Source organism: Streptomyces sp. NPDC041108, assembly GCF_055592645.1.
The window spans coordinates 4121-96474 of the sequence record NZ_JBVIYK010000011.1; the positions used below are offsets into that span (position 1 = coordinate 4121).

The following is a 92354-nucleotide window of genomic DNA, read 5'->3' on the forward strand; positions in this document are numbered from 1 at the left end:
CCTGGCGGAGCAACCGGCCCCACGAGGAGCCCCGCCACGCCCACTCCGGCCCCCGGCCCGGGTCAGCGCCTGGTGCGTGACGTGATCGTGAACTGGGCCCCGTCCGGGTCACGCAGCACGGCCTCGTCCGCGTCGTGCGCCAGGATCGTGCCGCCGTGGTGCTCGGCGGCCTCGACGCAGGCCGCCACGTCGGAGACGGAGAAGTGCACCTGCCAGTGCGGGCGGATCGTGGGGTCCGGCGCGGCTTCCAGCGCGCCGGAGGTGATCCGGGCCACCGCCTCGCCCTCGCTGCGCAGGACCACCTCGTTCCCCTCGTAGTGGACCTCGCAGCAGCCGGGCTTCTCGGTGGCCCACTCCAGGACCTCGCCGTAGAAGATCGCGGCGTCGAAGGCGTCGCGGGTGTGCAGCCGGATGAAGGCCGGGGCGGCCTTGCGCCAGGTCTCCCAGTCGGTGAACAGGGCGCCCTCCCAGATCCCGAAGGAGGCACCGTGCCGGTCGGCCAGCAGGGCCGCCCGGCCGGGCGGGAAGGAGAGGGGGCCGACGGCGACCGTGCCGCCGCGCTCCCGGGCCCGGGACGCCGCCGCGTCCGCGTCGGACACCGCGAAGTAGGGGGTCCACGCCACCGCCATCTGCCACAGGGACGCCACCCCGGCGATCCCGGCGACCGGCACCCCGTCCGCCAGCGCGATCCGGAAGTGGTCGCCCAGCTTGGCCGTACGCCATCGCCAGCCCAGTACGGCGGCGTAGAAGTCCTCCGTGGCCGGCAGATCCCGGCTGGTGAGGGTCACCCAGCAGGGAGCCCCGAAGACGGAATGGCTGGAGACGACGTGCTCCGCGCCCCCGAAATTGCTGTCACTGTTCATGGCAGTCGCGTCCTGGTCTCGTCCGCCGGCACACCCCGGCCGCACTCCAGTGTCCAACCGGATCCGGGGCCGGTGCGCGTCGAGTACCCCCGGGTCGGCGTTCCGATGCCGGTGGGCGGCCGATCTTCGGACGACCGTTCGGGTGATGACCAGGGGCTCCGGGCCCTTACCGGGCGCCACGCCGTGCGCATGCGCACGGTGGCGGGTCAAGGGAAGATTCTGCCCATGGCCGACACAACGGAACGTTCCGGGCCCGGACCGGCCGCCGCCGGCTCCGCCGCGCCCCACCCGACCCTGGCTCTCGCGGCGATGATGTTCGCCGTGTCGATGACGTTCATCGACCAGACGATCGTCGCCATCGCCGCCCCCAGCATCGTCGACGAGCTGGGTCTGTCCGCGTCGGGTATGCAATGGGTGGTCAACGCCTATCTGCTCGCCCTGGCCGCGTTCTTCGCGCTCGGCGGCCGGCTCGCCGACATCCTCGGGCACCGCCGGATGGCGGTCGTCGGCACCCTGGTCTTCGTCATCTCCTCCGTGCTCTGCGGCTGCGTCCCCGACGACAGCTTCGCGCTGGGCTGGCTGATCGCCTTCCGGGCCACCCAGGGCCTGGGCGCCGCGCTGATGTTCCCCGCCGCGCTCGCCGTCGTCGTCGCCGTCTTCCCGGTCGACAGACGGGGCCGGGCGCTCGCCCTGTTCTTCGGGCTGTCGGGCGCCCTCACCGCGCTCGGCCCGCTGCTGGGCGGCTGGCTCACCGGCTGGACCTGGCGGGCGATCTTCTGGGTCAACGTGCCCGTCGCGATCGTCGCGCTCGTCCTGACCGCCCTCGCCCGCATCCCGCACCAGGCACGCCGCGAGCGCCTCGACCTGCCCGGCGCCGTACTCGTCGCCCTCGGCATGGGCCTGAGCGTGCTGGGTCTGCAGCAGGCCTCCGCCTGGGGCTGGAGCAGCTTCGCCACCTGGGCCTGCATCATCGGCGGGCTCGCGGCCCTGGTGCTGTTCTGCGCCTACGAACTGCGCGTCGACGAACCGCTCATCAAGCTCCACGTCTTCCGTGACAAGGCGTTCAGCGTCGACGCGGCGGTCCTGTTCTTCTCGATGCTCGCCTTCGTGCCGCTGTTCTTCTTCGCCTCGGTGTACGCACAGGTCTCCCTCAGCGCCTCACCCAACCAGGCCGCGCTGTTCCTGCTGTACTTCTTCATCGGCTTCGCCATCGCCTCCCAGTGGGGCGGCCGGATCCTCGACAAACGCGGCGCCCGTCCCGCGCTGAAACTGGGCACGGCCGTCGGCGCGGTCGGCTTCGCCCTGTGGGCGAACAAACTGACGGACCTCTCGATGCACGACCAGTGGCCCTACGTCGCCCTCGCCGGCGCCGGCATCGGCCTCCTGCTCGCGCCCGCCTCGACCGACGCGGTGAACCGGTCCCTCAACGCCTCGTACGGCGAGGTCACCGGCATCACCCAGACCGTCCGCAACTACGCGGCGGCCGTGGGCCTCGCGGTGTACGGCACGATCCTCACGCACCTCACCACCGACAACGTCGTGGAGACACTGACGTCGAAGGGGGTGCCGGACGACACCGCGCGGGAAGTGGCCCGGGACATCTCCGAGTCGGTCACCGGCAACCCGGACAGCCAGGCGCCGAGCGGCGACGGTCCCGTCGGCACGGTGGTGCGGGACTCGGTGGACGCCATCCGCATGGACTTCGCCGAGGCCAACCAGTGGGTGTTCTACGGGATGGCCATCGCGCTCGGCATCGGCTTCCTGTGCGCGCTGCGGCACCCGGGGACCCGGGTCACCGAGGAGACACCGGCACCGGACCGGCAGCCCCTGCACCACTGAGCCCGGAGCCCGGAGCCCGGAGCCCGGAGCCCGGACGGTCGTGCGGCCCGGGGAACCCGCTCCCGGGCCGTGCCGCGTCCTACGTCGACTCCCGCCGCACCAGTTCCGTCGGGAGGATCACCGCCGCCGGGTCCTCGCCGCCGATCTGGGCCAGCAGCACCCGCACCATCTCGTTGCTGATGCGGTCGTAGGGCTGGCGGATGGTGGTGAGGGCGGGGACCGCCTCGGTCGCGGCCGCCGAGTCGTCGAAGCCGCCCACGGCCACGTCCTCGGGGACCCGGCGGCCCGCCCGGCGCAGCGCCGCCAGGGCGCCCTGAGCCATCAGGTCGGAGGCCACGAACACGGCGTCCATGTCGGGAGCCCGCTCCAGCAGCCGGTCGGTGCCCGCCTCGCCGCTGGCCCGGCTGTAGTCGCCGGAGACGATGAGCCGCTCGTCGATCCCGATGCCCGCCTCCCCGAGGACCTCCTTGTACCCGGCGAGCCGGTCGACGCCGCCGGGGGTGTCCAGCGGCCCGGTCACGACGCCGACGCGGCGGCGGCCCAGCGACAGCAGATGGCGCACCATGTCCCGGGCGCCGTCCCGGTCGTCGGCGGCCACGTAGCTCACCTTGGAGCCGGGTGCCATCGGCTTGCCGCACTGGACCAGGGGGATGCCCGCCTCGCGCAGTTCCTGGGCGACCGGGTTGCCGGAGTGGCTGGACACCAGCAGCACCCCGTCGACGTGGCCGGCCGTGATGTAGCGCGTGATCCGGCGCCGCTCGTCCTCCGTGCCGGCCACCATCAGGAGCAGGGGGATGTCGTGCGCGGCCAGCGCCTGGGTGCAACCGCGCAGCAGCACGTTGAAGTTGGGGTCCTCGAACAGCTTCTCCTGCGGTTCCGTCAGCAGGAAGCCGATCGAGTCGGAGCGGCCCGTGATCAGCGAGCGGGCGTGCCGGTTCACGACATAACCCGTCTTCCGGATCGCGGCGTTGACCGCCTCGGCGGCGGTCGGGCTGACGTAGTGACCACCGTTGAGCACACGCGAGACCGTCCCCCGGGACACTCCCGCCTCGCGCGCCACATCGTGAATGGTCGGCGCCCTGCGCCTGCCCCCGGTGTTGCTCATGGTCATGACTTTACGGCTCCCGAGAGCAGATCGAGGCTCCAGAAGCGCTGCACGACCAGGAAGAGCGCGATCAGCGGGATCACCGCGAGGAGGGCGCCCGTGATCACCAGGGTGTAGAGCGCCGGGGTGTTCGCGCCCTGTTCGAGGAGGGTGAACAGGCCCAGGGTGATCGGGAACTTCTCGTCGTCGCTGAGCATGATGTACGGCAGCAGGAAGTTGTTCCAGACGGCCACGAACTGGAACAGGAAGACCGTCACCAGGCCCGGCACCATCATCGGCAGCGCGACCCGGGTGAAGATCCGCCACTCGCTCGCCCCGTCCATCCGGCCCGCCTCGACCACGTCGGAGGGGACGGCCGCGGCGGCGTAGATCCGGGACAGGTACACGCCGTACGGGGAGAGGACCAGCGGCAGCAGCACCGACCAGTAGCTGTCCGCGAGGTCCGCCTTCGCCATCAGCAGGTACTGCGGGATCGCCAGGATGACCGGCGGCATCAGCACGCCCGCCATCAGGACGTTGAAGACGGCCTCGCGGCCCCGGAAGCGGTAGATCGCCAGCGCGTAGCCGCTGATCGCCGAGACGGCGGTGGACAGCAGGGCGCCGAGGCCGGCGTAGAGGGCGGAGTTGCCCATCCACTGCCAGTAGATGCCGTCGCGGTAGGCGTTCAGGTCGGACAGGTTGTCGGCGAAGCCGGTGCCCGGCAGGAAGGTGAAGGTGGAGAACAGCTCGCTGCCCGACTTGGTGGCCGCGATCAGCACCCAGGCGACGGGCAGCAGACAGTAGACCGCGCCCAGCAGCAGGGTGAGCGTCGGGACGAGCGCGATCCGGCGGCGCAGCGGCGGACCCTGGGCGGTGCCGGGGGTGGTCCCGGCCGCCGGGGCGGCCTTGCGGACGGCAAGAGAACTCATCGTACGGCTCCTCGACTGTCGTCCCGCTTGTTCCGTGAGTTCGCGGCCCTGAGGAAGCCGAAGGAGAGGACCAGCGTGGCCACGGCGATGATCACCGCGCCGGCGGCGGCCGAGTGGATGTCGCCCTCGCCGAACGCGTCCCGGTGCACCTTCATCAGCGGACTCCACGTCGTGGACACGGAGTTGGTCAGCGGCTTGAGGGTGGTGGGCTCGCTGAACACCTGGAGCGTGGCGATGATCGAGAAGAAGAAGGTGAGCACCAGCGAGGGCGCCACCATCGGGATCTTGATCCGCAGGGCGATCTGCAGCGGGCTCGCGCCGTCGAGCTTCGCCGCCTCGTACACCTCGGCCGGGATCGCCTGCAGCGAGGTGTAGATGACGATCATGTTGAATCCGGTGCCGCCCCAGATCGCGATGTTCGACAGCGCCGCGTACAGACCGCCGCCGTCGAGCAGGTCCGGCCGGGGGAGTCCCAGCTTCTCCAGCACGAAGTAGAAGGGGCTGACGTCCGGGAGGTAGAGGAAGCCCCAGAGCAGGGCGGCCACGACGCCAGGGACGGCGTACGGCAGGAAGATCGCCAGCCGGGTGAAGGGGGCGAGGCGGACCTTGTCGCTGTCCAGCATCAGGGCGAGGACCAGCGCCAGGCCGAGCATGACCGGGACCACGATCGCGCCGTAGCCGAGGACACGCAGCGCGCCGTCCAGCAGCTCGGAGTCGGTCAGCGCGTCCGTGTAGTTCTCGATGCCCGCCCAGACCTCGCTGCGCGCGCCGGAGCCGAGGCCCAGGCCCTTGACCTGCACCTTGTGCAGACTGAGCCAGAGCGCGTAGCCGATCGGGAGCGCGAAGAACAGGGCGAACAGGACCGTCGCGGGGAGGAGGAAGACATAGGGGGCGCTTCGCGCTCGTTCGAGGGTGGTGGGAGACGGGTGGGGGTACGGGGCCCCCTCGACCCCGTACGCCCTCCGGCGTGCGGTCGTCACCGAGCGACCTCGAAGCCCTGCTTCTTCATGTCGGCGACCGTGTCGTCCTGCATCGTCTTCAGGGCGGCGCCGAAGTCCGCCTTGTTCTTCGCGGCGGCGCCGAACGCGTCCTTGAAGCTGGTGTACGCGACGTTCACGTTCGGGCCCCACGCGGAGGGCGCGGTCGTCTTCGCGATCTCGGAGGCGACGTCGTAGAAGTCGGCCTGGTTGGAGAAGAAGGCCGGCGGCTGGGCGAACGCGTCACTGGTCTGGGCGGTGGTGGCGGCCGGGTAGATGCCGCCCTCCTTCGCCAGTGCGGTCAGCGCGTCGGGGTCCGTGTTCAGCCAGGTGGCGAACTTCGCGGCGGCACCCTTGTTCTTCGAGTCCGTGGTGACGGCCGTCGAGGAGCCGCCCCAGCTGCCGGTGGTGTTCTCGGACGACGACCACTGCGGCAGCGGCGCCACCTTCCACTTGCCCTGGGTGTCGGGCGCGGCGGTGGTCAGGGTGCCCGGCGCCCACACGGCGCTGACCCAGGCGATCTGCTTGCCGGTGTTGAGGGCCTTGTTCCAGGCCGGGGTGTACATCGGCTGGTTGTCGACGGCGCCCTCCTTCACGAGGCCGCCCCAGAAGTCGGCGACCCGCTGGGTGGCAGCGTCGTCGATGCCGACCTTCCACTTCTGGCCCTCGGTGGTCCACCACTCGGCGCCCGCCTGCTGGGCGAGACCGGCGAAGAGCCCGGAGTCGTTCGCGGAGAAGGTGGTGAGGTCGACGTCCGCGTCCTCCTTCTTCAACTTCCGCGCGGTCTCGGCGAACTCGTCCCAGGTCTTGGGGACTTCGAGGCCGTACTTCTCGAAGAGGTCCTCGCGGTAGTAGAACATCATCGGCCCGATGTCCTGCGGGATCGCGTAGACGGCGTCCGAGCCCAGTGTGGTCTGCTGCCAGACACCGTCCGCGAACGTGTCCTTCGCGTCCCCGGCCTCCTCGGCTATGTCGGCGACCGCGTCATTGCTGACCAGCGTCGGCAGCGCCTGGTACTCGGCCTGCACCAGGTCGGGGCCCTTGCCCGCCTTGTGCGCGGTGAGGATCTTGGTGACCAGGGTGTCGCCGGAGGCCTGCTTCTTCACCGTGACGGTGATCTGCTGCTCCTTGCCGGGACCCTTGTTCCACAGGTCGACGACCTTGTCCATGCCCGGCGTCCAGGTCCAGTACGTCAGCTTCGCGGGCCCCGCCTGGGCCTCGCTGTCGTCGGACCCGCCACAGGCGGCGAGTGTGGTGGCGCCGAGCGTGACGGCGACGGCGGTGGCCACAAAGCGCCCGTGCTTCGTGATGTTGGGCATGGATCTTTCTCCCCTGAGCTGGGTCCTCGGCTGTTGCGAAGACCGTGCCATGCTTCTGTGAGCGTTCACAGTAGAGAAACATCCCGGACACTTGTCAATGGTTGTTGCTGTGCGGTTATGTTGGGCTCACACCGCTGTGCATGTGTGTGCACGTTCCCAAATGATCAACTCAACGGGAGAGATCCATGCCGGAGACCACCCCCACGGGCCTCACCGGGCTCGCGTTCGGTGGGGACTACAACCCCGAGCAGTGGCCGGAAACCGTCTGGCAGGAGGACGTCCGGCTGATGCGCGAGGCCGGCGTCACGATGGTGAGCGTCGGGATCTTCTCCTGGGCCCTGCTGGAGACCGAGCGCGGGGTGTACGACTTCGCCTGGCTCGACCGTCTGCTCGACCTCCTCCACGACAACGGCATCCGCGCCGACCTCGGCACCCCCACCGTCGTCCCGCCCGTCTGGTTCTACCGCGAGCACCCCGAGGCGCTGCCCGTGACCGCCGACGGCACCCGCTACGAGTTCGGCTCCAGGGGCGCCATCTGCCACAGCAACGCCGACTACCGCGCCGCCGCCGCGACCATCACCACCAGGCTCGCCGAGCGCTACGCCGGCCACCCGGCCCTCGCCCTGTGGCACGTGCACAACGAGTACGGCGTCCCCGTCTCCGCCTGCTACTGCGACTCCTGCGCCGCGCACTTCCGCCGCTGGCTGGAGCGCGTGTACGGCGACGTCGAGGCGGTCAACGAAGCCTGGGGCACGGCCTTCTGGGGCCAGCGCTACACCGACTTCGCGCAGATCAACCCGCCGCGCACGACCCCCACCGTCGGCAACCCGGGCCAGGCACTCGACTACAAGCGGTTCGCCGACGAGACCGTCCGTGAGAACTTCGTCGCCGAGCGGGACATCCTGCACCGCCTCGCCCCCGGCATCCCCGTCACCACCAACTTCATGACCGCGCTCAGCCAGTGCGACTCCTTGGACTACTGGGCCTGGGGCCGCGAGGTCGACCTCGTCACCAACGACCACTACCTGATCACCGACGGCCGCCGCACCCACGTCAACCTCGCGATGGCCGCCGACCTGACCCGCTCGGTCGGCGGCGGCGCCCCCTGGCTGCTCCTGGAGCACTCCACCTCGGGCGTCAACTGGCAGGCCCGCAACCCCGCCAAGGCCCCCGGCCAGATGGCCCGCAACTCACTCGCCCATGTGGCGCGCGGCTCCGACGGCGCCATGTTCTTCCAGTGGCGGCAGTCCCGGCGCGGCGCCGAGAAGTTCCACTCGGCGATGCTGCCGCAGGCCGGCACCGAGTCCAGGGTCTGGCGCGAGGTCGTCGAACTGGGCGCCTGCCTCGACTCGCTGAGCCAGATCCGCGGCACCCGGACCGTCGCCGACGTGGCCGTCCTGTGGGACTGGCACTCCTGGTGGGCGCAGAACCTCGCCTGGCGGCCCAGCGAGGACCACGACGCCCGCGAGCGCGCCGACGCCTTCTACGCGGCCCTCTACGACCGCCACCTCACGGTCGACTTCGCCCGTCCGGAAGCCGACCTGTCGGCCTACCCCCTGGTCGTCGTTCCCGCGCTGTACCTGACGACCGAAGCGGCCGGGAACAACCTCAAGGAGTACGTCGAGAACGGCGGCACCCTCGTCGTCTCCTGCTTCTCGGGAATCGTCGACGAGCACGACGCAGTCCACGAGGGCCCCTACCCCGGCGCCCTGCGGGACGTGCTCGGCCTGACCGTCGAGGAGTTCTCGCCGCTGCAGGCCGGGGAGAGCGTACGGATCACCGGCCCCGACGGCTCCGAGCTGACCGGCGACGTGTGGACGGAGTTCGTGGTGCCGCGCGGCGCCGACCCGGTGTGGACCTATGCCGACGGCCTCACCGCAGGCCGGCCCGCCGTCACCCGGCACCGGCTCGGCGAGGGCTCCGCCTGGTACGTGTCGACCCGCCTCGACGCGCACGGCCTGGACGCGCTCCTCGGCTGGGCCGCCGACGACGCGGGCCTCGCGCCCCGTGGCGACCTGCCGCGCGACGTCGAAGTGGTGCGCCGCGCGGGCGAGTCGGGCGACTACCTCTTCGCGATCAACCACTCCGCGGCCGACACGAAGGTGCCGCTCGACACCGACGGCACCGAACTCCTCACCGGCGAACGCGCGGCGGGCCGTCTCGTCGTCCCCGCGGGCGGCGTCCGGGTCGTACGCCTCGACGTCTGATCACCGCGTACGAACCGAAACCCGCCACCTCCCCCCGAACACCGGCCGGATCTCTGGGGACTTCCGGCCGGTACCGGCGGCGTCGCGCCCACGGCCTTCGGGTGCGGCGCCGCCACAGCACCGTGCAACCAGGTCCCCACCTTCGTCGAAGGGACGACGATGTTCCACGCGAGACGCGCCCTCAGGGCCCTGCTCATACCGCTGTTCGCAGGTCTGGCGCTGACCACCCTGCCCGCCGGCCCGGCAGCCGCTGCCTCCACCCTCACCAACGGGGGCTTCGAGTCCGACGGCACCGGGACCGCGACGCCGGCCGGCTGGTCGACGTACTCGGCGGCCGGGCAGAACTCCGCCTCCTTCACCGAGTCCGGTGGCCACGGCGGCAGTCACCGCCTCAGCCACTGGTCGGCCTCGGCCTACAAGGTGGAGACCTATCAGTACCTGTCCGGCCTGGCCAACGGCACCTACAAGCTCACCGCCTGGGTGCGTTCCGGCGGCGGCCAGAACTCCGCGTACCTCGCGCTGAAGAACTGCGGCAGCGCCGAACAGCGCACCGACATCCCGGTCTCCGCCGGCGGCTGGATCCGGATCGTCACGTCGATCGCGGTGATGAACAACCAGTGCACCATCAGCGTCAACTCCGATGCGAACGCGGGCAACTGGCTCAACGTCGACGACCTGACCTTCACGTCCGGTTCGACCGGCCTGGCCGTGAAGGGCTCGGACGTGTCCTCCCTCGTCAAGAGCGAGGCCAAGGGCGGCGTCTACAAGAACGCCTCCGGTACCACCGGTGACGCGCTCGCCATCCTGAAGAGCGCCGGTCAGAACTACGCCCGCGTCAAGGTCTGGGTGAACCCGGCCGACGGCTACAACAACAAGGCGCGTGTGCTGGCCGCCGCCAAGCGCGTCAAGGCGCAGGGCATGAAGCTGCTGGTCGACTTCCACTACTCGGACACCTGGGCCGACCCGGGCGCCCAGACCGTGCCGTCCGCGTGGACCGGGCACAGCTACAGCCGGTTGAAGACGGACGTCTACAACCACACCCACGACGTCCTCGACGCCCTGAAGTCCCAGGGCACCACCGCCGACATGGTCCAGGTCGGCAACGAGATCAACGGCGGCATGCTCTGGTCCGCCGGTTCCACCTCCAACTGGCCGCAGCTCGCCGGACTGCTCAACTCCGGCTACGACGCGGTCAAGGCGGTCAACTCCGGCACCCGGGTGGCGCTGCACCTCGCCAAGGGCGGCGACCTGTCGGGCACCCGCTGGTGGTTCGACAACGCCGTGTCCAACGGCGTCAAGTTCGACGTCATCGGGCTGTCGTACTACGGCTACTGGCACGGCACGCTGGCGGACTTCCAGACCACGCTGGACGACGCGGCCTCCCGGTACGGCAAGCCGGTGTACCTGGCCGAGACGGCCTACCCGTTCCGGCTGGACAGCAAGGACGCGCACGAGAACATCATCGACCTGCCGAGCGAGCTGGTCGCCGGCTACCCGGCCACGACCGCCGGCCAGACCCGGTGGATGAAGGACGTCGCGAGCATCGTCGAGGCCGTCCCGAACGGCCGTGGTCTCGGCATCTTCTACTGGGAGTCGACGTGGACCGCCGTCGCGGGCAACGGATGGGACCCGACGGACGCCGCCTCCGGGAACGGGTGGGAGAACCAGGCCCTGTTCGGGTACGACGACAGGGCCCTCCCGGCGATGGCCTGGTTCGGTCACCGGTAGGGGACGGCCGCTGAGTCAGGGCCGCACGTCCCGGCGTGCGGCCCTTCGGGCGTTCAGCCGCCTGCCGTACGCAGGAAGTCGTGCAGCGAGCCGGTCAGGGCGGTCACGAAGGCGTCCCGCACCGGCTCCGGCACGCGGTCCAGGGAGAGATACGGGTTGAGATCCTCCAGCTCGACCAGGAGCAGGTCGCCCTCCCGGGTCCGGCAGGCGTCCACCCGCTGGATGCCGTGGCCGAGGGTGTTCCAGTCGACGAAGCGCCGCGCGAAGGCGAGGTCGGCCGCCGAGGCCGCGTAGGGCTCCAGGACCCAGCGCCGGTCGGGGTCGGGAGCGTACAGGGCGTACTGGAAGGTGTCGTCGACGTAGTAGAAGGAGACCTCGTACCGGAAGTCGACGCGGGGCTGGACCAGGTCGTCGCCCCAGGTCAGGTCCGCCAGTTCGGCACCGGTCACGAAGCGCAGGCCGATCGAGTCCGCGCCCGCCCTCGGCTTCACCGCGTAGGCGTCGGTCTCGGGCAGCCGTCCCACGTCCTCGGCCCTGTCGACGGTGGGGATGACCGGGTACCCGGCCTCGGTCAGGTCCAGCAGGTACTGCTTGCCGGCCATGTCGGCCCGGCCGGTCAGCGGGTTGTGGACGGGGGTGCCGAGCGCTTTCGCCCGCGTGCGGAACGCGTCGTACGCCTCCCGGTGGTGCAGGACCGGCCCGCTGTTGCGGACCACGACCGCCTCGAAGCCGTCCAGCAGGGCCGCGGCGTCCAGCGGATGGCACAGGGCGAGGTCGAAGTCGGCGCGCAGCCGGGAGGTGAGGAAGACGTCCTCGTCGCCGTAGCGCCGCCCGCGGGCCGGATACGCGAGGTCGGTGACGTACAGCAGGCGGGGGCGGGCGGGCACGGCGGTCTCCCTGGTCGGTGACGGCCAACCTAACCCGAGGTCATGTGGTGCGGCCCGGCCGGCTGCCAGGATGGACCGGCGCGGGCAGCGGGCGGACGACCGGGAGGCTGACATGACAGGCGTGGCGGGCAGGACGGGCTCAGGGGGCGCCACACTCGTGGCGGCGGCGTTCGTGGGGATCGGCGGGCGCGGACCCGAGGACGTGATCGCCGACGAGCGCGGAGGAGTGCTGACCGGTGTCGAGGACGGGCGCGTCCTGCGGGTGGACGGGCTCGCGGAGCCGGGGCGGGCGCGGGTCGAGACGGTCGCCGACACCGGTGGCAGGCCGCTCGGCCTCGAACTCCTCCCGGACGGCGACCTGTTGGTGTGCGACGCCGAGCGGGGACTGCTGCGGGTCACCGCCGGTGACGGCAGGGTCCGCGTGCTCGCCGACGAGGCGGGCGGCGAGCGGCTGCGGTTCTGCAGCAACGTCGTGGCGCTCGCCGACGGGACCGTGTACTTCACCGTCTCCAGCCGCCGGTACCCCCTCCACCACTGGATCGGCGACATCGTCGAACACACCGGGACCGGGCGGCTGCTGCGTCTGGCGCCCGGGGAGTCGACGCCCGAAGTGGTGCTGGAGGGGCTCCAGTTCGCCAACGGTCTCGCGGCCTGCGACGACGAGTCCTTCCTGGTCGTCGCGGAGACGGGCGCCCGCCGGCTGACGCGCGTCCACCTCACCGGGGGCCGGGCGGGCACGAGCGAGCCCTTCGCCGAGGACCTGCCGGGTACGCCGGACAACATGTGGCGCGGCCCCGACGGGCTGATGTGGGTGGCGTTGGCGGGACCGCGCGTCGGCGCCCTCGACCGGCTGCACCGCGCGAGCCCCGCCGTGCGGCGGGCGGCGGGCCGGGTCGCGGTACGGGCGCCGTTCCGGCCCCTCGGCTTCGCGGGGGTCGTCGCCGTCGACGACCGGGGACATGTCGCCCACACCCTCATCGACCGCCGGTCCCGCTTCCGCATGGTCACCGCTGCCTGCGTGGCCGGTGGCCGGCTGATCCTCGGGAGCCTGTGGGAGCGAGGCGTCGCGGTGTGCGAGCTGCCGCCGAAGACGGTGTGACGGCACGGCCCTGGGGCAGACGCCGTGGGCCCGGGGGTGCGCCCCGGGCACCGGCGGGGTGCGCGGCGGAGCACGGCCGCGTTACGCTGGCGACCGGCCGCGATCCCTCGCGGCGCGGCGGTGGGGCCCGCCGTACCCGAACCTCGGCACCGGTGCCGACAACGGTCCCTGCTTGCGACGGAGCGCGCCCGGCGGACGCCGGGCCCCGGCGAGTAGGAGAGACGCACCGCCATGCCGGCCCCCCACCCCGAACCCGAAGCCCCTCTGCCGGGCGGGACCGAACCCGCGCTGTCCCCCGACGCCCCCGTGGCCGATCCGCCCCGGCCCGCCCGCTGGCACGGGCAGGCACCCGTGGTCGCGGTCGTGGCGGCCGGCGGCGGCATCGGCGCCACGGCACGCTACGGCGCCTCCCTCCTGTGGCCCACGGGAGGGACCGGCTTCCCCTGGACCACGTTCTGGGTGAACGTCGCCGGCTGCTTCGTGATCGGCCTCTTCATGGTCGTCATCACGGAGGGACGGCCCGCCCACCGGCTGGTCCGGCCCTTCTTCGGCACGGGAGTCCTCGGCGGCTTCACCACCTTCTCGACGTACGCCGTCGACATCCAGCGCCTGATGGAGGAGGGCCGGCCCGGCACCGCCCTCGTCTACCTCGCCGCGACCCTCCTCGCCGCCCTCACGGCGGTCTGGCTCGCGGCGACGACGGCGCGGCGCGTGCTGCGGACCGCCCCCCTGCATGAGGAAGGTAAGAGGTCGTCGTGAACTGGGTTCTCGTCATCGTCGGCGGAATGGTCGGCGCACCCCTGCGCTATCTCACCGACCGTGCCGTCCAGGCGTGGCACGCCACCGGCTTCCCCTGGGGGACGTTCGCCGTCAACGTCACCGGGTCCCTGGTCCTCGGCACCCTCACCGGCGCCGTCGCGGCCGGCGCCGCCGGCTCCCACCTGCAGCTTCTGCTCGGCACCGGACTGTGCGGGGCGCTCACCACGTACTCGACCTTCTCGTACGAGACCCTGCGGCTGGCTCAGGACGGCGCCCGTCCGCTCGCCGTGGCCAACGTGGTCGCGAGCGTGGCGGCGGGCCTCGGCGCGGTCTTCGTGGGGCTGGCGGTGGCACGGGCCCTCTGGCTCTGAGCGCGGCCCTTACCCGGCTGTAGTACGACTGCCTCCCCGGCGCGATCACGGTCGCCGTGAGCCGTGGCCGGTCACACCTCAGCCATGCGCCCGTCAGACATGCCCTCGCCGAGCAGAACTGGACCCCATGAGCACCATCAGTGTCGGTCAGGCCGTCGTCCTCGGAGCGGTGGAGGGCGTGACGGAGTTCCTGCCGGTGTCCTCCACCGGCCATCTGAAGATCACCGAAGGGCTCATGGGGATCCAGGTCGACGACAAGGCCGTCGTCGGGTTCTCGGCGGTGATCCAGGTCGGCGCGATCGCCGCGGTGCTCGTCTACTTCCGCAAGGACATCGCACGGATCGCTTCCGCCTGGTTCCGGGGGATCCTGCACGCGGGGGAGCGGCAGGACCGTGACTACCGGTTCGCGTGGTGGGTCATCGCCGCGACGGTCCCGATCGTGCTCGTGGGGCTCGCCGCCCGGTCGCTCATCGAGGGGCCGCTCGCCTCGCTGTGGGTGGTGGCCGGTTCCCTGATCGTCGGCAGCGGTGTGATGTGGGTCGCGGAACAGGTGGGCAGGCGCCGGCGCGCGGAGGAGGACACCCGGTTCCGGGACGCGATGCTCGTCGGCGGTTCGCAGATCCTCGCTTTGCTCTTCCCCGGCTTCTCCCGCTCCGGCGCCACCATGTCCACCGCGCTGCTGCTCGACCTCGACCGGGTCGCGGCCACCCGGCTCTCGTTCTTCCTCGGCATACCGGCCCTGACCGGCGCCGGGCTCTACGAGTTGAAGGACGCGCTCGGCGCGGGGGTGGGCGCGGCCCCGCTGATCGCCGGGACCGTCGTCTCGTTCGCGGTCGCGTACGCCTCCGTCGCCTGGCTGCTGAAGTTCGTGACCCGGCATTCCTTCAACGTGTTCGTCGCCTACCGGATCGTCGTCGGGGTGCTCCTCTTCGGGCTGCTCGGCGCGGGCGGGCTGAGCTGACCAGCTCGAAGATCGAATCCCTGACCTCTTGACAGCCCCCTCCCGTCACCCGCAGGATCACCCCCGTGAACCTGTCAGACAGCCAGACAGGTGGCTCGGCACCCCGGCGCGTCAGCGCCATGGAAGCGGTGCTCACCCACCTCCGCGACGCCATCGAGCGCGGCAAGTACGCCATCGGGGACAAGCTCCCCTCGGAGGCGGAGCTGTGCCGGCAGCTCGAAGTGAGCCGTCCGGTGCTCCGCGAGGCGCTCCGCGCGCTCCAGGTGATGGGTCTGACCCAGTCCCGCACCGGCAAGGGCACCTTCGTGATCGCGAACGCCGTCGAGGACCCCACCTTCGGCGACTTCACGGCCAGCGACCTGCTGGAGGTACGCCGTCACGTGGAGATCCCGGTCGCCGGGTACGCGGCGGTGCGCCGCACCCCGGAGAACCTGGACCACCTGGCGCATCTGCTGGACCGGATGGAGCGGGAGACCGACACCACCGCCTGGGTCGCGATGGACTCCCTCTTCCACCTGGCCGTGGCCGAGGCCGCCCAGAACCCGGTGTTCCGCCGGGTGATCGAGGAGATCCGGGACGCGCTGGCCCGCCAGTCGGCCTTCCTCAACGAGCTGGGCGGGCGGCGCGAGCAGTCCAACCGTGAACACCGGGCCATCGTCGAGGCGCTGATCGACGGTTCCGAACACGACGCGGTGGAGGCCATGTCCCACCACCTCGACCGCGTCGAGACCACCCTCACCGACATCGTGCGTTCCCCGCGCACGGAGAGTTCCACGGAAGGCGGACCCGAGGCGTGAGCGAGCAGTCCCTCGAAAAGGACGACGTGAAGGCCGGGCAGTCGCCGGCGCACGTCGACGCCGGAGACGCCGGCTACAGCAAGTCCCTGAAGTCCCGCCACGTCAACATGATCGCCATCGGCGGAGCGATCGGCACCGGCCTGTTCCTCGGCGCCGGCGGCCGGCTCGCCGACGCCGGGCCGTCCCTCTTCATCGCCTACGCGGTCTGCGGGGTCTTCGCCTTCCTCGTCGTCCGCGCCCTCGGCGAACTGGTCCTGTACCGGCCCTCCTCCGGCGCCTTCGTGTCCTACGCCCGGGAGTTCCTCGGCGAGAAGGGCGCGTACACGGCAGGCTGGATGTACTTCCTGAACTGGGCCACCACCGGTATCGCCGACATCACCGCGGTCGCCCTCTACACCCACTACTGGGGCATGTTCTCCGACATCCCCCAGTGGGTGATCGCGCTCGTCGCCCTCGGAGTCGTCCTCGCCGTGAACCTGATCTCGGTGAAGATGTTCGGCGAACTGGAGTTCTGGTTCGCGATCATCAAGGTCGGCGCGCTCGTCACCTTCATGCTGATAGGCATCTTCCTGCTGGTGACCCAGCAGCCCGTCGACGGCCACACCCCCGGCCCGTCCCTGATCACCGACAACGGCGGCATCTTCCCCAACGGCCTGCTGCCCATGCTGCTGATCATCCAGGGTGTCGTCTTCGCCTACGCCTCCGTCGAACTGGTCGGCGTCGCCGCGGGCGAGACCGAGAACCCCGAGAAGATCATGCCGAAGGCGATCAACTCGATCATGTGGCGCGTCGGCCTGTTCTACGTCGGCTCCGTCCTGCTGCTGGCGATGCTGCTGCCCTGGTCCTCGTACAAGGCCGGCGAGAGCCCCTTCGTCACGGTGCTCTCCAACATCGGCGTCCCCGCGGCCGGCGGCATCATGAACCTGGTCGTGATGACCGCGGCCATGTCCTCGCTCAACTCGGGCCTGTACTCCACCGGCCGCATCCTGCGCTCGATGGCGATGGCGGGCTCCGCCCCGAAGTTCACCGGCGTGATGAGCCGCAACCAGGTCCCCTACGGCGGCATCCTGCTCACCAGCGGTATCTGTGTGCTCGGTGTCGGACTGAACTTCGTGGTCCCGGCCGACGCGTTCGAGATCGTGCTCAACTTCGCCGCGATCGGCATCATCTGCACCTGGGGCATGATCATGATCTGTCACCTGGTGTTCTGGCAGAAGACCGAGAAGGGCGAGCTGACCCGGCCGAGCTACCGGCTGCCGGGCTCCCCCTGGACCGAACTGGTGACCCTGTTCTTCCTGGCGTCGGTCCTCGTCCTGATGTACGCGGACGGCGGCGCGGGCCGGACGACCGTGCTGTGCCTCCCCCTCATCGTGTTGGCGCTGATCGCGGGGTGGTTCGGCGTCCGTCGCCGGGTCGCCCAGCAGTCGGCCGGAGTGAAGAAGTGATTCAGGCAGTGACGTACGACCCCACGACCACCGGCGCCGCGGCGATCCCTGCGGCTCCGGTGGCCGCGGCCCCCGCGATCCGGGAACCGCTCCACGCCCCCGTCGCCCACCTCGTACGCGGAGGTGTCATCGAGGGCATCCACTACGGCTCCGTCGTGGTGCTGGGTGCCGACGGGGAGGTGGAACTCCAACTCGGCGACATCGAGGCGGCGTTCTACCCCCGGTCGGCCCTCAAACCGGTCCAGGCCGTGGCGATGCTGCGCGCCGGACTGCCCCTGGACGGCGCACTGCTGTCCCTGACCGCGGCCAGCCACTCCGGCGAGGAACGCCACCTCGCCGGAGCCCGGCAGATCCTGGAGCTGGCCGGGGCGAGCGAGGACGACCTGCGCAACATCACCGACATGCCGTACGACCCGGCGGTCCGGGACGCGTGGATACGCGAGGGGAGGCAGCCCTCCCGCCTCGCGCAGAACTGCTCGGGCAAGCACGCGGCCATGCTCTACACCTGCCGGCTCAACGGCTGGTCGTTCGACGACTACCTCGACCCGGCCCACCCCTTGCAGCAGGCCATCGCGGAGATCGTCGAGGACCTCACCGGGCAGGCCATCGCCCGGGTGACCGTCGACGGCTGCGGCGCCCCCCTGTTCTCCGTGTCCCTGCACGGCCTGGCCCGAGCCCTCGCCCGGATCACCACCGCCGCCGAGGGCACCCCCGAGCGCACGGTCGCCGACGCCATGCGCGCGCACGCGGAGATGGCGTCCGGCGCCGGGCGCGACGTGGCCGAGCTGATGCGGGCCGTGCCCGGACTGCTCACCAAGGACGGCTTCGAGGGCGTCCAGGTCGCCGCCCTCCCGGACGGGCGGGCCGTCGCCGTGAAGATCGCCGACGGCGCGAACCGCGCCCGGATCCCCGTCACCGCCGCGGCCCTGGCCCGCGCCGGCGTCGACCCGGCCGCCCTCGCCGCCTTCACGGGCGCCCCGCTGCTCGGCGGCGGTCACGTGGTCGGCCACATCCGGCCGGCCAGGGCCCTCGACCCGCTCGCGGGCACCCCGGAACTCTGAACCCCCCGCCCCACCCGCTCTCCCGCCCCCCTCGACGAAGAGGACCCGTACCGCCATGAACGCCGCAGCGACCCGCAGCGAACACGACCTCCTCGGAGACCGTGACGTCCCCGCCGACGCGTACTGGGGCGTGCACACCCTGCGCGCCACGGAGAACTTCCCCGTCACCGGCACCCCGATCTCCGCCTACCCGCACCTGATCGACGCCCTGGCCGCCGTGAAGGAGGCCGCCGCCCGCGCCAACGAGGAGCTGGGGCTGCTCGCCCCCGAGAAGGCCGCCGCGATCGTCGAGGCCTGCCGGGAGATCCGGGACGGCAAGCTGCACGGCCAGTTCGTCGTCGACGTGATCCAGGGCGGGGCCGGCACCTCCACCAACATGAACGCCAACGAGGTCATCGCCAACCGGGCGCTGGAACTGCTGGGCCACGCCAGGGGCGAGTACGGCCACCTGCACCCCAACGAGGACGTCAACCTCGGCCAGTCCACCAACGACGTCTACCCGACCGCCGTGAAGATCGCGACCGTCTATGCCGTGCGCGAGCTGCTCCGGGCGATGGCGGTGCTCCAGGACTCCTTCGCCCGCAAGGCGGTCGAGTTCCGCGACGTGCTGAAGATGGGCCGCACCCAGCTCCAGGACGCGGTGCCCATGACGCTGGGCCAGGAGTTCTCGGCGTACGCGGTGATGCTGGACGAGGACCGCAGTCGTCTCGCGGAGGCCGTGGAACTGGTCCACGAGATCAACCTCGGCGCCACGGCCATCGGCACGGGTCTCAACGCCCCCGCCGGCTACGCCGAGTCGGCGCGCCGCCACCTCGCGGAGATCACCGGGCTGCCGCTGGTCACCGCCGCCAACCTGGTGGAGGCCACCCAGGACTGCGGCGCGTTCGTGCAGATGTCGGGTGTGCTCAAGCGGGTCGCGGTGAAGCTGTCCAAGACCTGCAACGACCTGCGGCTGCTCTCCTCGGGGCCGCGCGCGGGCCTCAACGAGATCAACCTGCCGCCGGTGCAGGCCGGTTCGTCGATCATGCCGGGCAAGGTCAACCCGGTGATCCCCGAGGTCGTCAACCAGGTCGCCTTCGAGGTCATCGGCAACGACGTCACCATCACCATGGCCGCCGAGGCCGGACAGCTCCAGCTCAACGCCTTCGAGCCGATCATCCTGCACTCCCTGTCGGAGTCGCTCACCCATCTGCGGGCCGCCTGCCTGACCCTGGCCGAACGCTGCGTGGACGGCATCACCGCCAACACCGAGGCGCTGCGTGCGAGCGTGGAGAACTCCATCGGCCTGGTCACCGCCCTCAACCCCTACATCGGCTACTCCGCGGCCACCGACATCGCCAAGGAGGCCCTCGCCACCGGCCGGGGCGTGGCCGAACTCGTCCAGGAGAAGGGGCTGCTGCCCGCCGACCGGCTCCGGGAACTGCTGCGGCCCGAGGTGCTCGCGGGCAGCGGCGGACCCCTCGCCTGATGGGCTCGCCCACCTACCAGACGGTGCTGGACCGCATCGCCGAGGAGATCGAGCGGACCCCGGGCCGCGGCCGGCCCGCCGACTACATCCCGGCGCTCGCGGCCGTCGACCCGCGCCGCTTCGGCATGGCCGTCGCGGAACCGGACGGCACGGTGTACGGCGTGGGGGACTGGCGCGAGCCGTTCTCCACGCAGTCCATCACCAAGGTGTTCACCCTCGCCCTCGACCTGGCCCGCGAGGGTGACGCCCTCTGGGAGCACGTGGGCCGTGAGCCCTCCGGCAACCCCTTCAACTCCCTGGTCCAGCTGGAGTACGAGAGCGGCATCCCGCGCAACCCGTTCATCAACGCGGGCGCGCTCGTCGTCACCGACCGCCTGCACACCCGTACCGGTGACGCGGCCGGTGAGCTGCTCTCCTTCCTGCGGTCGGAGAGCGGCAACCCGGACCTGGACTTCGACGCGGAGATCGCCGCCTCCGAATCGGCCCACGGGGACCGCAACGCGGCCCTCGCCCACTTCATGGCCGCGTACGGCAACATCGACAACCCCGTACCGGCCCTCCTCGACCAGTACTTCCGGCAGTGCTCCCTCACCGCCTCCTGCGCCGACCTCGCCCTGGCGACCACCTTCCTGGCACGCCACGGAGTCCGGGCCGACGGCACCCGCCTGCTGACGCGCAGCCAGGCGAAACAGGTCAACGCGGTCATGCTCACCTGCGGGACGTACGACGCGGCGGGCGAGTTCGCCTACCGCGTCGGCCTGCCCGGCAAGAGCGGTGTGGGCGGCGGCATCATCGCCGTCGTACCGGGCCGTTGCGGGCTGTGCGTATGGAGTCCCGGACTGGACGAGCGGGGCAACTCGGTGGCGGGAGTGGCGGCGCTGGACCGGTTCACGACCCTGACGGGACTGTCCGTCTTCTGATCCCCGGCCGGACACCGCCGTCCCGGCCGGGACGGCGGTGTCCGCACCTGGTCACGTCCCGGTACCCGGCAGGAAGGCGCCCCGTCGCCCGCGCGCCACCCGGCGGCGGCACGCTGACCGGGTGCCGGCCATCGTCTTCCCCGTCGACCTCCTCCGCTGCCGGGCGCTCGGCCTCGCCGGAACCGCCTTCCTCGCCCTCGGAGGCGAGACCGCCGGCGCCCTGCCGGTGCGGAACCTGCTCGCACCCACCTCCGGGCGCGGCGCGCTGGGTCTGGTCGGCGTCTACTTCGGTGTCGTCCTGCTGACCGCCGCCTGGGCCCTGCTGGGGAAGGTGATCCGCGGTCCCGAGCCACCGACGCCCCGCGCCCTGCTCCTCGTGCTGGCCGTCTGGGCGGCACCCCTGCTGCTCGCGCCGCCGCTGTTCAGCCGGGACGTCTACAGCTACCTCGCCCAGGGCGCCATGGTCGACGCGCACATCGACGTCTATCTGCACGGTCCCGCCCGGCTCGGCGGGCCGCTCGCCGACGAGGTGGCGCCGATGTGGCGGCACACCGCGACCCCGTACGGCCCGGTCTTCCTCGCCGCCGCCTCCGGGCTGTCCGGCCTCACCGAGGGGCGGGTCCCGGCCGGGCTGATCGGGATGCGGCTGATCGCCCTGCTCGGAGTGGCCCTGATGGCCGTGGCACTGCCCCGCCTGGCCCGGTACGGCGGAGCCGACCCGGCCGTCGCCCTCTGGCTGGGCGCGCTCAACCCGCTCGTGCTGCTGCACCTGGTGGCGGGGGCCCACAACGACGCGCTGATGCTGGGACTGCTGGGACTCGGACTGGTGCTCGCGCGGGGCCGCCGGTACCTCCTCGGCGTCGTCCTCGTCACCCTCGCCGCGCTGGTCAAGGCACCCGCCGCGCTCGGCCTGCTGGCGCTGCTCGTGATGCGCGGCCGCGCCGGACGCATGCGCGCCGCCGCCGCGACACTCACCGTCGCCGCGGCCACCACGGCGGCCGTCACCGCCCTGACCGGCACGGGATACGGCTGGATCGCCGCTCTGCGCACCCCGGTCTCCGCACGGAACTGGTCGCCCACCAGCGTGCTCGGCCGCGCCACCGGCACCCTGCTCCACGACCTCGGCAGCGACCTGGCCCCCCTCGCCCTCCCGGCCTGGCGCGTGGCCGGACTCCTGCTGACCCTCGCCGTCGTGCTGTTCGTCTGGCTCCGGCTGAGACCCGGTCCGGTGTACGCGCTCGGCCTCAGCCTGGCCGCGGTGGCCGCGCTCGGCCCCGCGATCCGCCCCTGGTACGCCCTGTGGGGGCTGTTCCTCATCGCCGCGGCCGCCCGGGACGCCTGCGTGCAACGCCGGGCCGCGGTCGTCAGCGTGGTGCTGGCGCTCGTCGTCCTGCCGAGCGGCTACCCGCCGGACGCCGAGCAGCTCGTGCTGGCGGTGTGCGGGGGAGTCCTCGCGCTGGTCGTGCTGTGGCAGGCCGAACTGGGCTCCCGCGCGCCGGTCCTGGGGCGCACGGCATGAGCGGGCCACGACCGCGGCGGTACGCGCCGCGCACCGGCCGTGCCCGTGTCCGCGCCCTCGTCGTCCTTGCCCTGGCCACCGCCGTCACCGTGTTCACCGCGACCGTCCCGCTGCTGCGGGACTGGTTCGACCTGCGCGTCTATCACGGAGCGATCGACTCCTGGGTCCACCACGACGGCGGTCTCTACGACTATCTGGTGCCGGGCACGCCCTACGGCTTCACCTATCCGCCGTTCGCGGCCGTGGTCATGCTGCCGATGGCGCTGAGCGGTCTGCGCACCGCGATCGCGCTGTGCCTGGCACTGAACCTGGCGGCGCTCGCGGCCGTCCTGTACGTGCTGGCCGGTCCGTCGCTGCGCCGCCACGGCTGGTTCGGCACCTCGCTCGTCCTGTGCGCGCTCGCCCTGTTCGAGCCGCTGCGGGACACCTTCAGCTTCGGCCAGGTCAACCTCCTGCTGCTGGCCCTGGTGCTCGCCGACGCCCGGCTGCTGGCCACCGGCCGGGGCCGCCGGGCGGGTGTCGGCATCGGCCTGGCGGCGGCGGTCAAACTGACACCCGCGATCTTCATCGTGCTGCTGCTGCTCGCCCGGCGGTGGCGGGCCGCCGGGCTCGCGACCGCCGTCGCCGCGGCCGCCACCGCGGCGGCGGCCTGGATCGACCCGGCCGCCTCGCGCTTCTACTGGACCGAGGCGCTGTGGGACACCGGCCGCATCGGCCGCCTGGACTACGTCTCCAACCAGTCGCTGCAGGGAGTCCTGGCCCGGCTCGCGGCCCCGCACGAACCGAGCCGGGCTCTTTGGGCCCTGCTCGTGCTGGTGGTGTTGTGCGTGTGGGCGTGGCGGGCCCGCGAGGCGGCGCGCGCCGAGGACTGGACGGCCGCTTTCGCCCTGACCGGGCTGACCGCCTGTCTGGTCAGCCCGGTGACCTGGGTGCATCATCTGGTCTGGCTGCTGCCGTCCTTCGCCGTCCTGCTGCGACACCGGCGGCTGCTGCCGCTCACGGCGGCGCTGTACGCCGTGCTGTGCAGCAGCGTCGTGTGGCTCTGGTTCGACGACGCCTCCGGCCCCGGCGGCTTCGTCGGCGGCAACGCCTATGTGTGGATCACGCTGGGACTCCTGCTGCGGCTGCCGGTCGGTCAGCCGCGGGCGGGCCGGCCGCGCCTGAGCCGCAGAACCAGTGCCACGACCGCCGCGCCGCAGCCGGCGGCACCCGCGATCGCGCCCGCCACCGGCAGGCCGGGCGAGGTGACCGCCTCCTTCTCCGCGCGGACGGACAGCGGCCCGGGGCCGGCCTGAGGAGCGGCCGCCGGGCGCGGCGGCAGCAGCGAGCCCACGGGGTCGACGTGCCCGGCGGCCCGGAACCCCCAGTCGAGAAGGGAGCGTGCCTCCTCGTAGACGGCGTGGCCACCGCCCGACTCCGGCCGCATCACCGTCACCACGAGGGTGCGGCCGCCCCGCTTCGCGGCGGCGATGAGGGTGTTGCCCGCGTTGGTCGTGTAGCCGTTCTTGACGCCGATCAGCCCGGGATAGCGCTCGACCCCGGCGCCGGTCAGCAGCCGGTTGGTGTTCTGGATGCCGTACGACCAGCTGCCCGCCGGGAACTTCGCGGTGGCCGTGGCGCAGTACCCGGCGAACTCCGCGTTGCGCAGCCCGGCCCGCCCGAAGACCGCCAGGTCGTACGCGGAGGACACCTGGCCGGGCGCGTCGTAGCCGTCGGGCGAGACGACACGGGTGTCCCGGGCGCCCAGGGCGCGGGCCTTCACCTGCATCTGCTCGGCGGTGGCCTTCCAGCCGCCGTTGAGGGAGGCGAGCACGCGTACGGCGTCGTTGCCCGAGCTGAGGAAGACCCCGCGCCACAGATCGGCGACGGTGTACGTGTTGTTCTCCTTGACGCCGACCAGGCTGCTGCCGGCGCCGATGCCCGCGAGTTCCTCGCTCTTGACGGTGTGTCTCAGGCCCGCCGGCAGTCCCGGCAGCACGGTCAGGGCGAACAGGGTCTTCAGAGTGCTCGCCGGCGGCAGTCTGCGGTGCGCGTCGTGCGCGGCCAGCACCTCGCCGCTGCCCGCGTCCGCCACCAGCCACGACACCGCGGAGATGCCCTGCGGCGCCCGGGGTGCCCCGGCCCGTGGCCGTACCTGGGTCCCCTGCCGGAACAGCGACGGCCCCTGCGCGGCCTTGGCGTCCGTCCGGCCGGCCCCGGCCGGACGTCCGGCCCCTTCCGGGTTCGTCACGGAGGCCAGGGCCGCGAGCGCGCAGACGGCGGAGCAGCAGACGGCGAGGCGGGCAACACGGGGGACTCGGGATGAGAATCCGATGGTCATACCGCAAACGTAGGAAGAGGCGGGTCCCGGTCCCCGGATGCCAGGGCCGTGCGCCCGGATCGAGCACCCGGATGCCGTATGTCATGCCGCCGGCAGCGTGGGCTGCACCTGCCGCAGGAAGGCCGCGTTGTCCGGGGTGGCCCGCAGCCGCCCCAGCAGCGTTTCGAGGTTCGCCTGTCCCTCGCGCGACCGCAGGGCCCGCCGCAGCCCGCGTACGGCCGTCAACTCGGCCGGTGCCAGGAGGAGTTCCTCCCGGCGGGTGCCGGACGGGGTGATGTCGACGGCCGGGAACACGCGGCGGTCGGCCAGGGCGCGGTCGAGGCGGAGTTCCATGTTGCCGGTGCTCTTGAGTTCCTCGAAGAAGAAGTCGTCGGCGCGGGACCCGGTCTCCACCAGGGCGGTGGCGAGAACGGTGAGGGACCCGGCCTCCTCGGTCAGCCGGGCGGCGCCGAACAGCCGCTTGGGGCCGTGCAGGGCGGCGGCGTCGACACCGCCGCTGAGCGTGCGGCCGCCGGTGGCGGCCGCGTTGTTGTGGGCCCGGCACAGCCGGGTCAGGGAATCCAGCAGGATCACGACGTCCTCGCCCTGTTCGACGAGCCGTTTGGCGCGCTCCACGACGAGTTCGGCGAGCGCGATGTGCTGCTTGGGGGACCGGTCGAACGTCGACGCGTACACCTCGCCCCGCACGGAGCGCCGCATGTCGGTCACCTCCTCGGGCCGTTCGTCGAGGAGCACCACCATCAGGCGGGTCTCCGGGTGGTTGGCGGCGATCGCGGCGGCCACCTGCTGGAGCAGCACCGTCTTCCCGGTCTTCGGCGGGGCGACGATCAGTCCCCGCTGCCCCTTGCCGACGGGGGCCACGAGGTCGACCAGACGGCCCGTCAGGCCGCTCGCCGGGTGTTCGAGCCGCAGCCGCTCGCGCGGGTGGAGCGGGGTGAGGTCGTGGAAGTGCGGGCGGCGGCGCAGTTCCTCGGGCGTACGGCCGTTGATCCGATCGACTTCGGTGAGGGCGCGCCTGCCGTCGCGTACGCCCTCGACGGTGTCGCCCCTGCGCAGCCCGTACCGGCGGATCAGCGCGGCGGGGACCTGTGGGTCGGCGGGGGCGGGCAGGCCGCTGTCGACGCGCAGGTGCCCCTGCCCGCTCTGTGCGATCTCCAGGACGCCGGTGACCCGGGCGGGAGGCTGTCGGTCGGTGGACGTGCGTTCGAGTGTGGTGGTGGTCATGAGTGGGGTCCTTTCGAGGACATGGAAAACGTGTGAGAGAGGGGGAGGGGCACACACCCCGGGTACGGCTGAGCCGTTCAGAGCCGCTCGTGAGAGGCGGACCGTGTGTCGCGGGTGGTGCGGGGAGGCTGACGGCCGGTCGGGAGACGACGGGCGGTTCAGCGGAAGAGATCTCGGGATCCGAGAGAGAGTGGCACCGGCGCCCTGGAAGGGGCGATACACACGTGCCGAGAAAACCATACCACCATCGGTGGCCGGTTGTGGGGGAGTTCCTTACCGATGGCTTACCCGTGGTCGGTGAACCGATCTCCCGGGGACCTCGTACAGATGGGGGCACCGCCAGCGGTCTTCGCACGGAAGGAACGTCGCGTGTCGCTCTTCACGCGCTCCAGCCCCTCACCCGACACGGACGACACGGACGGCGCCGACGACACGGACGGGACGGATGCGCCGTCGACGGCCGATCCGACGGCTGATCCGACCGCCGAGCCGTCGTCCGGTCCGCCCGCCGAGCCGTCGTCCGGGCGATTGGTGCGTCGGTGGCGGAGGTACCGCGCGGCGTTCCGGGAGAAGTACCCGCTCGCCGCGCGCGGGTTGTCCTGGACCGTCACCGCGCTGGCCGCCGCCCTGGTGTTCTTCGCGCTGTTCATGCCGGGCAAGGCCGAGTACTTCGAGGCGCGGCAGTTCCTGCGGATACCCGTGGAGCCGATCCTCGCCGCCGCCCTGCTTCTTGTGCTGCCGCGCCGGCCGAGGCTGGTGGGGGCGGTCGTCATCGGGGTGGGACTGGCCGCCCTGGTGGTCGTGAAGGCGCTGGACATCGGCTTCAACCAGTTCCTCGGCCGCGGCTTCAACGTGGTCCTCGACTGGGGCCTGCTCGACGACGCCGAGTCCTACGTGCGGGACACCCTCGGCGGCGCGGGTGCGCGGGCGGCCGTGCTCGGCCTGGTGGCGCTGGTGCTGCTGCTGTTCGCCGTCATGGCGCTGGCCGTGGTGCGGCTCACGAACCTGCTCGTCCGCGACCGGGAACGGGCGACGAAGGGCACCGTCGTCGCCGGCACCGTGTGGATCACCTGCGCGGCGCTCGGCCTGACGCCCCTCGACGACACCGCGGTCGCCTCCAGGAGCACCATCGGTTTCGTGCAGGACCGCTGGGGACGGGTCCAGGAGACGCTGCGGGACGAGGCCGCCTTCGCCGAGGAGGCCAAGAAGGACCGGTTCGCCGATGTGCCCGCCGACCGGCTGCTGACCGGGCTGCGCGGCAAGGACGTCACGATCGCCTTCATCGAGAGCTACGGCCGCGCCGCCCTTACGGACCCGGCCATCGCCCCCGGCGTGACCAGGGCCCTCGACGAGGAGGGCAAGGCGCTGGCCGAGGCCGGGTTCGCGGCGAAGAGCGGCTGGCTGACCTCCGCGACGTACGGCGGCAGCAGCTGGCTCGGCCACTCCACGTTCCTCACCGGCCTGTGGATCGACAACCAGAGCCGCTACCGCACGGTCACCGCCGGCGACCGCCTCACCCTTCCCGGTGCCTTCGGCAGGACGGGCGCCTGGCGGACGGTCGGCGTGGTGCCCGGCGTCCGGTACAACTGGCCGGAAGGCGACTTCTACGGCTTCGACAAGGTCTACGACTCCCGCGATGTCGGCTACCAGGGACCGAAGTTCAGCTGGTCGACCATGCCCGACCAGTACGCGCTCACCGCGTTCGAACGCCTGGAGGCCGCCAAGAAGCGTGGCAAGCCTCTGATGGCGGAGATCATCCTGACCTCCAGCCACCAGCCGTGGGCACCGCTGCCGAAGACGGTCGGCTGGGACGAGGTCGGCGACGGCTCCGTGTACCGGGACATGGAGAAGGCGGGCAAAGACCCCGCGGACGTGTTCACCGACCCCGTCAAGGTGAAGCAGGAGTACGGCAAGTCCGTCCAGTACTCGCTGCACAGCCTCCTGCAGTACGTGGAGAGGTACGGCGACAAGAACTCGGTGCTGGTCTTCCTCGGCGACCACCAGCCCATGGCGAGGGTCAGCGGCGACGGCGCGAGCCATGACGTACCGGTCACCATCGTCGCCCACGATCCCAAGGTGCTCGACCGGATCGACGACTGGGGCTGGTCCGACGGGCTGCGGCCCGGTGCCGACGCTCCGGTCTGGCGCATGGACTCCTTCCGTGACCGCTTCCTCACCGCGTACGGCGAGCAGCCGAAGGCGGCCGGCACGCCCGCGCCGTAGCTGTCCGCGTGCGTGAGCGGCTGCCCGGAACGGGGGACCGGGCAGCCGCTCCGGCGTTCAACCGTGCAGCTCGAAGATGCCGTGCCCGAAGCCCCGGGCGGTGATCGTGCCGTCCGCGATCTCCACCCCCAGCGCCTCCAGAGCCGCGTGGACGGCGGGCTCGTACGGACAACTCGCCGTGTGCCGCTGCGGGTTGACGACCACCAGGTACCGCCCGCCCCGGATGTACACGAACGGGTACCCCGCGTGCAGCACCTCCACCGACCCGCCGGGGCCCAGCTCGGGTGTGCGCCTGCGCAGAGCGATCAGGCGGCGCACGAGATGCAGGAGCGAGGTGTCGTCGGCGCGCTGGGCGGCGACGTCCGGACGGTCGGGGGAGGGGTCGAGAGGGAGGTAGAGGCGGTCGGCGCGGGCGGTGGAGAACCCCGCGTTCGGGGTGCCGTCCCACTGCATGGGCGTACGGGAGCCCGCGCGGTTGTAGCGGGGGCCGAGGACGCTGCCCTCCTTGTCGGGCAGGCCCGTGACGTACCGCATGCCGATCTCGTCGCCGTAGTAGATCGCCGGGAGCGTCGGCCAGGTCATCTGGAAGACGAAGGCGGCGGGGAGCTGGTCGGCCGTGCGGGGGCCGCAGTTGAGGCGGGAGAAGTCGTGGTTGGCGGTGGGCAGCGAGATCGAGCCCGCACCGCCGACCGCTGCGGACGCCTGGCGCCAGGCATCGACGAAGGGGCGCGGCGAGCCGTGGCCGCTCGCGTCGAAGAAGCAGTCGAGCGGGTCCCAGTGCTCGTGGACCGTGCCCTCGCCGTTGTTCCACAGCGAGCGCAGGGCGAGGCCGTCGGTGGGGCCGCCGAAGTGGAGGAAGAAGTCGGCGTGGAACCCGGCCGGGACCGATACCTCCGGCTCCCCCCACTCGGCGAGCAGTACGGCGTCCGGGTGGGCGGCGTCCAGCCAGTGCCGCAGTTCCGCCCAGAGGCGGGAGGTCTCGGCCCTGTCCGGGTCGTCCTTGACGAGCGAGGCGGCCATGTCGACGCGGAAGCCGGCCACGCCGAGGCCCAGCCAGTGGTCCATGATCGTGCGCAGGGCGTGGCGGTTGGCGCGCGGGCCGTCGGCGTCGACCGGCAGCCGCCACGGCTCGGCCGGATTCCCGCGCGCGTAGCCGAAGTTGAGGGCGGGCTGGGAGTCGAAGAAGTTCGGGAGGTATGCGCCGGGGCGGGTGCCGGGGGAGGCCACGAAGCCTTCGGGACGGCCTTGTGGCGTCCAGATGTAGCGGTGGTCGTCCGGGTCGTTCGCGGAGGCCCGGAACCAGGGGTGGTCGACGGAGGTGTGGCCGGCGACGAGGTCCAGCAGGATCCGGATGTCCCGGCGGGCCGCCTCGTCGACGAGCCTCGCCAGGTCGTCGTTCGAGCCGTAGCGCGGGGCGACGTTCAGATAGTCGGCGACGTCGTACCCGGCGTCGCGGAACGGTGAGACGAAGCAGGGGTTGAGCCAGACGGTGTCGACACCCAGCCAGGAGAGATGGTCGAGGTGTTCGGCGATTCCGGCGAAGTCCCCGATGCCGTCCCCGTCGGAGTCGGCGAAGGACTGCGGATAGATCTGGTAGAAGACGGCGTCGGCCAGCCAGGTCGGGGCGGGGCGGAACGAGGTCATGGCCAGACCCTAGGCGACGGCGGACGCCGACCGCTGCCCCGAGTCAGGGCCTAAGCTGACGTGATGTTCACCCCGCAAGGCCCCAGCCTCCGCGAACTCGCCGTCCAGGCGCTCTCCTCCGTCGAACACGGCTACGACCTGCTCGCGCCCAAGTTCGACGAGACCCCGTTCCGTACGCCGGACTCGGTCCTGGAGGCGGTCGAGACCGCGCTGTCGTCGCTGGGCCCCTTCACGCACGGTCTGGACCTCTGCTGCGGCACCGGAGCCGGTATGGAGGTGCTGCGCGAGGTGTGCCGGGAGAGCGTCACCGGCGTCGACATCAGCGCGGGGATGCTGGCCGTGGGGAGGGAGCGGCTGGGCTCCGCGGACCGGCGGGTCGTCTCCGCCGGCGCCGTACGACCGGGCGATCCCGAAAACGGCCCCGGTTCCGACGCCCCGCGTGTGTCCTGGGTACGCGGTGACGCCCTGGCGCTGCCCTTCGCCCCCGTCTTCGATCTGGCCGTCAGCTTCGGCGCGTTCGGGCACTTCCTGCCTCAGGAGCTGCCGGGGCTGTTCTCCGAGGTGCGCTCGGTACTGCGGCCCGGCGGACGCTTCGCGTTCCCGCTGCCGGCGCCCGCCCCGCCCCGCTCGCCCTGGTACTGGGCCGCGCTGGGCTTCGACGCGGCGATGCGGGTGCGCAACGCCCTGTGGCGGCCGCCGTTCGTCATGTACTACCGGCCGTTCCGGCTCGGCGTCGTGCGGGAGGAACTGGAACGCGCGGGCTTCGAGGTGGAGTCGTACGCGCTGCCCGAGTTCGGGCGGCGGGCCGACGGCAGCCCGCGTTGCCGGATGGTCGTGGCCACTCGCAAGGGGTGACCGGCCGGGCCGTGGCGCAGCGCCGGGCGAGCCGGCCCGGCGGCCCGGATCGAACGGCCGGCATGCCCCTCCGCGCCGTCGCACCCTGCCGCGAGGGGATTTCGCCGATCACGCTCGTGGCGAGGGCTCGCGGCCCGCGACCGCCGTGGGTCCTCCCCGGCCCGGCCGCGCGGCCGGTCGGAACGCGCGGCCGGGCCCCGTTCCGTCCGGGGCCCATGGCCCGGCCGGCGACAGGAGGCGGCACCCTCCCGCGCGAGCGCGCCCAGGGCTCGTGCGGGCGCCCCGCCGACGCGGGGCCGACGATTCGGGTGGCACCGGGTCTCCCTGGCGGAGCGGTTGGCCGCCGCGGCCGACCGCCGAGCGCTCGAACCTTCCGGTCGCGCCCACTTCGGCCTCGCCGGCGGTCACAGCGCGCTGTACAGGGCCTCGATCAGGGCCGTCTTGCGCGGGTCGTCGGCGATGTGCGGGCCCATGCGGTTCATGACATAGCCGAGGGAGACGCCGGCCTCCGGGTCGGCGAGACCGCAGGAACCGCCGTAGCCGTCATGGCCGAAGGCCCTCGGGTTGGGCCCGTACGAGCCGTGCGGGCCGCTCAGCCACAGCCCGAGCCCGATCTCGGTGTCCCGGCCGAAGCCGGCCCCGAGCACCAGGTCGCGGCAGGCGCCCTGCCCCTCACGGACCCGCTCGGCCGCCTCCGGCGACAGCATCTCCCGGCCGCCCCAGGTGCCGCGCCGCGCGAGGATCCCGTAGAGCGCGGCGACCGCCCGCGCGGTGCCGTGGCCGTTCGCGGCCGGGACCTCGGCGGCCCGCCACGCGGGGGTGTTGGCCTCGGCGGCGCCGACCAGCGGGTTGGCGAGGGCGGACAGCGCCGTGGGCGTCAACTGGGCGAAGACCGCGGCCTGTTCACTGCTCGTCGCGGCCGGCGGATGCACCAGCTCGGCCGCCCGCGCCGCCTCCGCCTCGGGCAGGCCGATCGTGAAGTCGATGCCGAGCGGCCCGGTGACCTCCCGGGCCAGGAACGCGCCGGGCAGCAGCCCCGACACCCGGCGGACCACCTCGCCGACGAGGAAGCCGAACGTCATGGCGTGGTACCCGGACCGGGTGCCGGGCTCCCACCAGGGCTCCTGTGCCGCGAGCCGTTTCACCGTCAGCTCCCAGTCGCAGAGCTGCTCGAAGGAGAGCGGCTCACGCGGCCCGGCGAGCCCCGAGCGGTGGGACAGCAGATGCCGGACGAGCACGCCCTCCTTGCCGGCCGCCGCGAACTCCGGCCAGTAGGCGGCCACCGGGGCGTCCAGGTCGAGCAGGCCCCGGTCGGCGAGGATGTGCGCGCACAGGGCCGTCGTGCCCTTGGTCGTCGACCACACGTTGACGACGGTGTCCCGCTCCCAGGGGCGGGTCCGCGCCGCGTCGGCCCAGCCGCCCCAGAGGTCCACCACGGTCTCCCCGCCCAGGGTGACCGTGACCGCGGCCCCCAGCTCGTCACGCGCGTCGAAGTTCTCCTCGAACGCGCCGCGCACGGCCGCGAACCGTGCCTCGCAGTGACCCCGAACCTGAGACTCGGACATGAACCCCTCCGTCGCCCGCCGCCGCTCGCCGGGACGAGGGCGCCCGGCCTCCCCGAACATACCGACTGGTCGGACAGGAGGGAAGCCGTGCGTCGGCAGCAGCCTCACCCGCCCCGCGGGGTCCGCGACAGGAACATCGGACGGGAGGGCTCCGTGCGCACCGGGATCAGATGCCAGTAGTCCCGGGTCTCCACGGCCAGGCCGGCCGCGTCGAACCGGACGAAGACACAGCCGGCGAGGGTCTGCGGCTCCTGGCCGACCTCGGACAGCACCCGGAACTCGGCGACGGCCACACCGTCCTGGCCGATCACCGGATCCGAGAAGCGCACGTCGTCCACCGACTCGTCGGCGAAGGACCAGCGCAGGTACTCGGCGAGTTCGTCGCGGCCCCGGTGCGGCTCCCGGAAGGGCATCGAACGGTGCACACAGTCCGGCGCGTACAACTCCAGGATCGCGTCGACGTCGTGGGCGGCCCATGCCCGCTGCCACACCCCCACGAATCGCTGGGCGGCCTCCACCGTGTCCATGCTGTCCGCCTCCCTCAGAGCTGCGAGGCCAGCCAGCGCAGCTTGACCGCCTCCTGGTAAGGGCCGCCGCCCTCGTGGTCGTTGAAGTCATAGACCTCGATGCGCTTGTTCGCCTCGGCCCAGGCGTTGAAGGCCGCGAAGACGGTGGACGGCGGGCAGGTCTGGTCCTCCAGGGCCGCCGAGAACAGGGCGGCGGCCCGGCCGCGCGCGGCGAAGTGCACGCCGTCGAAGTAGGCCAGGGTGCGCCCGACCTGCTCGGTACGGCCGCGATGGGTCTTGAGGTACTTGCCGATCTCGCGATACGGGTCGCGGTCGGTGATCGTCGTGGAGCGCGGGAAGTCGCACAGGAAGGGCACGTCGGGCGCGACCGCGACCAGATCGGGGACGAGTCCGCCGACGGCGATGGAGATGCCGCCGCCCTGGCTGGAGCCGACGACGGCCGTGCGCGCCGCGTCGGTCCGCGGATGCGAGCGGGCGGCCTCGACGGCGCGTACGGCGTCGGTGTAGACCCGGCGGTAGTAGTAGTTCTCGGGGGCGTCGATGCCCCGGGTCATGAAGCCGGGGAAGGCGGGGGCACCGGCCACCGGGTCGGGGGTGTCCCCGCCTCCGCCCCAGGCGCTGCCCTGGCCCCGGGTGTCCATGACGAAGTGGGCGTAGCCCGCCGACGCCCACAGGAGGTGGGTGTGGGGCAGGCCGCGGCCGCCGCCGTAGCCGATGAACTCCACGACGGTGGGCAGTGGTTCGCCCGCGTCGGCGGGGAGGGCCAGCCAGCCCTTGACGGGGTGCCCGCCGAACCCGGAGTAGGTGACGTCGTACACCTCGACCGTCCTCAGGTGGGTCTCGGCCGGCTCGAAGCGGGCGTCGAGGTCGTGCTCGCGGGCCTCCTGGAGCGTCTTGGCCCAGAAGGCGTCGAAGTCCTCGGGCTCCGTCGAAGCGCTTCGATAACCACGGAGCTCGTCCAACGGCAGGTCGAACAGGGCCATGAAGGACCACCTTGTGAGGTCTGAGGTGCGGATGATCACACCGTACGTGGGGTGCCGCGGGCCGCCAAGAGGGTGTTCCCGGGCCCGCGACGGCCCGACGGGCTCACCCCTGGTCGGCGCCGACCGGGGCCCGGACCTCGAAGTCCTCGTACATGTTCGTGTTCCGGCGGCGGGTTCCGGTACCGGGCTCTGCCGTCACGCCCAGTGGTGGCCCCAGTCGGGGCCCGTCCGCGCCCACTCCCGCTCCCATTCGGCCAGGCGATGCCGGATGGCGACCCGGCGGACGACCACATGTCCGAGCAGGACGACGCCGACGACGCCGCCGGTGGCGCAGGTGCCCATGGCGAGCGCGTGCTGCCAGACGGCCGTGTCGGTCGGGGGCGGCTGGACGCTGCGGCCCGCGTCGTCCAGCCAGACGTCGGCGCGGTCGCCCCGCTCGGTGCCGGCCGGCACCCGTGCCTCGCCGGTGCGGGAGCCGCCGTCGGGCTCGGTCCAGCGAGCCCGCACCCAGTACGTGGGCTGCTTGTCGTCGTGCGCCGAGGGCACCGAGGTCGGGGCCTTCTCGACGATCACGGCGCTCACCCTCTCCAGCGTGGCCCGCTGGGCCGTCGCGTGGGTCCGCGCGTCCGCGTGGGCCCACAGGCCCACCACCACTCCGGCGGCCGGGGCGGCGAGGGCGAGGAGCAGGACGACGCACAGGACGGTCCACGCCTCGACGACGTCCGAGCGCCGACGCAGCGGATTGGCCCGCCATCGCCACCCGAACATCTGGCCTCGCATGTCGCCCTCCCTCGCCGGTCCGGTCCTCGTGCACGAGAACCCCGGTCTGGACTGGTCCGCACTTCCGGTGTACCCGAAAGAGAGCGTGATGGCATGGTTTGCGCCATAAATCATGAGGGTGCGGACCGTGGGGACGGCTGGACCCGGTCGTGCGAACGGGATGCCGTCGCTCGAAGGTCAGCCGAATCGCTCGATGCGGATGCGGTCCACGGGCTGCCCTGCCTCGACCAGGAGCCGTGAGGCATGCTCGGCGAACGCGTTGGAGCCGCAGACGTAGGCCTCCCATCCGCCCGTCGGCCGCTCGGCGAGCAGCGGCGCCACATGGGCCGCCGACAGCCGTCCCACCGGCACCCCCTCGGGCGCCCGGCGGGTGAACACCGCCGTCGTCTCCGCGCCGTACTCCCGCGCGTAGACCAGTTCCCCCGGCTCGCGCGCGGACACCAGCAGCCGCAGCGGGACGTCGAGCCCGCGCGCCCGGTGGTGGCGGATCATCGACATCAGCGGTACGACACCGGAACCGGCGCCGATCAGCAGCGCCGGCCGGTCCCCGGGCCAGGCGAAGAAGCCGCTGAGCGGGCCGCGCACCTCGACCTCGTCGCCGGGCCGCGCCTCGGTGTGGAACCACCCGGAGACCTCGCCGCCCTCGACGTGGTCCAGGGTCAGCTCGATGTGCCCGCTGTCGTCCGGCGGTGACGCCAGCGAGTAGTGGCGCTGCGCCGTGTAGCCGTCCGCGGCGGTCAGCCGCAGCATCAGGTGCTGCCCCGGCAGATGCCCCTCCCACCCGGGCACCGCGAACCGGAACGTGGCCACGGCCGGTGTCTCGCGTCGGATCTCCGTGAGCGTCGCCAGCTGCCACAGCGACGCGGCCCGGTTGCTCACGGCGATCCGGCCGGGCACGGCGAACCGCGTGGGCGGAGCGAAGGCCGGTCCCGGCGGCGGGGCGGCGAGCGAGTCCGTCGTTGTCTCAGTCACCGGAGTACCGCTGCTCCTCCCACGGGTTGCCCCGTGCGTGATAGCCGTTCTGCTCCCAGAAGCCGGGCTCGTCGTGGTCGAGGAGCCGCAGACCCGCGACCCACTTGGCGCTCTTCCAGAAGTACAGGTGCGGCACCAGCAGCCGGGCCGGGCCGCCGTGCTCGGCGGGCAGCGGCTTGCCGTCGTACTCCCAGGCGATCCAGGCGCGTCCGCCGGTGAGGTCGGCGAGCGGGAGGTTCGTGGTGTAGCCGCTGTGCGCGTACGCGACCGCGTGGGTGGCGGACGAGTCGGGCCGGACGGCGTCCAGGAACACGTCGAGCGAGACGCCCCCGAACCGCACGCCGAACTTCGACCAGCTCGTCACACAGTGGATGTCGCCCTCGTACGTCGACACGGGCAGCGCGTGCGCCTCGTCCCAGTCCCAGGTGCGCGGCTCCGCCACCAGACCGTCGATCCGGAAGGTCCACTCGGCCGGCGTGAGGTCCGGGGTGACCTCGGCCGACAGCACCGGCCAGTCGTCGCCGGCGTCGTACTGGCCGGGCGGCAGTCCGGGATGGTGGACGCGGGGGCGTCCGGTGAAGCCTCGGGTGACGTTCATGGGGTCCCACGTGACGACGGTGAATGCTGAGTCATACAACCGTACGTGTCCGGGGCGGGTGCTCGGGCCCGGGGGCCCGGCGGCCATCGTTGCGGCCGTATGAACTCTTCGGCGGCCCGGGAATAGCGGCTCGGCGATCTCCCTTGCCGTCTTCAGCCGGTGCGGCGGATCCGGCGGCCGGCACCCGGTGACAGCAGAGCGGTTCGGGTCCTGGCGGATCAGGTCGAATCCGATCAGGCCGGACCGGTTCGTATCAGAACAGAGCGGAGAGCGCATGTCCGAGTACACGAGCGGCAGCGAGGGTGCGGGTGTCGTGCCGCACGTCCTGGACAACCCCGCCCTCGCCTCCCTCACCGGGCCGCACGCCCACTTCGCCGAGCGGCGCGGCCGGGTGCTGCGCTATCCCCTCGACGTGTCGCCGTGGCTGGCGCTCCCCGACGAGCCGGACGCGGACGACTGGGCCGACCTCGCGGCACTGGCCGGCCCCGGCGCCGAGGTCCCGGTCCCGGCCTACACCGGGGGCTTCCCGGCCGACTGGGAGGTGACCTTCGATCTCGCGGGCGTCCAGCTCGTCGACGACGGGATCGCCGCGGCCCCGGACGGCGAGGCCGTGCCGCTCGGCGCCGCCGACGTGCCCGAGATGCTCGACCTCGTCGAACGCACCCAGCCGGGCCCCTTCCTGCCCCGTACCGTCGAGATGGGCACCTATCTCGGCATCCGCCGCGGCGGCGCCCTGGTCGCGATGGCCGGCGAGCGACTGCACCCGCCGGGCTGGACCGAGATCAGCGCCGTCTGCACCGACCCGGCCTTCCGCGGTGCGGGCCTCGCCACCCGCCTCGTCCTGGCCGTCGCCCACGGCATCCGCGAACGCGGCGAGACTCCCTTCCTCCACACCTCCGCGGCCAACGCGAACGCCATCCGCCTCTACGAGTCCCTCGGCTTCCGCCTGCGCCGCACCACCCGCTTCATGGCGGCCAGGGTGCCGGCGCTGGAGGCGGGGGAGGAACGGGTGGGGGTGTAGCGGCGGCCGAGGCGTGCCTGCGGTGTGGCGCTCGCGCCTTTGAGGCCCGGGCACGGCCATGGGGTAGGGTTGCCGGGCCAGTCAGCACGTGGACCGAGGAGGTGAGACCCATTACCGCTGTTTCAGGTCGGGTGCTCTCACCTCAACGCGGCGCGGTGCATCGCCGATAGGCCACCGCGGGAGCGCCCTTCGGCCCACCGAAAGGCTCTCGGCTGTCATGCCACTTGTCTCGATCTCCTCCGTCGTCACGGCCCTGCGCGCCGCCGGTTGCGTCTTCGCCGAGGACGAGGCGGAGTTGCTCCTCGCCACCGCCCGTTCCGCGGACGAGGCCGCCGCCATGGTCGACCGCCGGGTCGCCGGCCTCCCCCTCGAACTCGTCCTCGGCTGGGCCGAGTTCGCGGGTCTGCGCATCACCGTGGAACCCGGCGTCTTCGTCCCCCGCCGCCGCACCGAGTTCCTCGTCGAGCGGGCCCTCGCCGCCGTCCCCGGTGCCTCGGTCGTCGTCGACCTGTGCTGCGGCTCCGGCGCGGTGGGCGCCGCCCTGGCCGCGCGGCTCGACGGCGCCGAACTCCACGCCGCCGACATCGACCCGGTGGCGGTCGGCTGCGCCCGCCGCAACCTCGCCCCGCACGGCGGCCACGTCCATGAGGGCGACCTCTTCGCGGCGCTGCCGGACCGCCTGCGGGGCCGCGTCGACATCCTCGCGGCGAACGTCCCCTACGTCCCGACCGGTGAGGTCCCGTTCCTGCCGGGCGAGGCCCGCGACCATGAACCCCTGGTCGCCCTGGACGGCGGCACGGACGGCCTCGACGTCCTGCGCAGGGTCGCCGCCGAGGCCCCCGCGTGGCTCGCCCCCGGCGGCTGTCTGCTCGTCGAGACGAGCGCGCGCCAGGCGCCGCTCGCCCTCGACGCCTTCCACCGCTCCGGCCTGACCGCGCACACCGCCGTCTCGCGGGAGATGTACGCCCACGTGGTGCTCGGCACCAGGCCCTGAGGCACCGCAGGGCTCCCTCAGGGCTCCCGCGCCGGATGTGGCCTTGCCCTCACCCGTTGTGCAACTAGTTGCACAAACGGCGTGGCGTCGTCTACAACCATGCTGACGACGCCACGCACGGAGGGCCCCATGAGCCGTTACCCGCACCTGCTGAGCCCGCTCGACCTGGGCTTCACCACGCTCCCCAACCGGGTCCTCATGGGCTCCATGCACGTGGGCCTGGAGGAGGCCGAGCGCGGCTTCGAGCGCATGGCGGAGTTCTACGCGGCCCGGGCTCGCGGGGGAGTGGGGCTCATCGTCACCGGCGGCATCGCGCCCAACGAGGCCGGCCGGCCCGGCGAGGGCGGCGCCAAGCTCACCACCGACGCCGAGGCGGACGAGCACCGCCTGATCACCGACGCCGTACACCGCGAGGGCGGCCGGATCGCGATGCAGATCCTGCACTTCGGGCGGTACGCCTACCACCGCGACCTGGTCGCCCCGAGCGCCCTGCAGGCCCCGATCAGCCCGTTCGTCCCCCACGCGCTCACCGACGCCGAGGTCGACCAGACGATCGACGACTACGCGAACGCGGCCCGCCTCGCCCGCCGGGCCGGGTACGACGGCGTCGAGATCATGGGCTCCGAGGGCTATCTGATCAACGAGTTCATCGCCGCCGGGACCAACCACCGCGACGACCGCTGGGGCGGCTCCTACGAGAACCGGATGCGCTTCCCCGTGGAGATCGTGCGCCGGGTGCGCGAAGCGGTCGGCGAGGACTTCATCGTCGTCTACCGGCTGTCGATGCTGGACCTCGTGCCCGGCGGCTCCAGCTTCGAGGAGGTGGTCACGCTGGCGAAGGCCGTCGAGGCGGCCGGGGCGACCATCATCAACACCGGCATCGGCTGGCACGAGGCCCGCATCCCCACCATCGCGACCTCGGTGCCGCGCGGCGCGTACACGTGGGTGACGAAGAAGCTGATGGGCGAGGTCTCCGTCCCGCTCGTCACCACCAACCGCATCAACACCCCGGAACTGGCCGAGGAGTTGCTCGCGGACGGTCACGCCGACATGGTGTCCATGGCCCGCCCGATGCTCGCCGACCCCGATTTCGTCAACAAGGCCCGCGAGGGCCGTTCCGAGGCCATCAACACCTGCATCGGCTGCAACCAGGCCTGCCTCGACCACACCTTCAGCGGGAGGATCACCTCCTGCCTGGTCAACCCGCGCGCCTGCCACGAGACGGAACTCGTGCTCTCCCCGACCCGGCTGCGCAAGCGGGTCGCCGTCGTCGGGGCGGGCCCGGCCGGCCTCGCCTGCGCCGTGAGCGCGGCCGAACGCGGCCACGCCGTCACGCTGTTCGACGCCGCGGGCGAGATCGGCGGCCAGCTCAACGTCGCCCGCAAGGTCCCCGGCAAGCAGGAGTTCGACGAGACCCTGCGCTACTTCCGTCACCAGCTCGACGCACACGGCGTCGACGTACGCCTGGACACCCGGGTCGCCGCCGGCGACCTCACGGCCTACGACGAGGTCGTCGTCGCCACCGGGGTCACCCCTCGCATCCCCGAACTGCCCGGCGCCGACCACCCCAAGGTCGTCGGCTACCTCGACGTCCTGCGCGACGGCGTCGCGGTCGGTGACCGGGTGGCGATCCTCGGCGCGGGCGGTATCGGGTTCGACGTCGCCGAGTACCTGACCGACGGCGGGGAGAAGACGAGCGAGGACCCGGCCGCGTACTTCCGGCAGTGGGGCGTCGACATGGACTACCGCGCCCCCGGCGGCCTCGCCGCCCCCGAACGGCCCGCCCCGCCGCGCTCGGTGCACCTCCTCCAGCGCAAGACCTCCAAGGTCGGCGCCGGACTCGGCAAGACCACCGGCTGGATCCACCGCACCGAGCTGAAGCACCGAGGCGTCACCATGGTCCCCGGCGTGCGGTACGACCTGGTCGACGACGCCGGCCTGCACATCACCGTCGACGGCGTCCGCCAGGTGCTGGAGGTCGACACGGTCGTCCTGTGCACCGGTCAGGACCCCTGCCGCGACCTGTACGACGACCTGGTGGCGGCCGGGCGCTCCGCGCACCTCGTCGGCGGTGCCGACGTCGCGGCCGAACTGGACGCCAAGCGGGCGATTCTCCAGGGGACCGAGGTGGCGGCGGCGCTGTAGCCGCCCCTCCCCGGGGTGCGCGGGACGGTCGTGCACCCCGGGCCTTCCTAGGATGAGCGCATGTCACTCCCGCACGCGATCCTCACCGCCCTGCTCGAGAAGCCGTCGTCGGGCCTTGAGCTGACCCGGCGGTTCGACCGGTCGATCGGCTACTTCTGGTCGGCGACGCACCAGCAGATCTACCGTGAGCTGGGACGGCTGGAGGGCGAGGGTCACATCCGGGCCCTGCCCTCCGAACGGCCCGCCCGAGGACAGAAGAAGAGCTACGAGGTCCTGCCGGCGGGCCGCGACGAACTGGCCCGCTGGACCGCCGCACCCCAGGACCCCAAGCCGTGGCGTGACGCGCTCTTCGTCCGGCTGCGCGCGGCGGCCGTGGTCGGCACGGCCGGTCTCCAGGACGATCTGCGGCGCCATCTCGCGCTGCATCAGCGGCAGTTGGCGGAGTACGAGGAGATCGAGAGGCGGGACTTCGGGCCCGGCCGGGACACGACCCAGGACCGGCTTCAGCATCTGATCCTGCGGGCGGGCATCGACCTGCAGACCTTCTGGACCCAGTGGCTGACCGACGCGCTGGAGGAGTTCGAGACACTGCCGGCGGCCGTCGGCGACGCCGGCGGAGACGGCGCGGGGCGCGCGTAGGCGGCTGCCCGTCCTGTCGGCGCGAGGGCCCACCCGGGAAACCGGGCGAGCGCCCGCCCGGCGGTCAGAGACGGTGCGGCTTGGCCCGGCGGCGCAGGTACCAGACGGCGGCACCCGTGCCCAGGGCCACCAGCGCCCCACCGCCGACGAGGGTGACGGTGCCGTACTCCCGGGTCGCGCCGCCGACGCCGCCCATGACGCCCCGTGCGGGCGAGGCCGTGGTGGAGATGGCGGGGGTGGCGGCGGTGACGATGACGGACTGGGTCCCCGCCGTGGTCCCGTCCTTGCACACCGCGATCACGGTGTAGGTGCCGGGGCCCACGTTCGCCCAGGAGGCGGACTGGTTGCCGCTCGTGCCGGTGAGGGTCGCCTGGCGCCCCTGGGAGAAGTTCGCCTGCCCGCTGGAGAGCAGCGAGGCGGTACCGAAGGTGCCGTTGGTGCTGTCGGGGCAGTCGTCGGTGGTGACGGTGACCGAGGATCCCGTGGTGCTCACCGAGATGCCGGTGGGGGCGGCGGCGGCCGACGGTGTGGTCAGGGCGATCGGCAGCACCGCGGCGGCCGCGGTCGGGCCGAAGCGGAGGAGTAGCTGAGACGTACGCATGGTCTGCCCTCCAGCGGCACGGTGACGGCACGTCCCTTGCGCCGCCGAGGATCGGGAGAACCGTGCTGCCTCAGGGTGAGCCAACGCGCCGCCCGCCCGGTGCGCACCCGGACGGCCCCCGGGCAGGTGACGCGTTCCGCCGAGCGGGGGACCCGGCGCGCACACCCGTGGCGGTCGGCCCGGCTCGGTCGCCGGTGGTCACCGTGCGTTCCGGTGAGAATCCGCCCCAGGTCCCGTCCGGGAGTTTCGCGCGGATCCGCACCCGGTACGACACGCCGGACTCCCGGCCCGCGTAGAAGCTGTGGGCGGCCCGGCCCCGGGGAGGGGTCCCGCCCCAGACGAGTGTGGTCGCCGGACGTCCGTCGAGCTGGATCTCGTACTCCGTGATCACACCGTCGACGCGCGGCGGCCGCCACGACAGCTCGATGGAGTACGCCCCGTCGGCCCGGCGGGTGCCGGCGCGGAACCCGGTGGGCGCGGTGCCCCGCCCGTCGTCCGCCCCCGGCGCGGTGGTGAGCCGCACCGTCCGGCTCACGGGAGAGAGGTTGTCCGCCGCGTCCCGCGCCCGCACGGTGAAGGAGTACCGGGTGCCGGGCCGCAGGCCCGTGACCACGGCCGCCGTCTGCCGCCCTCCCACGCTGTGGATCTTCGAACCGCCCTGGAGGATGTCGTACGACACCACGGCACGGTCGTCCGTCGACGGTCCCCAGGACAGCTGTACCGCCCCGCTCCCGACCGTTCTGCCGTCGAGGCGCCCGGGACGGGTCGGGGAGAGGCGGTCCGCCGTCCCGGCGGCGGGCGTCGTGGCCCGGACCTGCGCACTGGGCGGGCCGAGGTCCCCGGCGGCATCGCGGGCCCGGACCGTGAACACGTAGCTGGTGGAGGGCCGGAGCCGGGTGATGTCGGCCATGTGCGCGCCGCCCGGCACGTCCTTCACCTCGGTGCGGCCCCGGTACACCACGTACCCGGCCACGTGCGCGTCGCCGGGCGCCCGGTTCCACATGACGTGCACGCTGGTGGCGCTGCCCGCCTCGGCGGTGACGCCGGGCGGGGCCGGCGGCGGGCGCCGGCCGGGGGCCTCCTCGATCGCACAGCCCGACACGAGGAGCAGTGAGCCGCAGAGCAGTGAGCCGCAGAGTTTCAGCGGCGCCAGGGCGGGTGCCGGCCCGGGAACGCGTCGCACGATCCTGCCCCCTCGGTCGTCGAGCGCGACGGGATTGGTCTGTACCTGACTCATGTATGACATGACTGACACGGCCACATCAAGAGGCGGGTGCGAAACGGGCCGACCGCCGCCCGGGTCCCGCGCCGCCGACCGAGGCGCGGTGCACGGCACGGCCGAGGGATACGTATGCTGGTGACCTGACACGGTGTGAACTCGCCTGATCTCCAGGCCCGTTCGCGTCGTACGGCGCGGGCCGCTGTCGTCGCCGATCCCGCGCCGACGAGAGCGGCCGAGCGGCCGGGGCCGAATCGGGGCCCGGGCCCTCGGCCGCGCACCCGCCCACGGCGAACCGTGGCCCGTCCGGCCCCCTCCCGGTGGCCGTCCTCTCCGACCCCCACCACCTTTGGGTGAGTGCCCGTCATGTCCCCCAGGAGAGGGTCCTCATCGTGCGTCTCCGCTCGTTGACGCTGGCCGCCGTCGGCGCCGTCCTGCTGGCCCCCGTGGCCCTGCCCGCCCTGGCCCACCCGCAGCGTCCCGTGCACCGGGAGGGCGAGGTGACCGCCGCCCGGCTGCTGGCCAGGGCGCGTGGCTGTGTCCGGGTGTCCGAGGGGCTCTACAGAAGTGACGCGAGCACCCCCGCAGACATCCCGGTGTGCGGTGTCGACGGCGCGGTGTTCTGGAAGGCCGACATGGACATCGACTGCGACGGCAGGCCGAGCCCGCACTGCAACAGGGACACCGACCCGTGGTTCCAGCCGACCACGTCGTTCCTCCAGTCCGACGGCCGGTACCTGCGCTCCGAGAGCCTGCCCTTCGTCGTCGTCCCCGTCGCGAGCCGGATCTGGGACCACCGGGTCCACGGCATCAAGGGCGGTTCGGTCGCCGCAGTCGTGTACAAGGACCGCGTCCAGTACGCCGTCGTCGGTGACACCGGGCCCCGGAACATCATCGGCGAGGCCTCGTACGCCACGGCGAAGGCCCTCGGCATCCGCCCCGACCCGCGCAGCGGAGGCACCGCGTCCGGCGTCACCTACATCCTCTTCGAGGACTCCAGGGTCACGCCGATCGAGGACCACGGCGCGGCGGTGCGACTGGGGGAGGAGCTGGCGCGGGCGTGGGTCGGAGGACCGGCGTCGCGCAGGGGCGCGGTGATGCGGGGCGGGGCCGCGAGCTGACCGGCACGGCCCGGGGCCCGCCACCGAGCGGTGACAGGCCCCGGGCCGTGTGCCGGGTTCCCCGGAGGTTCACTGCTTCCGGTACGCGTACGCCTCCGAGGCCGCGGCCGCCACCGCCGCGAGGTCCGCGCCCGTCGAGGCCGTCACGACGGCGGCGACCGCGCCCTCGACGAACGGGGCGTCGACCAGCAGGGTGTCCGAGGGAAGCTCGTCGCCCTCGGCGAGCAGGGCCTTCACGGTGAGCACCGCGCTCCCGAGATCGACGAGGACCGCGACACCCGAGCCCCGGTCGACGGAGGCGGCCGCCGTCGAGATGCGCTCGGCGCTGGTGCCCAGGCCGCCGTCCTCGGTGCCGCCGGCCGGCGCGACCGGCACGGCGCCACCCGCGCCGGCCAGCCCCTGCGCCAGCTCGGCGACCGAGGCGGCGACGGCGGCGCTGTGCGACACCAGCACGATGCCGACCGGCCCGGTGTCAGACATCGGTGGCCTCCGGGGCCCCCGCCGTGGCGGCGAGCGCGGCGATCAGCAGTGCGGCGGACGTGGCACCGGGGTCCTGATGGCCGATGCTCCGTTCACCCAGATAGCTGGCCCGGCCCTTGCGAGCCTGCAACGGCGTGGTCGCCGTCGCCCCCGCCTCGGCGGCGGCGCGCGCCGCGCCGAACGACTCGGCGAGCGCGTCGACCGCCGGGACCAGCGCGTCGATCATGGTCTTGTCGCCCGGCGCGGCACCGCCCAGCGCCCGCACCGCGTCGACCCCGGCCCGCAGCGCGTCCGTCAGCTGGGCCTCGCTCACCTCGCCCGCCTCACCGAGCGCCTTGCCGGTGCGGCGCAGCAGGGTGCCGTACAGCGGGCCGGAGGCGCCGCCGACGGTCGAGATCAGCTGCCGTCCGGCGAGCACGAGGACGGCGCCCGGCGTGTCGGGCGCGTCCTTCTCCAGGACCGCCACCACGGCGGTGAACCCGCGGCGCAGGTTGCTGCCGTGGTCGGCGTCCCCGATCGGCGAGTCGAGCGCCGTGAGCCGCTCGGCCTCACGGTCCACCGAGGCCGCGGTGGCCGTCATCCAACGACGGAAGAAGTCGGCGTCGAGCACGGAATCTCCTTGCGTGGTACGTGAGTTGACCGACGGTGAGGCACGGGGCCGTAGCCTGGGCGTGGCGGCCCCCAATCCCTCACACGCCCCAGCGCAGCCCCGGTGTCCTCACCGGCGCGTCGTACAGCCGCAGCAGCTCCTCGTCGACCTGGCACAGCGTCACCGAGGCGCCGGCCATGTCGAGCGAGGTGACGTAGTTGCCGACCAGGGTGCGGGCCACGGGCACCCCGCGTTCGACGAGCACGCGCTGTACCTCCGCGTTGAAGCCGTACAGCTCCAGCAGCGGAGTGGCGCCCATGCCGTTGACCAGGAGCAGTACCGGGTTGCGCGGGCTCATGTCGTCGAGGATCGCGTTCACCGCGAAGTCGGCGATCTCGCGCGAGGTCATCATCGCGCGCCGCTCACGCCCCGGCTCCCCGTGGATGCCCACGCCCAACTCCAGCTCTCCGGCGGGGAGATCGAAGGTGGGGCTGCCCTTGGCCGGAGTGGAGCAGGCGCTGAGGGCCACCCCGAAACTGCGGGAGTTCTCGTTGACCTGCCGGGCCAGCGCCTCGACCCGCGCCAGCGGCTGCCCCTCCTCGGCGGCGGCCCCCGCGATCTTCTCCACGAACAGGGTCGCGCCCGTGCCGCGCCGCCCGGCGGTGTAGAGGCTGTCGGTGACGGCCACGTCGTCGTCGACGAGCACCTTGGCGATCCGGATGCCGTCGTCCTCGGCGAGTTCGGCCGCCATGTCGAAGTTGAGGACGTCGCCGGTGTAGTTCTTCACGATGAACAGCACTCCGGCCCCGCTGTCCACGGCGGCAGCCGCCCGCACCATCTGGTCCGGGACGGGCGAGGTGAACACCTCACCGGGACAGGCGGCCGACAGCATCCCCGGCCCCACGAAACCACCGTGCAACGGCTCGTGTCCCGAGCCGCCCCCGGAAACCAGCCCCACCTTCCCGGCCACCGGAGCGTCCCGCCGCACCACCACCCGGTTCTCCACGTCCACGGTCAACTCCGGGTGCGCGGCCGCCATGCCCCGCAACGCGTCCGCGACAACGCTCTCCGCGACGTTGATGAGCATTTTCATGGGTGCCTCCTGTAGACGTTGGTAGAGGAGCCGCTGACCTGTGTCTGAGGGGAAGTATCGACCTTGCGGCAGCGAAGGTCACGTGCCTGACCCCTCCGGCGGTCCGTGGTGTGGCGGAGACTGCGCGCGGCGGCACCCCCCGCGCCCGCGGCGAGCGGCAACGGCCTCGGCCTCGGCGGGAGCCGGCTGACGACGGACAGCGGAGGGCCCTCGGCTTCGGCCGGCTACCGGACCTGAGCCGTCCCGCGGAGCGCCTCCGCACCGGCGTCCGGGATCCCGTGCCTCATCCGCTCGGCCGTGTCTTGCCCGCCGTCCGCGGGCGGGCCGCTCCGTCGACGGCGAGGCAGATGCCGAAGACCCGCCCGTGGCCGGTCCAGCCGTTGACGTGGCCGCGGGTGTTGCTGATCTGCACCCGCTTCCTGGCGTGGTCCACGGACGACACCAGGTGCAGGTAGACCGTCCCGGCGACGCGCGCGAGGACGATGTCCCCGGCCTCGACCTTCGCCGGGTCCACGGGAGCGACGGCCACCAGCTGCCGACTGCGTATCAGCGGGACCATCGAGGAGCCGCTGGGCCGGAGCGTCACGGTCGCCCCGGCCGCGACCCTCTCCGCCACCATGTCCAAGGCACCCATGCGACGATCGTGGCAGATTCCCCTCCACCGCCCCACCGAATAAGGTTTCGCGGCGGTCGGCGGTCGGCGGTCGGCGGTCGGCGGTCGGCCGACGGCCGTTTGCGGGGGGACGCGCGGAGCCTTCGCCCCACGCCCCTACGATCGGCGCGTGACGATCTCGTACGAGTGGCGGGGCCACTTCGACAACGCGGCGCTCGACGCGCTGCACGCGGACGGCTTCGGCCATCCGGTGACCGCGACCGACTGGCGGGGGCGACTGGAACGGCACAGTCTCGGCTGGGTCTGCGCGTGGGAGGACGGAGCGCTGATCGGCTTCGTCAATGTCGTCTGGGACGGTGGCGTGCACGCCTTCGTCCTGGACACGGTGGTCGCGGCGCACCGTCGTGGCAGCGGTGTCGGCGTCGCGCTGATCGAGGCCGCCGCCCAGGGAGCCCGTGCCGCGGAGTGCCAGTGGCTGCACGTCGACTTCGAGGAGCACCTGCGGCCGTTCTACGTCGACGCCTGCGGCTTCAAGGAGACGGCGGCCGGTCTGATCGCACTCTGACAGGGGGCCGGGACGGGTCCCGGCCCCCTTCCCGGCCCGTGGGGGTCAGGGTTTGACGTAGGTGCAGATGGCCAGCGGGGAGTCCGGGGAGTACGGGGCCGCGTCGGCCGGCCAGTCGCCGAAGCGGCTCTCGGGGACGAGCCCGGCGGCGCGGGCGTAGGCGTCCATCTCGTCCGGGTCGGTCAGCCGGGAGACCTCGGTGCCGACGCGGGTGGTGCCGTCGGCCTCGTACCAGACGTGGGACAGGTGCCACAGCGACCCCTGCGGCAGCAGGACGGAGTGGCTCTGCAGACCGGTGCCCGGCTCCGGATAGGGCGAGAAGTACGTGGCGCGGGCGCTGCCCTCGTGCAGGGCGATGATGGCCGGCTTGTTGTGGGTCTCGATCACCAGCCTGCCGCCGGGGGCCAGCAGTTCGGCCGCGCGACGCACCGCCAGCTGCTGCTCCTCGGGCGTCAGCAGCATCGACAGGGTCGCGCAGACGCAGTACACGAGCCCCACGGTCCGCTCGGCGGTGTAGACGCAGATGTCGCCGTGCACGGGCTCGACGGGGGTGTCGTCGGCCAGGTCTCGGCGGAGCACGTCGAGCATCTCCGGGGAGGAGTCGACCCCGGTGACCGGTCCGACGCGGCGCGACAGCGGGAGTGCTATCCGGCCGGTTCCGACACCGAACTCGACGGTGCCCAGGCCCGGATCGGGATGCAGGAGGACCAGGCGCTCCACCTCGTCGACCACCGAGGCGTCGTCGGGGAACAGCCGGTGGTACCAGTCGCCGAACTGCCGGCCGTAGCCGATGTCCTCGACGATGCCGCTCGACGTGGTGCCGGGCGCAGGGGACGTCGTGGTGGTGCTCATGGGTGCTGCCTCCGCTTCTTGGACGGGGTGTGCCTCGGATGGACGGTGCCTCTGGCCTGGGAGCAGGCGCCCCACAGCACCACGAGGGCGACGCCGATGACGGCGGGGGCACTGACGGCCCGGGTGGCGATGAGGAAGCCGACGATGCCGAGGGCTACCACGGACGGGATGAGCAGAAAGTCGTTCATGGACTTCTCCTGTCGGGATGTCTTTCTCCTGTCGGGGTGGATCCGGTGGTGCCGCCGGTCCTCACCGGCTCAGGACGCCAGGTCGCTGAGTTCCTGGAGCCGGGCGAGCCGGCGGTACAGCTCGCTGTGCCGGTGGAGTTCGTCGTGCGTGCCCACGGCGTGCACCCGCCCCCGGTCGAGCACGACGATCTGCCGGGCCTCGGTGACCGTGGACAGGCGGTGGGCGATGGCGATGACCGCGCAGAAGCCGGAGATCATCGCGATGCTGTCGCGCAGCGCGTTCTCCGATTCGGTGTCGAGGTTCGCGGTGGCCTCGTCCAGCAGCAGGAAGCGGGGCGCCTGCAGCAACGTACGGGCGATGGCGAGGCGTTGACGCTGACCGCCCGACAGGCCGGCGCCGCGGTCGCCGAGCGGAGTGTCGAGGCCATGCGGCAGCGCGGCGATCACCTCGGTCAGGTTGGCCATGCGCAGCGCCTCGGCGATGTCCTTGTCGTCGGCGTCCGGCGCGCTGTAGGTGAGGTTCTCCCGGATGGTGCCGCGCAGCAGGGTGTGGTCCTGGTCGACGTAGCCGACGATGGACCGCAGCTGGTTGAGGGGCAGGTCGGTGATGTCCGTGCCGTCGATGCGGATCGCGCCGGCAACCGGGTCGAAGAGCCGCTCGATCAGCTGGAAGACGGTGGATTTGCCGCCGCCGGAGGGGCCGACGACGGCGGTCAGCCCCTCGGCCGGGACGGTGAAGGAGACCCCGTCGAGGACGAGCTTGTCGCTCCCCGGATAGGAGAACCGGACGCCGTCGAAGGCGAGTCCGGGTTCGTACCCGCGCCCGAACGCGCGGGCGCCACGCGGCTGTTCCGCCGGCCGGCTGCTGTCCGGGTCGGTCTCGACCTCGATCTTGCCGAGTTCCGCGAGCCGTTCCACCGACGCCCTGCCGATCTGGAACTGCGCGATCGACTCGAACAGCGTCAGCAACGGCGCCACCAGATAGAACAGGTAGAGGATGAACGCCGTCAGGTCGGCGGTGGGCATCGCCCCGGTCGCGGTGCGGGCCGCGCCCAGACCGATGACGACCGTCAGGGCGAGCTGGGTGCCGATGCTCATGGTCGGGTCGAGCAGCGACGACATCACCGTCAGCTTGATCCCCGACTTCCGGGCCCGCCGGGCGATGGCCGCGATCCCCTCGGCCTCCCGGTCCTCGGCCCGGGACGCCTTCACGGTGGGCATCGCCCCCAGCACCCTCAGCAGGGCGGTGCCGAAGGTGCCCAGGTCGGTCTGGTTGAGCAGCGACACCTTCCGCACGCCGCGCGCCAGATAGAGCGAGACGACGCTGGTGACGCCGAGGCAGGCCAGGGTGGCGGCGAGCAGCACGGTGTCGATGTAGGCCATCAGGACGATGCCGCCGACGACCAGGAAGCTGTTGTTGAGGATGCTGTCGATCGCGTGCGTCATCGTGGAGCGGGCGAGCAAGGTGTCGCTGACCATCCGGGAGAACACATCGCCCTGCTGCAGGCCGCTGTACGCCCTGAACCGGGAGCGCAGCAGCCGCGAGGCCAGGGTCCTGCGGATGTCGTAGACGATGTTCTCCCCGGCCAGCCCGATGACGTACGAGTGGAGCGCGCCGAGGGTGGCGTCGGCGATGAACAGGGCCGCGCCCACCATGATCGGGCCGGTCAGCGAGCGTCCCTCGTCGACGGCGCCGACCAGTTGGCCGATGACCGCGGGCTGGGCCAGGGACGTCGCGGCCCCCAGCAGGCCGAGCAAGATGCCGAGCAGGACCAGACGGCGGTGCCGGCCCATGGCCCGCCAGGGCTTGGCCCCCTCGCCCCACAGCAGATGCAGGTTGAGCTGGGGCACCGCCCGGTGCGCGGCGCGCCGCCCGGCAGCGGGCCCGCCCTCCTTCGCCGGGTTCACCGGCGGGTCCTGCGGGCGGATGTGCCGCCCCCGGCCGGCCGGACGGTCACTCATCGCGCGCCCCCGGCCCCGCGGTGGCCGCCCGGACCCGGTTCACTCGTGCTCCCTGCCGTCCTCGTCCGATTCCGAGCGGGCCTTGGCCAGCCGCAGGCCCGCCTTGAGCAGGCCGACCGCGAAGATCAGGATGCCGAGGAGGATGAAGGGGGTCGCGTTGTCCATGGTCACACCTTTGCGGGGGTCTTGGCCGGGGCCCGCGTCAGCGGGGTGCCCGGGGCCTGCGGGTCCAGGGGAACGAACGGGGAGACGAACAGCAGCGAGGGACGGTGGCGCGTGTCGTAGCCGGTGTCCTTGGCCAAGGCGAACTGGAAGCCGCGGACGTCCTCGGGCACGGGCCCCCGGGACCTGATGAGGACGCGCAGGTGCTCGGTGACTATCCGGTACCCGGGCGTGCGTGCGGCGCCCTCGAAGCCGCCGAACTCCAGGGTCGGCAGGATGTCGGCGCACGCGTCGACGATCCCCTTGTCCGCGCGGCGGGTCGGGAACCACACGATGTGCTGGGGCTTGCGGGTCTCCGTCGCGAACGCGTCCTGCCACGCCGAGGCGTTGCCGTCCGCGTCCACCGTGCGGTACAGGAAGTGGCTGTCGTGCATACAGGGGTTGGGGGCGAAGAACCGCCAGTTCGGTATCAGCGACAGCACGTCCTTGGCACGGAACCGGGTGAACTGCTCGAAGGGGTGCTGGCCGGCGACGGTGACGACCAGCATGGCGGCGCCGGCGATCCGCCAGGCCGCGCCCTCGCCGGTGAACGGGTTGCGCGACGGGAGACGTCGGGGGCTGCTCATCGCGCGGTCTCCTTGTCGAGCGTGACGGACCGGGTCGGCCGGGGCGCCCGGGCCTTGTCCTCGACGCCCCGGAAGAACGCGAGGACACGGTCGGTGACCTGGTGGGCGTAGCGGCTGTTGATCAGCAGGGAGTCGTGTCCCGCACCCTCGACGACCACCGTCTCGCTGGGAGCCCGGCGGTGCGCCTCGGCGAGTTCACGGTGCATCAGCAGTTGCTCGGGGTCGCGGTCCACGGTCCGCTGGGCGGAGATCACCAGGGCGGGCACGCCGTCGATCCGGTCGAGCGGTCCGGAGAACGTCTTGAAGTCCTCCTGCAGCGCCGCCCATTCGCGGCGGGCCGCGTACCACATCCGCGCGTCCCCGTACTGGGCGAAGACCTTGTCGTGGTAGGCGGCGGGCAGTTCCCTGATCCACCACGGGCGGGCCAGCAGGGCCCCGGTGCCCAGGCGCAGTGCGCGGCTCATGGACGCGAAGGAGCTGCCGAGGCCGGCACCGGTCACCCGCTGCTGGGCGGAGCGGTTGAACTGGTCCGGGTGGGAGGAGTCGAGGTACACGACGCCGTGCACGCGGTCGCCGAGCTGCCGCACGGCACGGCGGGCGAGCTCTCCGCCGATCGAGTGGCCCACCAGGATCACCTTGCGGTGCGGTGCCACGGCCCCGTTCACCAGGTCGACGAGGTCGTCGACGGACTCCGTGAGCCGGTAGGCGGTGACCGCCCGGCGGCGGCTTCCGGCGTATCCGGCGCGGGCGTAGGTGATGACGCCGTACGTGGTCTCGTAGGACAGGCGCTCGCTGATCCAGGCGTAGTGCTCGCTGGTGGACAGCAGGCCGGCGGCCAGCACGAAGACCGGCCGGTCGGTGTCGCCCGCCGCCATCTCCTCGTACTGGAGCCGGTTGCCGTGACGGGTCGTCAGCACACGGGAGGTCCGCCAGCCCTCGGTGGCACGCATGCGCCGCTGGACGGCGGTGACGGCCGCGGCCGCCGCGGCCCCCGCGAGCGCGGTGAGCGCGGCGGGCAGAGCGCGGTCGTCGCGTCCCGCGACGGCGGGGTGCGTGCGGGGAGCCGCGGTGTAGGCGATCAGGGGGTGCATCGCGGGGAACGCGGTCGCGAACCTGCCGAGCCCCATGAAGTAGCCGTTGGCCAGGTGGAACGCGGCGGCGCTCGCGAGGACGGGCCGGGTCAGCCGGCCCCCCTTGAGATAGGCGAGCGGGAAGAGGCACTCCAGCGCCAGCACGCTGTGGGCGAGCAGCTTGGCGGCCCTGGGATTGTTCTGGATCCAGGTGTGCATGCCCTGGTGGCCGTAGGTGTGGGTGCGCATCACGCCGGGCAGGGCGGAGCCGTCGCGCCAGTCGGGGCCCAGCAGCTTGACCCAGCCGGAGACCAGGTAGGAGAGGTTGGACTGCAGGGCGACGTACCACAGGAGGGCGTCCTTGGCGGCCGGCGAGGGCACCAGACGGGCGCCGCCGGTGGCGAGTTGTACGAGGGTCGCCACCTGGTCGGCGCCGTCGCTGCCGTAGTGCTGGCGGGGGCCGAGCAGGGCGGAGGTCGCGCCGAGGAAGAGGCTGCCCGCCCCGCGCCAGGTCGACCTGCCCGGCAGCAGCATGGCGGAGGCGACCGCGGCGCGCGTCACGTGCAGGGCCGTCGTGGTCCGCGGCCCGCTGGCGATGTCGATCAGCCGGCGCACCAGCGGGTTCGCGTGCGCGAAACTGTCCCTGGCGATCTCCCAGTCGTTCATGCCCCCCTTGCCCATCTCGTGGCGCTGGGTGAGGTATTCGAGGGACGAGGTGAGGCTCGTCGCGGCGGCCAGCCGCTCCGACAGGCCCAGCGCACGGTCCCGGCCCACCGGTATCGGGCTGAACACCGCGGAGGCGACCCGGCCCGGCACGGCGGAATTGATCCTTCGGACGAGTTTCATGGAACCTCTTTTCCTGGTACTTTTGAGCACGTTTTTCGCGTGCGGAGGAACCCGCTGCCGGACCAGAACAGCCCTCTGGTCCGACAGCGGGTTCCTTATGCGTTCACTGCCGGGCGTCAGGAGGCGGGAACGCCACCGGCCGCGGCGAGGGCGGCCTGGTTCTGGGCGTTGGCCTCCGCCGCCAGCTGGTTGGCCTCGGCCGCCTGGGCGACACCGACCGCGGCGGTGCCGGCCGCCGCGACGGCGCCGAATCCCTCGGCCGCCTGGGCGATCCGGCCGATCCGGGCGATCCGCGGGGTGCCCAGGGTCGGGCGAGCGGCGACGTAGACGACACCCTCGACGGGGATTTCCACGCTGTTCAGCGCGTTCTCGATGCTGCTCATTTATTTTGTCCTCTCGCGTTCGGGGCTTCGGAAGTTCTTTTCTTCCGGTGCCCTTCTGGAGAAAACAATAGGTTCTCGCCGACCGCCTGCGCATCGATAAAAATGCCTATTGTTGAGCGGGGGTGCCTGCCGCATCGGGATGCAGATTTCGCGAGGTGCGGAAAAGGCCTCGACCAGGCATCCGAAAGGGCCCGGACCGAATCGGTCCGGGCCCTTTCGGATGCTCTCCCGCGTCTCATCCCCCGCGGCGTCGCCGCCCGAGGTACCGCAGGGCCGACGCGGCGGCGTTCGCGCCGCACATGCCGTGGGCGCCGGCGCCCGGCGGCGAGGCGGCGGAGCAGAGGTACATGCCGGGGACCCCCGTGCGGTACGGGTCGAGCGCCACACGGGGGCGCATCGCCAGCTGCAGTGCGGTGTTGGCCCCGGTGACGATGTCCCCGCCGACGTAGTTCGGGTTGTAGGTCTCGAACGCGGCCGGCGGGCGGACGGCCATGTCGAGGACGCGCTCACGGAAGCCGGGGGCGAACCGCTCGATCTGCCCGATGATCGCCTCGGTCGCGTCGCCGTCGTAGCCGTGCGGGACATGGGCGTAGGTCCAGACCGGGTGGAGGTCGCCCTTCGAACGGCTCGGATCCGCCAGGTACTGCTGGCCGACCAGGACGAAGGGCCGCTCCGGCATGCGTCCGGCGTGGATCATCCGCTCGGTGTGGGCGATCTCCTCGAACGTCCCGCCGAGGTGGACGGTGCCCGCCCGGCGGGCCGCCTCGCTGGTCCACGGGACGCCGCCCTCGACCGCGAAGTCGGCCTTGAAGGCCCCGGGACCGTGGCGGAAGCGGCGGTAGGCGCGCGCGACCCGCCGCGGCAACCGGTCGCCCAGGATGTCGGCCACCGCGCGGGGGGCAAGGTCGAAGAGCACCACGTCGGCCGGGGGCAGATCGGCCGGCGTACGCACCCGCACACCGGTCTCGATCCGTCCGCCGAACTCCGTGAGCCGCGCCGCGAGCGCGTCTCCGATCGCCCGGGAACCGCCCGCCGCCACCGGCCAGCCGTGCCGGTGGCCCGCCGCGATGATCGTCAGACCGACGGCGGCGCTCGCCGGCCGGTGGAACGGGCGGAAGGCGTGTGCGGCCACTCCGCCGAAGAGTGCCCGTGCGGCCGGGGACCGCCACAGCCGGGCCGTCACGGCGGCCGGCAGCAGCGCCTGCGGTCCGAAGGCCGCCAGACGCAGCGGATGGCGCGGCACATGGGTGAGCGGCCGCATGAGGTCCTCGGCCAGCGCGTCGAAGCCGTTCGCCAGCGGTCCGAACACCCGCCGCCACCGGCGTCCGTCGGCCCCGCCGAGACCGTCCGCCGTCTCCTGCACCGACCGGTGCAGGACTCCGGCCGCGCCGGAGTCCAGCGGATGCGCGCAGTCGATGTCCGGCAGGCGCCAGGTCAGCCCGTGACGCCCCAGGTCGAGACTGCGCAGGAACGGCGAACCCACGGCCATCGGGTGGGTGGCGGAGCAGTGGTCGTGCAGGAGGCCCGGGGTCAGCTCGCTGGTGCGGGTGCCGCCGCCGATGGTGCCGGCGGCCTCCAGGACGGTGACCTCGACACCCTCGCGGGCGAGGTGCACGGCGGCCGCGAGACCGTTCGGACCGCTGCCCACCACGACGGCCGTAGTCATATGTCCCCCGCGTCCTTCGAGTTTCCCGCGTGCTGTGCGTCCGCGGGTTTCCTGTGCTTTCCCGCCGATGGTCACTGGTCCGCCGAAAGACGCGGCACGGAGGGCGGGAAAAGGAAGGAGCGGGCCCTCGAAAGGGCCCGGTCCGGGCCGGTTCACTGCTCTGCGGGACGAGGGAAGTACGTCCCGGCGCCTTTGGCTCCTCCGACATTAATGCGTCCACCGGCCCGGCGCGATGCGCAGAATTGCCTAATTCGCCGCCGCGTCGCGTCCGCGTGTCCCGGGAACGCCTATCCCGCGTCCCAACTCATGTCCGGCTCCGGTTCCGCGTGTGCGTTCGGCTTGGCGTGACGGCCGGCCGGCCGCCGGAGCGCCGCTGCGGACTTCTCCGTGCACGCGGCCGGGGCGTCCGCGAGGACCGGGAAATGGGCGATGAGCCACCAGCCGCCGTCGTCGGCCGGCCCCGCCGTCAGAGAGCCGCCGACGGCCTCGACCCGCTCGCGCAGCCCGATCAGGCCGTAGCCGCCACGGCCTCCGGTGGGACGGGAGACCCGGCCCTCGGGGGCCCCGTTGTAGACGTCGACCCGGAGCAGATCGCCACGCGTGCGCTGGACGCGTACGGTCGCCCGGGAGCCCGGCGCGTGCCGCCGCACGTTGGTCAGCGCCTCCTGCACCACACGGTGGACCGCGCAGCCCACCTCGGGCAGCAGCGTGCTCTCGCGGGCGACCCCGGTGACCTCCAGCTGGGCGGACGAACCGTCTCCCTGGCCGCTGAAGGCCGAGACCAGTTTGGCGAGTTCGGCGTAGGGAGCCTCGGGGCGCTCGATGGCACCCTGCTCACCGTCCTCGCGCAGCACGCTGATCAGACGGCGCATGGAGTCCATGGTCCGCTGTCCGGCCTCGGCGATGTTGCCCAGGATGGGGCCGACCTGATGCGGCGCGCTCTCGTGGATCACACCGGCGGCGTGGGCCTGCGCGATGATGCCCGTCACGTGGTGGGCGACGAAGTCGTGGAGTTCGCGGGCGAGTTGGATTCGCTCGGCGAGCCGTACGGCGGAGATCGTACGGCGCCTGCGGGCGTCCAGCGTGCGCAGGTAGCAGCCGGTTCCGACGGCCCCGCCGACCGTGAACGTCAGCAGGAAGGGATAGGTCAGGGTGATGCCCGTCCCCCCGGTGCGCAGGGGTTCGTCGATGATGCTGGCCCCCAACGCGGTGGCCAGGGCGAGGACGGTGCCGGGTCGGCGGACGTTGCGGCAGATGCGAACCAGCAGAACCAGCATGCATGCCGTCTCCAACAGTCCCCACTGGGGAAGGTCCGACCCCGTCAGGCAGGTGCCCAGCGTCACCGCCGTGGAGGCGGCCGCGGAGATCCCCGCCCGCCACTCGGTGCTCAGCCGCGGTGACGGCACGATCACCAGGGCCAGGGCGACGGGCCCGGTCACCAGCGGCAGCCAGTCGACGGGGCTGCGCTGATGGACCCCGATGACGACCACGTCCAGGACCCACAGGGCGCCCAGCGCCGGGTACAAGGCGTAGTGCTTCAACCGCCGCACGGGTAAGCGGGGCGGGCCGTGGTGCGGCCGGGTCGCCTGTGCCGAAAGTGCCGCGAGCGACGAGGTTGTCATGTAACCGGAGGCTAGGCATGCACATGCCTGCCCGGCAGGCGGAGCGCCGATCTGTGGGGAGGGACACAGGTCATCCACAGGAGGAACGCGACATCTCCCTCAACGCTCCGTCCGCACCGTCCCGTTGGCCCAGGCCCACGCGGCCACCTCGACCCGGTTGCGCACGCCGAGCTTGTGGTGGATGTGGCCCAGATGCGTCTTCACCGTGGACAAGGACAGGCACAGCTCGTCGCTGATCTCCTGGTTGGTGCGGCCCACCGCGACAAGCCGGGCGACATCCAACTCCCGTGCGCTGAGCGCGGATTCGGGCACCCCGCCGGTGTCGGCCGACGCACGCTCCTCCAGCAGCCGCAGCAGCCGGACCGTGACGCCGGGGGAGACCAGCGCGTCGCCCCGCGCCGCCGCCCGTACCGCCTCGATCAGTAGCGCGGGCGCGGCGTCCTTCAGCAGGAAACCGCACGCGCCGTTGCGCAGCGCCACATTGAGGTAGTCGTCCTGGTCGAAGCTGGTGACCACCACGACCTGCGTCGGGTGCGTCGCGCCCGGCCCGGCGAGCAGCCGGGTCACCTCCAGTCCGTCCAGCTTCGGCATCCGGACGTCCACCAGGCACACGTCCGGCCGCAGCGCGCGCGCCAGCTCCACGCACGCGAGCCCGTCGGCGGCCTCTCCGATCACCTCGATGCCCTCCTGGGCGTCCAGGATGAGACGGAAGCCGGCCCGGACCAGGTCCTGATCGTCGGCGATCATCACGCGTGTGGGGGTGTCGCTCACGTGGCCGAGCATGCCACGGATCAGGTGTCCGGTCCGGCCGTCCGTGGAAGCAGCTGGGCCCAATTGCCTGGCAGAACAGTGTAGTTGGCCTATTCCCGGCGAAAGAGGTGCTCCGGCGGCAGGACGGGCCGATCGGCCGATGTCTACTGCCGGGTATCGGTCGAACGGTCGATGCCCGGGGACCGGATGTCACGGGAGAGTCACAGCGCACCAGGCGGACGACCTACGGGTCCTCGACCCCCTCCGAACAAGGCAGGCACCCCATGGCAATGCACAGCGACAGTCGGCTCAGCGCCCGGGAACTGGAGATCCTCCTGCTGGCCGCCCACGGTATGTCGGACGCGGACATGTCCCGGCGGCTGTCGATCTCACCCCGCACGGTGGCCTCTCATATGCGCAGCATCCGGGAGAAGTTGCGCGCGAAGAACCGCACGCATCTCATCGTCACGGCCTTGCGTGCGGGAATCCTGGCGCTACGGACGGACCGGTCGGAGAGGGCCGACCGCGGGGAGAGGGACGACGTGGGCGAGCGGGACGACCGGTCGGATCGGACGGGTCGGCCGGATCCGTCGGATCGGTGGGACCGGTGGGCCAGGACGGACGGATTGGACGGGGCCGACAGGTTGGACAGGGCGAACCGGATGGACTGCGGGGACCGGATGGACCGTCCGGATCGCGCAGGGCGCCCGGGACGCCCCGATCGACTCGATGAAACGTTCCGCTTGACGGGGCGGAACGGAGTCCGGGCTCGGCCCGTGGGTATCGCGTAGCCGTCGACGGGCCGGGCCGGGCGTGCCGCTCCGGCCCGGCGGCCGTGCGGGTCGGCCGCGGTGCCGTGGCGGCCGTAGGAGTATTTCTTGCTGCCGTGGCCACGGCCGTGGCCACGGCCCCACGGCCACGGCCCCACGGCCCCCCCCGCCCCCCGGGCGACCGGCGCACCCTCACGCCGGCTGGAGCAGCCGGGGGCATGTGGCGGTGACGTGATCGCCGGTGCCGACGGTGATCGACGGCTGAAGCAGACCGATGCAGGCCGATGCCGGTCTCGATGGTCGATGGCCGATGGCCGATGGCCGGCGGCCGGCGACGGCGATCCCGGCCCCTGCGACCACGAGCGGACCCTGCCGTTCTTCGACAACGGCGATCCCCGCACCCCGACGACACCGGCACGCAGGCCATGGCAGACGCGGTGGAGATCGACAGCCTGTCCTGCGACCGTGACACCGGCCGGACGCGACGAGGGGCCGGATCTGGCGGGGACCGGCCGCGGGGCGGCTCAGCGAGAGCCGTCCACGGGCAGTTCCAGACGCAGTTCGTAGCCTCCGTCCCGCAGGTGCCTGGACGTGACCGTTCCGCCGAGGAGTTCGGCTCGCTGGCGCAGGCCGACGAGGCCGTGGTGGGCGCCCGGGAGGGAGAGGGCCGGGCGGCTGGGCGCGCCGTTGGTGACGGTGGCGTGCAGGGTGCCCTGCCGCTGGAGGACGCGGATGGTGGCCGTGGCGCCGGGGGCGTGTTTGCGGATGTTGGTCAGTGCCTCCTGGACGGTGCGGTAGACGGCGCGCTGTACCGGTGGCGGCAGGTCGGCGGGCAGGTCCGTCCGCAGGTCGGTGTCGATGCCGCTGCCGGTGACGAGCCGGTCGAGGTCGGCGAGGGAGGGCTGCGGGGTCAGTTCGGTGGGACGGCTCCCGGAGGCGCGCAGTACGCCGACCATGTGCCGCAGTTCGTCCAGGGTCTGCACGCCGAGCAGCCGGATCGTGGCCGCTGCCTCCTTGGCCTCCGGGTCCCGGCTGCCGACCTGGAGGGCCCCGGCGCGCACGGCGATCAGGCTGACCTGGTGGGAGACCGCGTCGTGCATCTCGCGGGCGAGCTGGGCGCGTTCCTTCGCCAGAACGCCCTGCGCGATCAGCAGCCGCTCGTGCTCACGCGCCTCGGAGACCTCGACGAGCCGCAGGGACAGCTCCCGGCGGGCCTGGACGAGCTGCCCGAGGAAGACGGGCGCGGTCGCCTGAGCCACGCTGTAGGACAGGAGGATGAGGGCCTGGCGGTCGTCGAGGTCGGTGAACTCCGGTGACGGCCACGACCACCAGGTGAGGTCGCAGACGGTGAACGCCAGCGCGCACACGGCCAGCGGAATCCGGTGATGGGTGCGGGAGGCGAGGGTGTACAGCGCCACCAGCGTGGCGAACACGGCGTCCGTGAAGAGGGCGGTCGGCAGGGTGAGCAGGAAGACCGGCAGCGGCAGTCTGCGGCGCACGGCCAGTGCCAGGGTCGCGAGCAGGGCGGCGGCCAGTTCCCGGGGGTCATGGGGACCCACGTCGTGGATCCACACGTCCAGCAGCGAGGCCGCGACGAGCACGACGTCCATGGCGGGTCCGTGCGGGGTGCGGGCGGGGTGCCTCATCCGGCGTTCCCTTCAGCGTCGACGGCACGCGACGGCCTGAGCAGACCCGCGCGCTCGGCCAGCAGCGCCGCCTGTACCCGGCTGCTCACCTCCAACTTGGTGAGGAGGGCGCTCACATGGTCCTTGACCGTCCCGGTGCTCAGATGCATCCGGTCGCCGATGTCGGTGTTGGACAGCCCCTCGGCGATGAGGACGAGGACGGCCCGCTCGCGTTCGGTGAGCCGCTCAGCGAGCCGGACGGCTGCCCGCCGGGGGCCGTTGTCCAGATAGCCGTCCACGACGGTGCGGGTCACCCGCGACGACAGTACGACGCCGCCCGCCGCCAACGTGCGTACCAGGTACGGCAGTTGTTCCGGATCGGTGTCCTTGAGGAGGAACCCGGCGGCCCCGGAGCGCAGGGCGGCGGCCACGTACTCGTCCATGTCGAAGGTGGTGAGCATGGCCACCACGGGGGGACGGGGGAGCCGGCGGAGTTCGCCGAGGACGGTGAGTCCGTCCACGTCCGGCATGCGGATGTCCAGCAGGACGACGTCGGGGCGCAGTTCCCGTACGGCGTGGACCGCGCGGCCGCCGGGGACCGCCGCCACCACGACGATGTCGTCCGCGGAGTTGAGGATGTGCTCGAAGCCCGTGCGGATCAGGGCTTCGTCGTCGACCACCAGTACCCGGATCACCTGTGCTCCGCTCGCCCTCGGACCACCACTGGACTCGTTCCGAACCCCTACGACGTCCGGGACCCGTCGGCAGGTTCCCTTTTCTCCCGGTTTCCGGTCACCTGGCGGGGGTGACTCCGGCCGGTCGGCGGGAATCCTCCAGCCATCCGCCGGATGGGTTCGCGCCCCTCGCGCCCCCGACGCTGAAGGCCATGACACCCGAGACGTCATCACACCTGTCGTCCCGACCGGCCGCCCCGTCGGCCGTCACCTCGTCCGCGACCACTTCGCACGCCGTCCCCCCGCACGCCGCCGTCCCGGCCGCCGCGACCGCCGCCGACCACCCCGCCGGGTTCTCCCCGGCTCCCTCGACCGGACGGCTGCTCGGCATCGATCTGGCCCGCGGGCTCGCCGTCCTCGGTATGTACGCCGCCCACGTCGGGCCCGAACCCGAGGCCGGCGGACCGCTGGGCCTCGTCATGGAGCTGGCGCGGGGCCGCTCCTCCGCTCTGTTCGCGCTGCTCGCCGGGTTCACCCTCGTACTGATCACCGGACGGCCGCACCCGCTCACCGGGCGCACCGGGCGGCAGGCGGTGGCGCGCATGGTCATCCGTTCCGTCGTCCTGATGGCTCTGGGCTTCGCCCTGACCGCCCTCGACACCGAAGTCGACGTGATCCTCGCCTTCTACGGGCTGACCTTTCTCGTCATCCTCCCGCTGTACCGGCTGCGCGCCCGGGCGCTCGCACTCCTCGCCGTCGCCTGCGCGCTCGTCATGCCCCAAGTCCTGTACGTGGTGCAGCTGTCGATCGAGGAAGGCAGCTGGGCGGACGCCATCGTCGCCGCCGACCCGCTGGCCCGGGTCAGTGACACGGACGGGTTCATGGAACTGCTGTTCACGGGCGAATACCCCGTGCTCACCTGGGCGTCGTTCATGCTCGCCGGTATGGCGGTCGCCCGCCTCGACCTCACCCGCCGCGCGGTCCGCGGCCGACTGGCCGTCACCGCGGGCGTGTTGGTCATCCTGGGCCACGGCGGCTCCTGGCTCGCCCTGAGCCTCGTACCGCACGCGCGGGCCACCGTGGCCGCCGCCACGGACGGCGGGTCGGCGGCCTCGGCCTGGTGGTCCGACACCGTCGGCGACCTCGTCGACGACACCCCGGCGGCCTGGCTCCTGGTGGGCGCGCCGCACAGCCAGACGACGTTCTCGCTCCTCGGCAACACCGGTGTCGCGCTGCTGGTCGTGGTGGGGTGCGTGACGGCCGTGGAGCGGCTGCCGCGCTGCGCGCGCCTCGCCGGGCCCGTCCGCGCCGTCGGCATGACGGCCCTGACCGCGTACGTGCTGCACATCCTCGCCGTCCGGGAGTTCGGCATGAAGGACGGGACCGGACCGGCCCTGGTCGACCTCCTCCTCTACGCGTCGGTCGCGTTGCTGTTCGCCACCGTCTGGACCCGGCGGTTCCGCCGCGGCCCCCTGGAGCACCTCCTCCACCTCTCCACGCGCCCGGCCCGCCACATCAGGTGACGACCGGGCGAACTTCGGCCGAACCCGGGCCCATTGACTGTTTCGGCATGGACAGGTCACGTCTGGGCGGGCGCAAGATTCTCTCCGCACCATCTGCGTGTCACGACCCTCGACGGCATACACGACGGTAAGGAAGCGAACGCCTGTGAGAACGCCCCGTACTGCTGGAAGAGCCGCCCTCCTCGCCTCGGTGACCGCGCTGACCGCCTCGCTCGCGGTCTCCCCCGCGGGGGCGGGCGCCTCCGCCCTCCCGACGGTGACCGCGACCAGCGAGTCCGCCGCGCTGTACGACGACGAGGCCGGCGGCAACGCCGACGCCGACGACCCGGCGATCTGGCGGAACCCCGCCGACCCCGGCCGCAGCCTCGTCGTCGCCACCGCGAAGGAGGGCGGCCTGCGCGTCTACGACCTGGACGCCCGCCTGGTGCAGTCGCTGCCCGCGCCGCAGCCGCCGACGCGGGACGACGCCCCCGGCCGCTACAACAACGTCGACCTCGTCACCGGCCTGCGCACCCCGGCGGGCCGGACCGACGTGGCCGTGGTCAGCGACCGGGGCAACGACCGGCTGCGGATCTACCGCATCGACCCCGCCCGCCGCGGCGGCCCGCTGACCGACATCACCGACCCGGCCGCCGCTCCCGTCTTCTCCACCGACCAGGCCGAGATCGACGACCAGCGCACCGCGTACGGCCTCGCCACCTGGACGGACAGGTCCACCGGCCGCGCCTACGCCCTCGTCAGCCGGCGCGAGCGCACCCGCCTCGCCCTGCTCGAACTCCTCCCCGCGGCGAACGGCAGGGTCGGCTACCGCAAGGTCCGCACTCTCGACCTGCCCTCCTCCTTCCGGCTGCCCGACGGCACGACGTGGAGTCCCTGCGGCGAGCCCGGAGAACTCCCGCAGGTCGAGGGCATGGCCGTCGACCCCGCCACCGGCACCCTCTACGCCGGCCAGGAGGACATCGGCATCTGGCGCCTGCGCGCCGACCTCACCGGCAGGCCCGTCCTGATCGACAGGACCAAGGAGTACGGCGTCCCCGGCCGTTACGACGAGGAGAGCGAGGAGTGCGTGCCGGGGGCCGATCCCGGCCACGGCGGGAAGCGCCTGTCGGCCGACGTCGAGGGCCTGACGATCTATCAGGAGCCGGACGGAGACGGCTACTTGATCGCCTCCAGCCAGGGGGACGACACCTTCGCCCTGTACGACCGCGAGGTGCGCGAAGGAAACGAGTACGAGGGCGGCTTCCGGATCGGGGCCGCGTCGGACACCCTCGACGGCGTGGAGGAGTGCGACGGCGCCGCCGTCCTCAACGCCCCGCTGGGCCGCCGCTATCCGCGCGGGCTCCTCGTCGTCCAGGACGGCCACGAGACGCCCGGGGTTCCGGACGGGGAGGGCGGCACCCGCACGTCCACCGGCTTCAAGTTCGTCGATCTCGGGAAACTGGTGGACGCCACCGGCATGTGAGCGACGCCCCTCCGCCGACCCGCCCCCCTGCCCCCGGCCGCCCCGCCCTCGGCCCCCTCTGCGCGGTCAGTCCCCCATCGCGCAGAGGGGGTCCTCGTCCAGTCCGTCCGCCATCCACTGCTCCACGGCCGCGACATGGACCGTCGCGGCGGAGACCGCCAGGGCGGCGTCACGGGCCCGCAGGGCGCGCAGGATCTCCTCGTGCTCCCGGTGGGCGTGTTCCACGGCCCGCTCGGTGCGGGTGCCCCGCACGATCCGGGCCCGCTGGGTCCGGGTGGACAGCACCCGCAGCAGCATGGTCAGCACCGGGTTGCCGACCGCCTCCACGATCCGCAGGTGGAAGGCGATGTCGTGGCCGACGAACTCCTCGACCGTGGCGGCGGCCCGTGACCGCTCCAGGATGGTGCCGAGGTCACGGAGGTCGTCGGCGGTGAGCAGGGCGGCTGCCGTCCCGGTGGCCTGGGGTTCCAGCAGCCGCCGTACCTGGAGCAGTTGCAGGGCAGTGCGCCCCTGGGAGACGTCCGAGGCGAAGGAGAGCGACTCCAGCAGGAGGTGCGGCTCCAGGCTGGACACATAGGTGCCGTCGCCCTGCCGGGTGACCAGGATGCGCATCGCGGTCAGTGCCCGTACCGCCTCCCGCAGCGAGCTGCGGGACAGGCCGAGCTGGGCGGCGAGGATCTCCTCCTTGGGCAGGCGGGACCCCGGGGCCAGCTCACCGGCCACGATCATCGCCTTGATCTTGTCCATCGCCTCGTCGGTCAGTGCCACGAGAGACCTCCCTGTCGCGGCCTATTCCTGCTTCTCGCCGGAGGCGAAGCGGGAGATGATCAGCGCGACGATGATGATCGCGCCGTTGAGGAACTGGTTCCACAGCGGCGGGACACCCGCCAGTGTCATGACGTTCACGACGAGCTGGAGCGTCAGCACACCGGTGAGCGCGCCGAACACGGAACCCTTGCCGCCGTTGAGGCTCACCCCGCCGATGACGGTCGCGGCGAAGACCTGGAAGATCCAGCCACTGCCCTGGGTGGCGGAGATCGAGCCGTAGTGACCGCTGTAGAGGATGCCGGCGAACGCGGCCAGCACACTGCCGAGGATCAGCACCGCCCACACGATCCGGTCCACCCGGATACCGGCGGTGCGGGCCGCCTCCGCGTTTCCGCCGATCGCATACAGCGCCCGCCCGTGGCGCAGCCAGGTCAGCGCGCTGCCGCCCGCCGCGAACAGCACCACACAGATCCAGATCGCGGCCGGCACGCCCAGCCAGGACGCCTTGCCCAGGTAGGTGAAGGAGGAGGGCAGCTCGACGATGGACTGCCCCTCGGAGAGGGCGACCTGGAGACCGCGCAGCATGGTGAGCATGCCGAGGGTGACGATGAACCCGTTGAGGCGCAGCTTCAGGATCAGGAACCCGTTGACGGCCCCGATCGCCACGCCCACCAGCAGGCAGAGCGGTACGGCCGTCCACTCGGGCAGCAGCCCGAGCCCGGTGAACCGGGCGCCGCTGGTCGGCAGGACCAGCCAGACGGCGATGACGGGCGCCACGCCGATGGTGGACTCCAGGGACAGGTCCATCCGGCCGCAGACCAGGATCAGCGCGGTGGCCAGCACCAGCAGGCTCAGCTCGGTGGACTGCTGGGCCACGCCGATGAGGTTGTCGGCGGTCAGGAAGGCCGGCGAGACGATGAAGCCGATCAGTCCGAGGACGAGGATCGCCGGGACCAGGGACAGCTCACGGAAGCGACCGAGGTCGAGCCCGCGGCGGGTGTCCCCGGTGGTCTCCCGCGCCGCTCTCGTGGCGGGGTCGGTGACATCAGTGGTGGCGGACATGACTACCTTCCGTGCTCTTCGGTGGTGTCCGGGGCGGTGTCCGCCCGGTCGTCGGTGGCGGTGCCGGACGCCCCGGCCCGGCCCGTCGCGGCCTCGGCGGAGGGCTCCCCGCGCCCGGCCACGCCTTCCATGGCGGCGACCACGTGCTCGTCCTTCCAGCCGCGGTCGAACTCGGCGACCGCCCGCCCGTGGAACATCACCACGAGCCGGTCGCAGACCTTCAGGTCGTCCAGTTCGTCGGAGACGATCAGCGCGGCCTTCCCGGCGTCCGCGACCTGCCGGATCCGGCGCAGCAGGAACTCCTTGGACTTGACGTCCACCCCGTTGGTGGGGCGGATGGCGACCAGCACATGGGGATCGGTGGCCAGGGCGCGGGCGACCACCACCTTCTGCTGGTTGCCGCCCGACAGGGCCGACACGGGGGTGGAGCCGCCCGGGGTCTTGATGTCGAGGTCGCGGATCATGCGCCGGGCGAAGCTCCTGGTCCGGGCGGGCAGCACCGTGCCGTACGGGCCGAGCTGGTCGGTGACGGTGAGGGTGGCGTTCTCCGCCACGCTGCGGTTGTTGACCAGGCCCTGGAGGTGCCGGTCCTCCGGGACGAGCCCGACGCCGACGGCGAGCGCCGACGGCACACTGCCGCCGCGCACCCGCCGCCCGCCGACCGAGATCGTGCCCCGCTCGGGGCGGTGCAGCCCGGCGACGGTCTCGCCGACCCGCACATTGCCGCTGGCCGCCGCGCCGGCGAGGCCGACCACCTCGCCCGCGCGCACCGACAGCGACAGGTTCTCGCAGGCGCCGGGCAGGGTGAGGCCCTCGACCGTGAGGAGGTCGGGGGAGTCCGGCCGTACCGGGGGCCGGTTCTCGACGGCTGCCGCCGCCGTGACGGTGGTCTCCCCGGTCATGGCCTCCACCAGCTCCTGGTGGCCGAGCCGGGCGACGGGCGCGGTCAGGATGTGGGCGGCGTCGCGGTAGACCGTGACGGTGGTGCAGAGGTCGTACACCTCTTGCAGGTGGTGCGAGATGAAGAGGAAGGCGACGCCCTGGCGCTGGAGGTCGCGGAGCTTGTCGAAGAGGCGGCCGATGCCGCGGGCGTCGAGCTTCGCGGTCGGTTCGTCGAGGATGATGAAGCGCGCGCCGAACGACAGTGCCCGCGCGATCTCCACGAACTGCCGCTGTTCGACGGTGAGATCCCTCGCCCGCGCGCCGGCCTTCACGTCGACGCCGTATCCGGCGAGCAGCTCCTCCGCCCGCGCCCGCAGTTGCTTCCAGCGGATGGGGCGGGCCGCGCCGTCGCTCTGCCGGTTCAGGAAGAGGTTCTCGGCGACCGTCAGGTCCGGGATGATCGTGGACTTCTGGTAGACGCAGGCGACCCGGGAGCGCCAGGCGTCGATGTCGCCGACGGGGGGCGCCGCCTCGCCGGAGAAGCGCAGGGTTCCGGTGTCGGCGGGCCGCAGTCCGGTCAGGATGGACACCAGCGTCGACTTGCCGGCGCCGTTGCGGCCGACGAGTGCGTGCGACTCGCCCGGGGCGATGGTGATCCGGGCGTCGCGCAGCGCGACGGTGGCGCCGAACCTCTTGCTGATGCCGGTGGCCTCGGCCACCGGGGCGGGACTCCCGGCGGCGGGGAGCCCGCCGCCGTTCGCCGCGGCGGTCGCGGTGTCCGCCATGTGGATACCGTCCTTCGTGGGGTGGGTACGAGAGGGTGCGGGCGGAGGGACGGGCCGCGCCCCTCCTCCCCGGTGCCGGTCCGGCGACGGCTAGCCGACGTTGTTGCCCCACAGGGTCTTGTCGTCCACGTTGTCCTTGGTCACCAGCGGCGCGGGCAGCTGGTCCTCCAGGCCGTTCGGGATCTCGATGATCGTGGAGTCGTGGTCGGTGGCGCCGGGCTTGAACGTCTTGCCCTCGGCCGCGGCCTCCGCGTAGTACAGCGCGTACTTGGCGTAGAGGTCGGCGGGCTGGGAGACGGTGGCGTCGATCTGACCCTTGCGGATGGCGTCGAACTCCTGCGGGATGCCGTCGTTGGAGACGATCGAGATGTGGCCCTTCTGCCCGGCCGGCTTCAGCAGGCCCTTCTGCTCCAGCAGGGCCAGGGTGGGCTGGAGGAAGACGCCGCCGGCCTGCATGTAGACGCCGTTCAGGTCGGGGTGCTGGGCGAGCAGGCTCTGCAGCTTGGCGGAGGCCACGTCGCCCTTCCAGTCGGTGGGCAGCTCGAAGACCTTGATCTTGGGGAACTTCGTCTTCATGCACTCGGCGAACGCCTCGGAGCGGTCGCGGCCGTTGATGGAGTCGAGGGCACCCTGCAGCTCGGCGACCTTGCCCTTGCCGCCCAGCTGCTTGCCCAGGAACTCGCAGGCCTTGGTGCCGTAGGCCCGGTTGTCGGCGCGCACGACCATGTAGACGTCGCCCTTGTCGGGCCGGGTGTCGACGCTGACCACGGGGATCTTCTTCGACGCCAGGGTGTCGAGGGTGGAGGCGATGGCGCCGGTGTCCTGCGGCGCCATGACGACGGCCTTGGCGCCCGTGTTCTGGAACACCTGCACGTTGGCGACCAGCTTGGTCACGTCGTTCTGCGAGTTGCTGAGCGGCAGCGCGTTGATGTCCTCGGACTTGACGTCCTTCTTCAGGTACTCGGCGTAGGAGTTCCAGAAGTCCGAGTCGGAGCGAGGCAGGTCGATCCCGATGGCGGGCTTGTCACCGCCCGAGCCGGCCGAGCCGGAGGAGCTGTCGCGATTGCACGCGGTCAGGAGGGCAAGGGCCGCGAGGGTGCAGACCGCTGCGGCGGTGGAGCGGGTGCGAGCGAGCTTCATGGCCGGGTTCTCCTTAGCCAGGACGGGGAGGCCGCCCTCCGGGACAGGCGTGAGTGGACCGTCGGAGGGGAGGGTTGGGGGTCAACCGGTGAACGAGCAGCGGAGTTTGACCGGCCACGAGGCAGTGGTGCGATTCCTCCGATGTATCTCGGACGTCGAGGACGTTACGACGGCATTGCCGGAGTTGACAAGAGGTCCTTCCCGATGAGTTGTGTCCGTGATCGAGGGGGGAGGTGGCGATCACCGGGGGGAGGATGTCGTACATGACCGATCCGTGACCTGCGGAATGGCTCCCTGTCGATCAAATACATCCGAGGAATACGTTGTCAGCTCGCCGAACTGCCCCTACAGTCACGGTGCGCCATTCCTCCGATGAATGAAGGAGTCACTTCATGGCAAGGGAGCATCCCCAGTGAAACTGCTACGCGTCGGCGCCCCGGGGGAGGAGCGGCCCGCCGTCCGCACCGACGACGGCCGGCTGCTGGACCTGTCCTCCGTGGCCACCGACATCGACGGTGCCTTCCTCGCCTCCGGCGGAGTCGACCTGGCCCGCGCGGCGGTCGTGGCGGGCGGACTGCCCGTGCTCGGCACCGAGGGCCTGCGCGTCGGCGCCCCCCTCGCCCGCCCCGGCAAGATCGTCTGCGTCGGGCTGAACTACCGCGACCACGCCGCCGAGACCGGCGCCGCGATCCCGCCCCGCCCCGTGGTCTTCATGAAGGACCCGGGCACGGTCGTCGGGCCGTACGACCAGGTATTGATCCCGCGCGGCTCCGGGAAGACCGACTGGGAGGTCGAGCTGGGCGTCGTCGTCGGACGGCGGGCCCGCTACCTGGAGAGCCCCGAGGAGGCGGCCGGGGTGATCGCCGGATACGTGGTCAGCCACGACGTCTCCGAGCGCGAGTTCCAGCTGGAGTACTCCTCGCAGTGGGACCTCGGCAAATCCTGCGAGACCTTCAACCCGATGGGCCCGTGGCTGGTCACCGCCGACGAGGCCGGCGACCCCCAGGACCTCGGGCTGCGCCTGAGCGTCAACGGCGTCAAGCGCCAGGACGGCCACACCCGCGACATGATCTTCCCGGTCCACGAGATCGTGGCGTACCTCAGCCGGTACATGGTCCTGGAGCCCGGCGACGTGATCAACACCGGTACGCCCGCCGGCGTCGCCCTCGGCCTGCCCGGCACCCCCTACCTCCGCCCCGGGGACACCGTCGAGCTAGAGATCGACGGGCTCGGGAGCCAGCGCCAGACGTTCGGCCAAGCGTGAAAGGCACCCCCGTGACTGCAACCCCCGCCCGGATCACCGCGGTCGACACCTACGACATCCGCTTTCCCACCTCGCGGGAGCTGGACGGCTCCGACGCCATGAACCCGGACCCCGACTACTCCGCCGCCTACGTCGTACTGCGCACGGACGCCGGGGACGGCCTCGAAGGGCATGGCTTCACCTTCACCATCGGCCGCGGCAACGACGTCCAGGTCGCCGCCATCGGCGCCCTGCGGCACCACGTGATCGGCCGTTCGGTCGAGGAACTGTGCGCCGACCCCGGCTCGGTCAACCGCGACCTGATCGGCGACAGCCAGCTGCGCTGGCTCGGCCCCGAGAAGGGCGTGATGCACATGGCCGTCGGCGCCGTCGTCAACGCCGTGTGGGACCTGGCCGCCAAGCGCGCCGGCCGGCCCCTGTGGCAGCTGCTCGCCCACGCCGAGCCCGAGTGGCTGGTCTCCCAGGTCGACTTCCGCTACATCGCCGACGCCCTCACCCCCGAGGAGGCCCTGGACCTGCTCCGGCGGGGCCGTACGGGGCTCGCCGAGCGCGAGGCGGTGCTGCTGGAGCGCGGCTACCCCGGGTACACCACCTCCCCGGGCTGGCTCGGCTACTCCGACGAGAAGCTGACCCGGCTGGCCAAGCAGGCCGTCGCCGACGGCTTCACCCAGATCAAGCTGAAGGTCGGCGCCGATCTCGACGACGACGTCCGCCGCATGCGCACCGCCCGCGCCGCCGTCGGCGACGGCGTGCGCATCGCCATCGACGCCAACCAGCGCTGGAACATCGGCGAGGCCGTCGAGTGGACCCGGGCGCTCGCCGAGTTCGACCCGTACTGGATCGAGGAACCCACCAGCCCCGACGACATCCTCGGTCACGCCGCCGTCCGCCGGGGTGTCGCCCCCGTGAAGGTCGCGACCGGCGAACACGTCCAGAACCGCATCGTCTTCAAGCAGCTCCTCCAGGCCGACGCCCTCGACGTCCTCCAGATCGACGCGGCCCGCGTCGGCGGTGTCAACGAGAACCTGGCGATCCTGCTGCTCGCCGCGAAGTTCGGCGTACCCGTCTGCCCGCACGCCGGGGGCGTGGGCCTGTGCGAACTGGTCCAGCACCTGTCGATGTTCGACTACCTGGCCCTGTCCGGCACCACCGACGACCGGGTCATCGAGTATGTCGACCACCTCCACGAGCACTTCACCGCTCCCGTGGTGATGCGCGGGGGCCACTACGTCGCCCCTCTGACCCCGGGATTCTCGGCCACCATGCATCCCGCGTCGCTCGCCCAATACCGTTACCCCGACGGCACGTTCTGGGCCGCCGACCTCGCCGGACGAGAGGAAGTCGCATGACCGGGCAGACGGGCGCACCGACCGGACCGACAAGCGGACCCGCCGAGCCGAGGGGGGAACTGGCGGGGCTCACGGCGATCGTCACCGGAGGCGCGTCCGGCATCGGGCTCGCCACGGCCCGGCTGCTGGCCGCCCGGGGCGCCGCGGTCGCCGTGCTCGACCTCGATCCCACCGGGGCGCCGGCCCCCCTGCTCGGGTTGAAAGCCGACGTCACCGACGACACTTCCGTCCGGGCAGCCGTAGCCGACGCCGTCCAGCGGCTCGGCGGTCTCGACATCCTCGTCAACAACGCGGGCATCGGCGCCATCGGCACCGTCGAGGACAACCCCGACGAACAGTGGCACCGCGTCCTGGACGTCAACGTCCTCGGCATCGTCCGCACCAGCCGCGCCGCCCTGCCCCACATGCGGGAATCGTCCCACGCGGCCATCGTCAACACCTGCTCCATCGGCGCCACCGCCGGCCTGCCGCAGCGCGCCCTCTACTGCGCCAGCAAGGGAGCCGTGCTCTCCCTGACCCTCGCCATGGCCGCCGACCACGTCCGCGAGGGCGTCCGCGTCAACTGTGTCAACCCCGGCACCGCCGACACCCCCTGGGTCGGCCGCCTCCTCGACGCCGCCGACGACCCGGTGGCCGAGCGTGCCGCCCTCGACGCCCGCCAGCCCATGGGCCGTCTGGTCACCGCCGACGAGGTCGCCGCGGCCATCGCCTACCTGGCGAGCCCCGCCGCGGCATCCGTCACCGGCACCGCCCTGGCCGTCGACGGCGGTATGCAGGGCCTGCGGCTGCGCCCGGTGGGCTCATGAGGACCAGGACCCTCGGTCGCACCGACGTCCGGGTCACCGAGCTGGCGTACGGCGCGGCCGGCATCGGCAACCTCTTCCGTCCGGTGGCCGACGAGGAGGCCGCCGCCGCGGTCGACGCCGCCTGGGACGCCGGGATCCGCACCTTCGACACGGCACCCCACTACGGCCTCGGCCTCTCCGAACGCCGCCTGGGCGCCGCCCTGCGCGAGCGCCCCCGGGACACCTACACCGTCTCCACCAAGGTCGGACGTCTGCTGGTGCCCGCCGAGGACGGCGGCCCGGCCGACGACCTGGCCCACGGCTTCGCCGTCCCCGCCACCCTGCGCCGCGTCTGGGACTTCAGCGCCGACGGCGTCCGCCGCTCCCTCGAAGCCAGCCTGGAGCGCCTCGGCCTGGACCGGGTGGACGTCGTCCTCCTCCACGACCCCGACGACCACGCCGCCCAGGCCCTCGACGAGGCCTACCCGGCCCTCGAACAGCTGCGCGGCGAAGGCGTCGTCGGAGCGATCGGCGTCGGCATGAACCAGACCGCCGTCCCGGCCCGCTTCCTCCGCGAGACCGACATCGACGTCGTCCTCCTCGCCGGCCGCTACACCCTCCTGGAACAGGAGGGCCTCACCGAGCTGCTCCCCGAGGCCGCCGCCCGCGGCCGGAGCGTCCTCATCGGCGGCGTCTTCAACTCCGGCCTGCTCACCGACCCCCGACCGGGCGCCACCTACGACTACGCCCCGGCCCCGGAACCCGTGATCCGGCGGGCCCTGCGCCTGAAGGAGGTCACCGAACGCCACGGTGTGCCGCTGCGCGCCGCCGCCCTCCGCTTCCCCCTCGGCCACCCGGCCGTCGCCGGCGTCCTCACCGGCGCCCGCTCACCGGACGAGGTCCGCGACACCCTGGAGCAGTCCCGCCTCCCCGTACCGGCCGCCCTCTGGGAGGAACTGCGCGCGGCGGGTCTCATCGCACCGGAAGCCCCCGTGCCCGCCGAAGAGCCTGCCGAGGACAAGGAGCCGTCGTGAGGGTCGCCCTGCACACCAAGGTCCGCGCCGACCGCGTCCAGGAGTACGAGGCGGCCCACCGCGAGGTCCCCGAGGAGCTGACCACCGCGATCCGCGTCGCCGGGGTGAGCGAGTGGACGATCTGGCGCAGCGGCACCGACCTCTTCCACCTGCTGGAGGTCGAGGACTACGCCGCGATGATCACCGAGCTGGAGAGGCTCCCGGTCAACATCGCCTGGCAGGCCCGTATGGCGGACCTCCTCGACGTCGTCCACGACTACTCGGCGGAGGGGTCCGACGCGGGACTTCCCGTGGTGTGGGAACTGTGACACCGGCCGGTGCACACGCCCCGCCCACCGGGATCGTCGACGCCCACCACCACGTGTGGGACCTCTCCGTCCGCGACCAGGACTGGATCACCGGCCCCGAACTCGCGCCGCTGCGCCGCGACTTCACCCTCCGCGACCTGGAACCGCAGGCACGCGCGGCCGGGGTCAGGGCCACCGTGCTGGTGCAGACGGTCACCGTGCCCGAGGAGACCCCCGAGTTCCTGGCGCTGGCCGCCGGCAGCGACCTGGTGGCCGGGGTCGTCGGCTGGACCGACCTCACCTCTGCCGAGGTCGGTGCCGCCCTCGCCGGGCTGCGTGAACAGCCGGGCGGCGAGCACCTCGTGGGCATCCGCCACCAGGTGCAGGGCGAACCCGACCCCCGCTGGCTGGTACGCCCGGACGTGCTGCGGGGCCTGGCCGCCGTCGCCGACGCGGGACTGGTCTACGACCTCCTGGTCAAGCCCCACCAGCTGCCGGCCGCGGTGGAGGCGGCGGCCCGCCTCCCGCACCTCACCTTCGTCCTGGACCACGCGGCGAAGCCGCCCGTCGCCTCCGGTGAACTGCGGCCGTGGGCCGGGGAGATACGACGCCTGGCCGCCCTCCCCAACACCGTCTGCAAGCTCTCCGGACTGGTCACGGAGGCGGACTGGCAGAACTGGTCCGTCGCCGGCCTCCGCCCGTACGCCGACACCCTGCTCGACGCCTTCGGCCCGCACCGGCTGATGTTCGGCTCCGACTGGCCCGTCTGCCGGCTGGCCTCGGACTACCGCGAAGTCCTCGACACGGCAGGGGAATTGCTGTGCGGGCTCGGCCCGGCGGAACGCCGGGAGGTCTTCGCGGCCACCGCCGTCCGCGTCTACGGCCTGCGGACCTGAGCCAGGGCCGCCAGCCCTTCGGGGGTGCGCGGACCGGCCGCGTCGTCGGCCAACAGGCCCTGCTCGCGCAGCAGTCCGGCGACCGCGATGCCCCAGGGCAACCGCAGCCCGGCCTGCTGGAGGAGGTCCGTGCGGGCGAGCATCGCGGCCACCGGGCCCGTGCGCGCCCCGGACGGGGTGAGCAGGGCCGCGTCGTCGGCCCAGCGCAGGGCGAGGTCGACGTCATGGGTGGCCATGACCACGGTGGTGCCGGACCGGCGCAGTTCGTCCAGGGTGGCGAGGAGCCGTTCCTGTCCGTCGGGGTCGAGCCCGGCCGTCGGCTCGTCGAGGATCAGGACCCGGGGCCGCATGGCGACCGCGCCCGCGATGGCGGTCCGCTTGCGCTGGCCGTAGGAGAGCAGATGGGTGGGCCGGTCGGCCAGGGCGCCGATGCCGAGCGCGCCGAGCGCCTCGTCCACCCGGGCCCGCACCTGTGCGTCGGACAGCCCGAGGTTCAGCGGGCCGAACGACACGTCCTGGGCGACGGACGCCGCGAACAGCTGGTCGTCCGGGTCCTGGACGACCAGCTGGACCGTCGTCCGCAGCCGGGTCAGCCCCTTGCGGTCGTACGTCACCGGCCGCCCCTCGACCGCGAGTTCGCCGGTACGGGGCCGCAGTCCACCGCTGAGCAGCCGCATCAGTGTCGTCTTGCCGCTGCCGTTGCGGCCCAGCAGGGCGAGCGCGCGCCCCTCGCGCACCTCGAAGTCGAGGCCGTCGAGCACGACCGGGCCGTCCTCGTAGGCGAAGGAGGCGCCCCGCAGGGTGACCAGCACGGGGTCGCTCATGTCAGCGGCCTTTCCAGGACGAAGGTGAGGGCGGCGACGGCGGCGAGCAGCGCGACTCCCGCGCCGATGAAGCGGGCGGAGATCCGGGCCTCGGGCACCAGCACGCGCAGCGTGCCGTCGTACCCCCGCCCGGCGAGGCCGGTCTGCAGCCGGGCCGCCCGGTCGAAGGCCCGTACGAACGCGGTGGCGCCGAGACCGGCGAGCGAACGCCAGGTCGCGGCCCGGGTGGTGTGCCCGAGCCGGGCGGCCTGCGCCTCGCGGATCCGGCGCACGGAGTCCAGCAGGAGAAAGCTCATCCGGTACGTGACCAGCGCGACGTCCACCACCGGCGCGGGCACCCCCGCCTTCACCAGACGCGGCAGCAGGTCCGACATGGGCGTGGTGAAGGCGAACAGCAGCACGCCGAGGGAGGCGGCCGAGGTGCGCAGCAGCAGTTCCCCGGCGCGGGCCGGGCCGCCGTCGGCCAGGGTGACGAACCCGTCGGGCCCGCCGACCTGGACGAGCAGCGGCAGCGCGCCGGTCACGCAGAAGCCCAGCGGCACCCGGTAGGCGCGCCACAGCCGGCGGCCGGGCACGCCCGCCGGACCCAGCAGCACGGTGAGCGCGGCCGACAGGACCAGGGCCGCGCCGGGCCAGGGCGGCAGCGAGATCGCGAGCACGGTGAGGCCGAGCCCGAGCACGGCCTTGTCCACGGGATGGCGGTGGCGCCAGCGGCTGCTGTGCGCCGCCGCGTCGATCGGCAGCACGAGGGTCAGACCCGCCCGGTGGGGGAGTTCCCCCCGGCGGGACCACCGGAGGCGCGCTCCTCGCCGGTCGCGGTCTTCGTGGCCGTGGAGGCCGTGGAAGCCGTAGAGGTCGGGGGAGCCGCAGTGGTCGGGGGAGCCGCAGCGGCCGTCCACGCCGCCGTGGCCGTCGCGTCCGCCCCCGGCTCCGGAACCGGGCCGGTGTCCGCCCCGTCCAGCTGCGCCCGGGCCCGCGCCTCACCCTGGCGGCGGCCCCGGTGGAGGCCGAAGTAGTAGGCGAGGACCCCCGCGCCGAGCGCGGCCTGCAGGGAGAAGAGAGCCGACTCGATCTCACCGGACGGCGGCTCGTACAGCGGGGAGAACCAGGGCTGGTAGTCCGGCTCGATCTCCGTGATCGCGGTCTCCGCCTCGCCGTCGGCGCCCGTGAAGGGCTCCTCCTTGTGGTCGCCGAGGCCGAGGGCCAGCGGCAGGACGGCGAGCGCGGCCACGACGAGCAGCAGCAGGAGGTTGATCTTCGTGTTCCGGTTCACCGGGCCACCGCCTTCGTCTCGGTCTCGGGCCCGGCGCTGTCGCGGTTGCCGGTCAGGAGCACGCCGAGCCGGGTCAGTTCGCCCTTGCTCGACTGCACCAGCAGACGCATCACCAGCACGGTGAGAAGCCCCTCGCTGACCGCGAGCGGGATCTGGGTGACGGCGAAGATGGAACCGAACTTGCCGAGCGCGCCCAGGAAACCGCTGCTCGGGTCCGGAAAGGCGAGCGCCAGCTGCACGCTGGTGACGCAGTAGGTCACCAGGTCGGCGACGAACGCGCCGAAGAACACCGTGACCATCAGAGGCACGTCGAACCGCCGCAGCAGCCGGTAGACGGCGTAGCCCGCCCAGGGGCCGGCGATCGCCATCGAGAAGACGTTGGCGCCGAGCGTGGTCAGGCCGCCGTGCGCGAGCAGCAGCGCCTGGAAGAGCAGGGTGATGGTGCCCAGCACCGCCATGATCGGCGGCCGGAACAGGATGGCGCCCAGTCCGGTGCCGGTGGGGTGGGAGCAACTTCCGGTGACCGACGGCAGTTTCAGCGCGGACAGGACGAAGGTGAAGGCACCGGAGGCGCCGAGCAGCAGGGTGCTCTCGGGATGCTCCCTGACCTCACGGGTGAGTGCCCGGACTCCGTGGACGACGAACGGCGCGGACGCGACACCCCAGGCGATCGCGTGCGCCGGAGGAAGGAAACCCTCGGCTATGTGCATGGCTCAGCAGACCCTCTCCAGCACCTCGTGGATGGTTGACGCGCCTTGGCCGGTCTCCTGGCTGACGGGTACCACCGCCCGTGCTCCGCCTTCCCGGGTCAAAAGACCCAGTGGCTGTCCGTGAGGACTGGAGCCGGACTTCCCGATCACAGTGGCGAGGGCCGCACCGGCATCACACCGGATTTCCCGTTCACCAAGGCGTGGTGACAGTAGTGCCCAGATAAGGGCGCTGACAAGCGGAGACGAGGGGCGCGCGGGCGCCGTGGAACAGCTCACACCCCCGCGCACGCCCCACTGACCCCACACCACACACCAGTGATCACTCGACGTCGTGGGATGGCGGGAACCGTTCGCACAGAAGGGCCGCCCTTGGCCGGAGATCCGGCTCTGCGCTTGAATGCACCCTTCATGCCGTCGGCACAGGGAGTCCGCAGTGCACCGCCCGACCTTGATTCGCAGTTCGCGCCGTCTCGGCGTCCTCACGGTGGCCGCGTTCGCGCTCGCCGTCGCCACCGCGGGGCCGGCCGCGGCCCACGCGGAGGTCGAGGCGGAGGGCGCCCGAGCCCTCGACCAGAACGTCGACCTGGAGTTCTCCGCCGAGTCGGAATCCGCGTCCGCCGGTATCACCAAGCTGGAGGTGATCCTTCCGAAGGGCATCGTCCCCGCCGACCTCACCTACAAAGGTGGCCCGGACGGCTGGAAGTTCACCCCCACCGACCGGGGCTACACCGTGTCGGGCACGAAGCTCGCGGTCGGCGAGGACGTCGAGTACACCGTCACCGTACGGCAGTTGCCCGACGCCAGGTCGCTGGTCTTCAAGACCCTGCAGTCCTACAGCGACGGCAAGGTCGACCGGTGGATCGAGCTGGAGGAGGAGTCCGAGGGGGACGGCCACGGTCACGGTCACCCGGCCCCCCGTCTCGACCTGAAGGCCGCCGCACCCGGCGCGAAGCCGGTCAGCCCCACGCCCAGCCCGTCGGAGGAGCCCACGACGGCGCCCTCCTCACCCGAGCCCGGCGCCACGGCCTCCACCTCGTCGGCTGAACCCGCGGCGGCCAGCACCGACGACGACGCCTCCCTCGCCGTGCCCCTCGCCGTCGGCGCGGTGGTCCTCCTCGCCCTCGGTGGCGGGGCATGGTGGCTCAGGTCCCGTCGGGGCGGGACCGCCTGACGCTCCGATCGGGAGACCAGGCAGGGACAGGCGGGGCGACTCCCGGCTGCGAGGACACACTCCCGGTGGACCGGTGCGCACGCTCGGTCCACCGGGTGGTCCTCGTCTGACCGAAACCTGACACGACCTTTACTGCGACCTTCTTGCAGCTGCGGCTACGGCGCACGAGTCTGAGGGGACTCGACAGCACCGACGCGGCACCGGCCCGCCCCTCGGCCTTCGGCGTCGCGCTCGTCTACCCGATGCGCGGCCCCGCCGGGATCTTCGGCCCCACCTGCGGGGCGTGCGCGCGGCCGGCCGCCGAGGAGGTCAACAAGGCCGGGGGAGTGCTGGGCAGGGAGCTGCGGCTGGTCGAGGTCGACGGCGGAGCCGAGCCGTGGCGGGTCGCCGAGGAGGTCGAGACCCTGGTCGCCGCGGGCGCGGTGCAGGGCGTCACCGGCTGGCACGTCTCCTCAGTCCGGCAGGCCGTGGCGCCACGGATCGCACACCGGGTGCCCTACGTCTGCACGGCCCTGTACGAGGGCGGGGAGCGCACCGAGGGCGTCTTCATGACGAGCGAGACGCCGTCCTGGCAACTGCTGCCCGCGATGCGGCTGCTCGCCGAGTCACGCGGGATCGGCCGCTGGTTCGTCGTCGGCAACGACTACGTCTGGCACCGCCGCACCGCCGCACCGCCGCACCGCCGCGGGCGGCCCGGGGTTACGCCCGCGAGTGCCGGGGCCGGGTCGGCGGTGAGGCGTATCTGCCGCTGGGCACCGAGGACTTCGGGGGCGTGCTGCGCCGCATCGAGCGGGCCGACGCCGACGGGGTCCTGATGCTCCTGGTCGGCAGTGACGCGGTCCGCTTCAACCGGGCCTTCGCCGCGGCCGGGCTGGACCGGCGGTGCCTGCGGCTGAGCACGCTGATGGACGAGAACATGCTGCTGGGCAGCGGCCCCGAGGCCACCTTCGACCTGTACAGCGCCGCCGGTTACTTCGCCTCGCTCGCCGACCGGAACACCATGGACTTCCACGGCCAGTACGCCGCCCGCTTCGGCCCGGAGGCACCGGTCCCGAGAAGTGTCGGCGAGCCCTGCTACGAGGGTGTCCTGCTGCTCGCCGCGCTGGTCGAACGGGCGGGCGCCCTGGACGTGTCGGCGATCGGGGCGGTCGCCGACACCGTCGCGTACGAGGGCCCGCGCGGGCTGCTGGGCCTGGACGGGCGCCATGTCCGCCAGCGCATCTACCTCGCGCGTGCGGAGGGATACGACTTCAACGTCCTCGCCCAGCTGCGCGCTCCGCACGACCTGCGCTGACCCCGCCCCGGCCCTCGGCGCTCCCGCCCAGCTCCAGAGTGCGGGCCAGCCGGGCCAGCAGGATTCCCAGCTGCCTGTCGTCCTCGTCGGTGAGCGGTGGTTCCGACCCGGTCCAGCCGGCGCGCACTTCACGGGCGAGCAACTGCCATCGCTGCTTGCCGCGCGGGGTGAGATGGGCGAGGACGCGGCGCCGGTCGACGGGGTCGACGCGGCGGAACACCAGGTTCTGGTCGACGAGTTGGTCGATCAGCTTGGTCAGGCTCGGCGCCGCCAGGAAGGCGTGCTCGGCGAGAGCCGTCATGTGGTGACCCTGCCCGTCGGAGAGCAGGTCGAGGACCCGCCACGCCTCCACCGAACAGCCGAACTCGTCGAGCACGGACTGGACTCGGCGTACGGACAGGCGCTCCGCCCGGCTCAGCAGATGGAGCAGTTCCTCGGGCCGCCTCGCCATCGCACTCCTCGACTCGCCTGCCGCCGCCCCGGCGACGGTGCTGCCCGGAGCTTACCTGCGATCATCTCGCTCCTCATGGGCAGGTCATGAACACATGTTTTCCATGGGAAACAATGATTCCGGCGCCCCGGAAAACACTTCCTCGGGAAATTGTTCAGCAATTGCTCCGAAGGACGGTCGGTGTCGCCGAGGTCATCGTGCTCGTGGCGATCGTGGCCTTCCTGCGATGGCGCCCATGGAGCGAGGGGTACGGGGTCCGGGCGACGCTCGGCGTGCCGACGGCCGGGCGTCCCACGGCACTCCGGCGAGGGCCCCGGCTTCGCGCCCGCCCTACCGGGCGTGCAGCCCGTCGGCGAGGTGTCCGTGGCTGTGCCGCCAGCCCGTCGGCACACGCAGGGCGCCCACCAGGTGGGGATGGCCGAGCGGGAGATCCGCGTGCACGTGGGCCGTCGGCGCGGGAACCGCGGGCGAGCCGGTCGTCGACGAAGCGGGCGGCCACAGGCGTACGGCCAGCAGAGCCGCAGCCAGGGCGATCGCCCCCAGGGCGAACACCGCCCGGCCGAGTCCCGCCGCTCCCAGCCATCCGGCCAGCGGGTACGTCAGCAGCCAGCAGCCGTGCGAGAGGGAGAACTGTGCGGCGAACGCGGCCGTACGGTCCCCGGGCGCCACCGAGCGGCGCACCAGCCGCCCGGCCGGGGTGAGCACCGCCGAGGACGCGGCGCCGAACGCGGCCCAGAGGACCAGCAGCGCGGGCAGCCGCCACATCCCGTCCCGCGCGGCCGTGACGGCCCCGAGTCCGGCGAAGACGACGGCCAGGGACAGCGCGCCCGGCAGCATCACCGCCCGGTCGGGAACCCTGTCCAGGACGCGCGGCAGCATCAGGGCCACGGCCATCGACCCGGCGCCGTACGCCCCGAGCGCCAGTGGGACGGCGCCCGCCGACAGGCCCAGCACCTCGCGGACGTACACCACCGAGTTGACCGTCACCATCGCACCGGCCGCCGCGACCGCGAGGTTCAGGGCGAGCAGGGCCCGCAGCGCGGGGACCCCGAGGAGGAGGCGGCTGCCGGCCGTGGCCCTGGCGTACACCCCGTCCGCGCGGGGGCGGGCGGGGGCGGGCCGTTCGGGCAGGGCGGTCGAGAGCACCAGCGCGGCCGAGGCGAGGAAACCGAGGACGGTGCCGGTGAACAGCCGGTCGTAGGTGACCACGGACAGCAGGGCGGCCGCGAGGGCGGGGGAGAAGAGGCTCTCCAGGTCGTACGCGAGCCGGGACATCGACAGCGCGCGTGTGTAGTCGCGCTCCTCGGGCAGCACGTCGGGGATGACGGCCTGGAACGTGGGCGTGAACGCGGCCGAGGCGGACTGCAGGAGGAACACCAGGACGTACACCTGCCAGACCTCGCCGACGAACGGCAGGGACACGGCGATCCCGGCGCGCACCAGATCGGCCGTCACCATGAGGGCGCGGCGCGGCAGCCGGTCGGCGACCGCGCCGACGGCCGGGGCGATCACCACGTACGCCACCATCTTGATCGCCAGGGCCGTCCCGAGGACGGAACCGGCGTCGGCGCCCGCGAGATCGTAGGCCAGCAGTCCGAGGGCGACGGTCGCGAGCCCCGTGCCCACGAGAGCGACGACCTGGGCGGCGAACAGCCGCCGGTAGGCGCGATGACGCAGAACGGCGAGCATGCGAACGGCTCCCCTCGGCGTGGCGTCGAGCGGTCGGGTGTCGGTACGCACGAGTGTAACCCTCATGTGCGCACGTGCGCACATGACAGTGCCCCGTATGTGACACCCCGCGTCGAAGGCGAAACGCCTACGCTGGCCCCATGCCAGAACGCCACGCCGTGTCATCTGCGTCCGGTGCGCACCTGCGTGCCCCCGACAGCGCGCGGCTCGCCGAGGCGACCGGCGTGTTCGCGATGCTCTCCGACGCCACCCGGCTCCATCTGCTGTGGCTGCTCGCCCAGGGCGAGTCGGACGTGGGGTCCCTGGCCGACCGCTGCGACGCCTCCCGCACGGCGGTCAGCCAGCATCTGGCGAAGCTCCGGCTCGCCGGGCTCGTGGACACCCGCCGTGCGGGCCGTCACATCTACTACAGCCTCGCCGACGGCCATCTCAGGCGCCTGGTCGTGGAGGCCCTCAGTCACGCGGACCACCGGGTCAGCGGCCGGGCGCCGCACGACTGACCACCCGACGGCGACCGGGCCGCCGGATCATGGCCCGGCCGTCGCCCGGATCACCTCGGGCCGGCCACCGGCGCGATGGACTCCAGCGTCGGCACGACCTCCTCGATCGAGCCGTCCGCCGCGAACACCAGCCGGTCCAGGGTGGATTCCCGGCGAACGCCGTCACCGCGCGGGGTGCCGGGCCCCGGGATGGCGAACCGGTGATAGCAGATGAACCAGTCGTCGGTGCCGGGGACGTTCACGACCGTGTGGTGGCCGGTGGCGAGGATCCCGTGCTCCGGGCGCTTGCGCAGGACGACCCCTCTCTGCGTCCACGGGCCGAGCGGCGAGGGCCCGGTCGCGTAGGCCACGCGGTAGTCCTCGCTGCGGGTGTCGTCCTCCGACCACATGAAGTAGTAGACGCCCTGCCGCTTGACGACGAAGGCACCCTCGCGGAAGTTCTCCGGAGTGAACCGCCGTACCCGCGCCGGGTCGAAGGACACCATGTCCTCGTTCAGCGGGACGCCGTACGCCTCACAGTTGCCCCAGTAGAGATACATGGTGCCGTCGTCGTCCTTGAAGACGGCCGGGTCGATCATCTGGCCCGCGTAGTCGTCGCGCGCGACGAGCGGCCGGTCCAGGGCGTCCCGGAAGGGGCCGGTCGGGCTGCCGGCCACGGCCACACCGATCTGCTGGTCGGCGCAGAAGTAGAAGTAGTACGACCCGTCGCGCTCCCCGGCGGCCGGTGCCCAGGCGTGGCGGTCCGCCCAGCTCACGTCCGACTCCAGGTCGAGGACGACGCCGTGGTTCTCCCAGGTGACCAGGTCGTCGGAGGAGAACACCTCGAAGCGGGTGCCGCCCCAGCCCTCGAAGCCGTCCGTCGTCGGATAGATGTAGTAACGGCCTTGGAATTCCTGGATGTTGGGGTCGGCGTACAGTCCCGGCAGCAAGGGGCTGCGCATCGGCACCGCCTCGACCGTCCAGGTGCGGGCGGTCCCGTCGGCCGTGGTGACGGTGTAGCCCTTCGGGGTGCGGAAGTCGCGCGGGGTGCCCGACGCGGGATCGATCCGGGAGCCCGCGGACAGGGTGAACTCCGGTGCGAGAGCATCGAGTCCGGTGCCCGGGTGCAGGGGCAGGACGACCTTGGACGCGGCGTCGTCGACGAGCGCGTACGCCTTCAGGCCGTCCGGCACGTCGGCGTCGACGACGGACGCCGCCGGCGCGTATCCGGCGAGGAGCCGTTCGTACTCGGCCCGCGTCACCGGCAGCACCGAGCCGTGCCGCGCGCCGGGCGGCAGCGCGAACTCCGCGCACGGCGTCCACTGCCCGGAGTCCGGATCGGTGGTCTCGAACGGCACGTAGCCGCGCCCGCTGAACTCGTCGACGAACAGGTACCACGTGCGGTCGTCCGTGTTCGAGCGGAAGACGATGGGCCCCTCACCCTGCTCGACGACCCCGTGCCCGATCCGGTCGGCCACGAAGTCGTACGAGGTGCCGCGCAGCTCCTTCGACTTCTCCACGGTGATGAACTTGCCGCCGGGCGCGGCGGGGGAGTTGCCGCGCTCGTCCTTGGTGAAGCGGTAGTAGGTGCCCTCGTGCCGGACGACGGTCGAGTCGATCACCGAGTGGCCGGGGTCGTTCCACGGCCGGGGCTCGCTGAAGACGCGGAAGTCACGGGTGGTCGCGTAGAGCATCCGGTTGTGGGTGTCGGCGGTGTGGTCCGGGTCGTCCTCCGCGTACAGCTTCGACGCCCAGAAGACGACGAACTCGCCGAGCTCCGGGTCGTGAACGGCCTCGGGCGCCCAGACGTTGCCGGCGGTGTCGGGGGCGACGCGCACCCGTCGGTGGTCGGTCCAGCGCACCAGATCGGTGCTCTCCCAGACCATGAGCGAGGTGCTCCCGGTGCGCTGCACCCGGTCCCAGTCGCCGTCCGGCTCCCCGTGCATCCTGAGGTCGGTGGCGATCAGATAGAAGCGGTCGCCCTCCGGGGCGCGCACGAGGAAGGGATCGCGCAGTCCGCCCGTGCCGAGGTCCGAAGTGAGCACCGGCGCTCCGCCGTTCAGCTCGCGCCAGCGCAGCGGGTCGTCGCCCCGGCTGAGCGCGAACCGGATCCGCTCACCGTCCGGGCTGCCCTCGCCGGTGAAGTAGACGAAGACGTATCCGGCGTACTCCTGCAAGCCGACCTCCAGTGCTGCGACCTTTTGAGGCTTCCTGTGCGCAAGCCCGTCGAAGAGTGTTGCTATCTGTCTCCAGCGGCGTCAATCGGCTCAGGGGCTCGGGGCGGCATCGAAAAGTTTCGGCGCGGGTGAGCGCTCCCGCGCGGTCACTCCTCCAGCCGGCGCAGCCGTTCCGCGTCGCAGGTGCGCGGGCAGGTGGAGCAGGCCTCGGCCGGGCGGATCGTGTAGTAGAGGCAGCAGCCCAGGCGGGTGCGGGCCGGGTGTTCGCGGCCGTCACCGGTGCGCAGCAGGCGGAAGTCGGCGCCGCCGGGGAAGGGGGCGTGCGCGGTGGGCAGGACCGCGGAGGCGGCCCGGACACCGGCGGCCTCGTCGCCGCGCGCACGGCCGAGGTACCACAGGCCGGAGACCAGGTCGTCCGAGACCAGGCCCCACAGTGCCCGCGAGCCCCGGCGGACGTACGGGCCGAACGCCTCCAGCACCGGGGCCATGTGGTCCGCGACGGCGGCCCTCAACTCGGCGCGCAGCGCCTCCTGGTGGGCGACGGCCCGGGCGCCGGGCAGGACCGCCGCCGGGTCGTCCGGCAGACAGACGAGGCCCGAGCCGGGCCGGATCTCGAACGTGCCGGTCGCGAGGTCGACCCGCAGATCGGCCGGGGCGACGCGGGGGACGCGCCGCTCCAGGTACCAGACCCCGCTCATCAGCAGGCCGGCCGACCAGGCGTAGTCGTGCAGGGCGCGGGAGGCGGCGACATGGCGGGGCGCGCGGTGGTCGTGGCGGTCCCGGATGCGGGCGGCCTCCGCCTCGACGAAGGCCTCCACACCGTCCTGACCGTCCATCAGGCCGATGGTGTGCGGGCCGGCTTGAGGTGTCCGCCCGTCCGGGGGCGGCGACGGCCGGTCGCCCGGTCGGCCGGGCCGGGCCACGCGTACGGACAGGGCGTCGCACATCGCGTCCAGACGGCGGTAGGCGGCGGCCAGGAGTTCCGGGACGTGCGTGGCGGTGTCGGCCCGGGCGTTCTCCAGGTGAACCACGGTCATCGGTCACTCCAGAGCGTGAAGAGGTTTTGCAGTCGGGGTAGGTGAGGCTTACCTTATCCACAAGATCGCGCAGTGATGACCAGGCTCCACCCCGAGCCACCGGCGTACGGCTTCCCGGGCGGTGACTCCCGCGGTTCGCGGGGCGGGCCCCACCACGAGACGGGCCCGTCCCGCCGTCCCCGACCCGCCAGCGGAAGTAGTGCACCACCCCATGCGTCTGTACCTGCTCGCCCTCAACCCCACCGACTCCGTCACCGAGGGCTTCCTGCCCGCCGCGGCCCGGCTCGGCCTGCACGTCACCGTCCTCACCGACCGGCCCGACGCCCATCGCGCCACGTACCCCGGGACCGAGATCCTGGAGTGCGACGTACGGGACCACCGTGCCGTCGTCACCCGGATCTCCACCCATCACCGGCCCGACGCGGTCTTCACCAACAGCGACCACCTCCAGGCCCAGGCCGCCCTCGCCGCCCACTACTTCGGACTTCCCGGCAAGGACTGGCGGGCCACCCTGCGCACCAAGGACAAGGGCGAGATGCGCCGCCGTCTGGCCGCCGCCGGCGTGGACACCGTCTGGTCCGCCGAGATCCGCGACCCGGCCGACCTCACCGGCCCCCGCGTCGCCGACGCCCCGTACCCCTGTGTCGTCAAGCCCCGCGAAGGCGTCGCCAGCGAGGACGTCGTGCTCGTGGCCGACGCCGGGGACCTCGTGGCCCGCGGCAAGGAGATCCTGGCCCGGCGCCCGGGGGCCGTCCTCGTCGTCGAGGAGTACCTGCCGGGCGAGCTGTACACCCTGGAGACCCTCGGTGACGCCCGGGTCCGGCACGTCATCGGCGGCTTCCACACCGAGGTGTCCCCGCCGCCCCACTTCATCGAGCGGCGGATGGCCTTCGTCCCGGCCCACCCCGAGCCGGTCGTCGCACAGATCCTCGCCCAACTGGACGCGCTCGGCGTCGGGTTCGGGGCCTGTCACACCGAGTTCGTCGTCCGCGACGGCCGGGCCCGCGTCATCGAGGTCAACTACCGCGCCATCGGCGACCGGTGCGACCTGCTGCTCGCCCGGCTCCTCGGCCTCCCGCTCTTCGAACACATCCTCCGCACCCACCTCGGCGAGCCTCTGCCCGCCGGCCTGCCCGGCGACCTGGGCGCCGGACGCGGCGCCGCGGCCCGCCTGGAGTACCCCTGCGCCGACCGGGCCGGAACCCTGGTGGCCGGCCCCTCGGCCACCGAACTCCACGTCGACGGCGTCCACCTGACGTACCGTCCGCTGCGCGGAATCGGTGAGCGCCACGAGCTGTACCGGACCAACCGCGACTACCTCGGCGTCCTCACCGCCACCGCCGTCGGTCAGCAGGCCGTCGACCGGGTGGCGGCGGACTTCCTCGCCGCCCAGCGCTGGGAGATCCGGCCGTGACCGCCGGGGCTCGCCCCGCGTCCGCCGGTGCCGAGAACGCCGTCGCGCCCGGCGCCACCGCCGTTGCGCCCGCCACCGCCACCGCCACCGCCACCGCCGCCGCCGCGCCAGCCACCACCGCCGTCGCGCCCGCGGACACCGTCGAAGCCGCACTCCTCACCCGCGTGCTCGGCGCCCTGCTCCGCGAGGACGTCGTCGGGCTGCGCTCCCGCGGTACCCTCGTCCACCGCCCCGACGGCCCCTGGCTGCGCCTGCCCGCCGCGGACGACGCCCTCCTCCTGCCCGTCACCGAGGACGGCTTCCAGTCCCCGTACGCCGCCCGAGAACCCCTGCTGCTCAGGGAGTCGGACGGCACCCGCCTCGGCACCTGCGACGCCGTCCTCGCCGCCCTGCGCGCCCTCGCCGAGCCCGTCGACCGCGCCGGCTTCGACGCGTTCGCCGAGGAGTGCCGCCAGACCCTCGCGACGATGCTGCTGCACGAGGAGACGGGGAAGGAGACCGCCGCCGGGCTCGGCGACCTGTACGGGGCCGACCTCGCCGACTGGACCGGCCTGCGCGCCGGACTCGCGTTCGACACCCTCGCCGCACGCCTCGACCACCCGGTCTACCCGACCGCGCGCGGCCGTTCGGGCCTGGACGGCGACCAACTGCGCCGCTACGCACCGGAGTTCCACCCGAGCTTCCCCCTCAGATGGCTCGCCCTGCCCCGCGAGGCCGTCACCGTGGCCGGAGCCCTCCCGGACGGCTGGCCCACCCCCTCCGGGCTCGGCCTCGCGGGCCTCGACCACACCCATGTCACCCTGCCCGTACACCCGTTGACCGCCGGCGCACCTCTCGACGCGGCCCTGCGCGAGTCAGGGCTCGCCGACCGCGCCGTCCTCGCCGACCGGACGTACCTCACGGTCGTGCCCACCCTGTCGATGCGTACGGTCGCACCGGCCGCCGCCCCCGCGCTGCACCTCAAACTCCCGCTGGCGACCGCCACCCTGGGACTGCGCAACAAGCGGTCCATCAAGCCCGGCACACTCGCCGACGGCGCCGCCGGACAGCGCCTCCTGGAGGCGGTGCTCGACCGCGAGCCCCGCTTCCGGGGCCGGGTCCTGCACGCCGACGAGTCGGTGTACGCACACGCCGGGCACGAACTCCTCGCCGTACTGTGCCGCCGCCACCCGGCGGACCTCGACGACACGCTCGTCGTCCCCCTGGCCGCCCTCCTCGCCCCGGCACCCGGCGGGCGACTGGTCCTCGACCACCTCGCCGACCGGTTCCACGGCGGTGACCCGACCGCGCTGCTCGACGCCGTGCTCAGCCTGCTGTTCGACTGGCAGACCACGCTGTTCGGCTACGGGATCGCCCTGGAGTCGCACCAGCAGAACGTCTCCCTGGTCCTCGGCCCGGCCCCCGGCGGTCTGCGGCTGCTGCTGAAGGACAACGACGGACCGCGCGTCGACCGTGCCCGGCTGGCCGCCAGGTTCGGCGTACACGAAGAGAAGGGCGAGGGCAGCTGGGGCTTCGACGACGCCCGCACCTTCACCGCCGACGACCGTGCGGTGACCGATGTCTTCACCACCATCACCGTCCATCTGTGCGCCGGGGCCTACGCGTTCGGCCTCGCCCGGCACGGCCGCGCCCCGCTGCCCGACCTGCTGAGCCTCGTACGCGACCGGCTCACCGAGGCCGTCGACCGCCTCGGCGGTGACGCGGCGGCCGTCCTGCGCGCACGGGTGCTGCACGCCGCCGAGCTGCCGGTGAAGGCGATGGTGACCGCCGGGACCCTGCTGAGCAAGGAGAGGTCGGGCGCCGCCGACATCAACAAGCACTACACCACCGGGCCCAACTACCTGCTCCGGCACGGTGGTTCGGCATGACCCCCGAGGCCGGCCCGGCCGCCCGCCCCGCCTTCGCGACCGACCCGCCCCCACGACCGCGTACCCGCTGGAGCCACCGAATGCCCCCGCTCACCGACTCGCCCGGTACCACCCGCCTCCCCACCGCCGGCGACGCCGTCGCCCACACCCTCCTGAACTGCCTGCTGCGCGAGGTGTCCGGCCCCGAACACCAGACCGCCGTCAGCGACGGCCACCTCCTGCTGCGTCTGCCCCGCCGCGGCCTCCTGCTGAGGGTCGCCCTGCGCCGTACGTCCCTGCTGGGCGCCCACCGTTTCACCGGCCCCGTCCACGAGCGGTCGGGCACCGGCTGGAGGCCGCTCGACTGGCGCCGCCTCGCCGTGTACACGCACGACGAGCTGACCCTGCGCACCGGCGTCCGCAACCCCGAGTTCCTGCACCAGGTGGACTCCAGCCACCGCGCCCTCGCCACCACCCTCACCACCCGCGGGGCCGGCGCGCCCGCCCCGCACGGCCGCCCGGACTATCTCGCCTCCGAGCGTTCCCTGCTGTTCGGCCACCGCTTCCACCCCACCCCCAAGGCCCGCACCGGCGACGCGGAATCCTGGCGGTCGTACGCGCCCGAGACCGGTGCCTCCTTCCCGCTGCGCCGTCTCGCCGTCCGCGACCACCTGATCGCCGAGGAGAGCGCCGAGGCGGGGGCGACCGCCGTGCTCGACGGGGAGTCCGGCGACGTCCCCGACGGCTATGGGGTGCTGCCCGCCCACCCCTGGCAGTACGAGATGCTGCGCGGACACCGGCTGCTGCGCGAGGCGCTGGGCCGCGGCGACATCCTCGACCTGGGCCCCGGAGACCGGGAGTACGCGGCCACCGCCTCCGTCCGCACCCTCTTCGACGGTGACGCCTTCCTGAAGTTCAGCCTGAACGTCCGGATCACCAACTGCTTGCGCAAGAACGCCAGTTACGAACTCTCCGGCGCCGTCGCCCTCACCCGTGTCCTCGCCCCGGTCCTCACCGACCTGGAGAGCCGCTTCCCCGGCAGCGCGGTGCTGCGCGAGCCCGCCTACCGCAGCCTCGCCCTTCCCGGCCCCGACGGAACCCCGGACCGGGCCCTCCTCGAAGGCTTCGGGGTGATCGTCCGCGAGGGCCTGTCCCGGCGGCTGCTCCCCGGCACCACCCCGCTGCTCGCGGCCGCCGTCGCCGACGAGTACCCGACCAGCGCCGCCCACCTCTCCCGCCTCCTCGACGGCACGGGTCCCCAGGCGGCCCTGACCTGGTGGAGGGCATACCTCCGCCTTCTCCTGCCGCCCGTCCTCGCCGCCTACTTCGACCATGGGCTCGTCCTCGAACCCCACCTCCAGAACGTCCTCGTCTGCGTCGACCCCGACGGCATGCCCGCCCAGGTCCTCTTCCGCGACCTGGAGGGCGCCAAGCTCCTGCCCGACCACCACGCCGACGCCCTCGCCGCACTGCCGCCCGAGGTCGCCGGACCGATGTCGTACGACGCCCGGCGCGGCTGGGACCGCGTCGTGTACTGCCTGCTCGTCAACCACGTCGCCGAGCTGCTCGCCGTCCTCGCCGACCTGTATCCCGAGACCGAGCACGACCTGTGGGCGGAGGTCCGCGCGACCATCCGGGCCCACGCCGACGAGGCGGGCTGCCCGCCCCTCCTGGCCGCCCTCCTCGCCGGAGCCCCGCTCCCCGCCAAGACCAATCTGCTCACCCGCTGGGAACGCAGGGCCGACCGTGAGGCCGGCTACGTCCGCCTGCCCTCCCCCCTCGCGGAGGACGTCCTGCGCCGGAGCACCCGATGAACCAGGAGCCGTCGATGACCCTGCCGACCCCCGCCGCACGCGACCACGTCCTGTCCCTGCCGTCCACCCGGCTCCCCGCCTACGTGTACGACGTGACGGCCCTGCGCGACCACGCCGCACGGGTGCGGGCCGCGCTCCCCGAACGGGTCGAGCTGTACTACGCGGCCAAGGCCAACCCCGAGCCGGAGATCCTGGCCGCGCTCGGCCCGTACGTCGACGGGTACGAGGTGTCCTCCGGCGGTGAACTCGCCCATGTGGCGAAGGCCGTACCGGACAGACCGCTGGCCTTCGGCGGCCCCGGCAAGACCCCGGACGAGATCCGGGACGCCCTGGAGCGAGGCGTCGCGCGCTTCCACGTCGAGAGCGAGCACGAACTGCGGATGCTCGGCGAGCTGGCCCGCCGGGCGGCACCGGCCCGGCCCGTCGGGGTGCTCCTGCGCTTCAACCTCGCGGTGGCCGACGGCTCACTGGAGGGCAGCTCGCTCGCGATGGGCGGACGTCCCACCCCCTTCGGCCTGGACCCCGGCAGTGCCCCGGACGTGCTGCGCCCCCTCACCGACGGCACCTACCCGCACCTCGAACCGCTCGGCGTCCACGCCCACCTGGCGAGCGGGCTCGACGCCCCCGCACTGCTCTGCGTCGCCCGTACGGTCGTGCACTGGGCGACGGCCCTGGACGTACCGCTGCGCGAGGTGAACGTCGGCGGCGGGATGGCCGTCGACTACACCCGCCCCGAGAGCCGCTTCGACTGGCAGGAGTACGGGGCGGGCCTCGCCCGGCTCGCCGACGCGCACCCGGACCTGACCCTGCGTATCGAGCCCGGCCGGGCACTGACCGCCTACTGCGGCTGGTACGCCACCGAGGTGCTGGACGTGAAGCGCAGCCACGGCGAGGAGTTCGCCGTGGTCCGGGGCGGCACCCACCATCTGCGCACCCCGGCCGCCAAGGGGCACGACCAGCCGTGCTCGGTGCTGACGGTGCCGCGGTGGCCGCACCCGTGGCCGCGCCCGTCGGCCGAGGGGGAGCGCGTCACCCTCGCCGGGCAGCTGTGCACACCGAAGGACGTACTCGCGCGCCGTGTGCACGCGCCGGGGCTGCGGGCGGGGGACAGGGTGGTCTTCGCGCTCGCGGGCGCCTACGCCTGGAACATCTCGCACCACGACTTCCTCATGCACCCGCGCCCCGGTCTCCACTTCGTCGCCTGATCCTCGACCCCGCCACGGAACCCGACCGACCGCCCGGCCCCTCTGAGGGGGTGTGACCGTTGACAGGCGGGCAGGCCGGGCGCAGACTCATGCGCACAAGAGAGTGAACTGAATTTCACCTGACGAACAGAGTCGGGGCCCCCGGGACGGGACGCGGCCCGTCTCCCACGACGAGGAGTACTCCATGCACACCACTGTCGGCATCATCGGCGGCGGCCCGGCGGGGCTGCTGCTGGCCCGTCTGCTGCACAACGCGGGAATCGACAGTGTGGTTCTGGAACGCAAGGACCGGGCCTACGTCGAGCAGCGCCAGCGCGCCGGAATCCTGGAGCAGGCCACCGTCGACGTGCTGCGCTCGGCCGGCGCGGGGGCGCGGCTGGACGCCGAGGGCATTCCCCACGACGGCATCGAACTGCGCTTCGACGGCCGCGCCCACCGCGTCGACTTCCCCGGGCTGACCGGCGGACGCCGGGTGTGGGTCTACGCCCAGACCGAGGTCGTCAAGGACCTCATCGCCCTCCAGCTCACCGGCGGCGGCCCGCTGCTGTTCGAGGCCGAGGTGCACGCCGTGGAGGGTGCCGACGGCGACCGTCCGTCGATCCGGTACACCCACGAGGGCCGCGAACAGACCCTGACCTGTGACTACGTGGTCGGCTGCGACGGCTTCCACGGCGTGGCGCGCGACGCCGTTCCGGACGGCGTGCGGACGACGTACGAGCGGACGTACCCCTACTCCTGGCTGGGCATCCTCGCCGACGCCCCGCCCGTCTACGACGAGCTGATCTACGCCCATTCCGAGCGCGGCTTCGCGCTGGCCAGCATGCGGTCGCCGTCCGTGAGCCGTCTCTACCTCCAGGTCCCCAACGGCACCGACCCGGGCGACTGGTCCGACGAACGGATCTGGGACGAGCTGGACGCCCGCCTCGCGCTCACCGCGAACCCCGGCTGGCGGCTCAAGCGCGGGCCCGTCACCTCCAAGGCCGTCCTCCCGATGCGCAGCCACGTCACCGAGCCGATGCGCTACGGCCGGGTCTTCCTGGCCGGCGACGCCGCGCACATCGTGCCGCCCACCGGCGCCAAGGGGCTCAACCTCGCGGCGACCGACGTCATCGTGCTGGCCCGCGCCTTCGCCCGGCTCAGGGAGACCGGGTCGACCGAGCTGCTCGACGCCTACTCGGACACCTGTCTGCGCCGGGTCTGGCGGGCCGAGCACTTCTCGTACTTCATGACCACGACCCTCCACACGGACCCGGACCAGTCACCGTTCGAGACCAGGCTCCAGCTCGCCCAGCTCGACCGGGTCGCCACCTCGCGCCACGCGGCGGCCGAACTCGCGGAGAACTACACAGGGCTGTCGCTGGGAACCGGTTCCTGACCGGGTTCCTGACCGGCGGGGACGACGTCGAGGGGCGGGCGTCGAACGGATCCGTTCGACGCCCGCCCCCCACAGCCTCAGATTGCCCCTTCAACCTCCGGTCACACCTTCCACACACGCCCACACCCTCACTTCCCCAACCCCCCCCCCCTTTCCC

General features: G+C 72.6%; 82 protein-coding genes, 2 pseudogenes and 1 riboswitch. Of the genes and pseudogenes, 39 read left to right on the top strand and 45 right to left on the bottom strand.

The window, feature by feature from the left end; all coding sequences use genetic code 11:
- Nucleotides 1–62 precede the first annotated feature (62 nt).
- Nucleotides 63–863 (bottom strand): VOC family protein, encoded by an 801-nt coding sequence (locus tag ACZ6BB_RS27830; protein WP_471617881.1) that lies wholly within the window; start codon nt 861–863, stop codon nt 63–65.
- 225 nt (nt 864–1088) lie between these two features.
- Between ACZ6BB_RS27830 and ACZ6BB_RS27835 the strand changes: the two genes are divergently transcribed.
- A complete protein-coding gene (locus ACZ6BB_RS27835) occupies nt 1089–2702 on the top strand; it encodes an MFS transporter (RefSeq protein ID WP_471617882.1) in 1614 nt (537 codons plus the stop codon).
- Between the two features lie 79 nt (nt 2703–2781).
- On the opposite strand, the gene ACZ6BB_RS27840 is transcribed toward ACZ6BB_RS27835, so the two are convergent.
- Genes ACZ6BB_RS27840 through ACZ6BB_RS27855 form a run of 4 tightly spaced genes read right to left on the bottom strand, consistent with a single transcriptional unit; the run spans nt 2782 to nt 7011 of the window.
- Nucleotides 2782–3813, bottom strand: coding sequence for a LacI family DNA-binding transcriptional regulator (locus ACZ6BB_RS27840; protein WP_471617883.1), 1032 nt, complete (start codon nt 3811–3813; stop codon nt 2782–2784).
- Nucleotides 3810–4715 carry a carbohydrate ABC transporter permease gene (locus ACZ6BB_RS27845; protein WP_471617884.1) on the bottom strand — a complete coding sequence of 302 codons (906 nt, stop codon included), beginning with the start codon at nt 4713–4715 and terminating at the stop codon, nt 3810–3812. The genes ACZ6BB_RS27840 and ACZ6BB_RS27845 overlap by 4 nt, the downstream gene beginning before the upstream one ends.
- Complete coding sequence (locus tag ACZ6BB_RS27850; protein ID WP_471617885.1) at nt 4712–5695, bottom strand: carbohydrate ABC transporter permease; 984 nt, start codon at nt 5693–5695, stop codon at nt 4712–4714. Before ACZ6BB_RS27850 ends, ACZ6BB_RS27845 begins: the two co-directional genes overlap by 4 nt.
- Nucleotides 5692–7011, bottom strand: a complete 1320-nt coding sequence (locus tag ACZ6BB_RS27855) for an extracellular solute-binding protein (protein ID WP_471617886.1) — start codon at nt 7009–7011, stop codon at nt 5692–5694. The genes ACZ6BB_RS27850 and ACZ6BB_RS27855 overlap by 4 nt, the downstream gene beginning before the upstream one ends.
- A 185-nt stretch (nt 7012–7196) precedes the next feature.
- Between ACZ6BB_RS27855 and ACZ6BB_RS27860 the strand changes: the two genes are divergently transcribed.
- Both ACZ6BB_RS27860 and ACZ6BB_RS27865 read left to right on the top strand, forming a co-directional pair.
- On the top strand, nt 7197–9218 hold the full coding sequence (locus ACZ6BB_RS27860; protein WP_471617887.1) for a beta-galactosidase: 2022 nt from the start codon (nt 7197–7199) through the stop codon (nt 9216–9218).
- Between the two features lie 159 nt (nt 9219–9377).
- Complete coding sequence (locus tag ACZ6BB_RS27865; RefSeq protein WP_471617888.1) at nt 9378–10946, top strand: glycoside hydrolase family 53 protein; 1569 nt, start codon at nt 9378–9380, stop codon at nt 10944–10946.
- A 53-nt stretch (nt 10947–10999) separates the two neighbouring features.
- Here the strand turns inward: ACZ6BB_RS27865 and ACZ6BB_RS27870 are convergent, their stop codons facing one another.
- The gene (locus tag ACZ6BB_RS27870) at nt 11000–11833 is read right to left on the bottom strand and encodes an ATP-grasp domain-containing protein (RefSeq protein WP_471617889.1); all 834 of its coding nucleotides are present in this window, start codon (nt 11831–11833) and stop codon (nt 11000–11002) included.
- A 112-nt stretch (nt 11834–11945) separates the two neighbouring features.
- On the opposite strand from ACZ6BB_RS27870, the gene ACZ6BB_RS27875 reads away from it, so the two are divergent.
- From ACZ6BB_RS27875 to ACZ6BB_RS27925, 11 genes and pseudogenes are all read left to right on the top strand, one after another.
- Nucleotides 11946–12932, top strand: coding sequence for an SMP-30/gluconolactonase/LRE family protein (locus ACZ6BB_RS27875; RefSeq protein WP_471617890.1), 987 nt, complete (start codon nt 11946–11948; stop codon nt 12930–12932).
- A gap of 231 nt (nt 12933–13163) precedes the next feature.
- Entirely contained in the window at nt 13164–13691 is a 528-nt protein-coding gene (crcB, locus tag ACZ6BB_RS27880) for a fluoride efflux transporter CrcB (protein ID WP_471617891.1), read from the top strand.
- On the top strand, nt 13688–14062 hold the full coding sequence (gene crcB, locus ACZ6BB_RS27885; protein ID WP_471617892.1) for a fluoride efflux transporter CrcB: 375 nt from the start codon (nt 13688–13690) through the stop codon (nt 14060–14062). The genes crcB (ACZ6BB_RS27880) and crcB (ACZ6BB_RS27885) overlap by 4 nt, the downstream gene beginning before the upstream one ends.
- Before the next feature lie 127 nt (nt 14063–14189).
- Nucleotides 14190–15023, top strand: a complete 834-nt coding sequence (locus ACZ6BB_RS27890; protein WP_471617893.1) for an undecaprenyl-diphosphate phosphatase — start codon at nt 14190–14192, stop codon at nt 15021–15023.
- 65 nt (nt 15024–15088) lie between these two features.
- The gene (locus ACZ6BB_RS27895; RefSeq protein ID WP_078580266.1) at nt 15089–15820 is read left to right on the top strand and encodes a FadR/GntR family transcriptional regulator; all 732 of its coding nucleotides are present in this window, start codon (nt 15089–15091) and stop codon (nt 15818–15820) included.
- A complete protein-coding gene (locus ACZ6BB_RS27900; protein WP_471617894.1) occupies nt 15817–17265 on the top strand; it encodes an amino acid permease in 1449 nt (482 codons plus the stop codon). Before ACZ6BB_RS27895 ends, ACZ6BB_RS27900 begins: the two co-directional genes overlap by 4 nt.
- A gap of 8 nt (nt 17266–17273) precedes the next feature.
- Nucleotides 17274–18326, top strand: a complete 1053-nt coding sequence (locus ACZ6BB_RS27905; RefSeq protein ID WP_471617895.1) for an asparaginase — start codon at nt 17274–17276, stop codon at nt 18324–18326.
- 55 nt (nt 18327–18381) lie between these two features.
- Nucleotides 18382–19794 carry an aspartate ammonia-lyase gene (aspA, locus tag ACZ6BB_RS27910; protein ID WP_471617896.1) on the top strand — a complete coding sequence of 471 codons (1413 nt, stop codon included), beginning with the start codon at nt 18382–18384 and terminating at the stop codon, nt 19792–19794.
- Nucleotides 19794–20714 carry a glutaminase gene (locus ACZ6BB_RS27915; RefSeq protein WP_471617897.1) on the top strand — a complete coding sequence of 307 codons (921 nt, stop codon included), beginning with the start codon at nt 19794–19796 and terminating at the stop codon, nt 20712–20714. The genes aspA and ACZ6BB_RS27915 overlap by 1 nt, the downstream gene beginning before the upstream one ends.
- A 130-nt stretch (nt 20715–20844) precedes the next feature.
- Complete coding sequence (gene mptB / locus ACZ6BB_RS27920) at nt 20845–22233, top strand: polyprenol phosphomannose-dependent alpha 1,6 mannosyltransferase MptB (RefSeq protein WP_471618111.1); 1389 nt, start codon at nt 20845–20847, stop codon at nt 22231–22233.
- A pseudogene (locus ACZ6BB_RS27925) lies at nt 22230–23141 on the top strand (glycosyltransferase 87 family protein); the annotation flags it as partial. The gene mptB and the pseudogene ACZ6BB_RS27925, both read left to right, overlap by 4 nt.
- A 227-nt stretch (nt 23142–23368) precedes the next feature.
- Here ACZ6BB_RS27925 and ACZ6BB_RS27930 read toward each other — a convergent pair.
- Both ACZ6BB_RS27930 and rho read right to left on the bottom strand, forming a co-directional pair.
- Nucleotides 23369–24553 carry a D-alanyl-D-alanine carboxypeptidase family protein gene (locus ACZ6BB_RS27930; protein WP_471617898.1) on the bottom strand — a complete coding sequence of 395 codons (1185 nt, stop codon included), beginning with the start codon at nt 24551–24553 and terminating at the stop codon, nt 23369–23371.
- Between the two features lie 81 nt (nt 24554–24634).
- Nucleotides 24635–25777: a transcription termination factor Rho gene (rho, locus tag ACZ6BB_RS27935; protein ID WP_471617899.1), complete on the bottom strand. Its 1143-nt coding sequence runs from the start codon at nt 25775–25777 to the stop codon at nt 24635–24637.
- Nucleotides 25778–26146: 369 nt separating this feature from the next.
- Between rho and ACZ6BB_RS27940 the strand changes: the two genes are divergently transcribed.
- Nucleotides 26147–28000: a sulfatase gene (locus ACZ6BB_RS27940; RefSeq protein ID WP_471617900.1), complete on the top strand. Its 1854-nt coding sequence runs from the start codon at nt 26147–26149 to the stop codon at nt 27998–28000.
- Between the two features lie 57 nt (nt 28001–28057).
- On the opposite strand, the gene ACZ6BB_RS27945 is transcribed toward ACZ6BB_RS27940, so the two are convergent.
- Nucleotides 28058–29644, bottom strand: coding sequence for an alpha-amylase family glycosyl hydrolase (locus tag ACZ6BB_RS27945; RefSeq protein ID WP_471617901.1), 1587 nt, complete (start codon nt 29642–29644; stop codon nt 28058–28060).
- 63 nt (nt 29645–29707) lie between these two features.
- On the opposite strand from ACZ6BB_RS27945, the gene ACZ6BB_RS27950 reads away from it, so the two are divergent.
- Nucleotides 29708–30499: a class I SAM-dependent methyltransferase gene (locus ACZ6BB_RS27950; protein ID WP_471617902.1), complete on the top strand. Its 792-nt coding sequence runs from the start codon at nt 29708–29710 to the stop codon at nt 30497–30499.
- A 404-nt stretch (nt 30500–30903) separates the two neighbouring features.
- Here the strand turns inward: ACZ6BB_RS27950 and ACZ6BB_RS27955 are convergent, their stop codons facing one another.
- The 6 genes from ACZ6BB_RS27955 to ACZ6BB_RS27980 form a co-directional block, all read right to left on the bottom strand.
- Entirely contained in the window at nt 30904–32064 is a 1161-nt protein-coding gene (locus tag ACZ6BB_RS27955) for a serine hydrolase domain-containing protein (protein ID WP_471617903.1), read from the bottom strand.
- 104 nt (nt 32065–32168) lie between these two features.
- Entirely contained in the window at nt 32169–32591 is a 423-nt protein-coding gene (locus ACZ6BB_RS27960) for a nuclear transport factor 2 family protein (protein WP_471617904.1), read from the bottom strand.
- 14 nt (nt 32592–32605) lie between these two features.
- Nucleotides 32606–33574: an acetylxylan esterase gene (locus tag ACZ6BB_RS27965; protein WP_471617905.1), complete on the bottom strand. Its 969-nt coding sequence runs from the start codon at nt 33572–33574 to the stop codon at nt 32606–32608.
- Nucleotides 33575–33769: 195 nt separating this feature from the next.
- Nucleotides 33770–34354: an Rv1733c family protein gene (locus ACZ6BB_RS27970; RefSeq protein WP_471617906.1), complete on the bottom strand. Its 585-nt coding sequence runs from the start codon at nt 34352–34354 to the stop codon at nt 33770–33772.
- 177 nt (nt 34355–34531) lie between these two features.
- Complete coding sequence (locus ACZ6BB_RS27975; RefSeq protein ID WP_471617907.1) at nt 34532–35326, bottom strand: ferredoxin reductase; 795 nt, start codon at nt 35324–35326, stop codon at nt 34532–34534.
- Entirely contained in the window at nt 35319–35924 is a 606-nt protein-coding gene (locus ACZ6BB_RS27980; protein WP_471617908.1) for a sulfite oxidase-like oxidoreductase, read from the bottom strand. The genes ACZ6BB_RS27975 and ACZ6BB_RS27980 overlap by 8 nt, the downstream gene beginning before the upstream one ends.
- A 274-nt stretch (nt 35925–36198) precedes the next feature.
- Here ACZ6BB_RS27980 and ACZ6BB_RS27985 point away from each other — a divergent pair, with 274 nt between their 5' ends.
- The 4 genes from ACZ6BB_RS27985 (at nt 36199) to ACZ6BB_RS28000 (ending at nt 40723) form a co-directional block, all read left to right on the top strand.
- A complete protein-coding gene (locus ACZ6BB_RS27985; RefSeq protein WP_471617909.1) occupies nt 36199–36945 on the top strand; it encodes a GNAT family N-acetyltransferase in 747 nt (248 codons plus the stop codon).
- A 217-nt stretch (nt 36946–37162) separates the two neighbouring features.
- Nucleotides 37163–37939, top strand: a complete 777-nt coding sequence (locus tag ACZ6BB_RS27990) for a putative protein N(5)-glutamine methyltransferase (protein WP_471617910.1) — start codon at nt 37163–37165, stop codon at nt 37937–37939.
- Between the two features lie 129 nt (nt 37940–38068).
- On the top strand, nt 38069–40084 hold the full coding sequence (locus tag ACZ6BB_RS27995) for an oxidoreductase (protein WP_471617911.1): 2016 nt from the start codon (nt 38069–38071) through the stop codon (nt 40082–40084).
- 60 nt (nt 40085–40144) lie between these two features.
- The gene (locus ACZ6BB_RS28000) at nt 40145–40723 is read left to right on the top strand and encodes a PadR family transcriptional regulator (RefSeq protein ID WP_471617912.1); all 579 of its coding nucleotides are present in this window, start codon (nt 40145–40147) and stop codon (nt 40721–40723) included.
- 64 nt (nt 40724–40787) lie between these two features.
- On the opposite strand, the gene ACZ6BB_RS28005 is transcribed toward ACZ6BB_RS28000, so the two are convergent.
- Both ACZ6BB_RS28005 and ACZ6BB_RS28010 read right to left on the bottom strand, forming a co-directional pair.
- Entirely contained in the window at nt 40788–41324 is a 537-nt protein-coding gene (locus tag ACZ6BB_RS28005) for a hypothetical protein (protein WP_471617913.1), read from the bottom strand.
- A 70-nt stretch (nt 41325–41394) separates the two neighbouring features.
- Complete coding sequence (locus tag ACZ6BB_RS28010; RefSeq protein ID WP_471618112.1) at nt 41395–42507, bottom strand: fibronectin type III domain-containing protein; 1113 nt, start codon at nt 42505–42507, stop codon at nt 41395–41397.
- Between the two features lie 428 nt (nt 42508–42935).
- Between ACZ6BB_RS28010 and ACZ6BB_RS28015 the strand changes: the two genes are divergently transcribed.
- Complete coding sequence (locus ACZ6BB_RS28015; protein WP_471618113.1) at nt 42936–43664, top strand: glycoside hydrolase family 75 protein; 729 nt, start codon at nt 42936–42938, stop codon at nt 43662–43664.
- Between the two features lie 69 nt (nt 43665–43733).
- On the opposite strand, the gene ACZ6BB_RS28020 is transcribed toward ACZ6BB_RS28015, so the two are convergent.
- From ACZ6BB_RS28020 to ACZ6BB_RS28035, 4 genes are all read right to left on the bottom strand, one after another.
- Entirely contained in the window at nt 43734–44144 is a 411-nt protein-coding gene (locus ACZ6BB_RS28020; RefSeq protein WP_471617914.1) for a PTS-dependent dihydroxyacetone kinase phosphotransferase subunit DhaM, read from the bottom strand.
- On the bottom strand, nt 44137–44754 hold the full coding sequence (dhaL, locus tag ACZ6BB_RS28025) for a dihydroxyacetone kinase subunit DhaL (RefSeq protein WP_471617915.1): 618 nt from the start codon (nt 44752–44754) through the stop codon (nt 44137–44139). The genes ACZ6BB_RS28020 and dhaL overlap by 8 nt, the downstream gene beginning before the upstream one ends.
- Before the next feature lie 79 nt (nt 44755–44833).
- On the bottom strand, nt 44834–45826 hold the full coding sequence (dhaK, locus tag ACZ6BB_RS28030) for a dihydroxyacetone kinase subunit DhaK (RefSeq protein ID WP_471617916.1): 993 nt from the start codon (nt 45824–45826) through the stop codon (nt 44834–44836).
- 283 nt (nt 45827–46109) lie between these two features.
- Nucleotides 46110–46460 (bottom strand): S24 family peptidase, encoded by a 351-nt coding sequence (locus tag ACZ6BB_RS28035; protein WP_471617917.1) that lies wholly within the window; start codon nt 46458–46460, stop codon nt 46110–46112.
- Between the two features lie 148 nt (nt 46461–46608).
- On the opposite strand from ACZ6BB_RS28035, the gene ACZ6BB_RS28040 reads away from it, so the two are divergent.
- Entirely contained in the window at nt 46609–47004 is a 396-nt protein-coding gene (locus tag ACZ6BB_RS28040) for a GNAT family N-acetyltransferase (RefSeq protein ID WP_471617918.1), read from the top strand.
- 45 nt (nt 47005–47049) lie between these two features.
- Here the strand turns inward: ACZ6BB_RS28040 and ACZ6BB_RS28045 are convergent, their stop codons facing one another.
- The 10 genes from ACZ6BB_RS28045 to ACZ6BB_RS28090 all read right to left on the bottom strand — a co-directional run bounded on the left by ACZ6BB_RS28045 (nt 47050) and on the right by ACZ6BB_RS28090 (nt 57164).
- Nucleotides 47050–47856: a class I SAM-dependent methyltransferase gene (locus ACZ6BB_RS28045; protein WP_471617919.1), complete on the bottom strand. Its 807-nt coding sequence runs from the start codon at nt 47854–47856 to the stop codon at nt 47050–47052.
- Nucleotides 47853–48044, bottom strand: a complete 192-nt coding sequence (locus tag ACZ6BB_RS28050; RefSeq protein WP_471617920.1) for a hypothetical protein — start codon at nt 48042–48044, stop codon at nt 47853–47855. The genes ACZ6BB_RS28045 and ACZ6BB_RS28050 overlap by 4 nt, the downstream gene beginning before the upstream one ends.
- 69 nt (nt 48045–48113) lie before the next feature.
- Nucleotides 48114–50006, bottom strand: a complete 1893-nt coding sequence (locus tag ACZ6BB_RS28055) for an ABC transporter ATP-binding protein (protein ID WP_471617921.1) — start codon at nt 50004–50006, stop codon at nt 48114–48116.
- A 39-nt stretch (nt 50007–50045) separates the two neighbouring features.
- Nucleotides 50046–50171, bottom strand: a complete 126-nt coding sequence (locus tag ACZ6BB_RS28060) for a hypothetical protein (protein ID WP_257034935.1) — start codon at nt 50169–50171, stop codon at nt 50046–50048.
- Nucleotides 50172–50173: 2 nt separating this feature from the next.
- Nucleotides 50174–50794 (bottom strand): hypothetical protein, encoded by a 621-nt coding sequence (locus tag ACZ6BB_RS28065; RefSeq protein WP_471617922.1) that lies wholly within the window; start codon nt 50792–50794, stop codon nt 50174–50176.
- A complete protein-coding gene (locus ACZ6BB_RS28070) occupies nt 50791–52710 on the bottom strand; it encodes an alpha/beta fold hydrolase (RefSeq protein ID WP_471617923.1) in 1920 nt (639 codons plus the stop codon). Before ACZ6BB_RS28070 ends, ACZ6BB_RS28065 begins: the two co-directional genes overlap by 4 nt.
- Before the next feature lie 116 nt (nt 52711–52826).
- Complete coding sequence (locus tag ACZ6BB_RS28075; RefSeq protein WP_471617924.1) at nt 52827–53093, bottom strand: hypothetical protein; 267 nt, start codon at nt 53091–53093, stop codon at nt 52827–52829.
- A 235-nt stretch (nt 53094–53328) separates the two neighbouring features.
- Nucleotides 53329–54759 carry a phytoene desaturase family protein gene (locus ACZ6BB_RS28080; RefSeq protein WP_471617925.1) on the bottom strand — a complete coding sequence of 477 codons (1431 nt, stop codon included), beginning with the start codon at nt 54757–54759 and terminating at the stop codon, nt 53329–53331.
- 287 nt (nt 54760–55046) lie between these two features.
- Nucleotides 55047–56381: a sensor histidine kinase gene (locus ACZ6BB_RS28085; protein WP_471617926.1), complete on the bottom strand. Its 1335-nt coding sequence runs from the start codon at nt 56379–56381 to the stop codon at nt 55047–55049.
- A 99-nt stretch (nt 56382–56480) separates the two neighbouring features.
- Nucleotides 56481–57164 carry a response regulator gene (locus tag ACZ6BB_RS28090; RefSeq protein ID WP_471617927.1) on the bottom strand — a complete coding sequence of 228 codons (684 nt, stop codon included), beginning with the start codon at nt 57162–57164 and terminating at the stop codon, nt 56481–56483.
- Between the two features lie 257 nt (nt 57165–57421).
- Between ACZ6BB_RS28090 and ACZ6BB_RS28095 the strand changes: the two genes are divergently transcribed.
- The gene (locus ACZ6BB_RS28095) at nt 57422–57922 is read left to right on the top strand and encodes a response regulator transcription factor (RefSeq protein WP_471618114.1); all 501 of its coding nucleotides are present in this window, start codon (nt 57422–57424) and stop codon (nt 57920–57922) included.
- A 503-nt stretch (nt 57923–58425) separates the two neighbouring features.
- Here the strand turns inward: ACZ6BB_RS28095 and ACZ6BB_RS28100 are convergent.
- Both ACZ6BB_RS28100 and ACZ6BB_RS28105 read right to left on the bottom strand, forming a co-directional pair.
- On the bottom strand, nt 58426–59547 hold the full coding sequence (locus tag ACZ6BB_RS28100; RefSeq protein WP_471617928.1) for a sensor histidine kinase: 1122 nt from the start codon (nt 59545–59547) through the stop codon (nt 58426–58428).
- Nucleotides 59544–60221, bottom strand: a complete 678-nt coding sequence (locus ACZ6BB_RS28105; protein WP_471617929.1) for a response regulator — start codon at nt 60219–60221, stop codon at nt 59544–59546. Before ACZ6BB_RS28105 ends, ACZ6BB_RS28100 begins: the two co-directional genes overlap by 4 nt.
- Before the next feature lie 191 nt (nt 60222–60412).
- Between ACZ6BB_RS28105 and ACZ6BB_RS28110 the strand changes: the two genes are divergently transcribed.
- Together ACZ6BB_RS28110 and ACZ6BB_RS28115 are read left to right on the top strand one after the other, a co-directional pair.
- On the top strand, nt 60413–61723 hold the full coding sequence (locus ACZ6BB_RS28110; protein WP_471617930.1) for a DUF418 domain-containing protein: 1311 nt from the start codon (nt 60413–60415) through the stop codon (nt 61721–61723).
- Between the two features lie 145 nt (nt 61724–61868).
- Entirely contained in the window at nt 61869–63185 is a 1317-nt protein-coding gene (locus tag ACZ6BB_RS28115) for a phytase (RefSeq protein WP_471617931.1), read from the top strand.
- A 66-nt stretch (nt 63186–63251) separates the two neighbouring features.
- Here ACZ6BB_RS28115 and ACZ6BB_RS28120 read toward each other — a convergent pair whose 3' ends face one another.
- The 4 genes from ACZ6BB_RS28120 to ACZ6BB_RS28135 form a co-directional block, all read right to left on the bottom strand.
- Complete coding sequence (locus tag ACZ6BB_RS28120; RefSeq protein ID WP_471617932.1) at nt 63252–63953, bottom strand: FadR/GntR family transcriptional regulator; 702 nt, start codon at nt 63951–63953, stop codon at nt 63252–63254.
- A gap of 21 nt (nt 63954–63974) precedes the next feature.
- Nucleotides 63975–65015, bottom strand: a complete 1041-nt coding sequence (locus ACZ6BB_RS28125) for an ABC transporter permease (RefSeq protein ID WP_471617933.1) — start codon at nt 65013–65015, stop codon at nt 63975–63977.
- Between the two features lie 2 nt (nt 65016–65017).
- Entirely contained in the window at nt 65018–66682 is a 1665-nt protein-coding gene (locus ACZ6BB_RS28130) for a sugar ABC transporter ATP-binding protein (protein WP_471617934.1), read from the bottom strand.
- 90 nt (nt 66683–66772) lie between these two features.
- Nucleotides 66773–67822 carry a sugar ABC transporter substrate-binding protein gene (locus tag ACZ6BB_RS28135; RefSeq protein ID WP_471617935.1) on the bottom strand — a complete coding sequence of 350 codons (1050 nt, stop codon included), beginning with the start codon at nt 67820–67822 and terminating at the stop codon, nt 66773–66775.
- A gap of 412 nt (nt 67823–68234) precedes the next feature.
- Between ACZ6BB_RS28135 and ACZ6BB_RS28140 the strand changes: the two genes are divergently transcribed.
- From ACZ6BB_RS28140 to ACZ6BB_RS28165, 6 genes are read left to right on the top strand one after another with little or no spacing between them, the layout of a single operon-like run.
- Nucleotides 68235–69086: a fumarylacetoacetate hydrolase family protein gene (locus tag ACZ6BB_RS28140; RefSeq protein WP_471617936.1), complete on the top strand. Its 852-nt coding sequence runs from the start codon at nt 68235–68237 to the stop codon at nt 69084–69086.
- An 11-nt stretch (nt 69087–69097) separates the two neighbouring features.
- Nucleotides 69098–70435, top strand: coding sequence for an L-fuconate dehydratase (locus ACZ6BB_RS28145; protein ID WP_471617937.1), 1338 nt, complete (start codon nt 69098–69100; stop codon nt 70433–70435).
- Entirely contained in the window at nt 70432–71241 is an 810-nt protein-coding gene (locus ACZ6BB_RS28150) for an SDR family NAD(P)-dependent oxidoreductase (RefSeq protein WP_471617938.1), read from the top strand. Before ACZ6BB_RS28145 ends, ACZ6BB_RS28150 begins: the two co-directional genes overlap by 4 nt.
- The gene (locus ACZ6BB_RS28155; RefSeq protein ID WP_471617939.1) at nt 71238–72254 is read left to right on the top strand and encodes an aldo/keto reductase; all 1017 of its coding nucleotides are present in this window, start codon (nt 71238–71240) and stop codon (nt 72252–72254) included. Before ACZ6BB_RS28150 ends, ACZ6BB_RS28155 begins: the two co-directional genes overlap by 4 nt.
- Entirely contained in the window at nt 72251–72562 is a 312-nt protein-coding gene (locus ACZ6BB_RS28160; RefSeq protein ID WP_471617940.1) for an L-rhamnose mutarotase, read from the top strand. The genes ACZ6BB_RS28155 and ACZ6BB_RS28160 overlap by 4 nt, the downstream gene beginning before the upstream one ends.
- The gene (locus ACZ6BB_RS28165) at nt 72559–73437 is read left to right on the top strand and encodes an amidohydrolase family protein (RefSeq protein ID WP_471617941.1); all 879 of its coding nucleotides are present in this window, start codon (nt 72559–72561) and stop codon (nt 73435–73437) included. The genes ACZ6BB_RS28160 and ACZ6BB_RS28165 overlap by 4 nt, the downstream gene beginning before the upstream one ends.
- Here ACZ6BB_RS28165 and ACZ6BB_RS28170 read toward each other — a convergent pair.
- Genes ACZ6BB_RS28170 through ACZ6BB_RS28185 form a run of 4 tightly spaced genes read right to left on the bottom strand, consistent with a single transcriptional unit; the run spans nt 73419 to nt 76244 of the window.
- Nucleotides 73419–74261 (bottom strand): energy-coupling factor ABC transporter ATP-binding protein, encoded by an 843-nt coding sequence (locus tag ACZ6BB_RS28170; protein ID WP_471617942.1) that lies wholly within the window; start codon nt 74259–74261, stop codon nt 73419–73421. The two genes, ACZ6BB_RS28165 and ACZ6BB_RS28170, sit on opposite strands and share 19 nt — an antisense overlap.
- On the bottom strand, nt 74258–75007 hold the full coding sequence (cbiQ, locus tag ACZ6BB_RS28175; RefSeq protein WP_471617943.1) for a cobalt ECF transporter T component CbiQ: 750 nt from the start codon (nt 75005–75007) through the stop codon (nt 74258–74260). Before cbiQ ends, ACZ6BB_RS28170 begins: the two co-directional genes overlap by 4 nt.
- A 5-nt stretch (nt 75008–75012) precedes the next feature.
- Nucleotides 75013–75534 carry an energy-coupling factor ABC transporter substrate-binding protein gene (locus ACZ6BB_RS28180; protein ID WP_471617944.1) on the bottom strand — a complete coding sequence of 174 codons (522 nt, stop codon included), beginning with the start codon at nt 75532–75534 and terminating at the stop codon, nt 75013–75015.
- Nucleotides 75531–76244, bottom strand: a complete 714-nt coding sequence (locus ACZ6BB_RS28185; protein ID WP_471617945.1) for an energy-coupling factor ABC transporter permease — start codon at nt 76242–76244, stop codon at nt 75531–75533. Before ACZ6BB_RS28185 ends, ACZ6BB_RS28180 begins: the two co-directional genes overlap by 4 nt.
- Nucleotides 76245–76274: 30 nt before the next feature.
- Nucleotides 76275–76457, bottom strand: a riboswitch (cobalamin riboswitch).
- 220 nt (nt 76458–76677) lie between these two features.
- On the opposite strand from ACZ6BB_RS28185, the gene ACZ6BB_RS28190 reads away from it, so the two are divergent.
- Nucleotides 76678–77415, top strand: a complete 738-nt coding sequence (locus ACZ6BB_RS28190) for a DUF1775 domain-containing protein (RefSeq protein WP_471617946.1) — start codon at nt 76678–76680, stop codon at nt 77413–77415.
- A 242-nt stretch (nt 77416–77657) separates the two neighbouring features.
- Nucleotides 77658–78709, top strand: a pseudogene (locus ACZ6BB_RS28195) (substrate-binding domain-containing protein).
- Here ACZ6BB_RS28195 and ACZ6BB_RS28200 read toward each other — a convergent pair.
- Nucleotides 78666–79160, bottom strand: a complete 495-nt coding sequence (locus ACZ6BB_RS28200; protein WP_471617947.1) for a MarR family winged helix-turn-helix transcriptional regulator — start codon at nt 79158–79160, stop codon at nt 78666–78668. The pseudogene ACZ6BB_RS28195 and the gene ACZ6BB_RS28200 overlap by 44 nt on opposite strands.
- A 330-nt stretch (nt 79161–79490) precedes the next feature.
- Nucleotides 79491–80849 (bottom strand): MFS transporter, encoded by a 1359-nt coding sequence (locus tag ACZ6BB_RS28205; RefSeq protein WP_471617948.1) that lies wholly within the window; start codon nt 80847–80849, stop codon nt 79491–79493.
- A 140-nt stretch (nt 80850–80989) separates the two neighbouring features.
- On the opposite strand from ACZ6BB_RS28205, the gene ACZ6BB_RS28210 reads away from it, so the two are divergent.
- The gene (locus ACZ6BB_RS28210) at nt 80990–81349 is read left to right on the top strand and encodes an ArsR/SmtB family transcription factor (RefSeq protein ID WP_471617949.1); all 360 of its coding nucleotides are present in this window, start codon (nt 80990–80992) and stop codon (nt 81347–81349) included.
- Nucleotides 81350–81399: 50 nt separating this feature from the next.
- Here ACZ6BB_RS28210 and ACZ6BB_RS28215 read toward each other — a convergent pair whose 3' ends face one another.
- Together ACZ6BB_RS28215 and ACZ6BB_RS28220 are read right to left on the bottom strand one after the other, a co-directional pair.
- Nucleotides 81400–83505 carry a glycoside hydrolase family 43 protein gene (locus ACZ6BB_RS28215; protein ID WP_471617950.1) on the bottom strand — a complete coding sequence of 702 codons (2106 nt, stop codon included), beginning with the start codon at nt 83503–83505 and terminating at the stop codon, nt 81400–81402.
- Between the two features lie 146 nt (nt 83506–83651).
- On the bottom strand, nt 83652–84542 hold the full coding sequence (locus tag ACZ6BB_RS28220; RefSeq protein ID WP_471617951.1) for a (2Fe-2S)-binding protein: 891 nt from the start codon (nt 84540–84542) through the stop codon (nt 83652–83654).
- A 211-nt stretch (nt 84543–84753) separates the two neighbouring features.
- Between ACZ6BB_RS28220 and ACZ6BB_RS28225 the strand changes: the two genes are divergently transcribed.
- The 5 genes from ACZ6BB_RS28225 to ACZ6BB_RS28245 all read left to right on the top strand — a co-directional run bounded on the left by ACZ6BB_RS28225 (nt 84754) and on the right by ACZ6BB_RS28245 (nt 92197).
- Nucleotides 84754–85956: an ATP-grasp domain-containing protein gene (locus ACZ6BB_RS28225; protein WP_471617952.1), complete on the top strand. Its 1203-nt coding sequence runs from the start codon at nt 84754–84756 to the stop codon at nt 85954–85956.
- Nucleotides 85953–87824, top strand: a complete 1872-nt coding sequence (locus ACZ6BB_RS28230; protein WP_471617953.1) for an IucA/IucC family protein — start codon at nt 85953–85955, stop codon at nt 87822–87824. The genes ACZ6BB_RS28225 and ACZ6BB_RS28230 overlap by 4 nt, the downstream gene beginning before the upstream one ends.
- An 80-nt stretch (nt 87825–87904) precedes the next feature.
- The gene (locus tag ACZ6BB_RS28235; RefSeq protein WP_471618115.1) at nt 87905–89617 is read left to right on the top strand and encodes an IucA/IucC family protein; all 1713 of its coding nucleotides are present in this window, start codon (nt 87905–87907) and stop codon (nt 89615–89617) included.
- A gap of 14 nt (nt 89618–89631) precedes the next feature.
- Nucleotides 89632–90822, top strand: coding sequence for a type III PLP-dependent enzyme (locus ACZ6BB_RS28240; RefSeq protein WP_471617954.1), 1191 nt, complete (start codon nt 89632–89634; stop codon nt 90820–90822).
- A 184-nt stretch (nt 90823–91006) separates the two neighbouring features.
- Complete coding sequence (locus ACZ6BB_RS28245) at nt 91007–92197, top strand: 4-hydroxybenzoate 3-monooxygenase (protein WP_471617955.1); 1191 nt, start codon at nt 91007–91009, stop codon at nt 92195–92197.
- Nucleotides 92198–92354: the final 157 nt, after the last annotated feature.

Excerpts from the sequence above, each read along its gene's own strand:
- ACZ6BB_RS27830 (WP_471617881.1), bottom strand. The coding sequence starts at position 863 with ATGAACAGTGACAGCAATTTCGGGGGCGCGGAGCACGTCGTCTCCAGC.
- ACZ6BB_RS27835 (WP_471617882.1), top strand. The coding sequence starts at position 1,089 with ATGGCCGACACAACGGAACGTTCCGGGCCCGGACCGGCCGCCGCCGGC.
- ACZ6BB_RS27840 (WP_471617883.1), bottom strand. The coding sequence starts at position 3,813 with ATGACCATGAGCAACACCGGGGGCAGGCGCAGGGCGCCGACCATTCAC.
- ACZ6BB_RS27845 (WP_471617884.1), bottom strand. The coding sequence starts at position 4,715 with ATGAGTTCTCTTGCCGTCCGCAAGGCCGCCCCGGCGGCCGGGACCACC.
- ACZ6BB_RS27855 (WP_471617886.1), bottom strand. The coding sequence starts at position 7,011 with ATGCCCAACATCACGAAGCACGGGCGCTTTGTGGCCACCGCCGTCGCC.
- ACZ6BB_RS27860 (WP_471617887.1), top strand. The coding sequence starts at position 7,197 with ATGCCGGAGACCACCCCCACGGGCCTCACCGGGCTCGCGTTCGGTGGG.
- ACZ6BB_RS27865 (WP_471617888.1), top strand. The coding sequence starts at position 9,378 with ATGTTCCACGCGAGACGCGCCCTCAGGGCCCTGCTCATACCGCTGTTC.
- ACZ6BB_RS27875 (WP_471617890.1), top strand. The coding sequence starts at position 11,946 with ATGACAGGCGTGGCGGGCAGGACGGGCTCAGGGGGCGCCACACTCGTG.
- crcB (WP_471617891.1), top strand. The coding sequence starts at position 13,164 with ATGCCGGCCCCCCACCCCGAACCCGAAGCCCCTCTGCCGGGCGGGACC.
- ACZ6BB_RS27890 (WP_471617893.1), top strand. The coding sequence starts at position 14,190 with ATGAGCACCATCAGTGTCGGTCAGGCCGTCGTCCTCGGAGCGGTGGAG.
- aspA (WP_471617896.1), top strand. The coding sequence starts at position 18,382 with ATGAACGCCGCAGCGACCCGCAGCGAACACGACCTCCTCGGAGACCGT.
- ACZ6BB_RS27915 (WP_471617897.1), top strand. The coding sequence starts at position 19,794 with ATGGGCTCGCCCACCTACCAGACGGTGCTGGACCGCATCGCCGAGGAG.
- ACZ6BB_RS27930 (WP_471617898.1), bottom strand. The coding sequence starts at position 24,553 with ATGACCATCGGATTCTCATCCCGAGTCCCCCGTGTTGCCCGCCTCGCC.
- rho (WP_471617899.1), bottom strand. The coding sequence starts at position 25,777 with ATGACCACCACCACACTCGAACGCACGTCCACCGACCGACAGCCTCCC.
- ACZ6BB_RS27945 (WP_471617901.1), bottom strand. The coding sequence starts at position 29,644 with ATGACCTCGTTCCGCCCCGCCCCGACCTGGCTGGCCGACGCCGTCTTC.
- ACZ6BB_RS27950 (WP_471617902.1), top strand. The coding sequence starts at position 29,708 with ATGTTCACCCCGCAAGGCCCCAGCCTCCGCGAACTCGCCGTCCAGGCG.
- ACZ6BB_RS27955 (WP_471617903.1), bottom strand. The coding sequence starts at position 32,064 with ATGTCCGAGTCTCAGGTTCGGGGTCACTGCGAGGCACGGTTCGCGGCC.
- ACZ6BB_RS27960 (WP_471617904.1), bottom strand. The coding sequence starts at position 32,591 with ATGGACACGGTGGAGGCCGCCCAGCGATTCGTGGGGGTGTGGCAGCGG.
- ACZ6BB_RS27965 (WP_471617905.1), bottom strand. The coding sequence starts at position 33,574 with ATGGCCCTGTTCGACCTGCCGTTGGACGAGCTCCGTGGTTATCGAAGC.
- ACZ6BB_RS27970 (WP_471617906.1), bottom strand. The coding sequence starts at position 34,354 with ATGCGAGGCCAGATGTTCGGGTGGCGATGGCGGGCCAATCCGCTGCGT.
- ACZ6BB_RS27980 (WP_471617908.1), bottom strand. The coding sequence starts at position 35,924 with ATGAACGTCACCCGAGGCTTCACCGGACGCCCCCGCGTCCACCATCCC.
- ACZ6BB_RS27985 (WP_471617909.1), top strand. The coding sequence starts at position 36,199 with ATGTCCGAGTACACGAGCGGCAGCGAGGGTGCGGGTGTCGTGCCGCAC.
- ACZ6BB_RS27990 (WP_471617910.1), top strand. The coding sequence starts at position 37,163 with ATGCCACTTGTCTCGATCTCCTCCGTCGTCACGGCCCTGCGCGCCGCC.
- ACZ6BB_RS27995 (WP_471617911.1), top strand. The coding sequence starts at position 38,069 with ATGAGCCGTTACCCGCACCTGCTGAGCCCGCTCGACCTGGGCTTCACC.
- ACZ6BB_RS28000 (WP_471617912.1), top strand. The coding sequence starts at position 40,145 with ATGTCACTCCCGCACGCGATCCTCACCGCCCTGCTCGAGAAGCCGTCG.
- ACZ6BB_RS28005 (WP_471617913.1), bottom strand. The coding sequence starts at position 41,324 with ATGCGTACGTCTCAGCTACTCCTCCGCTTCGGCCCGACCGCGGCCGCC.
- ACZ6BB_RS28020 (WP_471617914.1), bottom strand. The coding sequence starts at position 44,144 with ATGTCTGACACCGGGCCGGTCGGCATCGTGCTGGTGTCGCACAGCGCC.
- dhaK (WP_471617916.1), bottom strand. The coding sequence starts at position 45,826 with ATGAAAATGCTCATCAACGTCGCGGAGAGCGTTGTCGCGGACGCGTTG.
- ACZ6BB_RS28035 (WP_471617917.1), bottom strand. The coding sequence starts at position 46,460 with ATGGGTGCCTTGGACATGGTGGCGGAGAGGGTCGCGGCCGGGGCGACC.
- ACZ6BB_RS28045 (WP_471617919.1), bottom strand. The coding sequence starts at position 47,856 with ATGAGCACCACCACGACGTCCCCTGCGCCCGGCACCACGTCGAGCGGC.
- ACZ6BB_RS28050 (WP_471617920.1), bottom strand. The coding sequence starts at position 48,044 with ATGAACGACTTTCTGCTCATCCCGTCCGTGGTAGCCCTCGGCATCGTC.
- ACZ6BB_RS28055 (WP_471617921.1), bottom strand. The coding sequence starts at position 50,006 with ATGAGTGACCGTCCGGCCGGCCGGGGGCGGCACATCCGCCCGCAGGAC.
- ACZ6BB_RS28060 (WP_257034935.1), bottom strand. The coding sequence starts at position 50,171 with ATGGACAACGCGACCCCCTTCATCCTCCTCGGCATCCTGATCTTCGCG.
- ACZ6BB_RS28065 (WP_471617922.1), bottom strand. The coding sequence starts at position 50,794 with ATGAGCAGCCCCCGACGTCTCCCGTCGCGCAACCCGTTCACCGGCGAG.
- ACZ6BB_RS28070 (WP_471617923.1), bottom strand. The coding sequence starts at position 52,710 with ATGAAACTCGTCCGAAGGATCAATTCCGCCGTGCCGGGCCGGGTCGCC.
- ACZ6BB_RS28075 (WP_471617924.1), bottom strand. The coding sequence starts at position 53,093 with ATGAGCAGCATCGAGAACGCGCTGAACAGCGTGGAAATCCCCGTCGAG.
- ACZ6BB_RS28080 (WP_471617925.1), bottom strand. The coding sequence starts at position 54,759 with ATGACTACGGCCGTCGTGGTGGGCAGCGGTCCGAACGGTCTCGCGGCC.
- ACZ6BB_RS28085 (WP_471617926.1), bottom strand. The coding sequence starts at position 56,381 with ATGACAACCTCGTCGCTCGCGGCACTTTCGGCACAGGCGACCCGGCCG.
- ACZ6BB_RS28090 (WP_471617927.1), bottom strand. The coding sequence starts at position 57,164 with ATGCTCGGCCACGTGAGCGACACCCCCACACGCGTGATGATCGCCGAC.
- ACZ6BB_RS28095 (WP_471618114.1), top strand. The coding sequence starts at position 57,422 with ATGCACAGCGACAGTCGGCTCAGCGCCCGGGAACTGGAGATCCTCCTG.
- ACZ6BB_RS28100 (WP_471617928.1), bottom strand. The coding sequence starts at position 59,547 with ATGAGGCACCCCGCCCGCACCCCGCACGGACCCGCCATGGACGTCGTG.
- ACZ6BB_RS28110 (WP_471617930.1), top strand. The coding sequence starts at position 60,413 with ATGACACCCGAGACGTCATCACACCTGTCGTCCCGACCGGCCGCCCCG.
- ACZ6BB_RS28125 (WP_471617933.1), bottom strand. The coding sequence starts at position 65,015 with ATGTCCGCCACCACTGATGTCACCGACCCCGCCACGAGAGCGGCGCGG.
- ACZ6BB_RS28130 (WP_471617934.1), bottom strand. The coding sequence starts at position 66,682 with ATGGCGGACACCGCGACCGCCGCGGCGAACGGCGGCGGGCTCCCCGCC.
- ACZ6BB_RS28135 (WP_471617935.1), bottom strand. The coding sequence starts at position 67,822 with ATGAAGCTCGCTCGCACCCGCTCCACCGCCGCAGCGGTCTGCACCCTC.
- ACZ6BB_RS28150 (WP_471617938.1), top strand. The coding sequence starts at position 70,432 with ATGACCGGGCAGACGGGCGCACCGACCGGACCGACAAGCGGACCCGCC.
- ACZ6BB_RS28155 (WP_471617939.1), top strand. The coding sequence starts at position 71,238 with ATGAGGACCAGGACCCTCGGTCGCACCGACGTCCGGGTCACCGAGCTG.
- ACZ6BB_RS28170 (WP_471617942.1), bottom strand. The coding sequence starts at position 74,261 with ATGAGCGACCCCGTGCTGGTCACCCTGCGGGGCGCCTCCTTCGCCTAC.
- ACZ6BB_RS28185 (WP_471617945.1), bottom strand. The coding sequence starts at position 76,244 with ATGCACATAGCCGAGGGTTTCCTTCCTCCGGCGCACGCGATCGCCTGG.
- ACZ6BB_RS28200 (WP_471617947.1), bottom strand. The coding sequence starts at position 79,160 with ATGGCGAGGCGGCCCGAGGAACTGCTCCATCTGCTGAGCCGGGCGGAG.
- ACZ6BB_RS28205 (WP_471617948.1), bottom strand. The coding sequence starts at position 80,849 with ATGCTCGCCGTTCTGCGTCATCGCGCCTACCGGCGGCTGTTCGCCGCC.
- ACZ6BB_RS28210 (WP_471617949.1), top strand. The coding sequence starts at position 80,990 with ATGCCAGAACGCCACGCCGTGTCATCTGCGTCCGGTGCGCACCTGCGT.
- ACZ6BB_RS28220 (WP_471617951.1), bottom strand. The coding sequence starts at position 84,542 with ATGACCGTGGTTCACCTGGAGAACGCCCGGGCCGACACCGCCACGCAC.
- ACZ6BB_RS28225 (WP_471617952.1), top strand. The coding sequence starts at position 84,754 with ATGCGTCTGTACCTGCTCGCCCTCAACCCCACCGACTCCGTCACCGAG.
- ACZ6BB_RS28235 (WP_471618115.1), top strand. The coding sequence starts at position 87,905 with ATGCCCCCGCTCACCGACTCGCCCGGTACCACCCGCCTCCCCACCGCC.
- ACZ6BB_RS28240 (WP_471617954.1), top strand. The coding sequence starts at position 89,632 with ATGACCCTGCCGACCCCCGCCGCACGCGACCACGTCCTGTCCCTGCCG.
- ACZ6BB_RS28245 (WP_471617955.1), top strand. The coding sequence starts at position 91,007 with ATGCACACCACTGTCGGCATCATCGGCGGCGGCCCGGCGGGGCTGCTG.